Below are 115,343 nucleotides of genomic sequence, written 5' to 3'. Positions count from 1 at the left end.
CGCCAACCGCGCAGACTCCCTGCACCCCTTCTATCCAGAACTGTTCGCTATTCACGTGACTATACCGGCCTGCTGTCTGTCGAAGGAAAGAGCACACCGATAATACGGCTTTGCGGTCGCAGTGCCCACGACACCGCTGTAACTACGGTGAGGATGAGTGGGGCGAGGACGTGAAAGCCATAAGCACCATAGCCGCCGACTGCAGCGCACGATGCGGCAGCGCCCGTCAGATCGAAGAAGATACCGGCATACGCCCATTCCTTGAGCCGCGGAAGACCCGGCACAAGAATGGCGATGGCTCCAAGCATCTTCCAAACTCCCAGGATGGCGAAGAAGTACATTGGGTAGCCAAGCGCGGGCACGACGCCGTGGGGGTTGCGCTGAAACTGTACCAGCTGCCCGGCGCCGCCGCTTCCGATAAAAAACGCTATAAGTGCGGTGGTCGTCCAATACGTAACGTTCTTAGTCTTCGCAGTCATTGCACCTCCCGAGAACACGCTCGAGGCCACCAAAGAACCTCTGCCAGCCGTAGTTTGCACCTTGATACGCCGCCTGTTGATCGGGACCGAAGCCGGACTGCTCCATGCGAAGGTGGGTGCCCCCCGCCTCTGGAGTCAACGTAAAGAGCACCACCCATTGAAGTCCAGCTTCGCCTCCTCCAACACCCCAGTTGTAGGAAAGCCGTTGCAACGGGTCGACGACCAGCACCTCGCAGTCGACAATGCCATTCCAGTTCGGCATAGGATCGGCACGGAACTGGAACCTCCGTCCGACTACCGGCGCGAAATCATTGTTCATCATCCACTGCGCGAGCAGCGGGCTCTCCGTAAGTGCGCGCCACAGCTTCTCTGGTGGGTGCGGGAAGACTCGCTCGATGACAAGGGTATTGGGGGAGGTCATTGGTCCACCTCCTCCGCATTCACATCTCCAGCCACACGCTCGAGGTTAGCGAGAACACGTGGCCAGCCGAAGCTCATCGCCTGATAGCCGCCCTCGTCCTGCGCACGGAAGCCGGACTGCTCCATCCGAACGTGGGTGCCAGCATCAGTGGGCGTCAGGGTCCAGGTAACAACCGAACGCAGGCCGTCGGCTGCCTGCTCGCCAGAGGCGTTCTGGCTCCAGGAGAGACGCTGCGGAGGCTCGACGAGGAGAACCTCGCAGTCAGATACGCCGTTCCAGCCGGCCATGGGTTTGGCGCGGAAGTTGAACTTGTGCCCGACGATCGGCTGAAAATCGTTCTTCATCAGCCATTGCTCGATGAGCGGGCCTTCGGTGATCGCACGCCAGACTTTTTCCTGTGGATGCGGCATTTGGCGTTCGACGACGATGGAGCGAGCGGAGGTGTCAACGGCTGGTGTCATTAATCCATCCTTTCCAAAAGTGCTTCAAGCTTGTCAAACCGGTCGCGCCAGAAGGCGCCGTAGTGATTGAGCCAGTCCACCATCGGCGCCAGCGCATCAGGCTGCGCCCGATAGTGAGTCTCGCGTCCCGCACGGCGATGCCGTACCAGCTTTGCCCGCTTCAGCACCGTCAGATGCTTGGAGACGGCAGGCTGGGAGACCCCCGCATAGTGAGTCAATGCGTGGACGGTCTGTTCCCCCTGCCGGGTCAGCTCCTCAAAGATGGCCCTGCGAGTCGGGTCGGCAAGTGCGCGGAACACGGGATTTGCATTGGCCGGTTTCACAGCAAAACCATAACCGTATGGTTATGGTTTGTCAAGAAAACGTAGCGCTGTTTCAAAATTCGTCATAAGCTTGCCCAGTTCTTGTTCATCGAAAAACCGAGAGTTCCACCCTGGATTAAGCCAGGTGTCGAACGCGCTAACCGAATCAGCTTGCAGTCTTCAGCTTGCCTTGAACTCCGTCGACGCCCCCAGCGCCTTTGTCACCTCACCTGCGATGTCGTCCTGCACCATGAGGAGATCGTGGAACGGACGATCGTACGTCTCCGACCACACCACATACCCGTTATCCGCCCGAATCAGCCGCGCCGCCACCCGTACCCGCGCACCAGACTTGCGCACGCTCCCATCCAGCACATACACCACACCCAGAGCCTTCGCGATATCCGCCACCGGCATCTCTTTATCCCTGTAGTAGAAGGAAGCCGTCGGAGACGGTACCTGCAGCTTGGGGAGCTTGCTGAGCTTGTCGATCAACTCTTCCGTCATGCCATCCGCGAACTCCCCCTCATGCATCCCCTGGGTCAGGTCAAGGAACGGTAGCACTGCAATAGACTTCTGCGTCTGTGAAGCAGCGACCGTAGCCGACTCCACTGTCCGATGTTTCGGAGTTTTGACGCGCAGCAGGAACGCAAATGCGACCACAAGACAAATCACCGCACCGCTGACCATCAAGACTATTCGGCGCGAGCCCAGCCTCGGCGCACTCGCAATGGCAACCGAAGCTTCGTTCTCGAAAGCCGCTGAAGATGCCATCGGCGCAACTGGCTGGACCATCGGCTCCTCCACCCATGGACTCACCGTCGCCACCATGCGATACCCCAGCCGCGGTACCGTCGCAATATAAGTAGGCTGCTTCGGATCGTCGCCAAGCAACCGCCGCAGCGACGCCACTGCCTGATACACCGAGTCGGAAGACACGATCACCCCGGACCACACCTGGCTAAGCAGATCGTCGATGCTCACCACTTCTCCGGCGTGCTCGGCCAGACACACCAGCAGCCGCATCGTCCGCGCTTCAAGCCGTGCGCTCTCTCCATCTCGTGAAATCTGGCCGGATGTCGGATTGACGCACCAGGTGCCGATGCGAAGCATTGTTGTGGGGGTGCGTTCCATACAGGTTCAGTACTACCTTCTGCCTTTAAATCAAGCTTCAATAAAAAACCAGCGCCTGCCGATTATACCGATACCCACCATCCGAACGCAGTTCAACCCTTAACCCGCACTTACAGCCTTATTTCAGAACTATTCAGAGTATTTCAGACTGGATTCAGGACTTCCTCGAGCTCCTCTGCGTAGCGTAAGAACCGCAATGCGAGTTGCATCAACCGGAGGCAAGCGAGATGGTCAGCAGGAAAGTAACAAGATCAGTTTTAGAGAAATTGCACGATCTCTTTGGAGTCAGTGCTCTGCTTCTGGCAACTTATGCGATGTCCTGGACCTTTGCGGTGGCGGAGCCCCCTGCACCCATCCAAAAGAGCGTCAAAGCCGAGGCCCTTCCGGCTCCGGGAACATACAAGATCGATCCCGCTCACAGCTTCGCCTACTTCAGTGCGTGGCACCATCTGGTCGGGCGTGTGCGCGGCCGGTTCGATAAAGTCACGGGAACTATCACCGTATCGCCGGACCCAGCTGCCTGCAGCGTAGACGTCACGATCGACGTCTCCACGATCAGCACGCAGATCAGCAAACGTGATGAGGATCTTCGCGGTGAAGCGTACTTTGATGTGAAGAAATTTCTGACGATGACCTATCAGGGGCGCGGCATTCACCATATTTCCTCAGATCTGTGGAGGATGGACGGCTCGCTGACAATGCACGGTGTTACCAGGGTCGTGCCGCTCACCTTCAAGTTCAATGGGACCTTCTCCGATACTGAGCCGAACGAGCCATCGAGAGTGGCATTCCATGGAACCGCAGGGTTGAAGCGTGCCGGATTCGGCATGGGCGCGCGAGACAACGCAGCAGAAGTCGGCGACTTTACTGTGCCCGATGTCGATATCGAGATTGACGTTGAAGCAGACGCAAATTCCGCGACTCCATAGAAGGACTCAGTCTTTTCCTCCCTACTAGCCTCGATCACAAAACTCCCGCCAACCAGGGCGTCCAGTGACTCAAGAGAGATGTTGCAAACCAAGCAGAAGTGAAATAGGAGATCTCAATGATTCAAGAGTCCGCGATTCAAGAGTCCGCACCCACGCGAACAACAACAAGAAACGCTCTACTGGCAATCGGCGTGGCGGGTCTCGTCGGCGCAACACTGGATCTCTTACAGGCCATGATCCTTGCGGGCCACGACATTATCCTCGTCATTACCTACGGCCTGGTAGGGGAAAAGGCGCTTAAGGGAGGCCCCGGCAACTATACTCTGGGTGTCCTGCTGCACGTCATCATCTCCCTCATCTTCGCAACCTTCTACTACGCCGTAAGCCGCAAACTAAGATTCATGACGGAGTATCCGCTCATCTGCGGCCTCTGCTTTGGGGCTGGCGTTCCCTCGTCATGATGCTTATCGTTCTGCCGCTCTCCGCCCTTCACCAATACGACCCCATCACCATTCGCGGCATGCGCCTTGGCCTGCTCATCCACATGGTCGTCTTCGGACTACCGGTCGCCTACGGCATCAGCCGCTTCGCAAAAGATTAACTCTTGGTACTGACAAACCGGTTGTCCACAATCGTAGCGACTCCGAAGTATTACCTCGTTTCCAGCAAAAAGCTCCGAGCTTCATCTCGAAGCCCGGAGCGCTCTTTCGGCAAATTCTTTACCGCATTCCACCCGCAACCTGCAGCAGCGAACCGGTCACCCACTTGGCATCGTCCGATGCAAGAAACGCAACCACGGTGGACACATCATCTGGCTGCCCGATTCGGCCGAGTGGCGTGCTCTGCAGCATCTGCTTTTCGAAGTCGCTTCCCTCAACTCCCGCTGACTTGAAGCCCTCCGTTACGACAGGACCAGGGTTCACCGCATTCACCCGAATCTTCTTCGGGCCCAGCTCCTTCGCAAGCACGCGCGTAATCGCATCCACGGCGCCCTTCGTGCTGCTGTACACCGCCGACATCGGAGGCGTCTGGTCACTGGCAACCGATCCAATATTGATCACGCTGCCACCCTCCCCCGGAAACAGAGCCACGCCAGCCTTCGTAGCGAGCAACAGTCCCTTCACATTGATGCCCAGCATCCGGTCGATCGACTCTTCCGTAATCCCCTCCAGCGGAGCGAACTCATACACGCCGGCATTGTTCACCAGGATATCGACCCTTCCATAGGCCTTCTTCGTCTCGGCAAAGATCGCGTCAATCTCCGCAGTCTTCGCGACGCTCCCGCCCACGGCAATCGCCTTCCCACCGGCCTTTACGATCTCTGTAACCACCTTATCGGCGCCCTCTTTGCTCGACGCATAGTTCACCACCACCGACGCACCCTGCGCCGCCAGTTCCTTCGCAATCTCCGCGCCAATACCCTTCGACGCTCCTGTCACAACCGCTATCTTTCCTGCAAGCTTTCCCATCGTAATCTCCTTATTTCGATATCTATCGAACAGTGCAGCTATCGAATAGATGCGGGGAGGGTCCAGCCCGATTCGTCATTTACCAGATCTAAATAGAGGAGAGCCGTCTGACATAAGCCTCAAACACCGGGCGGCGCAGATACAGGTTGGCCCCACGGCCCACGCGTCTTATCTCAATCAACCCCGCCTCGCTCAACTCCTTCATATGGTGGGACACCGTAGCCGGACTGATCGACTCATGCTCCTGCAACGCACTGCACTCCATCCCCTCACTGGCCCCCACCTGTTGCAGAATGGCAAACCGGCGCGGATCACTAAGCGCCCGGGCAATCGCCTGAAACTGATCCTCCGACAGCATCACCTCCGCGCTTGAATCCCTCCTCTTCATAACCGAAACAGATGTCCCCCATTGGTCATTCGATGCAACACTGCATCCGCACAGCAACGGGCCGGAACTCGCCAACCAATCTCCATGCAAAAAAGGCACAGCGGCTGCTCCTCCCCGCAGCCGCACGAAAGCCTCTAAACAGAAAGATTCAGCACACGATTCAGCCGCTGCACAAACGCCGCCGGATCCTGAATCGTCACACCCTCCATCAGCAGAGCCTGATCAAACAACAGCCACGCCGCATCCTGAGCCACCGAGTCATCCGACCGCGCCAGCAGCTTCTTCACGATCTCATGATCCGGATTGATCTCCAGCGTAGGCTTCAGCGCAGGAAGATCCTTCTGCCCCATCGCCCGCATCATCTGCTGCATCTTCAGCGATGGCTCCTCCTCATCCGACACAATGCACGAAGGACTATCCGCCAACCGCACCGATGCGCGTACATCCTTCACCCGATCGCCAAGCGTCCTCTTCAGCATCTCGATCAGCGGCTTCAGACCTTCTGCCTTATCCGGCTCATCCTCGCCCTTCAAATCCTCGCTGGTAGAAGATTTATTCACCGCCTTCAGATCGATCTCGCCATACTTCTCTACGCCCGAAAAGATCACCTCATCGAAGTCATCATCCAGAATCAAAACCTCAACATCCTTCTTCTTATAAATCTCCAGCAACGGCGAGGTCCGCAGCAGCGACTCAGCTCCACCCGTGATGTAGTAGATACTCTTTTGGTCCTCCTTCATCCGCGACTTCACATCCGCAAGACTCGTCAACCCCTCCACCTTGGTCGACTTGAACCGCACCAGCTCCAGCAGAGTCTCGCGATTCGCATAGTCCCCGTACAGTCCCTCCTTCAGCGGACGGTTGTATTCCGCAATAAACTTCAGGTACTCCTCCGGCTTATTCGCCGCCACATTCTTCAGCTCCGAAAGAATCTTCTTCACGCTGGCCGTTCGAATTGTCGTCAGCACCTTGTTCTGCTGCAGAATCTCGCGGCTAACATTCAGCGGAAGATCTTCGCTGTCGATAATCCCCCGCACAAACCGCAGGTACTGCGGCAGCAGCTCCTTCGCATCATCCATGATGAAGACGCGCTTCACATAAAGCTTCACCCCAACCTTGTACTCCGCGTTATACAGATCCAGCGGAGCCTTCGCCGGAATATAAAACAGCGTCGTGTACTCCAGACTTCCCTCTGCCTTCGTATGAAACCAAAACAGCGGATCATCCCAACCACCCGACACCGACTTATAAAGCTCCTTATAATCCTCGTCCGTCAACTCACTCTTCGGTCGACGCCACAACGCACTCGCCGCATTCACCTGCTCCGTCGTACGAACCTTGTCTGACTTCTTCTCCGCCTCATTCCACTCACTCTTGTCGTAGGTCAAAAAGATCGGAAACGCAATATGGTTCGAGTACTTCTTGACAATCTCCTGCAGCCGCCAACTATTCGCGTACTGCGCCCCCTCGTCGTTGAAGTGAATCACGACCGTAGTTCCGGCAACGTCACGCTCCGCCGGTTCAATATCGAAACCAGTCTTACCGTCGCTCACCCACCGCCACGCCTGCTCCTCCCCAGCCTTGCGCGACACGACTTCAACCCGATCCGCCACCATGAACACGCTGTAGAACCCAACACCAAACTGCCCGATCAGATTCGAATCCTTCTTCGCATCTCCCGAAAGCTGCGACAGAAAGTTCTTCGTCCCCGACCGCGCAATTGTTCCCAGGTTCGAAGTCAGATCCTCCTCATTCATCCCAATGCCGGTATCGCTGATCGTGAGCGTCTTCTTCTCTTCATCAAGCTCCAGATCGATCCGCGGATTGAACGGCAGCGCCTTATAAGCCTCGTCCGTAAGCGTCAGATGCCGCAGCTTATCCAGCGCATCCGACGAGTTCGAAACAAGTTCACGAAGAAAGATCTCAGGGTGAGAGTAAAGCGAGTGGATGATCAGTTGCAGCAGCTGACTAACTTCAGTTTGAAATTCACGTTTCGACATAACCTCTATTATCGCCAAAAACGAAGCCAAAGACGAGAGCGGCAACCGAGCGAAAGGCCCGCTTTCATCTAACCGCCAGACATAGATTTCAGGTTCGCCGAACCGAAGACCGTACCACTGCAACTCCAGAGATCAACACACCTTCGAGGCTTCCACTGGGAGTTCCTGTCCTGTGACGAGTGAACGGCGTCTCACCAGATGCTCTGTGAGCTTTGAGAGCCACAGCTCCCAAGGAATGGAAAAAAGACTAAATTGAAGCCGCCAGCGAATCGTCGTTTCGAGTATCAGATCGAGTGCTCGTTTTGCGAAGTTTGCTTCGTCAGAGTGCTTGCGCAGCTGATTTAAAAGAAGAAAGTAGGAGAGCGTCCGCTCGAAGTGACTAAACTCAGGTCCCTGAAGCCAAGGCAAGAGATTCGCACCCAGTGGCATATCCATCCACTGCTGTAGCGTCTTAGGTTCTACCACCCCCAGTTCGCGAAGCTGAGGCCAAATGGGAATTCCAGGATAAGGGGTGAAGATATTGGGTGAGAAGCGCATGTTCCCGAACCTTCTACCGATATCGCTCATGGTTCGGAAGGTAATCAGCCGATCCTCGTCCGTCTCGCCAGGATAGCCAAGGATGAGGTTGAAGGTCACGCGAATGCCAGCCAGACTTGTCTTGCGCGCCGTCTCGTACATCTCATCGACGCGCTGGTGCCGCTTATTCATCAACTTCAGTACAGCCTTCGAGGTGGACTCTGTACCAAAGCCCATATGAGTCACACCGCTATCAGCCAGTAGTTGAACCTCTTCCTGACTCATGCGGCAGATAAAATCAGTAGAAGCCTGAAAGGTCCAGGTGAACTTTACGCCTGAGTCACAAATGCCCTGAGCAATGGCAATCGCACGCCGCAAATCGACCGGAAAGTTGGAATCGAGCAATGCGACGTGGGTAATACCATACTGCTTGACGAGCCCAGTCAACTCACCAACGACATGTTCAGCGGAATATGCATTGAAGCGTCGCTTATACACGACCATGTCGGTGCAGTAGTTACATGCATAAGGACAGCCAACGCTGGTCGCATAGGCCAGCTCTCGTTTTCCCGAAGCTTTTTCATAGGCATCAAAGTCGATTAGCTCATAGGCAGGAAGAGGAAAGGTATCGATCGGTTGAACGCGCCGTTCAAGGTTCTCGATCAGGCGCCGGTCCTTCTTCCAGGACACCCCCGGAATAAAATCCAGCGCCCTGTTATCGGCAAGCGCCCCTGCAAGTTCGACGATTGTGATCTCGCCCTGCCCACGCACCACCACGTCGACGAACTCTTCTCGCAGAGTCGACTCCGGACAGAGAGTAGGATGCCAGCCGCCAAATACGACGCAGACATCAGGCGTATGTTTTTTTACATGTTGGGCTGCCTCAATCGCACCGCGAATCATTGGGCCGGTCAGCACAGAGATACCCATGCAAAGAGCGAACTGACATTCTTCTTCAAGACGCAGCAGATAGTTGGGCTCGATCGCCGCATCGATCAGGACAACTTCGAAGGACGCCGCTCGAAGAGTTCCAGCCAGAGCAAGAAGTGAAAGAGGCGCACCAAGAGGTGGTCCGTCGTATGGCGGATAGAAAAGTACGACCTTTCCACGTGTCATCACGGCTAATCGGTTACCACGCTCTCAATCTGAGGATCGATCGCTGCGCGCAGAGGTGTGTCAGTCTGGTGTCATCGTGTTGTAAGCAGATTGTCATCGGTGTTTTGCATCGCGCATGTGGCTGTAATGATGAATCATGTCGCGTATCTCAAGGGCTGTTCTTACTGTCCTCTCATGCGCTCATGTGATCGGCCGCAAGTCTGTTCGCGGAGGACGTTGTTATGAGTCTCTCGGGTACTGTTGTGCACGAAGCTAGCAACTCTCCAGTGCGGGAGAGACGCTGCGTGTCGGAAGATGATTGGTTAGGGGCTCGCAGTCATCCACAAGTTGAGCCTGCTTATTTCGATTCAAAGGCTGACTGTTGGATTCTGAGCCGTTACGCCGACGTCGTTGCAGCACTTTATTCTCCTGAGCTAACGTTGGTCGGCCCTTCGCGCAAGAAAGATGAGTTGATAGTCGATGAAGATGCGAGACTTCGCATGCGATTAGAGACACGCGACGCACTCTCGCCAAAAATGTTGCGCTCGGTGCGAAGACAGATGTTTGAAGATGCCAGAGCACAACTTGCAACTCTCCACTGGGACCAGCCTGTTGATCTAATCAGGGAGTACGCCGAGCCCGTCTGTCTTGCTCTTGCGCTCGAAGTGACGCAACCCTCCTGTAGTGACATAGACTCGCTCAGGCAGTTAGCCAGGCAGGTATCCGCCTCGTCCGCCGACCCCTTCGATCCTGAGATTCGATCAAGATCGAAGGCAGCCTCTGCCGTGCTGTGTCCTTACTTTGCCTCAGGTCCAATGCCTTTGCGTGAGTCTGGTTTTGTGGCACTCTCGCAGACTATGGTGCATCTGCTGGCAAATGTATGGTTCGGGCTCATCACTCATCCTGAAGAATGGAGTCGTCTTCATCGCCAGCCTGCTCTGATTGCGCGTGGCGTAGAGGAGTTGCTGCGCTTCGCCGGCTTAACGCGATTCGTCTATCGGCGCGCCCAGGCCGATACGGTGATCAACGGAATCTGCATTCGCCATGGAGAGCGGCTTACGTTGCGCATCTTCGCAGCCAACCGAGACCCTGAACGCTTTTCCAATCCAAACGCCGTCTCTGTAATGCGTCGCGGCCTGGGACAGGTCAGTCTTGGCGCTGGGCGGCATGCATGCGTCGGAGCACCTCTTATCCGTACCGCCGCTCTTGCCGCTACCTACGCACTCGTCGAGCGTCTTCCAGAGGTGCGCCTTCTCTCGCCCATAAACTGGCGCGGTGGCGACGGCTTCCGCTCGCCCTCGACTTTGCCTGTCGTCGCTTCCTTGTAAGAGATCGCAGCCATGGAAATACGGCCACCATCATCCTCATAAGGTGGTCTGGGTGGAGTAACTCGCGTCGCACGCGAACCGCTTTCTCTAAGATGGGCGTAGACGCTCGCAACTCCCGTACAAATCGTCACACTTCACTCCCATCCGGCAGCACAAAAAAGTTAAACTAACCTTATGCCCGACCCAAAAGCTCGCCTGGCAATAGCCCTCGATTATCCAGACGCCCAGCAAGCCCTCAAACTAGTCGACACTCTCGGCCACACCTGCCAATGGTTCAAAATCGGCATGGAGCTCTACTACGCAGCCGGCAACACCATCGTCCGCGAACTTCGAGACCGTGGCTTCGACGTCTTCCTCGACCTTAAGCTCCACGACATCCCCAACACCGTAGCCGGTGCCGTCCGCTCCGCCACACAAGCCGGAGCAGGGCTCCTCACCATTCACGCCAGCGGAGGATCTGCCATGATGGCCGCCGCAGCCGAAGCCGCCCGCGCCCCCGGCGGGCCCCGCCTCCTTGCCGTCACTGTCCTCACCAGCATGGACGCCGCTCAACTCACAGGCACAGGCATCACCGTCTCTCCCGCCGACCAGGTCCTCCGCCTCGCAAAGCTCGCCACCCAATCAGGCATAGACGGCTTCGTCTGCTCCGCCGAAGAGGTCGCCGCCGTCCGCGCAGCCACCGGCCCTGACACCCTCCTCGTCATCCCGGGAATCCGCCCCGCAGGCGCGGCCCTCGGCGACCAGAAACGCATCGCCACTCCAGCCCAGGCCATCGCCGCAGGCGCCTCCATGCTCGTCGTAGGCCGCCCCATCACCCAGGCCCCAGACCCCGCCGCCGCCGCCCGGGCCATCCTCGACGAGATAGCAAAAGCCGAAGCCCCACTCAAAAAATAATTCAACCTTAGCCACAACCGGGTGCCCCATATCTCGATTCTGAGATGTGGGCATTCGCGCCGCGCGCGAACCGCTTTCTCTACACGCCGCCTTCAGAATCTCGTCGCCGAATACACATTCATGCACTTTCATCGCATGATGTGGGCCTTCGAGCAAAGCTCGAACCGATTCCACCGCCTCACAAATTCACTTGACGCCCCCCAAACCAAGGCGCACCCTTATTTCACTTAAAACTCGAGAAGGGATCCACTCATGCGCAAAACTCTCTTCGTCCTTGCCCTCCTTGCCTCTGCCTTGTCCATCCCTCTAACCGCTCACGCCGACACCATGTACCAGACCACCTTCGACTTCCCCTCCCCTCCCGGAGTCCGCGGAGGCATCACCACCCTCGACTTCGCCTCCACCCCCTACTTCTTTTCTCACGCATGCCCCCCGCTCGATTGCCTCACCGTTTTGGCCACCAACCCCGCCGAATCCGGATTTTACTCCCTCATCGACTTCACCCAGATATCACCCACCGAGATGGTCGTCGGGTACGCCCCTTACTCCCTGTCCTTCCCTTACCCCCCTCCCGGGGCTTTCACCAATATCGTTATCTTTGGATCGCTTCTTCCCTTAGCCGGCCCAGCTGACGCTCCCACCGTTCTCACCGGAACCTTCGACGGCATGTTGGTACCCGACGCACCAATCCCAAACATCCCCGGCACCATCACCATCGAACCTCTCACCAACTCAACCGTTCCCGAACCCTCCTCCTTCGCCCTGATGGCAACTGGAATCCTCGGAGCAATCACCACACTCCGATACCGCAGATTCATAACAAGCTAAGGCCGGGTACAACCCAAACCTCTACCCCACCCTTAACGACTGGGTGCCCCATCCAACCGGGTGCCCCATCCTTCGCGCCTTTGCAAAGGGTGGGGTGCATTTTGTCAATCCATCATATATCCATTCCATCGGGTGCCCCATTCATGCAGCTTCATCGCATGAGTGGGCCTTCGAGCAAAGCTCGAACCTTCCCCACAGAGAATAATCCCAATCGAGGAACGATCTGGTCACGCCCACCGCTGGCATACCCCAAAAAACTTCAAAAAGTTGGCGTATTTTTAGCACCCAAAAGAGCGCTGCTAAAACACCACATCCACCACACAAAACACCACAACTTCACCACCAAAACACCACGCGAAAGAGGCGCTTTTCGGAAAAACCCCCGAAAAAACGCCTCTCCACCACGCCAAAAAAAACCATCCACAAAAATGGGAAAGCTAGACCGCCGAATCGATCCGAAGATCCCCCAAAGCCTGCACCGAATCACTCAGCCGCAAAGCCAGCGACTTGGCCGACCCGCCCCCACGCTGGAACTCGCCCAGAGGCATCTCGGTCACATCAAAACCACGCTCCATCAATCGTTTAGCTAGGTCCGTCTCCACCGCGCCCATCAAAACATCGCGCCCCACATTGATCACATTGCAGCCAAACTGAGTAGCCTCTAACTCGCTGACAACAATCCTCTTATCCGCTGCATAGGCAGCATGGATCTTCTCGAGCGAAGCCGCATCGAAGGCGCCCGGAAAGTACATCAGGTACCCTCCGCTAAGTGGCGCAAAACAAAGATCCAAATGATAAAACCGTGGGTCCACCAGATGCAGCGAAGTCACTCGCGTATGCCACGCATCCCCCAGATGTCGATGGCTATGCTGGCAAGTCCGAACCCCGTGTGCCGCCCACAGATGCCCGCCATTGGCGTCAAAGAGCGCATCCCCCTCACCCTCGAACGAAGTCTCACGCGGCGTCTCCCACAGCAGAAAACCCGCGTCCTGCAACCACTTTCGCAGATGCCCCTCTTCGGTCTGCCGCTGCGGATGAGCAAAACTCGACACCGCCGCCAGCCCATGCTGCACCACCGCCGCATGCGCCACAAACACCATATCCGGCGACCCCTCCCGGGCATGCAGCAAGCGAACATCCGCCACCCGCTGCAGCTGCCGGTACAGGTTCTTCCACTGCATAAACGCAGTATCCCGCGACGGTCGATGCAGATTCCCCGCCATCCACGGGTTGATCACGTAGTCCACGTCATAAAACTCAGGCGGGCACATCAGGAATGTAGGGCGAGTGAAGTGCGGAAGAGGCGCAAAAGCAGAAGAGGTCACTGCAGAGCTGCTGTTCATCATAAAACTGGGTTCCTACTTTCCAGCGTCGAGTCTGCCCGTCTCAACCAACGATCGTCAAGTCTCTCACGGTAAATTATCTGTACAACTTTGGTGCATAATCCTCAACGAAACCAAGTTCAATCCAAGCTACTCAAAAGAAAGGTCCGCACACAACAAAGAGCCCACGCAGGGCCCTTTGTCGGTTGCATCTTTGTTGAATCTTTCGCTTAGAGTTTTTCGAAGAAATCGCACGCTGAGCAGGAGATATACACTCCGCCAGGAGTACCGCGCTCGCGGTCCTTCACGCGCTTCACAATGCGAGTTGGTTTGGAGCACTTCGGACAATCCGTGCTCTTGTTAGTATCCATGACCTTCTTACGGTCGCCGGTCTTGGCAATCTTCGCCATAATGCTTGCTCTCCCTAATACGAACGTTACAAATATCTCGGCCCACGCATTGGATATCTCGATCGACTATGACCATCGCGGGCAAGCAGAATCTCATCATCCGGTGCTTCTCGTAAAGATTGTCCGGGACGAACCACGGCGGGAATCGGAGGAGAAGAACTGCGATTGAAGCTCTCCTACAAGTCTACACGACCAAAGCCCTAACGTGGCTGTTGAGCCAACGCAAGATTGTTCGAAGGAGGCTGTGCCGACGGTGCGGACGCTCCGCCCTTACTGTCCTTCTTGTCATCCGGAAATTGAACTTTACCATCGGTGCGGCCCGCGGACGCCGCCTCACCCGGCTTTAGCAACGTCGGCGGAGCATTCGTCTTCTCGGTTCCATCAGGGGCCTTGTCTCCCATCGCGACCTCACGCGCTGGCTCGCCTGAGTTATACCCAGCCATCTCATCCTTGTCATGAATCTCGATCGGTTTGCCCAGCGCCGCAATCTCCACGACCGTCACGCGGTCCCCTACAAACCGCACAAACCGAATCGTCTGCGGCACGTGACCATAGATCCACTCCTCGTATCGCCCACCACTCGGATCCCCGCTCGGCTGGTCCCGCATCTTGTTCTCTGGTGCGCCCAGCGCCGCCAGAACCATGCGATGGTTCATCCCCACCAGAACTTCATGCGCCGCAATCGCCTCCTTCAGCGCGGGAGGCAGAGTATCCGCATAAGCCTGCTCGGAGGTCTTCACCCCAAAATCGATCACTGGCTCCAGCAACGCCTTTACCTCCGGCGCGGAGATCTCCGGAACGTGCCCCTCAAAGATCAGCGTAATTCGCGAACCTGTGGCCCTATCCTGGTTCGTCTGCGCAACCGGCGCGTCGTTGATCTGGATATGACTTAGAAACCGATGCTTCAGATACGGACCGCCGTTGAGGTCCAGCACAATCCGATCAGGCTTGATCTCCAAAGACGTAATGATGACTCGGTCGCCCAGCGCCGCAGCCTCACCCTTCTGGTAGATCATCTTTCTATACTCCGCCCCACTGGGACTAATCGGTCCATTCGCTCGCAGCGTCACCCCCGCGCTCACCGGCAACGCACGATGAGCGAACCCCTGCTCTGCTTCAAGATTTCGAACCAACTCACGACGGCCTCGCTCCGTCATCGGCGTATCAGGCAATGAAACATGTGTAGGGGAGAAATCCGTAGAGATGTCAGCAGTCGCAGTACCTTCCCCAACCACAAAGACCTGACCATGAGCCGCCTTCAAAGACAGCGACGACAGTGCCAGACTACCCAGCAAAAGAGCCGACCTGTAGCGAAAAAGTGCCATGGAAGCACCTCAGATACACAACAGCTTGCGCCTTCTCTTCCCCTTTGACAAGAGCCGGTTCACGAATTTTGATCAGACCACAGAGAAGTAGCGTTAAAGTCCCAAATCAAAACAATAGCGCCTCAATCCGACCCGGCTAGAGCTTTGGTTCCTCGCCAACCGATCGTGATTGGGGAGTGGCCGGCAGAATCTGAACCAAGGATGGCACAGCGGCCGGTTTTGCCTCCTGCTCCATCGCCGCATGTGCCGGAGGTGGCGGAATCTCGATCGCATAGCCGCCCGCAACAATGGGTTTATGGGTGTAGTCCCATGCATAATCGCGAGTAATACGGACCAATACCGCCACTGCGATCAGCAAAACGAAAGCCGTAAAAACCGCTCCCTCGGGTCCGTAGTTCCCTCCCGTCAGCCACAGTGGACCAAAGGACCGCGTCTGCACCACGCTCGAGAAGTCACTGATTCCGCTGATTGGAAGGCCAAACAGGATGCCGATGCTGGCGTTCCAAGCAAAGTGAAGTCCCCACGGTAGCCACAATCCGTGGGTCCGCAGCCACGCCACCGACAGCAGCAGGCCAGCTAGCATCGTCACAAAAATGCTCGTCCACGTAGCCCCCGGATTCAGTGCATGTCCGAGCCCAAAGAAAAGAGACATACCAGTTGTCGCCGCTACTGGTCCCATCGCTTCAATCAAGCGCCGAAAGGGATAGCCGCGAAATGCTACCTCCTCGGCCAGAGCCGCGACCGCAAGAGTTACAAGATTCAAAAGCAGCAGCCAGATCGCCCGCGGCTGCAACCACAGCTGGACATCCAGCTTTCCCGTCAGAGTCATAGGAAGAACGGCCAGCACCACGCAACCCCAGCCAACTGCTGCACCAAGGGACCACTCCCTCCGTGAGGTCGGCCGCTTCGGGAGACCCATAACCTCCCGCATGGAAGACTGCCGATGGGCAATAGCCTGCAAGATCGAAAACCCGACCGCCAGCAAAAAGAGAAGAAAGAGCGCCGCAAGCAGATGTCTCTCCGCGTCAAGCCCAAATCGCTCCGAAAGGCCACGCGCCGAACGTCCCGCCAGAATATCGGAAGCCATAAACCAGGTCGCAGATGTTACGAAGAGCGCCAGCTGCAAGGTGCGCTCAGAGCGGCCTGAGTGTGTCGAATTGAGGGATTGCAACGCTGGCTGCTCCAGAAACGGTAGTTCCGCTAAACGGTGGTGTAAAACTGCGCGATATTACGAAACTTGGCGTAGCGCTGCTCAAGCAGGGTCTTGAGCGGCAGTGCCCGAAGCTCTGCGAGGTTGCCCCGCAGTCTTTCGTCGACCAATGTCATGGCCTCTTCCGGATTGTTCTGCGTCCCACCCCACGGCTCAGGCAATACCTCATCGACACAGCCAAGTAATTTGACGTCCACGGCGGTGTACTTCAACGCCGTCGCTGCCTGCTGCTTCTTGCTGGCATCCTTCCACATAATCGACGCGCATCCCTCAGGAGAGATCACCGAGTAGATCGCGTTTTCAAGCATCAACACACGATCGGATACTGCCAGGGCCAGTGCACCGCCGGATCCACCCTCGCCCGTAATCGTAGCGATGGTTGGCACCCGCAATCGGGACATCTCCAGCAGATTCCGTGCGATTGCCTCCCCCTGCCCGCGCTCCTCCGCCCCGATGCCAGGATTCGCTCCAGCTAGGTCGAGGAAGGTAAACACAGGCCTGCCAAACTTCTCAGCAATCTTCATCGCCCGCAGAGCCTTGCGATACCCTTCTGGATCGGGGCTGCCAAACTTCCGCGCCACCCGTTCCTTCAGCGTCCTCCCCTTCAGGTTCCCGATCACCATCACCGGTTCGCCGTGAAAGACCGCCATCCCACAACTCATCGCAGCATCGTCGCCAAAGGCGCGGTCGCCATGGATCTCGCTGAAGTCGGTAAACAATGCTGCAATGAAATCCATCGGGTAGGGGCGCTGGGGGTGCCGCGCCAGCTCCGTCTTAATCCACGCTTCGGGAGTCGGTGCGGATACTGCCTGGGAGTGCGCTGTTCTTCCGGTCTCGTGTTCTGCCATTGTCTAGGTGTGCTTCACTAACTTCTCTCTCGATTGTATGGCATTGGCGGCTAGTCGATGATGCGAACCCCTCCCCGGCCCACCAGCTCCTCCACCTGATCAATGAAAAGCCGATCCGCGGCGACTAGGCAGTTGTGTGGCTCGAGCACTGCGCAAAACTCACCCGGCTCTTCCAGATCGAGCAGAAGCTTTCCTTTGCCCGGAGCGCCAACCAGGATGGCATGCAGCTTCTCAAGCAGCGCAGCATCAGGATTATGCAGAGGAACCTTGATTCGCAACGAATCCGGCAGCTTGATCTTCACATCCTCCAGCGCCTGAATACTCGAAACCGCAAGCTTCGGCGCCGAATCCTCTTCGCCGCGCAACACCCCCCGAACCACCACGGGCACATCGATCTTCAACTTCTCGGCAAGCTTCTCGTATGACTGCGGAAACGCGATCAACTCGATCTTACCCACCGTATCCTCAAGCGAAGCCTGCGCATACATCTCCCCCGAGCGCTTCGACTTCGCGACCTTCAGGCCTGTAATCACGCCCGCGATAGAGATCTCATTCTGCGGCTCTTCACTTCGTCCTCGTCGAAATACCTGCGGCTCAGGCTTCATCTCGCAGGCCGTCGCTGTATCGACAACCTTCATGTTCCGAAGCTTCTCCCGGTACTTATCCATCGGATGCCCTGACACAAAGAATCCCAGCACCTCTTTTTCGTTCTGCAAACGAGTGTGCTCGTCCCACTCCGCGACACTGGGTAGTGCCTCCTCCCCATTGGTCGAAGAAGGAGAATGGATATCCGCATCGAAGATTCCAAACAGCCCATGCTGCCCAGCCGCCTCATCGCGCTGAGACTTCTGTGCCCGCTCCATCGCTTTATCAAGAGCAGCGCACAACGCCGCCCGGCCGCCAAACACATCCATTGCGCCCGCTTTGATAAGCGACTCCAGCACACGTTTATTCAGCAGTCGCAGATCGACCTTCTCGCAGAACTCCCACAGGCTGGAGAAACCCTTCTTCCCCGCTGCCTGCAACGCCGTCCGGGCCGCGATGATCGACTCAATCGCATTGTGCCCAACATTTTTGATCGCAGCCAACCCAAATCCGATCGCAGCCCCACCGGGTGTTTCGATCGGCGTAAAGTTCGCATCCGAAACCTGCACATTCGGCGGCACCACCGAGATATTCATCTCGCGGCACTCAGAGATGTACTTCACCACGTTCTCCGGCTTCGACGTTTCGCTCGTGAGCAGAGCCGCCATAAACTCCACCGGATAATGCGTCTTCAACCACGCCGTGTGATAGGCCAGCAGCGCATACGCAGCCGAATGTGACTTATTGAAGCCATATCCGGCAAACTGCGCCATCAGGTCAAAGATCTTCCCTGCCGTATCCTTCGGATGTTTATTCGCCGCCGCGCCACTCATGAAGCGATCGCGCTGCTTCGCCATCTCCGCGGGATCCTTCTTCCCCATCGCCCGCCGCAGCAGGTCCGAATCGCCCAGTGAGTAGCCCGCCAGCACGTTTGAGATCTGCATCACCTGCTCCTGGTACACAATGACCCCCAGCGTCTCGCGAAGAATCATCTCCAGTTCAGGCAGCTCATAACTCACCGCCCGCCGTCCCCACTTGCGCTCGATGAAGTCGTCGATCATGCCACCCTGAATCGGCCCCGGACGATACAGCGCGTTCAAAGCAGTCAGGTCCTCAACCGTGTTCGGCTTATATCGCCGCAACACATCTCGCATCCCGCCCGACTCAAACTGAAACACACCCGAGGTCAGCGCCCGGTGATACACCTGCTCATACGTCTTCGCATCATCCAGCGGAACCATCGCCATATCGACATCCGTACCCGTCGTCGACTTGATCAGCTTCAACGCATCATCAATCACCGTCAGCGTCGTCAGTCCGAGGAAGTCCATCTTCAGAAGCCCCATCTTCTCGACAGCCTTCATGTCATATGCTGTGACGATATCGTCGTTCTTCGCACGCGTCACCGGAACCAACTCCGTCAGCGGCTTCGGCGCAATCACGACACCCGCCGCATGCACGCCCGCGCCGCGAACAAGTCCCTCCAGCCGCAGCGCCGCATCGATCAACTCCTTAATCTTCGGATCGCCCTCATACGCCCCTGCCAACGAAGGCGAATCCTTCAAAGCCTGATCGATCGTGATCCCAATCGTAGTCGGAATCATCTTCGCGATCCGGTCGACCTCGCCATACGGCATATCCAGCGCACGTCCCACGTCCTTGATCGCAGCCTTGGCCGCCATCGTGTTGAACGTAATAATCTGCGCAACCTGATCCCGCCCATACTTTCGGTTGACGTACTCAATCACCTCACCACGCCGGTTCATGCAGAAGTCGATATCGATATCCGGCATCGACACGCGCTCCGGATTCAGAAAACGCTCAAACAACAGTTCATTCTGCAGCGGATCGATATCCGTAATCTGCATCACGTAAGCCACCAATGAACCCGCAGCCGATCCACGCCCCGGTCCCACTGGAATCCTTTGCTCGCGCGCATACTTGATAAAGTCCCAGACAATCATGAAATAACCAGGAAACTTCATCTGTTTGATGATGTTCAGCTCGCGGTCCAGCCGCTCGTGATACTCAGGAATCGTTTTTTTCAACAATCCCCGGGAACGCAGATGGGCAACAGCCGTTTCGAGGCGCATCTCCAGGCCCTTGCGGCACACCTGCTCAAAGTAGGTATCAAGCGTCTCTCCCTCAGGCACGTTGAAATCCGGAAACGGATTGTCCACCTTCAACATCTTTACGTTGCATCGTTCAATAAACTGCATTGTCCGTGTGCAGACCTCGGGATTCTGCGAGAAAGTCCGCAGCATCTCCTCCGCGCTCTTGATGTAAAACTCCTGCGTATCGAACTTGAATCGCTTCGGGTCGTTCATGCTGCCGGCCGTCTGCACGCAGAGTAGAATCTCATGCGCTCGCGAATCATCCGAAGCGACATAGTGGCTATCATTGGTCGCGATCAGAGGAATATCAAGCTCGCGCTCCATCTTGAACAACGCATCGCAGACGCCCTTATCCGGCGCCAGTCCATGGTCCTGAATCTCGAGAAAATAGTTGCCTTTACCGAAAAGATCCTGATAAAAGCCAGCAATACGCTTCGCCTCCTCGTACTTGTCCTCCATCAAAAACTGATTCACCTCACCCGCAAGACAGCCCGAGAATCCAATCAAGCCCTCCGAATGTTTCGCAAGAAAATCCTTCGACACGCGCGGCTTTCGATAGAACCCATGCAGCGCCGCCTCGCTCGTCAGCCGAACCAGATTGCGATAGCCCTCCTGATTCTCTGCCAGCACCAACAGGTGGTTATACTTATCTCCCTCCGGCGCGGCACGATGATCGTCGTTCTTGCAGATGTAAAGTTCGCACCCGAGAATCGGCTTGATTCCCTTCTTCTGCATCGCTTCGAAAAAGTGCACCGCGCCATAGATATTTCCGTGGTCGGTCATCGCAGCCGCTGTCTGGCCAATCTTGCTCAAATGCCCGGCAAGTTTATCTACGTCGCAGGCGCCATCGAGGAGTGAGTAGTCAGTATGAAGATGAAGGTGAGTAAACTCTGCTGCCATCTCTATAGTTTAGAGCCGTCCCACCCATAGGAAAACGCGTCCCAAATTGCCGTATTAGAATCGTTACCCAAGTATGGTCGGCATCTTTTTCATCGACGCAATCAGCCGCAGGCTCCGGCGCAAAAATCGCGAGAAGAAACTTTGCCTCGCCGCTCAATGGCCTGTCGCCAAGGCCGAAATCAACCACTGGCAAGTCCTCTCCGCCGACGAAGACGTGGTCTCACCTGGGGTCACCTACCAGATCGAAGCCGGTTTCCACTTCAAGATCAACGGGGAATACTATGGCGGCTATCTTCGCAGCGTAGCTCTCACTCATCATGAAGCCGAGTCGAAGTCGACCGGCAGCCCCTCGGTAAACATCCGCTACAACCCCGCCAATCCAGACGAGACGGCCGTACTCGCCGAAGACAACCTGGGAAGTCTACCCTTCCGCATCCTCTCCGGCTGACATAGGAGGACACGCTACGACCGAACCAACTCCTCCGCCAACCGCACATAGAGATCGACACAGTCCAACAGTTCTTTCTTTGCGATCTTTTCATTTGGCGTATGTGCTACATGAATCGACCCGGGCCCCAACAGGAACGGCTCACCCCAGGCCGTCAGCTTCGGAATATCCGTCGTAAACTTTGCAATCATCGTCGGCAGCTGCCCAACCTTCCGCATCCTGACAAATGGTAGATCGAGGCTGAACTCAACATCCGCCCTGTCGCCGACGGCCGCAACGATCGATCTCCTCACTTCCTCCGAAGGCCCCACCAGGCGAACCAGAATATGTGCCTCTGCCTTATCCGCGATTACATTCGGAGCTCGCCCCCCTTCAATCAATCCGATGTTCAACGTCGAAGGGCCGATCTCCGGCTCAACCGGCAACGGCATCGCCAGAACATCATGCAGCGCTTCTATCAACTTATCGATAGCCGACTCCCCCAGCTCAGGATAGGCAGAGTGCGCCATGCGGCCCTTCGCCCTCAGTTCAACCCGCAACGCGCCCTTCGATGCCAGCGCCAGCCGGTTATCCGTCGGCTCTCCATTGATCAAAAACCGCGAACCCTTCGGAGATAAGTTGGCGACAGCAGCGCCCGCCGAATCCCGCTCCTCCCCCACCACAAAAAGCAATCCAACCTTCACTCCGCCATCGCGCAGCCGATCCGCCGCCGCAACCTGTGCCGCAACAATTCCCTTTGCATCGCAGGTTCCCCTGCCATACAAAAACTCGTCGTCCTCCGTGCAGCCAAAGAAGGGAGGAACCGTATCCATGTGGGTCGAAAGCACCACATCCGGCGCGACCCCAGGCATGGCGGCGTACACATTGAACCGCTCCCCACTGCCTGCTCCCGGGGTACTGGCACGGTCCGGCTGCTCAACCGCCGTTCGCTCCACCTCGTAATGCTGCGCCCCCAGATAATCATAAAGAAACGCACCGGCAAGACCCTCGTGATACGTAGTGGACTCAATATTTACTAGCTGTTTCGTCAGTTCGATAGGGTCAATCGCCATGCCCTCCAGCATACGGTATCCCCTATAAAGAGCGGACAACGAACACACCCGATAAACTGAAAATGATGACGCAAACTTCCAGCTCCCAGACCCCTAGCTCACAGATCCGTTCCATCGACGATCTCCACGGCCCCACCGGTCGCCTCGAAGCCCTTCTCAACACAGGTCGCGACGATGCCTCGTATGCTGCGCTCGTCTGCCATCCGCACCCCTCGGGAGGCGGAACCATGCACAACAAAGTGGTCTATCACGCCATGAAGGCCTTCTTATCCTTCGGCCTTCCCGTCCTTCGCTTCAACTTCCGTGGCGTAGGCCTCAGTGAAGGCGCTCACGATCACGGGCTCGGAGAACAGGACGACGTCCTCGCAGCTCTCGACTGGTTACAACACAATCTCGACCGTCCCATCCTCTTCGCCGGCTTCTCCTTCGGCTCGAACGTCGGGCTGCGAGCCTGCTGTGGTGATCCCCGCGTGAAGGGTCTCGTCGGCCTCGGCGTTCCCGTCCACGCAGAGGGCCGCGACTACACCTATAAGTTTCTGCCTAATTGCACCCAACCCAAGCTCTTTATCAGCGGCGACCACGACCAATACGGCCCACGCGACATTCTCGAAGGCGTCTTTGAAAGAGCGCCTGAACCAAAGCGCCTGGTCTGGATCTCAGACGCCGACCACTTTTTTCAGGGAACCACCGCGTCGCCCAACCCGAAGCTCGATCTGATGCAGGCCGAGATTCGCCTCTGGTTGCAGAGCGTATTCAGCTTAAGTTAGCGAACTAAGCCGCGCCTCGTTCAGCCACCTGGTTGGCAAACGCGGCAGACTCCGCATGCCGGCTCACCGTCACACGCGCTTCAGAAGGCAACGGTTTCTGTAACCACTCCCGCATCGCCGTATTGCAGATCTCCGGCATCTCCTCAAACGCGATGTGTCCGACGCCTGGAAGCACCATCAAACTCGATTGAGGCAGAATCCGCTGCAGCTCCCGCCCCGAGTTCAGGCCCACCGCCCTGTCGCGATCGCCCCAGATCAGCAGCATTGGCTTCGCCACCAACCGCTCCAGCACAGATCGCAGCAATCCCATATCTACAAACCAGCGCTGCACAATCTGCAACACGTGGTCCATGGTTCCGGGAACGTGTAGCCCTTCGATATACCCCTCAAGCGCCCCGGCTGAAACCCGGGAGGGATCCCCATACATGCGGCTAAGTGCTGTCGCCTTCAATCTCCTCGGGAAAGAAGGAATCTGTCGTGCGAACCAGATCCCAAATCGTGTCTGATAAAACCGGATCAACTGGTGTCCCAGGTCGCAGAACGGATTTGCCGGCGCGAACAGGATCAACCGGCGCACACGATCGGAGTGCCGTGCGGCAAACATCATAGCCACGGCCCCACCATGGGAATGAGCTGCTATATCGGCCTCGTCCAGACCAAGCGCGTCCATGTAAGCTGCCAGCCGGTCCGCCGTCGCTTCCAGTCCGGCATCAAGTCCAGGCACGCGCTCCGACTCGCCCATATTGAACAGGTCGATCGCGTACACGTCAGAGTCCTGCGCAAGAAAACTAATGTTTCTCCGCCAATTTTTGGCCGATCCTACCAGGCCGTGCAGAAGCAGCAGTGGTCTGCCCGAACCGGCGCGTTGATAGTGGACCTTCACCCCGTCCACCACAACAAACCCCTCACCAATTTGACTAATCTCTCTTCGTGTCACTTTCCGGCAGCCTCATTTTGCTCAAGGAAGGTCATTCCAAAGCAACCTTCAAATATTACAGGAGTATTAATTGTTTCCTATGGATTATTTTAGCTAAATCCAATATCACCTCAGAGATGTTTCAAATCCGATAATTGGCTCCTCCAATTACATAGATGCGTAGGATGTGAACAATTTCTTCATCGGCAGCGTAAGATTTGAAATAACTTCGAGTATTACGGAGTAGGTTATGATTTTCTGTAGACTTCAAGATGGCAAGTGACCTCCTGCTGGTGCATTGAACGTTATATCGTTTGGTCCTTAATGTGCTCACGTTGTTCTAAGCCGCCAGATTTTCATGAAAAACGCCTCCCAAACTCGCATTCTGGCTATCGTACTTGCAGTGGCGACTGTCGCCGCCTGCGTCCTTGCAGCCATGAACTTCGATCGGGAGAGCGGTTTCGACGTCCCCACTGACGGCATCTGGTGGGTCGAGGCAGCCACCGGCCTCCGGGCTGAGCGCGTTCCAGCGATATCCCCAGGCCATCGCGCCGGCATACGTACCGGCGACATTCTCGTCAGTGTCGACGACCAACCCACCCCCCGCGTCGCATCACTCACCCGCGAGATGTTTCGCAGCGGCATCTGGGCCCATGCCACCTACTCCATCCTCCGCCCGGTTCCGCAATCCATTGACCTCCACGGGGCGACCAAGCTCGACATTCAGGTCATTCTCGAGCCCAAAGACCGCACCATCAATCAAGGACTTCGCTTCATCGCGCTGGTCTATCTCTGCATCGGCATCTACGTCCTGTTCCGGCGCTGGACCGCTCCAAAGTCTGTCCACTTCTACGTCTTCTGTCTCGCCTCGTTTGTCCTCTACAGCTTCCGATCTACCGGCGAACCCGGCACCTTTGACTGGTTTATCTACTGGGGCAACATGGCCGCGCAGGCGCTCCAGCCAGCCCTCTTCCTTCACTTCGCAGTCAGCTTCTCCGACAACTTCGCCTCCGACCAACGCAACCGTCTGCGCCGACGCATCGGCTGTGCGCTGCTCTATCTCCCAGGAATATTTCTCATCGGTCTGCAGTACACGGCCATACGCTTCTGGTCCGCGACCGAGGTCCTTCTCCACCGCCTCGACCAGATCGCCCTTGGCTACCTGGCCCTCTACTACGTCATCGCCGCCATCGTCTTCCGCCTCCGTTATCGCTGGGCCGAGTCCGCACTCGAACGCCAACAACTCAAGTGGCTCACCCGTGGCACCCTCATCGCGGTCACGCCGTTTACCCTGCTCTACGTCATCCCCTACCTAGCTGACTGGTCGGTCAACAGCCAGATCGCCAAGATCGCCGGTCTCTCTCTCGTCGTCCTTCCCCTCACCTTCAGCTGGGCCATCGTCCGCTACCGGCTCATGGACGTCGACCTCATCTTCAAACGCGGCGTCACCTACACCCTGGCCACCGCATCGCTCGTCGGCCTTTACTTCGGCATCATCGCCCTCACCGGCGAGATCGTCCACACCCGGCTCTCCAGCCTCGGCGTCTGGGGCCTTCTCGCCGCCATCATCATCGCCGGGATCGTCTTCGATCCGCTTAAGCGCATGATTCAGGCGCGAGTCGATCGCGTCTTCGATCAAAAGCGCTTCGACTACCGCGAAACCCTCGTCGAATTTGGCCGCGGCATCAACGCCCAAACCGATCTTCGTGCCCTGCTGGACTCCATCGTCGAGCGCCTTCCCCAGACTCTCCTCGTCACTCGCGTCGCCGTCTTTCTCGCCTCGGAGAGCGAGGGCATCTACACCCCGCGACACTTCGATCTAGCCGCCTCCCACGGCCTCACCAACCTCCACACCGCCGAACTCCGCAGCCTCGATGTTCGCTTCCTGGACTTCGACCGCCCCGGAGCCAATAACCACATCTTCCTCGAAAACCCCCAGCAGATCCTCCGCCTCCCCGAAGCCCAGCGCCAGAGCGCAGGCCGCCTCGACCTCAACTACTACCTTCCCTGCCGCGTCGCCAATCGCGAAGGCGGTGGAACCCGCACCGTCGCGGTCATCGGTCTCGGCCGCACCGACGACGGAGACTTCCTCTCCAGCGAAGACATGGAGCTGCTCGAATCCCTCGCCGGCTACATCGGCATCGCCATTCAAAACGCGCAACTCTACCGCCGCCTCGAACAGAAGATCACCGAGTTCGAAAGCCTCAAGGAGTTCCACGAGAACATCGTCGAGTCCATCAACATCGGCGTCTTCGCCGTCGACCTCGACGACCGCATCGAAAGCTGGAACACCCAGATGGAGGGCATGTACTCGAAGTCGCGCAGTGAAGTCCTCCGCCAGCCCCTCTCGGCCATCCTGCCGCCGGACTTCGTAGCCCGTTTCAACAGCGTGCGCGAGGAACACGGCACCCACACCCTCTACAAGTTCCGCCTCGTCCTACCCGACGGAAAGGTCCGCATCGCTAACATCGCCATCGCCCCACTGGTCACGCGTAACTTCGTCGCCGTAGGCCGCATCATTCTCGTCGACGACATCACCGACCGCATTCAGCTCGAAGCCCAGCTCACCCAGGCTGAAAAGCTCTCCTCCATCGGCCTGCTCGCCGCCGGCGTCGCCCACGAGGTCAACACTCCCCTCGCCGTCATCTCCAGTTACACCCAGATGCTCACCAAGCACATGCGCGACGATGAGCGCCTCGCCCCCGTGCTCGAAAAGATCACGCAGCAGACCTTCCGCGCCTCCGAGATCGTCAACGGCCTGCTCAACTTCTCCCGCACCAGCGGCGCCGAGTTCGCCCCCCTCAACCTCAACGAGCTTCTCCGCGACACCGTCACTCTGCTCGAGCATCAGTTCAAAACCGCGCAGATCCGCGTCGAAACCAACTTCGATCCACACCTCGCCCGCATTCACGGCAACCAGGGCAAGCTGCAACAGGTCGTTCTCAACCTCATGTTGAACGCGAAGGACGCGATGTTTGGAACCGCCAACGCGACGCTCAAGATCGCAACCTTCAACGGCGCTGGCCGCGTCATCGTCCGCATTCAGGACTCCGGCAACGGTATCGAAAAAGAGCACCTCCACCGCATCTACGATCCCTTCTTCACCACCAAGACCAAGCCCCAGGAGGGCGAACACAAGGGCACCGGCCTCGGCCTCGCCGTCAGTTACGGCATCATGCAGGAGCACGCCGGAAAGATCCACGTTGAGAGCGAGATCGGCGTCGGCACCGCCTTCCAGTTGGAGTTCCCCACCTCAGCCGCTCGCCCTCCCGTCATCGCGGATGGACCTCCGAAGGCCGAAGCAGTAAAGGCCGAAGCGGTGAAGACCGAAGCAGTAACGATCGACAGGAAGGCGATGCATGTCTGAGATCACCGAGCTCGCCGCCGAAACCCTCCATCTCCAACGCACCGCCCGAGTCGTCGGCGATCCCCGCATCCTCATCATCGATGACGAAGCAGCCATCCGCGAGTCGCTCGACACCCTGCTCACCCTCGAAGGCTTCACCGTCAGTGCCGCAAGCGATGGCCCCTCCGGCCTCGAGCTGCTCTCACGCAACGAGTACGACCTGCTCCTCCTCGACCTCGCCCTGCCTGGTGAAAGCGGATTGGATCTCCTCCCCCGTATCGTCGAGATGCAGCCCAACCTTCCCGTCATCATGATCACGGCCTACGGCACGGTCGGCAACGTCGTCGACGCAATCCGCGCCGGAGCAGAAAACTTCGTCCAGAAGCCGTGGGACAACGAGAAGCTGCTTGCCGACATCCGCGCCGCCGTCGCTCGCCATCGTGCCGAAGAAGAGGTCGTTCAACTCAAGCGCACCCTCAAGCAGCGCTACAACTTTGAAAACATCGTCGGCAAGAGTGAGCCGATGCTCCGCCTCTTCGACCTCATCGCACAAGTCGCCCCCAGCCGCTCGACCGTTCTCATCCAGGGTGAAAGCGGCACCGGCAAAGAACTCATAGCCAAGGCCATCCACGCCAACTCCCCTCGCAAGGATCGTCCTTTCGTGCCGGTCAACACCGGTGCCGTGCCATCCGAGCTGCTTGAATCCACTCTCTTCGGCCACGTCAAAGGCGCCTTCACCTCTGCCGTCACAGCTAAAAAAGGTCTCTTCGAAGTCGCTAACGGCGGTACGCTCTTCCTCGACGAGATCGGCACCATGGGTATGGACATGCAAGCCAAGATCCTCCGTGTCCTTCAAGACCGCCGCTTCATGCATCTCGGCGGCGTACAGGAGATTCAAGTCGACGTTCGCATCATCGCCGCCACCAACGTCAACCTTCAGGACGCCGTCCGCGCAGGACGCTTCCGCGAAGACCTCTTCTACCGCCTCAACGTCATCAGCCTGGAACTCCCGCCGCTTCGTTCCCGCCGCGAAGACATCCCTCTGCTCGCATCACACTTCCTCAAATTTTACGCAGAAGAGAATGGTACGGAGACGCGCTCCCTCTCCCCTGAGGCGATGCGCATCATCATGGACTACGAGTGGCCCGGCAACGTTCGCGAACTTGAGAACGCCATGGAGCGCGGTGTCGTCCTCTCCACCTCCCGCAGCATCAATCCAGACCTGCTGCCCACTCAACTCACCGGAAGCACCTACTCGGCCAGCCTGCTCGACCACCAGCCAAATGCCAGTCTCTTCGACCTGATGGAAGAGATCGAGCGTCGCATCATCTCCGACCGCCTCGAACGTTGCCACTGGAACCAGACCGAAGCCGCCGAATACTTCAAGATTCCGCTCTCGACTCTCAACCAGAAGATCAAGCGCCTTAACGTAGAAGTCAAGAAACGAACCCGCGACTAGCCTCCAGGCTGAATCACAATCTTCATCGAGTCAGCCTGGGGATGCGACGCCAGATCGATCGCCGCCACCGCATCCTCCAGCGAAAACCGGTGCGAGATCAGGTTGGTCAAATCGAACCCGCTACGGTAGCCGTCGAACACCATCCGCGTCACCTCATCCTGTATCGCGACCGACGCACTGTAAGACCCCATCAACGTCTTCTCGTCCATACACACAGCCGCAGGATCGAACGGTGCCTCCCCATGCTGCGTCGAAGCAAACAGCACCACTCGTCCGCCCGGCCGAATCGCCTCCATGGCAACCTTGATCAACGCATCGCTGCCAACCGCCAGCAGAGCGATATCTGCACCGCGTCCTTCGGTAGCCTTCTTCGCCGCTGCAACCACATTTTCACGAGCATCAACAGGATGATCAAGCCCGAACTTCGCTGCCACGGCGTGCCGCTCTTTATACAGATCACTGGTCAGAACATTAGCTCCCGTCCGCCGTGCTAGCGCAGCCAGCAAAATCCCAATCGGTCCTTGGCCAATCACCAGCACTGTCTCATCCGCCTTCAAATCGAGCAACTGAATCGCCTTATAGCAGGTGTTCACCGGCTCCAGAAACGCCGCCTGCTCAAACGGAATATTGTCGGGAATCTTCACCAACCCACGCCGCACAATCCAGTCCATCACGCGAATGTACTCGGCAAAGCCGCCGCCAGAGGGCGCAAAACCCGCCGTACATCCAACCCTCTTATAAACCTCACACTGCGCAAACGTCTGTTTGCGACAGTAATAGCACTCGCCACAAGGAATGTGATGGTAAGCCATCACCCGATCGTCGACAGCGAACCTCTCAACCCCGGCGCCCACTCGCACAATCGTCCCCGCCATCTCGTGCCCAAAGACACGCGGCGCATCATGCGAACCGCTATGAATCTTCTTCAAATCCGTCCCACAGATTCCGCAGGTATGGATCTTGACTAACACCTCCCCGTCACCAATCTCAGGTACCGCGATCGTCTCAATCCGAACATCATCTACACCGCGATAGACCGCAGCACGCATCGTCTCAGGAATAATGTGTGACATCAACCGATCCTTATCTCTGCTTCTCAGTGTAGTCGCCGCTCGATCTGCGCACCGAACCACTCTCATCCAACCATTCATAGAGCGCCTCTGCCAAATTCTTAGCCGCGGCAGAACTATGTCTTCCCAACTTCATCAAAGCCGACCACGATCCAGGCCGCATCGCAACATGCGCCAAAAACGCAGGCATCTTTAACCGCCCATTCTCTGCGACAAACGGATTCAAGTCTGGCAACCGCGCATTGGCATCATCCGATACGGCCTTAAAGCAATAGAACGGAATGCCTTTTCTCAAAGCAGTCCGGGCAATCGTCGCTGCTTCCATATCCACAAGCCCCGCTCCGTAGCTTGCAGCTAACCGCTTCTTCTCGCGCTCATCAGCTACTTGCGTCGTAGTTGCCAACACTGGCCAAGATGGCTGAAAATCCGTCGGCCGAAACCGTTCTCCGGTCTTTGTATCGATAACTAAAGAGACGCCTGAAACGGATTCCGCCGCAGTAGCTCCATTCAGAGCACCCGCCCATCCCACCGAGCAAACAGCGTCAACCGCAGCAACCTTCTCCGCTTCAGCAAAGGCCACAGCAGCCCTCACTTCCCCCATGCCCGCGCACGCGGCAATCCAGCACCCATTCGCATGGCGGTACTCCCACACCGAACATCCTTTACCCGAATCTCTCCGCTTCCAACTCCCTGCACCTCGACCGCGAACCAGCGGCTTCAGTTCCCCTTCAAGCGCAGCAATAATCGCGATGTTTCCCTTCATGCCGCCTGTCCATCCAGTGGCGGCGCATATCCATGGGCGACGAACCACTCAATCGCCGCTCGCAACGCACTATAAACAGGCAGCACCTGAAATCCCAGATCCCGCTCTGCCTTCGCCGAAGAGGCAAACATCATCTTCTTTCCCATTCGAACAGCCTCGACGGTCGCACGAGGCTCCTTGCCCCTCAACTTGCCAGCAACGTTTTCATCAAAGAAGGCAAAGGCCATCGCCACCGCATGCGGCACCTTCATCGTCGGAGAAGGAAGCCCCGTAATCGCCGACATACGATCCAGAATCTGCTTCAGCGTAAGGTTCTCTCCACCAAGGATGTATCGCTCCCCAGGAGTTCCACGCTCGAGCGCGACGACATGCATCCGCGCCACCTCGACCACATCCACCAGGTTCAGCCCGGTATCCACATATGCAGGAAAATTTCTATTCAGGAAGTCGACAATGATCCTCCCCGTCGGCGTTGGCTTCGAATCGCCAGGGCCAATCGGCGTTGTAGGATTCAGGATCATCACATGCTGACCGGCCTTCGCCGCTTTGATAGCCTCAAGTTCGCCAAGAAACTTGGACCGCTTGTAGTGGCCGATCATCTCCTGCAACGAGACCGGCGACTCTTCATCCACGATCGTCCCATCTTTCTTGAAGCCCATCGTCGCCACGCTTGACGTATAAACCACACGCTCGACCCCAGCCTGGCAAGCGAGCCTCAGCAGCTCCCGCGTGCCAGTCACATTGGCTGCGTACATCTGGTCCGGGTCACGCACCCACAGACGATAATCCGCGGCAACATGAACCAGAGCATCGCAACCCACCAAAGCCGAGCGGAGCTTCTCAGGCTCGCGAAGGTCTCCGGTCACCATCTCGGCATCAAGGTCAGCAAGAGAGTCCAACCGGCTCGTCTGCCGAGTCAGCAGCCGAAGGCTGGCGCCCTCTGCCGCATAACTTCTGGCCACATGGCTTCCAACGAAGCCCGTCGCTCCCGTAATAAATACGCGCACTCTCGCTCTTTCCAGCCAAACTGGCAGGTAACCCTGGAACATCAACCTGCTACCCGGCAAACTCTACGCCCGACTGCGGTCTTAGTCCAGCTTCTCCGGCTCGATCTGGATGTTCTGTTCGCCGGCTGCCTTCTTCTCCCAGTACTTCTTCACCCACGCTTCGAAGGTCTTGCCCGCCGCCGTATCGCGGCCACTGAACGCAATCGCCGCAATGTCCGCGTAAGTGATACTTACCTTCGTCTTCTCATTCACTGGAAGAATTCGTACAAACGAATCAGCGAGGGAGGCACCTGTCCGTCGATCGAAAAGATAGCCAATCACTTGAGACCCATCTTTACGAGTAACTGTAATATCGCCGCGATAGTCAAATGCCTTCTCCAACGCCTCGGTGATCTCTTGATCGGTCGCAAGCGTCGGAATCCAGCCTTCAAGTTGTTCACGGTCGCGACCCGCAATGTGCTCGAGTTCGTCCGCACTCTGATGCCGCAACTGTTCGATCTTCAGATGTTCCTGTTGTTCTGTTGCCATGACACCTAGTCTCCTGAGATCGATTGCAGTTCTGTCTTCGTTGTCCCGACTGGAGCTTGAATCTGAATCAGCGGACTCGCATGCTCCGGCCGCCACTCGTTAAGCAGCTTTTGTGCGCCCTCATCAGGGTAGAGAGACGAAAACATATACCTCTTGGCCGTGGTCAGAAAGCCCTTCAGAGAGCCAAAGTTATAGTCCACCGCAGAAGCTTCGTGTCCGGAGTGCACCATGCAGTTCGCGCACTGGGGATTACCGCTCTTTGCGCCGTAGTTCTCCCACTTTGTGGAGTCCAGCAGCTCTTGAAAGGTATCCGCATAGCCATCCTGCAGCAGGTAGCATGGCTTTTGCCAGCCGAAGATGCTGAAAGTCGGCATTCCCCACGGAGTGCATTCAAAGTTCTGCTTCCCCATCAAAAATTCGGAAAAGAGGGGGTGAGTATTGAACTCCCACTCTTTCTTACGATTGGAGAGTATGGCGCGAAACATTCTGCGAGACTTCGCCTTGCCGAGAAAGTGATTCTGATCCGGCGCCTTATCGTAGGTGTAGCCAGGCGATACCATCATGCTTTCAACGCCGGCTGCCATCATCTCGTCGAAGTGGGCACGAACACTATTCGGATCTGCCCCGTCGAACAAGGTGGTGTTGGTCGTAACGCGGAAACCAGCCGCAACCGCAGCCCTTACGCCCTCCATCGCAATATCGTATCCACCTTCGCGGCAAACCGAAAAGTCGTGATGCTCGCGCTGACCATCCACATGAACTGAAAAAGAAAGATACTTGCTTGGCTTGAACAAGTGCAGCTTCTCTTTCAAAAGCAGAGCATTGGTGCACATATAAACGTACTTCTTGCGCGCTACCAATCCGGCAACGATCTCGGGCATCTGAGGATGCAGCAACGGTTCCCCACCGGGAATCGAAACCATCGGCGTCCCGCACTCTTCCACAGCCTTGAAGCAATCCTCTGGCGAAAGCTCCGACTTTAGAATGTGCGCCGGATACTGAATCTTTCCGCAGCCGGCGCACGCCAGGTTGCAGCGAAACAGCGGCTCCAGCATTAGCACGAGCGGATACTTCTTCCGGCCCATCAGCTTCTGCTTCAAAACATAAGTTGCAACCGTCCAGGCTTGCGAGACTGGCACTGCCATCGATGTCTCCTCCAGATAAACTTCCGAATAAATTCTTTACGCGCGGCTTACTGAGTTTAGTGAGCCGTACCGCTCTGCATAGCACGTTCGTAGGTCGTCAACGCCAGCAGCGGGAAGTACTGTTTGTAAAGGTGGTATCCAAGATAAAACACACGCGGGAACCCCGTGCCTGTGTAGTAGCTCTCACCATTGCGTCCGGGAACAAGCTCATCCCAGCTTCCATCTTCATGCTGGCGATCTACCAGCCAGCGAATACCCTTCGCCACAGAATCAGAACGCGTATCTCCGGCAGCGAGCAATCCAAGCACAGCCCACGCCGTCTGCGAGGGTGTACTCGGTCCAATGCCACGCTGGTTCGGATCGTCGTAGGTGCCGCAGGTCTCTCCCCAGCCGCCATCCGCATTCTGCACCATGCGAATCCATTCGGCCGCCTGCTGCACAGCTGGCTCGTGATTCCAGAAGCCCATCGCCTCAAGTCCGCGCAGCACCAGGAACGTCCCGTAGAGATAGTTGACGCCCCAACGCCCAAACCAGCTGCCATCAGACTCCTGCTCCTTCAGAATGAACTGAATAGCTTTCTCTACACGAGGATCGCTTCTATTAACTCCATACAGCGCCAGCATCTCCAACATGCGACCGGTAATGTCGACTGTCGGCGGATCAAGCATCGCGTTATGGTCCGCAAACGGGATGTACTGAAAGATCATCTTGGTGTTGTCGCGATCAAAACTTGCCCAGCCACCGTTCTTACACTGCATCGCCCAAATCCAGTTCAGGGCGCGCTGGCAGGCATCATACTGATATCGTTCCCGCGGATTATCCACGCAATTGAGCGCAAGAAGAACCTGCCCCGTATCATCCACATCCGGATAAAACTCGTTGTTAAACTCGAAGTACCAACCGCCCGGCTCAACATTCTTGACCTTCTCCGCCCAGTCGCCTTTTTGACGCACTTCCTTCGACAGGATCCAATCCGCAGCCTTTAACATGCGCGAATCGTCTCTGCGAACGCCCGCTTCACCAAGCGCATACATAGCCTGAGCTGTGTCCCACACGGGCGGAAAACAGGGCTGCATGCGAAATGTAGGCGTCGAATAGTCGTCCGTGCCATCAGGACAATCGATACCAAGCTTCTCAAACTCATCGAGCGCACGAATCAACTGAGGATCATCTACTGAGCGCCCCAGGCACCGCAGAGCCACGATCGAATTCAACATGGCAGGATATATCGCGCCCAGTCCATCAGACTTCTCAAACCGCTCCAGCATCCAGGCCTCGGCCCGCTTCAGTGCCACCTTACGCAATGGCCGAATGTGAACCCGCTCGGCCAAATGCATCACCCGATCTACGGCAAGAAAGAAGTTGCGCCAGCCAAACGGCTTTTTCTTATCCCAGCGAAGATGCAGATTGGCATTCTCGCGCCCGCCAACAAAAAGCTCCTCGATCCCCTGCTCCGGCGCGAGCTTTTTGAACGGTTTCTTCGCATAGATGATCGACAGCGGAACAAGAATGCCGCGCGACCACGAAGAGATCTCATAGATATTGAAGTAGCACCAGTTTGGAAAGAGAACAATCTCCGGCGGAATCGCGGGCACGGCGTCGTAGTCGTACTGCCCTAGAGCACACAGATAGATCTTCGTAAAAGTGTTGCACTCGACGACTCCACCATGTGCAAGCACCCACTCACGAGCCTTCACCAGCACTGGATGATCCTTCGACCATCCCATCAGCTTCAGAGCAAGATAAGCCTTGACCCCGTAGCTGATATTGGACGGTCCACCCGGAAACAACCCCCAGCCTCCGTCGTCGTTCTGGTGTCGAAGAATCTCATTGATCGCGCGTTCCATCCGGCCCGGTTCGCCGGTGCCCAGCAGCGTATGCATGAAGATATAGTCAGACTCCAGCATGCTGTCTGCTTCGAGCTCGCCGCACCAGTACCCGTCTGGATGTTGCTGCGCAAAGAGCCAGTCCTTGGCCCGCGCAACACCCTGCGTAATACGATCCAGTCCAACATCCATCCGGCCAAAACGCGGCTGGGCCGGATGATCAACGCCCTTCGGATTACTTGCAGATATACCCATGAAAAACAAACTCTCTGTTACGAAACTAGTTACCGGTTTACTGGTGGAGCAGATGCAATCGCCTGAACGATCTCCGGAGGCAAACCAAAGCGCACGTTCTCCGGCATCACTTCAACCTCATCGACGGAGCCATAGCCCATCGTCTGCAGATATTCGACGACATCCTTGACAAGAACCTCAGGAGCCGAAGCGCCAGCTGTCACAGCAACTGTATCGACACCATCAAGCCACTCCGGCCGAATAGCATCTGCCGTATCGATCAGATACGAATTCGTATCCAGATTCTTCGAAACCTCGACCAAACGGTTGGAGTTGGAGCTGTTTGTCGATCCGACAACCAGCACCAGATCCGCTCCATGAGCAACGTTCTTCACCGCAACCTGCCGGTTCTCCGTTGCGTAGCAGATATCCTGTGAGTGCGGCCCAACGATATTCGGATACTTGTTCTTGAGCGCCTGGATCATATCCCGGGCCTCATCGAGCGACAGCGTCGTCTGCGTCAGATACGCCACACGATTCGGATCCGGCACAACCAGGTCCGCAACCTCCTGCACCGTCGAAACCACCTGGGTCACATCCGGAGCCTCACCCTGCGTGCCCTCAATCTCGTCATGGTCACGATGCCCGATCAGCACCAGTGAGTACCCCTGCTTGGCAAACTTGATCGCCTCCACGTGAACCTTCGTCACCAGCGGGCAGGTCGCATCCACCACCTTCAACCCGCGTTCCTTCGCCCGGTCGCGAACCGCCGGCGAAACTCCATGAGCCGAGTAAATCACCCGAGCGCCCTCTGGAACCTCGTCAAGTTCGTTGACAAAGATTGCGCCCTTCTTCGCCAGGTCGGTCACAACATAGCTGTTATGAACAATCTCTTTGCGAACATAGATCGGAGCGCCAAAGGTCTCCAGCGCAATCTGCACGATATCGATCGCACGCACTACGCCGGCACAGAAGCCGCGAGGCTTGAGGAGGAGAACCCGCTTAGTTTTCGTTTTGTTGCCGCTCTCGGTTCCAGCAGCGTGGTCAAGGGTGGTTGTAATCACGTCCCTAGTATACCGCGTTCAACCCTGTCTTAGCACAGAATTGAACCATTCTAGGTGCAACATAACAAGCCAAGAAAGCAACAAAAGCCGCACAAATAATGGAACCTTTTAAGCTCCCCGGCATCGTCCAATCGCGCCAAAACCCTAAAGCTTTTGGCCAGCGCAGGCCGGGTGTCCGCAATCGCATTGCAGCTTCGTCTCACCCTTCGCAGTTTCACAATAAGCAGAACAGTACTTCTGCCCTTCAGGCGGCGTACAGAGACAACCCTCCATAGCGCACTTATTCGAATCGTTTGACATCGCTCATCCTCCTGAATCGCATCTCCTCACTCGGATGCGTACGCCGTCTTACAAGATGTGCGGCCAAAAATCAGCGGCTGCTCTCCAGCAAATGTGCTGCATGCTTGAGGCTGGTCTCCGTCAACTTCGCCCCACTCAACATGCGCGCAATCTCCTGCGTTCGCTCTGAGTCCTCCATGCGGCGAACCTCAGTCTGGGTGCGTCCACGCTTCTCCGTTTTTTCGATCAGAAAGTGCTGATCCCCAAACGCCGCAATCTGCGGCAGATGGGTAATACACAACACCTGCTGGCCTTTGGACAACGTCTTCAGCTTTCGCCCAACCGCCTCCGCCGCCCGTCCGCCGATGCCGATATCGATCTCGTCAAACACCAACGTCCGTGGCAGAACCGACTTCTTCTTCCTCCCCGCCCCACCCGACGCCGCCTCCTCCACAGTCACCTTCAGCGCCAGCATCACCCGCGACATCTCACCACCCGAAGCAATCTCATGCAGCGGTTTCATCGGCTCCCCGGCATTAGTCGCGATCAGACACTCTACCTGATCCCAGCCATGCGCGGTCCAGCTCTCCGTCGACTTCTCCGCGGTCACGCGCACATGAAACCGCGTGCTCATGGCAAGATCGTTGATCTGCGCCTCCGCCAGCTTCTCCAGTCTCTTCGCAGCCTCTGTACGCCCAGCGGTAAGCTTCGCCGCAACAACCCTATAGGCCTCCGCGTCCTTCTCCTGCTTAACCTTAAGTTCCACCAGCAGCGCATCGCGATTCTCAACCTCAGCCAACTGGCGCGCCGCCTCCGCACCAAAGTCGATAACCTCTTTCAAGCTCTGCCCATACTTTCGCTTCAACCGATCAAGCGCAGCCAGCCGATCTTCAATCTCCTCCAACCGCCCCGGCGCAGCGTGAACATTGTCGGCAAAGTCCCGCACCTCGGCATCGACATCTTCCACGATCGCCTTCGCCGCAACTAACTGTTGCGCAGGCTCCTGAAACCGCGCATCGTACCGCGCCAACTCCTCCACATGCTTCAAAGCCGCACCCAGCGCGCCCTCCGCAGAGCTCTCCGACTCATAGAGCAGCTCATGCGCGCTCATCGCCGCCGTATAAAGCTTCTCAGCATTTCCCAGCACCCGCTTCTCCGCTTCGAGCTGAACATCTTCGTCCTCAGCACTCAGTCCGGCCTGATCGATCTCTCTGCTCTGAAACCGCCACAGATCCGCCATCCGCAAACGGTCCTGCTCAGCAGACTGCAACTCATCCAGCTTGTCCGTAGTCGCACGCCACGCAGCAAACGCCTCCGTCACACCATCCACGCTTACCGCACCAAAGCGATCCAGCAAAATACGTTGCTGCGCCTGGTCGAACGAGCCCATCGTCTCCCCCTGCGAGTGCACCAGCGCAAGCTCAGGCGCAAGCTGTCGCAACACGCCAACCGTCGCTGGCTGATTATTCACAAACACCCGCCCCTTGCCGCTAACCAGGATCTCGCGTCGCAGCAAAAGATGATCCGACTCACTGTCGATCCCATTCGCCTCAAGAATCGCAGCCGCTCCCTGGGTCAGTTCGAAGACGCAACTGACCACCGCCTTCTCTTCCCCATGACGAACAAAATCAGCCGAGGCCTTCCCCCCCAGCAATAGTGCCAAGGCATCGATCAGAATCGACTTCCCCGCGCCCGTCTCGCCAGTCAGCAGGTTAAGGCCCAGCCCGAACGTAGCGACCGCACGGTCGATCACAGCATAGTTTTCCGCTCGCAACTCCAGCAGCATAGGGCCCTCAGGCAAACACGTATCGCGAGAATAGCAAACCTCACCCCCAACTATCGTTTACACCTGAAACACCCTAGAGATCCGCACCACAGAAGGTGCTCCAACCCGATTGCCAGCCACATTTGCCTCAACCACGATTTACACTAAACACTGGTACACAACAACTATGGTCTGGACCCTTTCGTTAGCTCTTTACTTTTTCCAGGAAGACCCCTCCGCCGCTGCACCCCCCGCGGCCTCCAACACCAGCGCCCTGCTGGAGATGATCCACAACAGCGGCCCTGTCGCATTCGCCGTCCTGGTCATCCTGCTTATCGCCAGCATCTTCTCCTGGGCCATCATGTTTTCCAAGTGGTCCAGCTTCAGCAGAGCCCACACTCAGAGCCAGCGCTTCGTCCGCGCCTTTCGCAAATCGACTCGCCTCAGCGAAATCGCCGCCGTAGCCGACCAGTTCAAGCCCAGCCCACTTGTCGCCGTCTTCACGGAGATTCACGACGAGTACCAGCGCCAGAACGGCGGACGCGGCCTTCCCCGCAACCCCGTTGCACTCGAACGCGCCGCCCAGACCGCCTCGAGCGAAGCCCTCACCACGATGGAGAGCCGCATGACCTGGCTCGCCACCATCGCCGCCATCGCTCCCTTCATCGGCCTCTTCGGCACCGTCATGGGCATCATCGACGCCTTCCACGGCCTCGGCACCGCAGGTGCCGCAACCCTCCGCGCCGTCGCCCCTGGCATCTCGGAGGCCCTCATCACCACCGCCGCAGGCCTCGTCGTCGCCATCCCCGCCGTCGTCGGCTACAACCAGCTCACTGCACGTCTCCGCGAGTTTGGTGCGCGTATGGATGACTTCGGTCGCGAGCTTCTCAACGCCATCGAAAACGCAGCCATGATCACTCCCAGCCAGCCCCAACCGCCCCAGCCGCAGCCCGAAGAGATCCGCCGGAGGACCTTCTAGCGATGGCCTTCTCTGCAAAAGGACGCACCCAGACCGCGCTCGCCGAGATCAACATCACGCCGCTGGTCGACGTCGTTCTTGTGCTCCTGCTCATCTTCATGCTCACCGCGCCAGTTCTCCAGTCCGGTGTCGAGGTCGCGATCCCCAAGACGCGCTCCGTCAACCAGCTCACCGAAGAGCGCATGGTCGTCACTATCGACCGCGAGCAGAACGTCTTCCTGCAGGACAAGCCCGTCAACGTCAACCAGCTCCCCACGCTGCTAAGATCCACCGGCAAAGCCGACCCCGCCAAGCGCATCATCTACCTGCGAGCCGACGAACGCGTGCCCTTCGGCGCCTTCGCCTCAGTCATGGATGCGGTCAAGCAGGCCGGCATCACCAACATCAGCATCGTCACCCAGCCGATCCAGAAGTGAGGAGGGTGACATAAATACATCTCTCACAATCGGTCGCGACAGCAATCCCGACAAGCTCGGCGCAAACTTCGTCGGCTCCATCGTGCTGCACGGACTCATCGCTGCCGTCATACTGGGCTGGGCCTTCATCTTCCACACCCGAGGCCACGACTGGGGCGAGAACGCCTCAAATGCAGGAGCCATCCAGGCCACCATGGTCTCCTCGCTCCCGCTTCCGCCCACACAACGCACCCTTGATACCGGCGTCCTCACCTCGGAGGCCCCAAGCCCCGCCCCCGTCATTACCAAAGAGAGAACTGAACCTCCGCCATCTCCCAACGAAGTGGCGATCCCCGAAAAGATCACCAAGCCCATCAAAGAGGCTGAAAAACCCACGCCCGCGCCGCCAAAACACATCCAGCCCGTCACCCCTCCGCCCACTAAAGCAGTCACCGGCGAAACCGCAGGTGTCCGCATCGCGCAATCGACGCTGGAGGTAAAAAACGGCACCGCCAGTGTCTCGGTCGAAGACCGCACCTTCGGCCAGCGCTTCGCCTACTACGTCAACATCGTCAACAGCAAAGTCGCGCAGAACTGGTACACCGCAGAGGCCGACCCGCGCACCTCCATCGGCAAAAGCACAACCATCATCTTCGACATCAATCGCGAAGGCGTCCCCTCCAACGCCCGCATCGAGACGCCCAGCGGCTCCCCCTCGCTCGACCTCTCCGCCATGCGAGCCGTTCAACGTGTCGACGGCTTCGGTCCCCTGCCGCAAGGCGATCACATCACCGTCGAATACACCTTCCACCTTCATCCCCAGTAAAAGCTTCGTTTTCAAGGAGTGTTTCTTTTGATTCTCCTTGACAACTGCCCGAAGACACCCCGTCCTGACGATTTTGCGTCTAACATAGAACAGAATGCATAGACAGAAACGTACGCCGTTCCTCCGGCACGCCTACCTTTGTCGTCTTGGAGTTCTTCTCCTTCTTCTCGTTGGCGCCTCCGCTCTGCAGGCGCAGGAAGGCTTCAAGACTGAAACCTCCAGCGGAGTCTCCAACATCCGCATCGCCGTCGCAGACTTCAAACCTGCCTCAGCAGATCCGCAAACCTCTGCCTTCAAGCACACCTTCGATTCAACCCTCTTCGCCGATCTCTCGAACGCAGGCATCTTCGACATCGTCTCCAAGAGCCTCCTCCCCCAATCCACCCCCGGCGCGCCCGCCGAGATGAGTATTCAGCAGTGGGCCAACGCCCCGACCTCCGCCGCCATGGTGGCCTTTGGCAACTTCAGCGTTCAAGGCAACAGAATCACCTGTAACGGCTTCCTCTTCGACGCCAAAAATATTCAGTACCCGCAGGTGCTCGCCAAGCAGTACAACGAGGACGCCAGCGACGACGCAGCCCGCCAGATCGCCCATCGCTTCGCCGACGAGATCATCTTCCGTCTCAGCGGGGGCAGCCAGGGTATCGCCGAATCAAAGATCTTCTACGTCAAGCTCACCGGCGCCGACAAAGAGATCTGGCAGATGGACTACGACGGAGCCAACCAGCACCCTCTCACCCACCTCGGCACCATCTCGATCTCCCCACGCATCTCGCCCGACAACTCCCGCCTAGCCTTCTCTTCCCTCGGTCGCGACGGCTTTCAGATCCGCATGTTCTCCCTCGTCCTTAACCGTATGGTGAACTTCTCCTCAGCCGGCGGCACCAACCTCTCCCCGGCATGGTCCCCCAACGGCAAGGACATCGCCTTCTCATCCTCCCGCAGCGGCGACCCCGAGATCTGGATCTCCGACACCAACGGAGGTTCCTCCCGCCGCGTCACCAGCTTCCGCGGCCCCGACGTCTCACCCGTCTTCAACCCACGCTCCGGCTCTCAGATCGCCTGGATCAGCGGACGCACCAATCTCCCCCAGCTCTACGTCATGGACACCGACGGATCCAACGTCCAGCGTATGACCGACGGCGGATATGCCACTTCGCCTTCATGGTCGCCTAACGGACAGTTCCTCACCTTCGCATGGGATCGCAAATACGGCCCCGGCGCACCTGGTGGACAGGATATCTACGTCATGGAGATCGCCACCAAACGCTGGATTCAACTCACCCACGATGGCGGTCGTTGCGACTTCCCTTCGTGGTCCCCGGACGGCCGCCACATCGTCTACGCCAACTCCCCCGACGGCAGAGCCACCCATATGAAGATCATGACCATGCTGGCCGACGGCACGCAAAAGCATGAGCTCACCGGCGCCGGCGCAGATATGCCCAACTGGAGTTGGAAGTAACAGCTTTTTATCGTCTCTGCGGAAACGCTTCGCAGGAAACTTGATCTTTGCACTATTACCGTTGGCAGGAGACAACAAATGAACGCGATGCAAATAGGAATTCGCAAGACCTTGGTGATTGCAGCAACTCTCATCTCCATAGGCGCCGTCACCGGCTGCCACAAGAAAGCCAGCGGGATCGACCCCAACGCGCTCGGGCCCGCGCCTGCTCCTCCCGCTGCCGCGCCCACCGCCACCATCACCGCCGATCCCCTCGCCATCGACCTTGGTCAATCTGTCATCCTCAACTGGCGCACCCAGAACGCCGCCACGGTCTCTATCGATAGCATCGGCGACGTCGCCACTAACGGCACCCAGACCGTCTCCCCATCCACCTCCACCAACTTCCATCTCACTGCTAAAGGTGACGGTGGCACCACCGAAGCTAACGTCCGCGTAACCGTTCGTGTCCCCGTAGCGCCTGCTGCTCCTCCGGCAGATACCGACATGGGCAGCGAAGCAGCCTTCCACCAGAACGTTCAGGATGTCTTCTTCGACTACGACAGCTACGATCTTCGTCCCGACGCAGTTGCAGCGACAACCCGGGCAGCCGCTTACCTCACAGTTCATCCCGCTATTAAGGTCGTCATTGGGGGATACTGCGACGATCGCGGCTCTGCAGAGTACAACCTCGCCTTAGGCGAGAACCGCGCCAACGCCGCACGCACCGCTTTGGTGAACTCCGGTGTGCCGGCCAGCCGCCTCCGCGTCATCAGTTACGGAAAAGAAAAGCAGTTCTGCACCGAAGAAAACGAAAGCTGCTGGCAGCAAAACCGCCGCGCTCAGTTCTCCCTCGACCGCTAACCACATTGCATCCCGATTCCAAACCACCCTTCCCCTGTCCTGAATCAAGGACAGGGGTTTCTGCTAACCTGACCCCACTCTTTCAGCTCCCGTGCACTCCACCGCCCGGAGGGCCGACCAAAAGACAGAAAGCCGAGTGCCTCTGACATGATCAAACCAAAGCAGCACCATCTCCGTAAGTTCCTCTCCCCGGCAATCCCATTAGCCGCTCTCCTCGCGGCCATCCTATTCTGTGCAGCCCCAGCCTTCGCTGTCAGCAAGGACATGGTGCAGCTTCAAACCCAGATCCAGGAGCTGCAGGACGCCATAGCTCGCCTTCAGCAGTCTAACGACGAGCGCATGGGCGCCATGAAAGACCTCATCCAACAAAGTGCCGACTCCATCAACAAGATGGGCGCAAACGTCGACGTCATGCGCAAGCAGCTACAGACCCAGCAGGAGGCGCAGGGCGGGAAGGTCGACCAGGTCTCCGGTCAGATTCAGTCCCTCAACGACTCCGTCGACGAGATCAAGGCCCGCATCGCAACCCTCCAGAAGCTCATGCAGGACGTTCAAAACCAGCAGCAATCAATGAGCGCCGGCATGCCCCAGCCGACTGGCTCCCCGGCCCCGCCGCCCTCAAACCCAGCTCCGCTCACAACGCCCAGCCCGGCCTCCACCCTCCCGGCCAACCCTGCCTCCGGTCCCAACGGGAAAAGAGTCAAACCGTCAGCAAACGTCCCACAGGCAACCGACAGCCCCGGCCCCGCCGTACCACCCGCCGACGAACTCTACAAGACCGCCCTCGGCGACTACATGGCCGCCAAATATCCCCTCGCCTCCTCCGAGTTCGGCGACGTCGTCAAGTACTACCCCGACAATCCCCTCTCAGGAAATTCCTTCTACTACCAGGCGGAGATCAACTATCGCGACGGCCACTACCCCGCTGCCATCAAGGCCTATGATGCCGTCCTCGAGCAGTATCCCGACAGCAACAAGGTCCCCGCCTCTCACCTTCACAAGGGCATCGCCCTCTTCAACCTCAAGGAGAACGAAGCCGGTACCCGCGAGCTCCGCACCCTCATCCAGCGCTTCCCCAACTCGCCCGAGTCCATGCAGGCCCGCAGCAAACTCAGCGGAATGGGCATCCCCGTCACACCGAAACGCTAGCCTTAGTTCCGCATCCCCTGCATCAAAGCCTCAATCTCGGCTCGCTCGTCCCCGCCAAGCGCCAGCAAAGGTAGACGCGGCCTCCCTCCAAAGTACCCATTCAAGTCACACCCAAATTTGATACCCGCAACTCCCATCTGCCTTTCAATCCTGGCCGCAACCTCCTGCAGCCGAACCTGCTTCTCCCGCGCCAACCCCTCATCGCCATCCTTCCACGCCGCCAGCACCTCGTAGCAGGCCTGCGGAGCCGCCGCCGCAAACACTGGCATCGCGCCAACCGCGCCACCGCTCAAACCTTCCAGCATCCCATCCGTGCTGCCAGCCAGCCGTTGAAATCCCACCACCTTCGTTCGCGTCTTCGTCACCGTCTTCGTGGCCGTCGCCACCGCAGGCATCCCATCCATCAACTCAGTGGCTAGGATCAAATCTTTCGCCTCCGCACCCTCACTTCGACTCTGCATCCTCCCGGTCACCGCTGCGAACACGGCAGTCACAGTCACATCTCGCTTGTAATTCGCAGTCCCCGCCTTGATCGATTCCACCCGAGCACCGTCCCCCGAACCATCCACCATTCCAAGAATCTTCGAGTGCCCCGCCAGCTCGATTACAACCTCGGCAGGCAGCGCAGCTCCATCCTCCGCCGCAGAGCTGGACAACACCACCGGCAGCGCTGACCGGTCACTTACCGCTTGAAAGTAAGCCAGCAGCTCCTTCCTCCGCTCCCCGTTACCTCGGAGCATCGAAGGCCGCCTCACCAGCACCGCATCATAGCCAAACTCCGCAGCCGACTCCACCAGCTCCAGCGTCCCCGCCACGCTATCGCGAGACACTCCAGCGATCAGCACCTTCTCTGGCGCAGCTGCAGCCGACACACTCCGCAACACGTGCCGCGTCTCCTCTTCACTCAGCAGAGTCGGCTCTCCCACCTCGCTCAGCGCAACCAGCCCCGCGGCCGGCGTCTTCGAGTAGCGTGCCACATTGTGTTCCAGCTTATGAAGATTGAGGCGTCCGTCAGGATAGAACGGTGTAGTCAGCGGTAGTTGAAGCCCATCGAGCAGCATCTCTCTATTCTAAAAGCGAATGTCCAAACCATGCGATGAACCCGCAATCTCATACCCCGAAAGACGTAACAAACAAGCCGTCTCGACGAAACCCTATTGCAGTAATCTAGCTCTTGGTGCCCATGACCAACGGACGAGACATCCCGCAGGGTAAATCTCTAGGCGACCTCGGCCGCGAAGCCTCTTGGTTTCTCACCCACACCCTCATCGCCGTCCTCATGCTTGCGAGTGTCATCGTCGTCCTCTCTCTCAATCATCCAGACCCGGACTCAGCCAACCCCAAGCTGCTCGCCACCATCCTGGCCGCCCTCGTTCCCATGCTTGGCGGAGCCATCGTCACGCGCCTCCTGCAAAACGACATCGCACCTTACACCTGGATCTCCGGCCTCGTCATCTTCTCTATCGTCTGTGTCTGGGTGCTCGACCTGCCCACCGGCAAAGGCCTCTGCGAGAACTGCGGCGCAGTCGAAAAACTCTGGCGCACCTTCTTCACCTTCCACCACGGCAGCGGGCTCATGGGCGGGGACGGCCTCCTCATCGGCACTTGGCTCCCCCTCTCCATGATCAGCTACGCCATCGGCGCAAAGTTCGCCATGGATCCCTACTAGCCCCCTACTAAACCACCTTCCGGCGCCAGCTAATCCACAACAGCAACCGCTTTGACCTCGGCCGCAATTCTGTTCGCATGAAGCGTCTGGAGCGCAACCACACTCAACGTACCCTCCTGCAAAGCGGAGATACCCTCAGCCGCCGCCCGTGCCGCTGCCAGCGTCGTGATCGTCGGAACCCGCGCCATCACCGCCGCCCGTCGAATCGCCTTCTCATCGAAGAACGTATCCTGCCCATGGGGTGTATTCACAATCAGATGGATCCGGTCTCCCTTGATGAGATCGACCACATTCGGCCGCCCCTCCTTAACCTTGTAGACGCGCTCCGGCTGCAGTCCCGCCTGTTCCAGCACAAGCGCCGTACCATGCGTAGCCACCAGATGAAATCCCATCTCCACAAAATCCCGCGCCAGCGACACTGCGCCTTCCTTATCATGGTCGTTGACGCTGAGAAACACCGTCCCCTGCAACGGAAGCACCTGCCCCGCGGCGATCTGCGCCTTCGCAAACGCCTCGCCGAAGTTATCCGCGACCCCCATCACCTCGCCCGTAGACTTCATCTCCGGACCAAGCACTGTATCGACTCCAGGGAATTTGCCCCACGGAAACACCGGCGACTTCACAAAGTAGTGCGAACCCGTCTCCAGATCCTTACCGCTGGTTGTCTGCTCCGGCAACAACTCCTTCAACTTCCGCCCCACCATAATCCGCGAAGCAATCTTCGCCAGTGGAATCCCCGTCGCCTTCGAAACATAAGGCACCGTCCGCGAAGCCCGGGGATTTACCTCGATCACGAAGACAATCCCCCGCTGAATCGCGAACTGAATATTCACCAGTCCACGCACACTCAACGCCATCGCCAGTTTGCGTGTGTACTCACGAATCGTCCGCAGCACGTCATCATTCAGATCAACCGCTGGTAACACGCAGGAAGAGTCGCCGGAGTGAATCCCCGCCTCTTCGATGTGTTGCATGATCCCAGCAATCACGACATCGTCGCCATCGCACAGTGCATCCACATCACACTCCACGGCATCTTCCAAAAAGTGGTCGATCAACACCGGCCGCTCCTGCGAGTACTCAATCGCAGTCGACATATACCGCACAACTGCCTCATCGTCATAAGCGATCACCATCGCGCGTCCGCCCAACACATACGAGGGCCGCACCAACACCGGATAACCCACACGATTCGCGCCGGCAACAGCCTCTTCCACGCTTGTCGCCATCGCTCCTTCAGGCTGCGGAATCTTCAACTCCTCAATCAGTTTCCCAAACCGTTTGCGATCCTCCGCCAGGTCGATCGACTCCGGCGACGTCCCAATAATCGGCACGCCGGCCTTCTTCAGCGGCAGCGAAAGATTCAGAGGCGTCTGTCCGCCAAACTGCACGATCATCCCAATCTCCGCACCCGAAGAGGCCTCATGCTCGTACACTCCCAGAACATCCTCGAGCGTCAGCGGCTCGAAGTACAGCCTGTCACTTGTGTCATAGTCGGTCGACACCGTCTCCGGATTGCAGTTCACCATGATGGTCTCGTACCCATCCTCACGCAGCGCAAACGCAGCATGGCAGCAGCAATAGTCAAACTCAATTCCCTGCCCGATACGATTCGGCCCACTCCCCAGGATCAGAATCTTCTTCTTCTTCGTCGGTGCCGCTTCATCCTCTTCGTCGTAGCAGCTGTACAGATAAGGCGTGTAGCTCTCAAACTCGCCTGCACACGTATCTACCATCTTGTACACCGGCATCACGTTCAACTTCTTCCGCAACGCGCGCACTGCCGACGTGCCCTCCGCACCAGTCAAACCCCAACTCGCCGCCAGCCTCTCATCCGAGATCCCCATCCGCTTCGCCGCACGCAGCTGCTCCGCCGTCACCTCGGCCATCGGCACACCGCCAACCGCCTTGATCTCATCCGTAATCTGCTTTATTTGGTACAGGAACCAAGGGTCCATCGAGGTCATGCGAGCAACCTCACGCACCGTCATCCCGCGCTCAAACGCATACCGAATGTAGTTCAGCCGCTCCGGATGCGGAGTCACCAAACGCTGCGTCAACCGCCGCGGTTCAATATCATCCGCCGTCGCCTTCTTGCCCGTCTCCAGCGACCGCACCGCCTTCATCATCGCTTCCTTGAAGGTCCTGCCGATCGCCATCACCTCGCCAACCGACTTCATCTGCGGCCCCAGCACCTCATCCGCACCAGGAAACTTTTCAAACTGCCACTTCGGAATCTTCACCACAACATAATCAATGGTCGGCTCAAAGCAAGCAGGCGTAGCCTTCGTGATGTCGTTCTGAATCTCATCGAGCGTATATCCCACCGCCAGCCGCGCTGCAATCTTCGCAATCGGAAAGCCCGTAGCCTTACTCGCCAGCGCCGACGAACGCGACACCCGCGGATTCATCTCAATCACCGTCATACGCCCGTTCAGCGGATTCACCGCGAACTGCACATTGCTCCCGCCCGTCTCCACGCCAATCTCGCGAATCACGCGAATAGCCGCATCCCGCATCACCTGGTACTCGCGATCGGTCAGCGTCTGCGCTGGTGCTACCGTAATCGAATCGCCCGTATGCACGCCCATCGGATCGAAGTTCTCAATCGAGCAGATGATGATGACGTTGTCCTTCAGGTCCCGCACCACCTCCAACTCATACTCCTTCCAACCCAGCACACTCTCTTCGAGCAGACACTCATGCACCGGCGAAAGATCCAACCCGCGCGAAAGAATCTCCATCAACTCTTCGCGGTTGTAAGCAATTCCCCCACCCGAACCGCCCAGCGTAAACGAAGGCCGAATCACCACCGGAAATCCGATCTTCGTCGCAAACTCCAACCCGTCGCGGATGTTATTGATCAACGCAGACCGCGGCATATCCAGCCCGATCTTCGTCATCGCGTCCTTGAACAGCAGTCGATCCTCAGCCTTCTTGATCGCCTCCAGCTTCGCGCCGATCAACTCGATACCAAGCTTGTCCAACACACCAGAATCCGCCAGATCCACCGCAAGATTCAGCGCCGTCTGCCCACCCACCGTAGGCAATACTGCAAACGTCCCCTTGCCTCCAAGGCCATCCGGATCAAGCATCTCCTTCTCAACGCGAAGGATCTCCTCAAGATAAGCGGCATTCAGTGGCTCGATGTAAGTCCGATCCGCCACCTCAGGATCGGTCATGATCGACGCCGGGTTCGAGTTCACCAGCACCACCTCATACCCCTCGGCCTTCAGCGCCTTACAAGCCTGCGTCCCGGAGTAATCAAACTCCGCCGACTGCCCAATCACAATCGGCCCCGAGCCGATCACCAGAATCTTCGCAATGTCATTCCTGCGTGGCATGTCTTTTCTTCTTCCTCTTACCGATCTCTATGTGCCGAAAAAATGCGCGACCAAAGCCGCGCCATTTAATCTCTATTTTTTGAACTCTTCCATCATCTTCCGAAAATCCTTGAAGAGATAATGAGAGTCATGCGGCCCCGGACTCGCCTCCGGGTGATACTGCACGCTGAACATCGGGTCCGTCTTGTGCCTCAAACCGGCCAGAGTCTGATCGTTCAGATTCGTATGAGTCTTCTCAACATCGTTCGGCAGCGAATCAGGATCCACGTTGAAGTTATGATTCTGCGCCGTGATCTCTACCTTGCCCGTCTGGTGGTTCATGATCGGGTGATTCCCGCCGTGATGCCCAAACTTCAGCTTGTACGTCTTCCCGCCCAGAGCCAGCCCGAAGATCTGATGACCAAGACAGATTCCGAAGATCGGCTTTTTGCCCTGCAGCTCTCGCACATTCTCGACCGCATACTCTAACGGCTCCGGATCACCCGGCCCATTTGAGAAGAAAACCCCATCCGGCTCCATCGCCAACACATCCGCAGCCGAGGTCTTCGCCGGAACCACCGTCACCCGGCAGTTCTCCCGCGTCAGCATCCGAAGAATATTCTCCTTGATCCCGAAGTCATACGCGACCACATGCATCTGCTTCGCATCTTCACCGCGCGCCGCAGTCAGCAGCGTATCGCCCGTCTGATTCTTCGGTTCATTCGCATCCCACTCATAAGCAACCTTCGTACTCACGACGCTCGCCAGGTCGGTGCCATCCATCTTGCGTATCGATCGCGCCTTCGCCACCAGCGCATCCACATCGAGATTCTCCCCCGACGCAATCACTCCACGCATCACACCATTCGCCCGCAAGTGCCGCACCACCGCCCGTGTATCGATCTCCGCGATCACCGGCACGCCATAGCGTTCCAGATACTCATCCGCCACCTGCGTCGAACGCCAATTCGAACTCATCGGCGAAAACTCGCGCGTCACCAAGCCCTCGATAAACGGCTTCTTCGACTCCGCATCACTCGGCGTAGTCCCATAGTTCCCAATATGTGGATTTGTCAAAACCACGATCTGACCCGCATAAGATGGATCTGTGAAGATCTCCTGATAGCCGGTCAGTGATGTATTGAAGACCACCTCGCCCGAGCATTCCGCCCGCGCGCCAAAACTCTTACCCCGAAACACGCGCCCATCTTCTAGCGCCAGTATTGCCTGCATTGCCTCTCCTGTCTGGAGTGGATTTAATAGATTCTATCAGCATTAACGCTGCAAAACGCTGACCGCAGGCAAATCCCTTGGCACGCAAAAAGACTCGGCACAATGGCCGAGCCCATTCACATTCTCAAACTCTACCGCTGGTGATGATGGTGATGCCGATGGCGATGGTGGCGTTGATGATGATCGTCTTGCGCGTTTGCTGGAACTACGGCCCCCACCAGAACGACAAAAGCGATGACGGCAAGAAATATACTACGCAACTTCATGATAAGAACTCCCTCTCTACCAGCCACTCCTTCGAATGGTCTGTCAGTAAGATGCAGCTTAGCCTGTCATCTTGTGGGTTGGAAACATCAATTCCCGAAATTTACGAAGTGTTCCAAGCTTGATTCCCCAAGATTCCCAAACGGAACGCTACTCAATATCCACCAGAACATCCTCCCCCTCCACACGCAGCGGAAACACCTCCACCCGCTCACCCGCTGGATACTCCGCCAACCCTGTCTTAGCGTTGAACGTCCAAGAGTGCCACGGGCAGACCACCGCCTCCCCCTCAACCCAGCCCTGCCCCAGCGGCCCCTGCCGATGGGGACAAACATTATCCAGCGCCGACAACTCCCCATTGACATTCGCCAGGCAAATTGCGACGCCCTCTACTTCGGCCTCCATCACCCGTCCCACCGGCGGAGCCTCCGCCACCCCACACAACCTTACCCACTGCGCCACTCGAAATCCTCCACTATCCCCATCTTAGATGGCTCGCACTCGCCAAAACGACTCAGCCACGTTACCCCGAATGCTAAAGTCGATACAGAAGCCCGACTCATGCCCCGCCCCACTCCAAAGCTCAGCCAGCGCACCCCGCCAATCACTGCCCAGCCTGAAGTCGTAAGCCCTCTCTGGCTCATCAAAGCCATCGCACTAACCATCATCGCGGCCCTCGTCTGCGGCTATCTCACTCTCTGTCTCCTCTTCTACCAGGGCCAGTGGCAGCTCGTCCTCCACCCCACGCGCACCTCGGCCGCTCCCGCCTCCATCGCCGGCATCCCCTACGAGCTCATCCGCTTCGGCCCGGACGAGTCCGCCACCCCGCAGCTCACCGGTTGGTGGATCCCCTCCTCCCCTAACGCCCGCTACGCCCACTCCACCATCCTCTTCCTCCCCGGCGCCGACGGCTCCCTGGCCAACTCCATCCCCATCCTCGCCAACCTCCACAACCTCGGTCTCAACGTCTTCGCCTTCGACTACCGCGGCTACGGCCAGAGCGCCACCACCCGCCCCAGCCAGCAAAACATGGCCCACGACGCCGACTCCGCGTGGCAGTACCTCACCAACTCCCGAGCCATCCCCGCCCAACAAATCATCCTCTACGGAACCGGCGTAGGAGCCTCCCTGGCCACCCAATTAGCCGCAAATCACACCACCATCCCCGCCTTGATTCTCGACGACCCCCACACTGACCTCCTCCCACAAGCCCAGCGTGACCCCCGCGCCCGTCTCCTCCCCGTCCGCCTCCTCTTTCACGAGCAGTTCCCCCTGGCCGCACCGCTCTCCACCCTGAAAACTCCCAAACTCCTCCTCTCCCCCAGCACTTCACCCAACCAAAGCTTTCGCACCGCCGCCGATCCCAAACTCACCGTAGAACTACCGTTCCCAGAGCTCCCCACCCCAGAACTCCCCTCACCCTCCGGCTCTCTCTACACTCAAAGCCTCACCCGATTTTTAGATCAATATCTAACCCACGATCTTTCACCCGCGCCAACCCAGCAACTCGTACCTTCCCCGGCACCCACCCATTAAGATCCAGTTCATCTTCACAACACCCCACGATACCCTCTTCCAAAAGGGATCTCTATATGACGAAATGGCTCAACAGTCTCCAGCCCACCGGTGCGCTCCTCATGCGACTCATCCTCGGTGTCTCCATGGCGATCCACGGCTACCACAAGGTCCTGCCGCTCTCTGCCCTGCACCACTACGCGCACTACGTCTCCACCCTCGGCCTGCCTTACTGGCTCGGATACGTCTCCGCCTACACCGAGTTCCTCGGCGGCATCCTCCTCATTCTGGGTCTTCTCACCCGCTTCGCCGCCTTTCTGGTCGCCACCAACATGTTGGTAGCCTTTGCCACCGTCGGAATCCATCAGGGCTTCGGCATCTACAACTACATCCTCGCCCTCGCTGCCCTGGCCATCATGCTGATCTTCTACGGAGCCGGAGCCATGGCCCTCGACCGCAAAATAGGCTTCGCCTGACTCGAAACCAGCAAGCGCAGAAAACCAAAAAAGTGCCGACCAAAAGGAGTGAAGGCTCCCGATACTCTGGGAGCCTTACATTGTGGTGGGGAGTTCTTTTGTTGCGGATATTGGAAGCCGGAACTGTGGGAACTGCAAGCCCGACTGTCGTGTGTTACATCCAATAAGACGCAGAATATAAAGAAAAGTTGCCGTGCTTTTTCCACTATTTTGTATCTTGCTGATTTTTACATTCCATAAACAGAAGAGTGACACAGTAGAGACATCCGCGCTCGTCAGGCTTCATCACCCCTGAGAGAAGTTCAAAAACTCACTCGGACTCACGCGCGATCCAGGGAACACAATCTCTAGATTCTTCGCCCCCAAAGTCTTATAAGCTGTTTCACCTAGCACCCGCCGGAAATCTGTTGTCACCGTCAGGTCCCGTCCTTCGTTCAGCTGTTCGTTAGCCAGCCCAGGCCACTTGCCATAAATTTTGCCGCCCTTCACCCTGCCACCCAGCACAAACATCACATTCGCATGACCGTGGTCGGTTCCGCCCGACCCATTCTGCCGAGCCGTCCGTCCAAACTCCGACATCGTCACCACCGTCACATTCTCAGCGTCGCTCCCCATGTCCTTCCAGAACGCCGCAATCGTATCCGAAAACTCCTTCAGCCGATTCGCCAGCTGCCCATTCACACTCCCCTGGTTCTGGTGCGTATCCCAGCCGCCCATATCCGAGAACGCCGCCTCCACCCCCAGGTTCGCCTTCATCAGTTGCGCCACCTGCTTCATGCTGTTGGCAAAAGGCGTATTCGGATACACCACTCCAGCTGCCGGCTGATACTTCGCCGGGTCCGCCGACTTCAGCATCTTCACCGCCTCGAACGTCTCCTGCCCAGTCCCATGCAGCACCGCATCCGTGCTCTCGTCATACATCGCCTGAAATGCGTTACTGATCGGTGAAGTCTGCGGTCCCTTCCCAGCTACCGAAAAATCCGCCAGATTACTCACCGCAATCGCCGGCACCCTCCCCTGCAGCGTTCGCGGCACCTGCGTCCCTAGCGCCACCGCACGAAACGCCGTAGGCTTCCCCGTCAGGACCTCCGTCTGCAACGCGCGATTCAACCACCCGTCCGTCGTAGCCTTCACGCCGGGTGTCCCGCACTCCATATAATCCTGCGCGTCAAAGTGCGAACGCGTCGTATCGGGCGAACCCGCCGCGTGAACAATCGCCAGATGCCCCTGGTCATAGAGCGGCTTGAACGCCGTCATCGCCGGATGCAGCCCAAAAGATCCATTCAGATCCAGAACATCCTTCTCCTGAATCGCAATCGAAGGCCGCATCGCATAGTAGTTCTTCTCCTTGTAAGGAACCACGACATTCAACCCATCCACCGCGCCCCGCTGAAACAGCACCACCAGCTTCTTCTTGTTCGCCGCCGCCGTAGTCACCTCAGCCAAAACGCTTCGCGACAAAAACGCCGGAATCGTCGAAGTCCCGATCAGCGCCAGCGCGCCGCCCTTCATAAATCCGCGCCGCGTCACCTGCCGCCGCGACGCATCGCGCCCATGAAGATCGCAACCCCAGTCGCTCTGATCCACCATACTCTTCATGCTCGCCATCTTAGACCCCTGTCCGCGTATCGCATCACGCCATCTGCATCTACAAACGCATTTACTTCGGAGAAGTTGCCAAATCGGAACAATTCCAACTCACGTGCACTCATTACACCGCACCTAAGACCACAACTCTACCGCCGCTGAAACTCCGGCGAACCAAGCAGCAACCCAGCCATCCCCGCCGCCTCACGGTCCAGCGGCGGCCTCACCTTTTGCTTCGGCGAAGAGATGTTCAACACCTGCGCCATCGGCTCCTGTTCATTCGCTCTGATCCCGAAGCTCTTCTCCGCCTGCTGCTGCGTCGTCTGATCCTGAAACTGTGCCAGCACCGTCTCCCTTGTTCGATCGCTCACCGCCTGCCCAAGCAGCGCGACCTCCAGCTTCTTCTCTTTCTCCGCAGCCGAATCTCCCGTCGCCACCAAACCCTGCGCCGAAGCCTCCCCCAGCATCCGTGCCCAATCCGTCTGCACTCCCCCAACCCGATCGTTACTCAACGACACCGCAAAGTTCAGCCGGTTCACCAGATCGCCCGAGTTCACCCACGGCTCCGCCATCCAGCTATAGCCATTCGGTGTCTGCATCCCATATAGCGGCATCCCCAGCTTCTCCAGCGCCTGATAAAGCGGAATCGCCGTCGTCACCTCAGCCCCGCTCGCCCGCACCGCAGACGCCACAAACTCCTCCGGCGTCTTTACCTTCGCACGGCGTACCTCCGGCGACCAGAACTCCGGCGAATCAAACATCGTCCGCAGCACCGTCTTGATGTCACCCCCGCTCACAACAAACGCCTTCGCCATCCTGTCCACCAACGCAGGCGGAGGAGTATCGCTCACAAACCGCACCGCCAGCTTCCTCGAAACAAACCGGGCCGTCGCCGGACTGGTCGCCAGCAGATGCAGCACCTCCAGCCCCTCTGCCTCACCCTTCTCTCCAATCTTCTTCCCGAGAACAGTCTTCGTCCCCGGCTCATGCCGCCGCTCTTCAAACCGATACGTACCACTCCGCGCTGGCTGATCGATCGTCCATCCCGTCAGCACCTCCGCCACCTCGGTCACATCCTGCTGCGTATACCCACGCCCGCAAGCCTTATCCAACATGCTCACCGGACGATCCGCGCTCACCTCGCACTGCACGCCCAGCGTATGCAACTCCATCAACTCCCGCGCATAGTTCTCATTCAATCCGCGGTCCTTCAGAGCCTGCTTCACCTGCGGGTTCTGCGCAAACTTCGCCAGCTTACCGCCATTCCTCGCCGCCAGCGAATCCGGCCCAATGCTCTGCCAATTATCCAAATACATCAACATCGCCGGACTCTTCGCCGTCGCCACCAGCAGGTCTTCAAACTTCCCCAGCGCACGCGGCCGAATCACATCCCGCTCATAGGCCGGCAGCAAAAACGGCTCATTCTGATTCTTCTTGATATACACATTGAAGTGATTCAGCCAGAAGTCAGTCATCACCGCCTCGAGCTGCCGTTCGCTGTAGATATCGCGCAGCATCCGCGACTCCAGCAACTCCGCGCCAATTATCCTCGGCGATCCCTGCAGCGATGCCAGCGTCTCCCGCTGCATCGGAGAGAGACCATCCGCTGCCGCAGCCATCTCACTATTGCTCAAACTCTTGCGAAACCTCACCAGTTCCTCCGGCGGCATCGCCAGAATCCGCTGCATCCTCTCATCCGGCGGCAGGTTGATCACCCGCACCGCATCCAGCCCCGAATAAAACTGCTCCTCATGCGTGGCCATCGCAGGAGTAGCGGGATCAACTCCATCCCCAGGCAGCGCCGCAGTACCCTTCATCTCCTCCGCACTCTTAGCCATCGAGCCGTCACTAGCCATACCACCCGCCGCCGGCACTCCATCCTCGCCGCCGCTGTTCTTCGCCGCCGCAGCCTGCTCCGCCTCTTTCTTCGCCTTCGCCGTCTTGTAAAACGCAATCTGATCCGCGTAGATCGCATGCTCTACGGGATCACTCGGCAATGGCTCATTCTTTGCAATCATCTGCCGCAACACCGCAGGACTCGGATAGCGCTGCATCAACTCCGTCTGCTCCATCTGCATCGCAGGAAACGCAGCCAGCCGCACCTCCAGCGCCGAATCGTCGATGCTCTGCGGATTCAGCTGCCGCTCGAACCACGCCTTCACCCCAATCTCTCGCACCGCCGCCACATCTCCCGGCCGCGGCCCAAACGTAAATCGGTTCAGCGCATGCAGCGCCCTCTGGTCACTCTCAATCTGCTTCACCGAAGGCTCTACCGCCCTCTTCGTAGCCGCAGCCGCCACCATTGGCTGCTCCACCATCAACACGCACAAAACACCCGAGAGCAAAACCCGCACTCCACCGACAAAAACTCCGGCTCTCTGTCCAGATCGCATCGCCACTCCTAACCATGCGCCGAAAAATTATGCAGCGCAGCCAACCGCAGAATTACACACTGCAATCAAAGACACCAAACCAACGCATCAGTTGCGCAATCTTTGTGTCTGACCAACGGGAAGACCCATGCACACCCCCAGCCAAGACCGGTATACACGTCACGAAGTGACCGCCCTCCGCGTAGGAGGCCCGTCCGGCAGGACGCTTTAGAACGCCGCCAGTTCCGCCATCGCCCGATACAAATCCTCCGGCTGCGGCAGAATCGCATCCTCCAGCAGCGGCTGATACGCGACAAACGTATCCATCGCCGCCACGCGCCTCACCGGAGCGTCAAGGTCATGAAACAGCTCATCCCCTATCCGCGCCGCGATCTCCGCGCCATACCCCCAGCTCAACATATCCTCATGCGCCACAATCACGCGGCTGGTCTTCCTCACGCTCTCCGCAATCGCCTCCCAGTCATAGGGAGTCAAACTCCGCAGATCGATCAGCTCCACATCCACACCCGTATCGCGATGCAGCTTCTGCGCCGCCTGCAGCGCCCGCGGCACTACCGCGCCATACGTCAGCACGGTCAGGTCCTTCCCCGGCCGCACAATCTTCGCCTTCCCAAACGGAATGCAGTAGTCCGGCCCCGGATAGGCCGCCCGCCCAAACGTCTCGCGATACAAACGCTTGTGCTCCAGAAACAACACCGGGTCATCGCAGCGAATCGCCGTCCGCAGCAACCCCAGCGCATCCAGCGCATTCGACGGCATCACCACCCGCACCCCCGGCGTATGTGTAAAGATGCTCTCACCCGACTGCGAGTGATAGATCGATCCACCCGTCAGGTACCCGCCAATCGGCACCCGCATCACCAGCGGGCAGCTGAAGTCGCCATTCGATCGCCACCGCACCAGCGACAGTTCATTCCGCATCTGGTGCATCGCCGGCCAGATGTAGTCGAAGAACTGAATCTCCACCACCGGCTTCATCCCGCGCACTGCCATCCCAATCGCACGGCCCGTAATATTCGCCTCAGCCAGCGGCGAGTTCCAGCAACGGTCACTGCCAAACTCCGTCTGCAATCCAGCCGTCAGCTTGAACACACCACCCTTGCCCTTGATCTTCCCCGCCCGCAGCGCACCATCGCGAGTCGCATCGGCCACATCTTCGCCAAACACCACCACCCGTTCATCCCGTCGCATCTCGTCCTTAAGGCAGCAGTTGATCAGGTCTGCCATCGTGCGCTCCGTAGCATCCGCAGTCGGCTTCGGCTCGGTCGCAAACCGCGCATCCTGCGAACTCAGGTCCTCCGAGTAAACATGCTTCGTAATCGAAGCCACCGCAGGCAGCGTAGCCATCACCGCGCGATCCGCCGCCCGCTGCACCTCTTCATCCACCTGTCGCTCCAGCTTGTTGATCGCATCGGCATCCAGAATCCCCTCGCGCAGCAGCCACATCTGCATCCGCGAGATCGGGTCCCGCGCAGCATCCGCATCCAGCTCCTCCACCGACCGATAAAGCCTCTCATCATCGCTCAACGAGTGCGAGTAAGGCCGAATCACATGCCCATGCACCAGTGCCGGTCCTTTCCCCGAACGGCAGTAAGCCACCGCCTCCACCATCGCCTTATAACTCGCAATCGGATCGGTCCCATCAATCTCAGCAAAGTGGAAGTTAGGAAAGTTCGCCACCAGCTTAGAGATATTTCCCCCCGGCGTATTCACCTCCACCGGTGTCGAGATCGCATACCCGTTGTCTTCGACCACATACAACACCGGCAGCTTCCCATTCGAGGCCGTATTTAACGACTCCCAGAACTCTCCCTGGCTCGTCGACCCCTCACCAATCGAAACATACACCACCTCATCACCATGAAACGTCACGTCCTTAAACTCGCGATAGTCCCCATCATGTTTCTTCGCCGCCTCAGGATGCGTCGTAAAAAATCTCCCCGCCTCCGCGCACCCAACCGCATGCAGGCACTGCGTAGCCGTCGACGAGGACGGCGAAACAATATTCAACTTCCTGCTCGACCAGTGCGAAGGCATCTGCCGTCCGCCGCTCGCCGTGTCATCCGCCGCACCCACCGCCTGCAGCAGTTGCTCCTCCACCGTATTACCCAGCGTCAGGCAGATCGCCCGATCCCGATAGTAAGGAAAGAACCAGTCATACCCCGGCTTCAGCGCCATCCCCGCCGCAACCAGCAAAGCCTCATGTCCAGCGCAAGAGATCTGAAAAAAAATCTTCTGCTGCCGCTTCAAAACAATCTCACGATCATCAGTACGCCGCGACAGGTACATCAGCCGATAAAACTCCACCAGCTGCTCCCGCGTCAGCAAGCTCTCCGTCGCGCCTCCCGCCGTCTTCTTGCTCTCCTGCACACCCGATCCAGACTGTCTTGCCATACACCCATCCTTTACATCGAAGAGCCATCGGAAATCCGCGGCTCATTGAACACTACCGACACAGATTGTACCGGGAAGCCACTACACTTGACTTCCCCGTCTCCCGCTTTCCACAGCTAAAACCCAGAAAAATGGGCAGCCCAAAGGCCACCCACCCATCAACACGCATCTCACCACTAAACAAACAAAGGCGCAAGCACCAGCGTAATCGTAGCCAGCAACTTAATCAGCACGTGCAAGCTAGGCCCAGCCGTGTCTTTAAACGGATCGCCCACCGTATCCCCCACCACCGCCGCCTTATGCGCCTCCGACTTCTTCCCGCCATACTGTCCCGTCTCGATAAACTTCTTCGCGTTATCCCAGGCCCCGCCGCCGTTGTTCATCAACATCGCCAGCAGCACACCCGAAATCGTACCCACCATCAGCAACCCAGCCACAGCCTCCGCTCCAGCCAGATTCACCGCAACGCCGCCAATCGCCGGCACCGGCAAGATCGTCCCGGGTGCATACAACGCAGAGCTGGCCTGGTAACTCGCACTCAAATGCCGGAAGATCAACCCCACCACCACCGGCAGCCCAACCACCAACACCCCGGGCAACACCATCTCCTTCAGCGCCGCACCGGTTACGATGTTCACGCACCGCGCATAGTCCGGCTTCGACGTACCGGCCATAATCCCATGATTCTCCTTGAACTGATTCCGGACATCCTGCACCACCATCTGCGCCGTCCGCCCCACCGCCTTGATGGCCATCGAGCTGAACAGATACGTCAGCGTCGCACCCAGCAGCGCACCAACAAACACCGGCACCTGCGCCAAATTGATATTGGTAAAGCTCCAACCCGCAGGCATATATCCACCTGCATTTGCCACCTTAGCAGTTACAATTACTTTAATCTCTTCCAGGTAAGCCGAAAACAAAAGAAACGCCGCCAGCGAAGCCGATCCCACCGCGTACCCCTTGGTCAGCGCTTTCGTCGTATTCCCCGCCGAATCCAGCTTGTCCGTCCGCTCACGAATCGAATCCGGTTGATCCGACATCTCGATAATCCCGCCTGCATTATCGGTGATCGGACCAAACGTATCCATCGCCAGAATGTAAGCAGCGCAGCTCAGCATCCCCATCGTAGCGATCGCCGTTCCGTAGATCCCCTTCGCATAGTCACTGATACCCGCAACTCCAGCCAGCCCCTGCACGCCAAAGTAGTAGCTCAGCAACAACGCAGCCGAGATCACCACCACCGGCATCGCCGGCGTCTCCATTCCCACGGCCAGCCCGCTGATGATGTTCGTCGCCGGTCCCGTCACCGAAGCCTCAACGATCGACCTTACCGGCCGAAACTTCGCCTCCGTGTAGTACTCCGTAATCCACACAAAGAGAAATGCCGTCACTAACCCAACCACGCCACACCCCAGCAGCCACAACGGCTGCACCTGCGGCCCATTCAACATCGTGTAAACCGCACCGGCAAATCCCGCCAGCGCCAGCGCCGATGTCACATAAAATCCCTTGTTCAGCGCGTGCATCGGATCCTCATCCTCGCGCGTGCTCACCACAAACACGCCGACAATGCTCGCAATCAAATTGATCGCAAGCACAATCAGCGGAAACAGAATCCCCTTCACGCCAAACACCGGATAAAGCGCCGCGCCCAGAATCATCGCGCCCACATTCTCCGCCGCAGTCGACTCAAATATATCCGCACCACGACCCGCGCAGTCACCAACATTGTCGCCCACCAGGTCCGCAATCACCGCTGGATTCCGCGGATCGTCCTCGGGAATCCCCGCCTCTACCTTCCCCACCAGGTCCGCACCCACATCCGCGGCCTTAGTATAAATTCCACCGCCAAGCTGTGCGAACAACGCCACCAGTGAAGCCCCGAACCCAAACCCCACCAGCTGATACGGCACAGCCTGCGGATGCTCCAACCCGCCAAAGAACAGGAACAGCACCCCGACACCCAGCAACGAGAGCGCCACCACCACCAGCCCTGTCACCGCCCCGCCGCGCAACGCCATCTGCAGCGCTTTATTCAAGCTAGTTCGCGCCGCCGAAGCCGTCCGTATGTTCGCCCGAATCGAGCAGTACATCCCCGTAAATCCCGCCAGCCCCGAGCACACCGCCCCCACCAGAAAGCTCACCACCGTCTTCAGCGCATAGGGCGAAGTCCGCGGCGACATCTTGTACCCCACGAAGACAACCACCGCCAGCACCAGCGCAATCGACCCGATCGTCTTATACTGCCTCCGCAAAAACGCCTCTGCCCCTTCACGAATCGCATTCGAAATCGCCTGCATCTCCACTGTCCCCGTATCGGAGGCGATTACGGCCCGCGCCAGCATCAGTGCAGCAACCAACGCCAGCACCCCAACCGTCAGGGCAATCCACAAATAGACTCGCCCGTCGCCGCCGTCCACAGACGCAGAGGACACAGGAACCTGCGACTGAACGGCCAACGCCAAAATACTTACTCCAACCATGCAAGGGTCTCCTTAGAACAAAAACTTTCTCTCCGCTTCACAAAGGCGCAATTAGAGCACGTGCGATCAAACAGGGTCAACGTATCCGCTAATCGAGCAGGATCAGTCAGATTTCACTCAATCGACAGACCAAAGTAATAGCACACAACCGGACTGGCACTAATGCAAATTCGCGCACAGCCGATTCATACCTCAGCACAACCACGAGGTGCCTCCGTGTTCGTCTTCCACAAAATCGCTTCACCAGAGCCAACTCCGCCAGAGGCTCGCACCCGTCACCTCCGCCGAAGTATCTCGCGCCTCGCCGCTCTCTTTCTCCCTCTTCTTCCACCCGCTGCCATAGCCCAGATCGACACCACCAGCATAGCTCCCCATCGCTACCTCGTCCTCTATCGCAACGCCACCATCCCCGGCGACGCCGAGGCCCACCTCCTCTCCGCCGGCACCCGCCTCACCCAGCGCAACGAGCACCTCGGCATCGCAGCCGTCCAGTCTCCCGCCTCACAGGACGACGCCACCACCCTCCGCCTCCTCGCAGCTCAACCCAATGTCAGTTACGTCCTCCACGACCGAATCGTCTCCGCTCTGCACATCCGCCTCAAGCCCATCGCACCAACCTCGAACGACAACAACGGAGCACAATCTCTCCCGTCAACCTCAACCATAGGTCGCCTTCCCACCCACGGCCCCATCACCACGGCGCCGCCCTCCACCCCAACGCCACCCCCCTCTACTCCGCCACCATCCCCAACCTACGACACCTACTACACCTCCACCCCCCAGGGATGGGCTGTCCAGCAGGTCGGCGGCTACGGAAACAACACCCCCGGCGCACCCGCGCACGGCCCCTGGGACACCACCATGGGCAAAGGCATCCGCATCGCAATCCTCGACAGCGGCGTCGATGCCACCCACCCCGACATCGCCCCCAACCTCGCCCTCAATCTCACCGAGGTCGACCAAAGCGCCTATCCCAGCGCCTGCGACGACGGCAGTCCACAGGATCAGCAAGGCCACGGCACATGGACCTCCTCCCTCGCCGCCGGAGCCATTGGTCCCGGCACCGGCAAGATCATCGGCGTAGCCCCCGCCGCCACCATCCTCAACATCAAAGTCCTCCAGCGGATGCCCATCTCCATCACCGGCGACACCAACCCCGCCGACCTGTGCGAAGCCGGCGAAGCCAGCGGGCTCCTCAGTTGGGTTATGAAAGGCATCGAAGACGCCGTCACCAACCGCGCCGATGTCATCTCCCTCTCCGTCGGCGCGGTAGCCGACCTGACCACGGGAGACGGAGCCGGCCTCCTCGCCGCATTCAACCAGATCACCTACGCCGCCGCCCAAGCCAACATTGTCCTCGTCTCCTCCGCCGGCAACGACGGCCTCGACCTCTCCAACCTTCGCTACGTCGAACTCCCCGCACAGTCTCGCGGCGTTCTCGCCATCGCCGCCTCCACCAACCCGGCCTGCGCGCAGAACACCACCCCCGGCGCCACCTGCACCCCCGGCCCCGTCTCGCTCGCCTACTACACCAACTATGGAGCTCCCCTCAACGCCCTCGCCGCACCGGGTGGCAGCTATCCGGACGGCCCCGATACCGGCGTCAGCGGTTGGATCCTGGGTGCCTGCAGCTCCGGCCTCCCCAACACAACCGACGGCCTCCCCGCCGACTCCGCCCACAGCTACGGCTGCTTCAACCTAGGCCACACCGCTTACGTTCAGGCCATGGGCACCAGCGCCTCAGCGCCCCTCGTCGCCGGAGTCGCCGCTCTTGTCCGCGCAGCCCACCCGGACTGGAGCGCCGCAACCGTAGTCACCGCAATGCGAAACTCAGCCGTCACCCTCCCCGGCCTCTCAATCCCCCTGGTCAACGCTGCAGCAGCTCTCTCCCTACCTACCGCACAATAAACTGTCCTGCCGGACGGGCCTCCTGCGCGGAGCGCGGCCACTTCGTGGCGTGTGTACCTTATTTGGGTGAGTCAGCAGTGTTGGGCTTCGCGTTGCTCAGCAGTCAGCTTCCGACCAACGGGAGGACCACGCGAAGCTTTAAAAAGGCGTGTGAACGCCCGCCCCACGCGCAGTGGGCCCGTCCGGCAGGACTAGCCCTTCATCCGCTCCTTCACGCTATGGGCCAGCTTCTCAATCTCATCCGCCTTCTTAATCACATCAACCGAAAGAATATTCTTGTTCGTCTTATCCACCTGCTGCTTCAGATCCGTCGCCAGCGCCAGCAGCTTATCCGTATCCGCCACCAACCGCTTCTGCCGCTCCGTGCTCCTAACCTCCTCCTGCTGCTCCGCACGACGCGAATCAATATTCGGACTCATATCGTCCGGCTGATGCCCCTGTCCCGGGAAGCGCTGTGGCGGCGGTGTAAACTGCTTAGGCTCTCCCCCGCTCACCCGTCCCGACACGCCCATCATCAACACCACCCCCATCATCGCCACTCGAAGCATCCGCATAGCACCCTCCCATCACGTCCCGTCGCCACCCCACATCCCCTGCCTGAATTGCATCTTACAAACACCTGACGCATTCTGTTCACAGTATTCTTTTTCGAAAGCGAGACGCCGTAATCATGCTCCTTCTGGTAGTTCCCCCGCAAGACGAGCGAATCCTCCAGGTCATCGAACGCGACTGGCACCAGGACATCATCCTCTTCCTGCAGAATAAGCTGCCCAAGATCGTCGTCGTCCTTCTGGTCCTCTTCGTCCTCCAGCGCGTCGTTCTCCTCTTCGTCAAAAAAATGCGTACCCGCGCCGACCACCAGGTGGGCAACTTCCACCGCGCCGCCCAGCTCCGCACCATAGCCTCCATCGTGCGTGCCACCTCCTACGGCGTCCTCGGCTTCATCGCCTTCCTGCAACTGCTCAACATCTTCGACATCCCCTACCAGCCCATCCTCGCCTCAGCCGGCATCGTTGGCGTCGGCATAGGCCTCGGCGCGCAGTCCATCTTCAAGGACATGCTCACCGGCATCTTCATCCTCATCGAGGACCAGTACAACGTAGGCGAAGTCGTCGCTCTCGCCGGACTCAAGGGCACCGTCGAAGATCTCTCCCTGCGCAGCACCCGCGTCCGCGATGCCGACGGCACCCTCTACATCATCCCCAACAGCCAGATCGCCAACGTCGCCAACTTCTCCCGCGACTACGCCGTCGCCACCCTTCCCGTCAGTGTGGACGCCAGCGCCAATCCCGACAAAGTCATTGCCGTCCTCACAGCCCTGGCCGAGCAGGTTCGCCAGGACTCAGCCTTCAAAGACATTGCCATCGCCGACCCGGTCGTCCTCGGTGTCGACAAGATCAACGGCCGCGAGGTCACCTATCCCATCCAGCTCCGTGTCCGCGCCAACCAGAGAGATGCCGTCCTCCGCGAACTGCGCCGCCGCATCATCCTCACCTTCGAAAAAGAGGGCATCCCGTTAGGCAACGACCCCGCGAACATGCTCATCCTCCGAGCGCCAAACCCAACAGGCCCACCCTTACAGCAGCCTCTAATAGGTAGCTAGCAAATCAATCCGACCAACGGGAGAATCACGCGAAGCGGTATACAAGTCACGAAGTGACCGCCTCGCGCGCAGCGAGCCAGTCCGGCAGGACAACCCTTACACCCTCACAAAGCCTTATTCATAGCCTCAATCAACTCATCCGCGGTAGAAACCGGAGGCAGGCAACCCTTGCCGCTACAAACCACCGCAAAGCTCCCCTCCCCCTCAAGCCCCGGCAGATGCGGCAGAGTCTCCGCCAGCGCCGGAGGCAGCGCCCCCAGCTGATCTCTCCGCAACCGGATCACGCTCTTATTCACTGCATACCGAGCCAGCGCCACCGCCTCAAGCCTCCTCGCCGCGGCATCATCCCCAATCACGCAAACCTCCACCGCCCGCACCACCATCCTCTGCAGCGCCAGCCCATAGCTCGCGGCATACAGCCCAAAGTGCTCCACCACGCCCGCAAAGATCTCGAGCGTCTCCAGAGCCTTCACCGCATAGTCCTCCCGCCCATTCAAAGCCTCCAGCCGCAGCAGCAACGCCGCTCCAACAGAGTTACCCGCAGGTGTAGGAGAGTCCTGCAACGGCTTCCTCCGCGTCACCAGAGCACCAAGCCGCGTCTCACCCTCCACAACACTCTCCGTATCGAAGAACGCGCACCCAACCGGATCATAGAACTTCAACAGCGCACTCTCCATAATCGCTTCGGCAGCCGTGTAGTACCGCATCTCCCCAGTCAGTTCCCACGCATCCAGCGCCGCATGCCCCAGGAACACATAGTCCTCAAGCACCCCAGCCACCCGCACTCCCTTCCCGCCTTGTTCGCCATAAGCGACCACATGCGCCACGCCAGCCTTGGCCTCCCACGCCTCCGCCAGCACCCGGTCCAGAGACTTCAGCGCAAACGCCCGCACCTCCGGCATATCCAGCACCCGCCCCGCCTCCAGGTACGCCGAGATCATCATCCCATTCCAGCCCACATAGATCGTCTTATCCACATAAGGAGTAGGCCGCCTCAGCCGCGCCGCATACAGCTTCTCCTTGGCAGCAGCCAGCCGCTCCTTCGCGACCTCCACCGTAATCCCATTCGCCTTTGCCACACCCTCCAGCGTCCCTCGAACATGCAGAACATTCTTCGCCGGGTTGTGGTGCATATCGCCGATCTCGCCAATATCGTAGTAAGCGCTCGCCACTGCCAGTTCCTCAGCAGTCAGCGCCTCAGCGGCCTCATCGCGCGTCCACGTAAAGTAGTCGCCGTCATCCTCGAGCGAAAAGTCCGCATCCTGCGAAGCATAAAACCCGCCGCGCTCCCGGTCGCTCAGCCACTCGTCGATCCACCCAATCATCTCCCGCGCCACCCGTGCCGCCTCCGGCTCCACAAACGTCTGGAACGCATGCACATAGTTTTTCAGCAGCTCGCTGTTGTCATACGACATCTTCTCGAAGTGCGGCACCACCCACCGCTCATCCACCGAGTAGCGATGAAATCCCCCCGCCAGATGGTCATAGATCCCACCCCTCGACATCTTCTGCAGCGTCACCATCGCCGCAGTCTTCGCCGCCTCGCTCACATTCTCCATCCCGCCGGCCGACACGCGCGACGCCACATCCAGCAGCAGATCGATCGCCCCCGAGTGAGGAAACTTCGGCTGTGACCCAAACCCGCCCGACCGCGAATCAAACTGCTTCAGCGCCGACCCCACCAGCTTCGCCACCAGCTCCGGCCCCGGATTCCCTGCCCTCCCCATAAACGATTCGTTATGCTCAATCGCCGCCATCACGCTTCCAGCCGACTCATTTACCTCATCCCGCCGATTCTGAAACGCCTCCGCCATCGTCAGCAGCACCCGCTGAAACCCCGGCCGTCCATGCTGATCCGCCGGCGGAAAATAAGTCCCCCCAAAGTAAGGCTTCCCCTCCGGAGTCAGAAACGCAGTCAACGGCCAACCACCCTGCCCGCTGATCGCAGACACCGCCGCCTGGTACCGCGTATCCACATCCGGCCGCTCATCCCGATCCACCTTCACCGCAACAAAGTGGTCGTTGATGATCTTCGCCGTAGCCGCACTCTCATACGACTCCCGATCCATCACATGACACCAGTGGCACCACACCGCGCCGATATCCAGCAGGATCGGCTTATCCTCTACCTTCGCCTTCTCGAACGCCGCCTCGCCCCACTCCTGCCACTCCACCGGCTGATGCATCGCCGACCGCAGATAAGCCGAAGCCGCACTCGCCAAAGAGTTCAAGTGCCCATCACCCTGCGCGTGAATCCCCGCCGCTTCCTCACTCGCCACCGGTTCGTTGCTCACAGTCGGATCGTTACTCGCCGCTTTATGACTCATAGACCTCCAGTCTAGTTCAAACGCGGTCCCCAACCTCATACCTTGTTCGTCATTCCGAACCTTTGGTTTGTCATTCCCGAAGGGAATCTGCGGTTGTCTTCCTACGCACCAATAGCAAATCCGCTTTAGCCTCTCATCACCCAAAAAAGCACCGTCATCTCGACCAAAGGGGTTGCTCGTCATCACGATCACGAACAGAGCCCGTCATTCTGAGCGCAGCGAAGAACCCCCTCATTTGCCTTTGCCTTGCCCGTTGCGTTTGCCTTTGCCGTTGCCTGCTCTTTTGTTTTTATTCCGCAGCGAAGCGGACGAATCCGCCGCTCGCACTCGCAAACAGCCGGGTGCCCCATCCATCGCGTTCTCTGCGATGGGTGGGAAAGCACAATGTTCGCCGCCCTGAAAGCCTGCTTTGTAGCAGTCTTGCACCCACTCAAAAACAAAAAGGGCCCGAGCCAAAGCCCGAGCCCTCCATCAAATCATCCCTTGCTACTGCTGCGGCGGAGCAGCACCAGGATTTACATCAATCGGCTTCGGCGGCTCAGGAGCCTTCGGAGCCGTCAGCCCAGGAATCACCGGCGTCGGCATTCCCGCGCCTCCAACCGCCTGCGCCGCAGCTTCGATACTGATCCCATAACGATCCAGAGTGTTCGCCAGAAGCTGGAACAGTTGCGCCCGGTCTCTCGCATACGCTGCCGTAGCGGAGATCAGGTTGTTCTCCCCCGTCGCCAGATTTCTGCCCTGCTGCAGCACATTCGCAGTGGTCGATGCTCCCAGCTTATACTTCTTCTGTTCCGCATCCAGGCTCTGCGCCGCGAAGTCTCTCGCCGCCTGCGCCGCCTGCACCTGCGCCCGGTCGTTGGTCAACGCATACTGCTGGTTCGTCACCTGAATCCGAATCAGCGTGTAAAGCTGCTGCAACCGCATCTGCGACTGCCGGTACTCCATCTGCGACCGCGCCTGATCCGCCTGCGCCTGCCGGTTCCGCAGCGGAATCGTCATGTTCACGCCAACACCCTTATCCGGAGCGTTGTTGTTGAACGTGTTCTGAAACACATCGCCATACCCAACCGAAGGAAACGTTCCAGGAGGATACTTGTTATTGGGCGGAGGAGCAGTGGAGTTGAAGTTGACGGCATTCGGGTTCTGAGCACCACCCAGAGCGCTCCCGCCATAGAACGCATACGCATCGACAATCGGCAGCAATCCATTCTTGAACGCCTTGATCGTGATCTCGTTATTCTTCATATTCAACACCGCCTGCTCAATCTGCGGGTTGTTCGCATACGCCTGCTTCACCAGATCCTCGACCTGCAGATCCTCCTCAGGCAATCGATCCAGCGCCACCCGGTCAGTCGGAATCACCGGAGCCTGCGACATCTGCGGATCGTTAAGATTCCGCAAAATCGCCTGCTTCATCAGCAGCTGCTGATACTCAAGGTTCGTCTTCGACGCCACCAGCGCCTGCTTGTCGCTCGCCACCGCGCTGTCTGAGTTCACCACATCCAGCGGCGCCAGCGTGCCAATCTCCAACTGCTTCCGGTTGTCCGAGGTCAGTTGCGACGACTGCGTCAGTTGACGCTCCTTCGCCTGCTCATCTTCATACGCGCTCACCAAAGCCCAGTAGATGTTCTCCACCTGATTTACCGTGTAGAGAAGCTGCTGACGAAACGCCGAGTCCGTAATCCGCCGGTCGTTCTTGGCCTGCAGGATAAACCGGCCATTCACGCCCCAGCCAAAACCCTGCAGCAGGTGCTGCGTCGCCGTCGCTTTGAAACTCGTCGTCAACGAAGGGCTGTAGTTGCTGAAAGGATTATCCGTCGTCACGCGCGTATTGTTGAACCCCACCGTCAACTGCGTGCCGGTAAGAAATCCCTGCGCATAGCCGAAGTTGTAAGTCGCCGTATCCGTCGTCAACACCGACAACCCACCGCTGAACAGCGTATTCAACTGCGGCTGCGTTGACGCCTCATACTCCAGCTGCCCCGTCAGCACCGGATCCAGATTCTCCGGAACCGGCCCGCCGCCGTTCGTGCTCACAACGATTCCACCTACACCGGTACCGCCGCCGCCCACGCCCTGCGACGTCGCTCCCGGTCCGCCGCCCGTCGTAATCGTCGTCGTCGTTCCGCCAATCGTATTCGTCAGCAGACCCGTCGAAACGCCGCGCAGTGAAGATCCCGCGCGTGCCCGCAGCAGATCTGTATCCGCAATATCAAGATTGATCCGCGAGATCGCAATATCGTAGTTATTCTGCAGAGCCAGCGTCACCGCATCCGCCAGGCTCAGATAGATCTTCCCATCCTTCAGCAAACTTCCCAGCGTCGTGTTCCCCATCTGGAAGGTCGGAACCTGAATCGCAGTATACGGAGCGATCGGATTCCAGATATGGCTCTTCGGCTTCGTATAGTCGCGGCTCGTATCGCGCAAAAACAACGGCTCGGTCGGCTTCGGATCAGGAGCCTGCGGCAATCCCGCCTGTCCCGTCGTGTCGTTGGCCACCGCTTGCGGCGCTGCCGGCCTGGTCGCACTGGTTGGGTTCGACTGCGTCTGCTCCTGCCCCAAGCTCGGCTGTGTGCACAGACTCATCAGCAGCAGTGCAATGCTCGCCGCCCCCTGCATATCCTTTAATCTCACGATTCGCTCTCCAACTCTTTCCTGAAGCTTCTCGACGCTCTACCGGCAACGCCCTACACCGGAATAATCAACTTCACCGAACTCCCGGTGACTCAACAGCTCTCCCAACCCCGCTCAACCACACGAGGGGTTCAGCCTCACAACCAGATTTTGCAATTCTTATTCAGACGCGCAGCACCTTCCCAACGACTCTTAAATGACAGCCACAGACATGCGAAGGCACCTATGCCACGACACTAGGAAAAATCCTGCTAACCCAAACACCGCTCTAACCATCAACGTTGTCGGGGTTCCAGCACAGATACGCACTCATCGCCCGCTTCGTTCCCAACATCTTCAGTAAAACTACATTCCCAAAAGTGAGTATCTGGATACGATACGGTAAGTATATCAACCCCCTGCCCTTACCAACAGCTGCTCTCGCCCGCGTCCTCTACTTCATCCCTCCCAACCGTGATACCGTCCAAAGCAGCCCATGCCGCACTGGAAGACCATCCTCACCTACGACGGAACCCCCTACAACGGCTGGCAGATCCAGCCCTCTCTCCCCACCGTTCAGGGAACCCTCGCCCAGGCCATCCATCGCGTCACCGGCGAAACCGTCCTCCCCCAGGGCTCCGGCCGCACCGACACCGGAGTCCACGCCCTCGGCCAGGTTGCCACCTTCTCGCTCTCCGTCCCCATCCCCGCCGCCAACCTCCATCGCGCCCTCAACCGAGCCCTCCCACCCAGCATCCGCATCCTCGCCATCGAAGCCGTCTCCGAAGATTTCCACGCCCGCCACAGCGCCCGCCGCAAAACCTACGAGTACCGCATCCTCCCCTCGTGCGACGACGAAGACCGCATCTGCTCCCCCATGCTTGCCCCCTACGTCTGGGCCTGCCGCCTTCCCCTCGAGCTCGCCGCCCTGCAACAAGCTGCCATCCACATCCTCGGCACCCACGACTTCACCTCCTTCGCCGCCGCCGACCCAGACCTCACCACCCGCACCAGATCATTAGAAGAAGCCGCAGTCACGCCAACGACTGACAGCACACCTTCTCCCATCCCAACCGACAACACCCGCACCATCTTCCACTCCGCTTGGCACCAACAAGAGGACCTCCTCATCTACCGAATCACCGGCTCAGGCTTCCTACACCATATGGTCCGCAACCTCGTCGGCACCTTCGTCGAAGCAGCCGCCAACCGCCTCCCCCCCGACGCCATTCCAAAGATCCTCGCCGCCCGCAACCGCTCCGCCGCCGGCCCCACCGCCCCCGCCCGCGGCCTCTTCCTCGTCGAGGTCTTATATACAGACGCCGAGATCACGCATACCGAAGCCGAGGCCAACTCCTGATGCCAGCCACAGCCGCATCGACGGCGAACGCCCAGCGCCGCATCTCTCGCCTTGCCACCCTCACCGCCGTCCACCGCGCCTTTCACTGGCTGCACCTCCACCAACCCCAACTGCGCCAGTGGCAGCTCGAGCTCGTCCGCATCCCCGCCCCACCCTTCGGCGAATCCGCCCGAGCCGCCTGGTTCCTCGAGCGCTTCCACCACCTCGGCCTCACCAACCTCCACCTCGACGACGCCGGCAACGCCCTCGCCGAACTCCAACCCGAAGCAGCATCCTCTCCTGCTCTAAATAACGACACCTCGATCGAAGCCGCTGACACTCTCCCTGACCACGGCACCGTAGACAAACCCTCATCGCCAGACAGCAGCCAACTCCAACCCTGCATCCTCCTCTCCGCCCACCTCGACACCGTCTTCCCCCCCAACACCCCCATCGACCTCACCGAAGAAAAAGACTCACCCCGCATCGCCGCCCCCGGCATCTGCGACAACGCCGCCGGCCTCACCGCCCTCCTCGCCATCGCCGCAGCCCTTCGCTTCGCCAACATCACGCCACCCATCCCCATCCTCTTCGCCGCCAACGTAGGTGAAGAGGGCGAAGGCGACCTCCGCGGCATGCGTCACCTCTTCGAGCGCGGCCCCTATCGCACCAGCATCGCCGCCGCCCTCATCCTCGAAGGCGGAGGAACCGCCGCCGCCATCAACCAAGCCCTCGGCAGCCTCCGCTTCCGCGTCACCGTCACCGGCCCCGGCGGCCACTCCTGGGCCGACGCAGGAACCCCAAACCCAATCCTCGTCCTCAGCAAAGCACTCACGGAGATCGCCGCCCTCAACCTCCCCACCGACCCCCTCACCACCCTCAACGTCGGCCACATCTCCGGCGGCACCTCCATCAACTCCATCCCCGAGTCCGCCTCCGCCCTCCTCGATCTCCGCTCCACCGACTCCACCCTACTCACCTCCACCGCCTCCCGCGTCCACCAGATCTTCGACGACATCGTCACCGCACAATCCACCACCACCGCACCACTAAAGCTCCACATCGAGACCATAGGAAACCGTCCCGCCGCCACCCTCCCCGACGACTCCCCCCTCCTCCACACCCTCCGCGCCGTCGACCGCCATCTCTCCCTCCGCACCGAGCTCCGCCTCGGCTCCACCGACGCCAACATCCCCCTCTCTCGCGGCATCCCCGCCCTCGCCCTCGGCAGCGGCGGCATAGGCGGAGGCATCCACACCCTTCAGGAGTGGTACGACCCCACCGGCCGCGAGACCGCCCTCCGCCGCATCCTCCTCACCCTCCTCGACACCACCCAACTCGTGGCCGAAGGCCTCCCTGGCAACAACTAGCATTTGTCTCAAGCCTTCTAAGCCTTTGCCGTCATCCTGACCTGAGCGAAGTCGAACCTACTCATCAATTTTTCTTAGCAACTTTGCAAAAACTACCGTGTTCCCACCGCAGACAGCACAAAAACTTTGCAAAGCACTAAAGAGATCAACCTTTGTGCCGATATAGCCGAGAGCTAAGGTACCCCAACGAAGGGTCCTGACCAGAAGCGGCAAACTTTGGAGGTGCCTAAATTTCGATCCACAGAAAATTAAGTGGCAAGCCGCCACAATTAAGCTAAAATCCTGCCCAAGAATCTGCCTAACATTCTGGCACGTCTCGAGATCAACCCCCGCGATCCGGCGAACCCAAGGTGTAAAGCACACGGCACTCCAGCTCTCCGTGTGTTGTGGAGGTCCCCCATGAAGCGCATCTTTGCCACGTTGCTCCTTCTTCTGCCCGTCTCCCTCACCGCAGGCGCAGAGCAGCTCATTCCAGCCGGCTCCGTCATGCAGTGCATGGTCTCAGACAAAATCTCATCCAAGACCTTTCACCTCGGCGACCCCGTCCTCTGCCAGCTCAGCCGCGTCGAGCTCTACGGTCGCTCCGTTCTCCCCTACGGTAGCTACCTCGTCGGCCGCTTTGAAGACTACAAAGATCCCGGCCACTTTGTCGGCAAAGGCTGGATGGAGCTCAAATTCGATCGCATCGTCGTAGGCAACGACACCGTTATCCCCATCTCAACCCGCGTCATCGCAGACTCCGGCAAAAATCGCGTTGACTCCAACGGCCGCATCCTCGGCACCGGACACGCCACCCGCGACACCATCGAGTGGCTCATCCCCGTCCTCTGGCCCATCGATCTCATCAACCTGCCCCGCCGCGGACCCTACCCCGTCCTCAAGCCCGAGACCCGCCTCACCATCAAACTCCTCGACGACATAGGCATCCCCACCAAGTCAGAGGTCCAGCATCAGCCCGAGATGATCTCCCGCTTCAACTACGCCGATCCCACCCCAGCTCCAGTGGAGCGGCAGGCCGCCCCCATCCAACAGGCCTATCCCCAGCCGGCTTATCCGCAACCCGTCCAGCAGTCCTACGCGCCCCAGCCCTACTATCCCCAGCAACAGAACCCCTCGGTCGTCGTAGTCCAGGCCCAGGCACCCGCCCCAACCATCATCCAGCAGGCCCCAGCCGTCGTACACCCGCACGTGGTCTACGGCTATCCACCTCCGCCACCCCCCTACGGCTACGCCTACCCACCGCCCTACGGCTACTACCGCCCCTACTAAACACCCGACAGCACCAGTCCCCGGCAGTCCATATCATGGCGCCTCTCGCACTTATAGCGGGAAGCGCCATGATGGCATAGTTCCTGAATGCTGTATCGCTCGTCGCTCGCATAGGGCGTTTTGTACAAGCGTATTGACTGACTAGACACTCTCTTATATGCTAAATATGCAGCCCAAGGGAACAAAAGCGATGGCCAGACCAAGAAGTGAAGACAAGCGCAGCGCCATCCTGACAGCGGCAACTCGCGTCATCGTCACCCAGGGGCTCAGCGCACCGACCGCAGTCATCGCTAGAGATGCTGGCGTAGCCAACGGTTCCCTCTTCACCTACTTCGAGACCAAAGCTGATCTATTCAATCAACTCTATCTCGAACTGAAAGCCGGGATGGCCTCTGCCTCCCTCGAAGGACTTCGGCCCGGGGCTGAGCTTCGGACCCAGGTATCTCACGTCTGGACAAACTGGATGGCCTGGGCAGTCTCCAATCCCGAGAAGCGACGCGCGCTCACCCAACTCGGCGTCTCCGACGAGATCACGCCCGCGACACGTGCCGCCGGGCATAAGACCATGACAGCCATCGGCGACCTGTTGGAACGCAGTCGCGCCAATGGTCCCCTGCGCGGAGCTCCGATGGGCTTTGTCGTCGCGATCATGAACTCGCTGGCCGAGGCAACGATGGACTTCATGGTCCAAGACCCAGCCAACGCGGACAAGCACTGCAAAGCCGGTTTTGACGCCCTGTGGCGCGTCTTGACCTAGCCAGTTTCTTAGCCAAATAATGACTGACTAGACACACAACTAAATGGAGGAAAGATGTCGAACAATCCCACCAATCGCAAGGCGTACCTCATCACCGGCCCGACCTCCGGCATAGGCCGCTGCACGGCATTTGAGCTGGCCACGCACGGCACGGTCGTCCTGGTCGGACGCGACCGCGTAAAGCTCAATGAATTGCAGAAGGCTATCGAGCGAAAAGGCGGCCATGCGGTATCGGTCGTCTGCGACCTGTCGGATCTTGCGAGCGTGCGACGCGCCGCTGCGGAGATCGTCGTGCTCCATCTCCCAATTGTTGGGCTGCTCAACAACGCCGGCATTATGCAGAGGCGCGCTACAAAGAATGCAATGGGCTGGGACATGTCCTTCGCAACCAACCACCTCGGCCCATTCGTACTGACCGAAGCGCTCATACCGCATCTCCCCGATGGTGCGACCGTCATCTTCGTCGCCTCCGCTGTAGAAGATCCCGAGCGCAAGCCGGCGAAGATGGCGGGCTTCCGCGGCAGCCGCTATCTCTCCGCCGAGGCAAGCACGCGCGGCGAGTGGAACCCCGGCGGCTCCAGGATGCCGGGCGCAGACGCCTACGCCACCTCGAAGCAGTGCAACCTCGCCACGGCGATGGCCTTCGCCCGTGAAACTCCACGGCTGCACTTCAACTCAGTCGAGCCAGGCCTGAATCCAACCACCGGTCTGGGAGGGCACGACGCCGGGGCCCTTGTGCGCTCTCTGCAGACATTCATTATTCCGCTGCTAGTGCCGCTGCTCATGCCCTTCATCAAGATCTTGAGCACCCCAAAGCGAGCCGCGAGCGTGATCACCAAAATCCTGATCAATGAATCCGGTGAGACCGGCATCTACTACGACGAGCGTGGACGCCCAATGCTCGGCTCCATGCTCGTTCGCGACCCCAACTTTCAAGACCGTGTCGTCGCAGAAACGCGCGCCTTACTGTCGACGTTTCCAAAATGAAGGGAGGCCAGCGCCCCGCCCGAGGGCGATCTGGCCTGAGTATCCTCTGATTAAGTCGTTTTGAAAGGGCGGGACTTTAGTCCCGCCGCAGTTGATCCGCTGGAACGCGACTTTAGTCGCTGAGGGAATGCTGGTACTTAATCAGAGTCTCCCTAAAACAAGTTGTTCACAGCCTCTGCCGCGTCTGTTCCAAAACCTGTCAAGCCCCTAATCACACAAAACCCGCTCCAGCCGCGAACTTTAGCGTGGCGTATCAGTTATGCTCCGCCCGGTATAATAGAACTAAGCCAATAAATCAGATATCAACACAGCCCCCATGCGTGGTCAGCAGTCACGCAGGATAAAACCTACACCTTCAGACGAAGTAATACCCGCAACACCCACAAAACAAGTATTTTGTGCGCAACTCATTTACCTTCTATATTTTAGCGCCATCAACCACCTGTAAGCCACTGATTCAAATACACTTCCCTGAAAAATACCTCAAGGAGGGGAGGGGGAGGGTGCAGTCAACAAAAGTCCCGCTCTAAACCACACTTCTCCACAAACACCACCACACTCCGCGATACACTCCACTCGTGAAACCCTTCACTCTCACCGCCACTCTCCTCCTAACCACCCTCGCCCAGGCGCAGAAGACTCCGCCTGACACCATTTACCTCCATGGCAACATCCTCACCGGCACCCACCTCCGCCCCAACGACCCCTCCCCCACCCCCGCAAAAGTCCAGGCCCTGGCCATCGCCAAAGGAAAGGTCCTCGCCGCCGGCACCAATGCCGAGATCCTCAAACTGAAGGCCCCGAAGACCCGCATCATCGACCTGCACAACGCCTTCGCAATGCCCGGCTTCAACGATGCCCACACCCACATGGCCTCCGCCGGCCGCCAGCAACTCTCCATCAACCTCGATGGAGTCAGATCCCTTGCCGAGATGCAGCAACGCATCCGCACCTACGCCGCCAAAGCCCAGCCCGGCTCCTGGCTCCAGGGCGGCGGCTGGGACCACACCCTCTGGCCCGGAGCCAAACTCCCCACCCGCGAGGACATCGATCCCATCACCGCCGGCCACCCCTGCATCCTCGAGCGCGTCGACGGCCACATCGCCCTCGCCAACTCCGCCGCCCTCGCCGCCGCCGGCATCACCGACGAGACCCCCAACCCCCAGGGAGCCAAAATCGACCACGACTCCTCCGGCAACCCCACCGGCATCCTCCGCGAATCCGCCGCGACTAACCTCGTCTTCAACAAAATCCCCTCGCCCAGCCCCGAAGACCGCGCCAAAGCCCTCAACCTCGCCATCAACGACGCCCTCGCCCACGGCGTCACCAGCGTCCAGGACTACTCCGACTGGGAGGACTTCCTCGCCCTCGAAGAGCTCGAGGACGCGAACAAGCTCCACCTCCGCTTCGCCGAGTGGCTCCCCTTCGACAAGCCCCTTGAGGTCCTCAAGGAACGCCGTGCCAGCCACCCCAGAGACGACCCGCTTCTCCACCTCACCATGCTCAAGGCCTTTATGGACGGTTCCCTCGGCTCCCGCACCGCAGCCCTCGATGAGCCCTACTCCGACGACCCCAACAACTCCGGCCTTCCCCGCTACGACCAGAACAAGCTCACCCAACTAGCCTCCGAGCGCGCCGCCGCAGGCTTCCAGCTGGGCTTCCACGCCATCGGCGACCGTGCCAACGCGATGGCCCTCAATGCCTTCGGCGCCGCCGACCAGGTCGCCACCCTCCCCCCGCCACCCCCTAACACCACCGACCCCCACATCGTCACCGCCCCACCCCCACCCGACCCCACCCCCGCCGCCCTCCGCTTCCGCGTAGAACACGCCCAGGTCCTGCTTCCCGAAGACTTCGATCGCTTCGCGAGCGAGGGTGTCATCGCCTCCATGCAACCCTCCCACCTCCTCACCGACATGAAGTGGGCCACAGACCGTCTCGGCCCCGAGCGCGCAAAGTACGCCTACGCCTGGAAGAGCTTCCTCGACCACAACGTCACCCTCGCCTTCGGAACCGACTACCCGGTGGAGTCCATCAACCCCTTCCGCGGACTCTACGCTGCGATCACCCGCCAGAACGAAGCCGGCACCCAGACGTTTCAGCCGCAAGAAAAAATCTCTCCTAACGAAGCCATCTACGCATACACTCAGGCCTCCGCCTTCGCCGAGTTTCGCGAACATCAGAAGGGCCGTCTCGAACCCGGATACCTCGCCGACCTCATCGTTCTCGACCGTGACATTACCACCGCAACCCCGCAGCAACTCCTCCACACCAAGATCCTTCGCACGATCGTGAACGGCGAAACGGTCTACTCGTCACCGAAGCCCAACGCCGGAGCGAGCAACTAGTTGCCACGCCAACTAAGCCCCACCACCCTGGCCCACCTCTTACTTCTCGCGGTCGTCATCATCTGGGCGGGCACCTTCGTTTTAGTAAAAGATGCGCTCCAGGACATCTCACCCCTGCTATTCAATCTGTTCAGAATGGCTCTTGCCTTCATCGCCCTAGCCATCGTGAACCATCGTCAACTCCACGACATTAACCGCGAAACCATAGTGTCCAGCGTCATCGTCGGACTCTTCCTCGCCGCTGGATACCAGTTCCAAACCACCGGCCTAGCCCGCACCACCGCGGCGAAGTCCGCCCTGATCACCGGTCTGGTCGTAGTCTTCGTCCCCCTCTTCACCCTCATTCCTGCGATTCGCCCGCAAGGAACACCACCTCCCCGCTGGACCTCCGCCATCGGAGCCATCCTCGCCTTCGCCGGGCTTCTCCTACTCACTACGCCCGCCGGAACATCCTGGCGGAATCTCTCCAGCAGCATCGGTGCGGGAGATCTACTCACACTGGGTTGCTCCATAGCCTTCGCCGCCCATCTCCTGTCGTTGGCTCATACCTCCCGCAAGGTCCCAACCGCCCAGCTCGCCACTCTCCAGATCGGAGCAGCTGCATTCCTGATGGCCATTACCCTACCCTTAGGCGGAAGGCCTCATCTCACCCTCACGCTTCGGTTAGTCACAGCGCTCGCCATTACCAGCCTCCTTGCGACAGCCGCAGCCTTCACCATCCAAAGCTGGGCGCAGCAGCACCTACCCCCCACCCACACCGCGATCCTCCTCACTCTCGAGCCCATCTTCGCCTGCCTTACCTCATTCTTCGTCCTGCACGAACATCTAGGCCGCCGTTCTCTCCTGGGAGCTGCTCTCATTCTCTCTGGGATCGCCTTCATCGAGCTCTTTCCCTCGGAAGCTCCAATCCCTACCTACCCGGCCTGAGCTTTACGCAGACTTTCGTCTTCTTTTTGCGTCTAATGAGATTGTGAGGCTGACCTCACCTCAGGCCAAAGCACAAGACACCGCAGCGACTATACTTAACTTTACGCCGCGCACACGATCCGGCACACAGCAACACATAATACTGAGGTCAAGACCTACTAATGGATACACCGAAGAACACATCCTCCACCTTGCTCGAACGCGTCCGAACCCATCGCCTCGCCACGACGTTCACCCTTCTCGCCACATTGTCGGTCGGCATACTCGCAGGTTCAATTCTCACGCGCAATGTCAGCGGCAAAGAGCAGTCTGAGGTCAACTCCAGCGACGCCAAACCGCTCGTCATTCCCTCTCCGGTCGCGCTCTCCAATGGCTTCTCCCAGATCGTCAAACAGGTCGGACCCGCCGTCGTCAATATCAATACTGAAGAGCTACCCAAGCCATCAACCAGCAGACGTGGCAGACGCGGCACGCAGAAAACACCCCAGCCGAGCGACCCCAACGGGGACGATGACAGCCAGCAGTCCCCAGGCGATATGCAGGACTTCTTCAACCGCTTCTTCGGAGGCGGCCAGGGTGGCGACGATGGCGACGGTGGTGCTGCGGGCGAACGCCGCGCGCTCGGCTCCGGCTTCATCGTCGATCCTCGCGGCTACATCATCACCAACAACCACGTCGTCGATAAAGCCGACAAGATCTACGTAAAGCTCTCCACCGACCCGGACGGCGGTCCCGGTGACGAAGGCCGTCATGCCACCGTGATCGGCGTCGACAAAGACACCGACATCGCTGTTATCAAGATCGACACCAAAGAGCCGCTCCCCACCGTCAAGCTCGGCAACTCCGACGGCGCACAGGTCGGCGACTGGGTCCTCGCCATCGGCAGCCCCTTCGCCCTCTCAAAGACCGTGACCGCCGGCATCATCTCCGCCAAGAACCGCAGCATCGACGAGCCTAGCCCCAACGGCGTCTCTCAAACCCAGTTCCAGCGCTTCATCCAGACTGACGCCGCCATCAATCCCGGCAACTCCGGCGGCCCGCTCGTCGACATGGCAGGCCAGGTCGTCGGCATGAACACCGCCATCTACACCCAGTCCATGGGCTCGCAAGGTGTCGGATTCGCCATGCCCGCCAACATCATCGCCACCGTCTACAACATGCTCATCGGACCCGAACATAAGGTGGTTCGTGGCTCCATCGGCATTCAGTTCCAGGTCGCACAGTCTTCTGCTGTCAACCGGGTGTATGGCTTCTCGAGCGGCGTTATCGTTGGCGTCGTCACACCCAATGGCGGCGCAGCAAAGGCCGGCATTCAAGCAGGCGACGTCATCGTCTCGATCGATGGCCGGAACATCAAAGATGGCGATGATCTGGTCAATGACATCTCAGCCCGCCATGTCGGCTCAACTGTAAAGCTAGGCTACCTCCGCGACGGCAAGCAGAACACCGCGAATGTAGTCATCGGTGATCGTGCCAAGACTTATGCCGACATCACCGGCCAGCCCGACGACACCTCTACCCCGCAGGAGGCTGATGCAGGAGAGGGCAAGCTTGGCATTACCGTCTCGGTGATCCCGGCCTCCTTAGCAGCCAAGGTGGGAATCAAGGGTGGCGTCATCGTCACCAACGTCCGCCCCGGCTCCTTCGCTGATGAGATTGGTCTCGGCAAAGGAACGATCATTACCGCAATCAATCGCAAACCCGTGACAGATGAGGCCAGCTATCGTGCCATCGTCTCCACCCTCAAATCTAAAGACGACGTAGTGTTTGTCATTCAGTCTGCCACCCAGAAAAACCTCAACTCCTACGTAGGCGGCACGCTGCCGTAGCTGTTCCTCTCATCGAAACTGCAGAAGAAGGAGTGTCCTGATAGATCTCAGCCTCACTCCTGCTTCATCGCCCGATGAACTACACAAATAGCCCACAAAAAAGATGTATTCCCATTAGTCAACCTTTTTGTTGCGCAGCGCGTTACTATCGGGATACTCTACTGTCAACATCGACGGCCGTATCGGGTATCCACTACCGATCTACTCCAAGGTGGTGTTCTAACTATGCAGTTTGGCAAACAACTTCTCACCTCGACGTTACTTCTGGCAACGGCACTCCCATGCCTGGCGTTGACTCACCCGCGTCGTGGCCCCACATCGCACAAGGTGTCGAGCAAACATTCTAAATCCGCAAAGCCAGTGGGTCAGCGAACCATCGACGATGCGCGAGCCACCCAGATCCAGACTTCCCTGATCAAGTCCGGCTATCTCTCCGGCGAGGCATCAGGCCATTGGGACTCCCAGACGCAATCAGCAATGCAGAAATTTCAGGAAGATAACGGCTGGCAGACAAAGTTGATCCCCGACTCCCGAGCCATCATCAAGCTCGGTCTCGGACCCGAACAGAGTTCCAAGGTGACGAACGGAACCTCTGCAATGACTGTCTCCGGTGTATCTCCAACCTCAGGTTTCATGAAGCGATAAACATTCGCTCACACAAAAAGAGGGCCAATCGGCTCTCTTTCCTTTCGACGAGACTCGCATACGTTGTTGCTACTGAATCCGGATGGTAAAGACGTGGTCTTTCACGTCCTCATGTGACACCGGCAGATTACCCGCTCTTCCCACTGTGCCGCTTTCCAGCCACATCCTCAACCAATAGTCCTGATGAAGTCGTACTAGGCGAGCCGCCACTGGTTGCTTTTGTTCTAACACCGCGGTAATCCGCGCCGCCATCGAATTCTTATCCGCAGCAGTCTCCAGTTTTGCCTCCACTCCTTCGCACGCAAGAAGCCTGCTTCGAGCAGCCTCGAACTGGGCCCCCTCCACCACTCCGCTCTCAACCTTCAATCCAGTCATCTGCTCCATCGCCAGTGCGGACGACGCATCCAGATGATCCGCGAAGCCGATGTACAAAATTCGTGAGCCCGCAACTCTCAACGGCAGCAAACCGAACTTTTCAACGAATACCCTGGGCATCACCAAAGCCATCGCCTCTGGAGAAAATCCCTCGGTCGTCAGCACCGGACACCCCCACTGCATGCTCAATCCACGAGTAATCTGCTCAGCCTCCACGCCGCACTCGCTCAGGAGCCATTCGCCGATCTTCCCTGTCCCGTTCTCTCTTTGTGCCGCCAACGCCCTCTGAAGCTGGGGGTGAGTAATCCACCCCTGCGCCAGCATCAGCAGGCCAAGTGGAACTCGATGCCGATGCGGAGACAAATCTGCCGACGCCCCTCCATCTCGCAGCTCGCGACGCACTGCCGCCTGCACAATCGCGAGCACGCACCGTCCGCTGCATCCCCACTGTCCTTCGAAGATCGGTCGGCGTCGATTGCGCCAGGGCATCGTCCAACCACTCTCACACTCGGAGTTTTCGCATATCCTCCGCTGCGGCGTCTTCCCAGCAGAAGCCGGAAGACCATACCCTTCAAATCCCACAAGCTCCTTCGACGGCCTGTACTCATCCTCCTGCCAGGCCACCCCGTTCCCTACTCTCAAGGCACTCGGCATCAGCGCGCTCACCTTCATCGCTCCCGTCTTCTTCGTTAGAAAAGGCATCGAATGCTCTCCAGTCTCAACTGCGGCGTAGCCACTTCCGTGATGCGCAGCGCGAAGTTGCCGCTGACGACAACCACCTCGCCCCGAGCCACGATTCTGTCTCCCACTACAAGGTCCACCGGTTCGGACACATGACGGTCCAGCTCCACCACGTCTCCCGGTCCAAGCTCCAGTACCTCTCGCAGCGACATATCACGCGAACCGAACTGCAAGGTCGCATCCAGCTCAATGTCACACAACAGTCCCATCCCAGCATCAATTCCTGTAATCCCATCCGAACCCGTCACCTTCTCCATGTCTCGTCCCTCTCTTAGTTCACACTCATCGTTTCGGCTGCGCTCTGAGTCTCCAAAACGCCGCTTAGGTCTTCACTCTCGATCGCGCCCTCTAGCTGAGCCCCACGGTGTTCACCGGTCCTCACCGGGTGCGCTCTTCCCAGCTGCAAGCCGCCAACCCGCAACTCGGAGATAGCGTGTTTCGCCAACGGCAGACGCAGGACCATCCCCGGTTCCAGAGCCGCTAGCTCACTCGCTCGAAGTCTCATCGAAGGAAACTGCAAGGCAGCGCCGAACTTTACCTCGCCCATCAATTGCCGCACCCTTGCCTGCGCCTCCTTCGATCGCCTCTTGGGACGATCCCCTTCAGAGATCAAACGCCGCAGAATCGCATTCAGCACAACCGCCGGCAGACAGAGATTCATCGCGCCCTGAGCCTCAGGCATACGCGCCTCGAAGCTCACGCACAGCGTCTTTTCTCCAGAAGTCAACATCCGGGCCACCGCCGCCTCTGACTCGCGCTTCTCAAAGACGAACTCCAGCCCGACCGACTGCCAAGCCAGGTTCAGCTCCTGCACCGTCATCTGCACAACCGACGTCAGAATCGCATCTTCAATACCGGTCAACTCTCGCGCTGGCCACGCTCGCCCCACCCCGCCCAGCAGAACATCCACGATTGGTGATGCCAACGCCAGCTCCAGCTCCAGCAACCCAACAGCTCCCAGTGGCTCCAGCCGAATCGAACAGATGTAATTCGGAGAGGAGAGCCGTTCCAGAAATTCGCTGAATGGGAGCTGCTCCCCTGCGACCAGCTTCATCTTGAATGGAGTCCTCAACCACGCCCCCAAGGTGTGCATCAAATTCCTCGCAAACAAGTCGTTCACCGAACTGATCGCCCGCATCTGATCGTTGCTGATCTGCCCCGCGCTGCTGAAGTCATACCGCTCCAGCACTACCTCCCCCTCGGCTCCTTCAGGTTTCGCCGAAGCATTCGCCCCAGCCGCCGCAAACAGCGCATCAATATCTCCCTGCCCAAGCTGCTTTCCCATGCATCCCTTTCTTCGGTTAGAGATCTCTCATAATGATCGGATCAGAGCATCAACGTGCTTCAGCAATTGCGCTTCGAAGCCTTAGCCTTCACAACCCCGACAGAGTCGCCTGGCCGCAGACTCGCAAGAGACGCCCTCAGCCTCAGCACCGCCGAAGAGTGGATCTGAGAGACCCTCGACTCCACCACGCCCAGCGTCAGCCCAATCTCTTTCATCGTCAGCTCTTCGTAGTAGTAAAGCGTTAACACCATGCGCTCTTTCTCCGGAAGCTCATCGATCGCATCCGCAAGCCTCTGCTTCATCTCCCCCTTCAAGCAGCGAAACAGCGGGTCGTCCTCCGGCGCACCAGGAACATACGCAAGCTCCTCATCACCAGAGTCCTCCGACCGCTCCATGTGCAGGCTTCCAATCTCGAGCCCCTTCAGATCGCCTAGCAATGCCTGGTACTCTGCCAGCGTCAACACCATCTCCCGCGCAATCTCCTGCTCTGATGGCGCTCGCCCAACCCGCTGCGTCACTGCGCGAATCGCTTCTTCGACCGCCCTGCCCTTCCGCCGCAGATCCCTCGGGCTCCAATCCAGCGTCCGCAACGAATCAAGAATCGCACCGCGAATTCTGAACTGCGCATAGCTCTTGAACTGCACCTTCTTCTTGTGGTCAAACTTCGTGAAGGCATCGATCAAACCTACGACACCGGCCGAGACGAGGTCGTCCAACTCCACATGCTGAGGCAGACGTTCATGGATGCGTCGCGCCAGGTAACGCACCGTCGGCAGATGCTCCATCAAAAGCAAGTCCCGCTCCGTGGCACTGCCATCCACTTGTGCTACCAGCGCCTCCCCGGTAAACGGAGCGAATATCCCCGCCTCCGCAATACCCATCACCTCGTCAAACCGTGCAGCCTCCAAAGACGTCCACTGCTCGCCCGTCAGCTTCCCCTTCGACAACTTCTGCCCTACCTGCACCGGAATCGAACTGTCTGTGTTCATACTTCCTCCATTCCTCATCTGCCGCTACTCCCTTACCGTCGTCCTACGAACCGTCTCTACCCAACCGTGCCAATGCTCCGAACCCGAATCTCCGGAGGAATTTCTCCCGGTGCCAACACCGTCACCTTGGGCAGAAACGGCTCCAGCCAACGCCGCACGTGATAACGGGCCGGACTCGGACATAGAAGCACGGGGAGTGCCGAGGTCGAGGCTCCTCCGGTTAGGCGTTTCACAGATTCCACCAGGCGTTTCAAAAAGTCCGATCGCATCCCCGCTGGGCGCGCACCATCTCCCAGCAGCAACCCGGCGCCCTGCGGATCAAAGGTCTGCTGCAGCTCGCTCTCCAGCTCCGGATCAAGCACCAGCACCTTCAGGCCGCCGTCGTTATCCAGCAGCGAGTGCACCAATCCCCTTCCCAGCGACTGCCGCACACTCTCCACCAGGTGCACCACGCTCTTCGACTGCTGAGCCGCCTCCACCAGAATCTCGAGGATCGCACCTAGGTCGCGAATCGAAACCTGCTCGCGAAGCAGCTGCTGCAGCACCCGCTGAACCTCACCCAGCGTCATCAGCTTCGGCACCAGCTCTTCCACCAGCTTCGGATGACTCTCATTGAGGCTGTCCAGCAGGCGTTTCACCTCCTGCCGCCCCAGGAGCTCATGCGCATGTCGGCGAATCAGTTCGCCAAGGTGCGTCCCAATCACAGTCGTCTGATCCACGACCGAATAGCCCGCGGCAAGCGCCTGCTCCTCCAGCCCCGGCTGAATCCAACGTGCCTGTACGCCAAATGCTGGCTCTTTGGTCTCGACACCAGGAAGCACCCGCGCCTTGGGATCCGAGTTCACCGCCAACAGCCAGTTCTGCTCCGTCTGCCAGCGTGCAATCTCAATCCCGCGAAGACTCATCACGTACTCCCTCGGCTTCAGCCGCAGGTTGTCCGTAATGTGAATCGGCGGAACAATAAACCCAAGCTCGATCGCCAGATGCCTACGCAGTGCACGAACGCGATTGAGCATCTGTCCACCCTGCTTCTCATCCACCATCGGAATCAGCTGGAACCCGATCTCCAGCGTCAGCTCATCCATCTTCAGCAATGAAGCCAGATTCTCGCCCTTCGCCGCATCCCCCGCCTTCGCCTTATCGCCCTTTGTCGTGACTTCGGCCGCCTCCTCTGCCAACAACAGAGAGGCATCCTTCGCCGCAGGCAGACGTCGCGCAATCAACCCCACCCCAACCGCCAGCAGCACAAACGACAGCTTCGGCAGTCCTGGAATCAGAGCCAGTCCAAGCAACACGCCACAGGCAATCCACAGCGTATTGCGCCCCTTCAAAAGCTGCGTTCCCAGCTCCTCATCGAGCGACCCCGCCGACGAAGCCCGCGTCAACACCATGCCGCCCGCAATCGAAACCAGCAGGCTGGGAATCATCGTTACCAGCCCATCGCCCACGGTCAGGATCGTGTAGGTCTTCACTGCGGTGGCAAGATCCGTGCCGTGCTGCAGCACACCGATCAACAACCCAGCCACAATGTTGATCGCCGTAATCAGGATCGTCGCCAGCGAGTCCCGCTGGTTGAACTTTGCCGCACCATCCATCGCGCCGTAGAACTCAGCCTCCCGCGCAATCGCCTGTCTCCGCTTCCTCGCTCCCTGCTCATCGATCAGGCCCGCGTTCATATCCGCATCGATCGCCATCTGTTTACCCGGCAGAGCATCGAGTGTGAATCGCGCCGTCACCTCGGCAGTTCTGACCGCGCCGTGGCTCACCACAAGAAACTGAATCGCAATCAGCGCAAGAAACAGCACCAGTCCAACCACATAGTTCCCACCCACCACAAACTGCCCAAACGCTTCTATCACCGCGCCGGCAGCTTGCGTTCCCTCCCGTCCATGCAGCAGAATTCTGCGGCTCGACGCCAGATTCAACGACAGCCGAAACAGTGTCAGCAGCAAAAGCAGCGTGGGAAACACGGAGAAGTCCACTGCTCTCCGCACTTGGACTGCCGTCAAAAACACAATCACCGAAGCCGTAATTGAGGCGGCCAATAGAATATCCAGCACCACACTCGGCACCGGGATAATCATGACGAACACCATGCTGATAGCGGCTACAGGCAACATCAACGTCTGTAGCTTCGCCATCTGAAAGCCATTTTTCTTTACTGCTGCTTCACTCACATCCCACCTCCAAAACCACGCATTCCAACCATTCCAGCCGCTGCCACACTGCCTCTTCCATCGAGAAGCCGTCCATTCAACTGAGCTTTCTGCTCCTTCTCTTTCTCCTGACGATCCCGCCGCACACGCTCCTCAACCTTCTGCCGATAGAGAAAAGCCAGAATTCCCGCCACCGCCGCGTACAAATCAAATGGAATCGACTGTCCCGGCTCGACCATCTTGTATAAACTCCTCGCCAGCGGAGGATTCTCAATGATCGGGACCCCAGCCCACCGCGCCTCCTCACGAATTTCCGCTGCCAGCAGATCGCGGCCCTTCGCCAGCACCGTCGGAGCCGACATCGTCTCGAAGCTGAACTCCAGTGCCACCGCGTAGTGCGTGGGGTTCGTAATCACCACGCTCGCCCGCGACATATCCGCCTTCACCTTGCGCTTGCGCATCGCTCGCTGGATCTGCCGAATCTTCGCTCTGACCTGAGGATTGCCCATCGCATCGCGCATCTCTTCGCGCATCTCCTGCTTGCTCATCTTCAGCCGCTGATTCCAACTCCTCCACTCGATCGCATAGTCGAGCGCAGACCACGCCAGCGTCACCCATGCTGCATCGAGCGCCAGTCCATACGCCGCAGAAAAAGTCGCCGGCAGTCGCAGCAGACTCATCACAGGCATCGGAATCATCAACGCCTTCAGAGCCCCCCACCCCAGCACCACCATTACCGAAGCCGGCACCAACGACTTCACCAACCGCGTCGCAGATCGCAAGCTGAACAGGTTTCCCAGATTCGTAACCGGATTCAGCTTCGAAAACTTAAACTCCACCGCGCTCGGGTAGATCTGCACCCCACCGCTCTGCGCCACGCCGGACACCAGAGCTCCGGTGAAGCTCGCCGCCATCACCAACCCCACCGGCAGCAGCGACGGCACCAGGATTCGTCTGACCGCAACATTGAAGAGCTGCTCTCCGTTCAAGCTGCTCGCGTTCGTCGTAGCCGAGCGCAGGCTCTCCTGATACACTTTGCCCCAGCTCGCAACAAACCCATTCGACATCGCCCCAAGCATCACAACTCCGCCCAGCATCGCCATCGCCGACAGCAACTCACGGCTATGAACGCTGTCGCCCTTCTCCTTCGCCTTCTTCTTGCGTAGTGGCGTAGCCTGCTCTGTGCCCTTATCTGCCATGAGGATTCCCTCTCAGGCAGCACGCCGCTCTATTCCAACTCGCCATCACGGCGCTCATGCCCGCACCAGCATCTTTGCCGCAGCATCCAGCAGAGCCGTGAAGTGCCGCTCAATCCATCCGGGCCATACCGCAAGGCTCGCGATCAAGACCACATACGACACCATCGTCTTGATCGGGACACTGATCACAATCGAAGGCAACTGCGGCGACAGCCGTGCCACCAGTGCAATAGTTACCTCCACTGCCAACGCAGCAGCCATCACAGGAGCAGCCAACTGCACCCCAGCCAGAAAGATTCCACTCGCCATCATGGCCAGTGCCACTCCGGTCTTTGCCTGCATTACGGCCTGTCCCACAGGAACCGCAGAAAAGCTCCTCACCACTGCGGCCAGCAGGCTCCGGTCAAGACCCGAGCCGATGATCACAAGCACCCCGAGCCAGCTCAGCATCTGCCCCAATACCGCGGTCTCAATCATCGAGTTCGGGTCCAGCAGATTCACCAGCGAGAAGCTGAACTGCAACCCCAGCAGCGTTCCCGCAAAGGTCAACGCCTCGTTCAACAACATCAGCGAAAGTCCAAACAGCAGACCCACGCTCAACTCACCCAGCAGCGCCCTTCCATCAAGCACGGCACGTGCGCCCGGAACCGTCGCCACCGCGGGCGCCAGCAGAATCGTCATCGCAAACACAAACCCAGCCTTGATCCGAGGCGCAATCGCCGAAGAGGAGAACACGGGAGCGAAGACCATCAGCCCGCTCAACCGCACCATCACCAGAACCGCCGCCGACAGGTACTGCGGCCAATCCGCCATCAACCCACTTACTTCACGTTTCATAGCGGCCTCTATCCCAGGTACCTGTGAAAGTCGGTGAACAAACGCACCGTGAAGCCCACCAGCCGATGCACCATCCACGGCAGCACCGCTACGGTGATGACAAAGACCACCACCAATCTCGGAACTGCGGTCAGCGTCTGCTCCTGCACGCTGGTGAGCGTCTGAAGCAAACTCACCGCAAGGCTCACCAGAGCCGCCGTCACCAGCAACGGCGTGCTCAGAAGCATCGCCTCAATCAACACCCGCCGCAGAATCTCAACTGTCTGGTCCGGCCCCATCACTGCTCCAATCGCTACTAACGCGCCACCCTAAAAACTCTTAATCAGCTGATCTGCCAGCAGACTCCAACCGTCGATCATCACGAAGAGCAGAATCTTCAACGGCGTCGAGATCACAACCGGCGGCAACTGCATCATGCCGATTGAGGTCGTAATGCTCGCCACCACCAAGTCCACCAGCAGGAACGGTAAAAACAAGATCGCGCCAATCTGAAATCCAGCCTTCAACTCGCTCAAGATGTAACCCGGAATCACCACCTGAATCGGCAGGTCCTCTCTCTTGTTCGGCCGCACAGCCATCCCTGCAGAGGCAAACACCGCAAGATCTTTCTCCCGCGCATAACGGAGCATGTAACGCTTCACCGGAGCGACGCCGAGATCCAGTGCCTGCTCGCCCGTAATAGTCCCCGCACTGTAAGGAGCAACCGCACTCTGCTCTACCTCCAGCAAAACTGGCTGCATAAGGAACCACGTCATCATCAGCGCCAGCCCCATTAGGATCTGGTTAGAAGGCGCTGTCTGTGTCCCCAGCGCCTGCCGCAAAAAGTGAAACACCACCAGCAGCCGCACCATCGGTGTCATCGACAAAAGCAGTGCTGGCAGCAGCGTCAACAACGTCAGCCCAACCACGATCGACCACGGAACGCTCTTGCCTCCCGCAAGCTCCGACGTAATCGAATCGTTCTTCTTCGCCCCCGAAGCTACACCCACATTCGCACTCGAACCCAGCCCGTGCGCCTTCACACCAGTTCTGCCACTCTTTGAAGCAGACTGGTCATGCCCCGCAGTCGAGCCTCCTGCGGGCTTCTTGACCCAGAATGACTCCGGCGCCATAACAGCAGCCACTATCATCGAGCTCTCTGCGCGAGCATGAACTGCAGGCAAAGCCATCGCCAACCCGGCCAGAGCCAACCCCAGCCAACGAAATCGGCTCACTACACGCATCGCTCCTCCATCCTGTCCGTCGTATGGTCTGGCGATGTCTCAGCCCTCAACCGCACGATCATCTCCACGCTATCGAAGCTGCCTCCAACCAGAAAGCTCTCCCCCGCACACCTCACCAGCATCAGCTGCCGCTTTCCGCCAAGCGACAACGTCTCCACCAGCTGAAGCTGCTTCTGCTTACACTCTCCTTGTCCACGCCACCCATGCACTAGCGCCAGCAACCCTCCCGCAAGCCCAGCCACCTCGGGTACCGACGCTCCCTCCAAACTTCCCGGTCTCACACCCTGCCAAAGCCGCATCTCAACTCCCCGTTCTAATACTTTGTTCTGTGCTAAAAATCCGCATGATCGCTTGCACTCGATGTCCGTTACTCTTCCCTCACGGCCTTATCCAAGCCGAGTCAATCGAAGTCCCATACGCTGATCGACGACCTCGAACTCGCTCCAACCCAGTTGCACCTGACCAACCATCAGCGGCACGTCTTCGGTCTCAGGCGAGACGCTTTCAAGGACCTGCCCCACCTTCAATGTCAGCAGGTCCCGCACCCTGAATCGGTTCAAAGCCACTCCAACCCGCATCGCGATCCGCAGCTGCGACAGCGTCTCCCATGAGGGATGTGTCTCAATCCGTGCCATCCACGGTGCGGCCGGCGTCGTCTTTACCAGACCCAGACCCGTCATCCCCACCCCCTCTGCACCAAGTACCGCAAGCTCCGTCCCCGTCATCGTCTCCCCCTCTCTCTTCTCTGCAACGGTCCCAATCTTGCTTAGCGCTGAACCAGAAAATCGGTGAAGAATACATCCATCACCTTCAAATCAGCGTTGTGTTCTGCCAACGCAGCTTTCAACTCGGCCTTTAGCTGTTCCTTTCCATCGACAGCCAACAACCGATCCGCCGTCTGTCTCCCCAACACCGTCAGCATCGTGTCGCGCACCGCGGCTACGTCGCCACTGTTCTCCTTGCCTTCTTTGGGCTTCTCTTCCGTGGGCTTGGCCTCTTTGCCCTCCGTGGCGTCAGCCACTCGCAGAGTCATCGCCACCCGCAGGTAGGAACTCCCACTCGCATCCGCCAGGTTCACCAGCAGCGGCTCCAGCACCATCGAATGAGTCGCAATCGGAGCAGCAACTTCAGTCTTAAGAGCCGCACCCTCTCGCCCCGAGAGTCGCCCAGTCCGCGCCAGGTAGTACCCAACCCCGCTGACAGCCAACGTAGCGACGAGAACTCCCACCACCACAGCGATCAATAAGGGAATGAGCGGAAACTTGGCTTCCACCGGAGCCGCTACCGAAGCGGGAGAGGAATCCGGAGGAGCCGCAGAAGAGGCGCCGGCAAGAACTGTAGGTGAAGTAGCCATGATGCCTTGAGAGAATGCAAACAAGTGGCCAGTCAAGCGTTCGCGAACATTAGCGAATCTTCAGGATCGCCCCATGAGGCTCATCCCAGCGCCGCCGACCCATACAAATACAACAAAGAGCAGCTAAGGGCGGCCAGCCGGTAGGACCGATCTTCTAGGTCCCGCACCCGCTAAGCCGCCTCAACCAGATTCAGGAGATGTTACCGAACCATTGCAATCACATCCTGCGAGATCGTATCGAAGGTCGTCACCGTCTTCGAGTTGGCCTCAAACGCCCTTTGCGCGACAATCAGATTAGAGAACTCTGTTGAGATGTTGACATTGGACTGCTCGAGCGTACTGTCATCGACCACGCCGCGCCCACCAGTTCCGGCCACTCCTGCAACCGCCTGCCCCGAAGCCCCAGTCGTCTGGAAGTTATTCCCCCCGACCGATACTAATCCCTGCACGTTGGCAACGTTCGCCACCGCCACCTGGCCGATTGTCTCCGAGTTGCCGTTGCTAAACTTGGCTTGGATCACCCCGCTGGGATCAACAGTGAATCCCGTATAGTTTCCACTCGCGAAGCCGTCCTGCGGGGTATTGCCATTGCTGCTCGCCGAAGCCAGCTGCGTGACCAACGGGCTTGACCCACTTCCATTCAGGTTCCAGTTGAAGGTAAGATTCGCTGCCCCATCTGCCATTCCTGGGAAGCTGATCCCACTCACTGTGTTGGTCGGTGACGTCAGATTTCCGCTGGAATCGAAGGTCAATGTCCCCGTATTGTTCACTGGAGTTCCGGTCGCATCACCGGCGGGTAGCGCAATCGAGTAACTCCATGAATTGGTCGCGGTCTTATCATAGGTGATCGTCGCCTGATGGCTCTGTCCAAGGGAATCGAATACCTCCAGCGGAGTTGAAAAGGTTGTGCCGACAGTCGCTCCTGAATTCAGATTTGCTGTCACCGAAAAATTCTGCGTTGCCTGTGCTCCCTCGGTTGCGCCTACTGGAAGTGTGATCGGCTGTGGATTGGTGTTCGTGTTCACCACTCCGTTTACGGCCGGATAGCCCAGCACAAATTGACCGTCCTGCGTAGTCAGACTGCCGCTATTGCCAACCGTAAAGTTACCGGCTCTGGTCAGAGACTGTTGACCGTTCTGCTCCACGATGAAAAAGCCATTTCCATCCAGAGCCATATCGCTCGTGTTTCCATTCGCATCTGGCAAAAGTGTTCCTTCACTAAAATCAGTCGACGTCGAACCAACCTTCGTTCCTGATCCAACCTGGATCGGATCGCCCGCACCTGACTCCCCAAGCTGCTGGTGGAACAGATCTTCAAACGAAGTCGTCTGTCCTTTGTAGGCGGTTGTGTTAAGGTTTGCCAGATTGTTGCCAATCGTGTTCAGCGCCGTCGTATCGGCTTCCAATCCTGACAGTGCAATCGAAAAATTTCCCATCGTCTTCTCCTCGTTCTTTCTATTGATCGTTCTGTTGATTGCGGTCCGCTCTCAAGCAACTCTACGGACTGCCAATGTTTGTCTTAGCTTGTAGCCGAGCCGCCCCATATCGCGTTCTGTCCTCGAATCGACTGCAAACTCGTTGCAACGTTCGCACTCGCAACCGCAGCCACTGCATTCGAACTCGCCCCAGACCCTGAACCGGATCCTGAAGAGCCTGAACTAGAACTCGGAGACACTGCACCATCAAGAGTCCCGATTCCCTGGTTAATCGAGATCAACTGTTCAAGGCTATTAACCTGTGCCAGCTGCGTGATGTACTGGTTCGGATCCGTAGGCTGCGTAGGATCCTGGTTCTGCAGCTCGCTCACCAGCAGAGTGAGAAAGTCCTGCGACGTAATATCCGAGTTAGCCGCGGAACTGCTGTTGCTCCCGCTCGCCGGACTGCTGCTGTCTGCCTTTGGTATCGCTTTTACCGCTGCGTTTCGCGGAGCCAGTGCCGAAGCCACCGTTCCCGCCGCTGAACTCCCGGACCCTACACCTGCCCCTACAATCGAAGTTATGTTTGACCAATCCATTGTTCCCCTCCTCGTGTCTTATGCCGTTGAAATGAATTCCCCTCGGTTATGCCCTGACGCTTAACCAGCTTCCGCCGCTTCCATAACTCGCCAGCGGTGACATCCCATCCTCATCAACTCCGTGCAAACCTCTATAACTCGTGACGCCTTCCGCAACCTCCGCGGCTGTCTTGACCGAACTCTGTTGTTGCCCTCCTTCATGGCTCTGCCGTGGTGCCTGTCCGCTACCTCCGCTCTCCGGTCCAGCAGAGTTGCTTCGAGACTCCGCTCCCGCGCTCGCCGCCGGATGAACGACAACCGTGTTCACCGCAACCTTCTCCGACTGGAGATAGGCCGTCAGCGAAGGCAGCTCCCGATGCAGCATCTCCTGACTCGCCAGCGAAGCCGCCGACACCGATGCGTTCACCACGCCGCCATCGGAGATCTCCGCCCGAACCTTCAACCACCCGTGCGTTCCATCCGGGATACCAACCTCGAGAGCCGTTGGAGTCGCCGACAGAGTTCGCGGCATCGGCTCCATGGGCTCCATAGACCGCACCACACCGTCCGAGCCATCCTGCTCTCTCAGCCCATTCGACGAACCGGCGGTTGAGATGCCCGCCTCACCACCGGATAGCTTCGTCAATCCCGCGATAGCCGGCGCTGCAGATCCTGCCGTAACCTCGCCGCCTGACGCGACAGCATGGACCACCGCGACAGGAGTGTCGCTAGTCGTGCGGGTCTTCGTATCACTGTCACTACCTGCATTCGCCGCCACCTGCGATCTCTCTTCCTTCGCGTCAGGCTTTGCTGGGGCAGCCAAATCTCCTTGAGCTGCCTGTGTAGTCTCACGATCCGAAATAGAGGTTTTCGCGCCATGCACAGCATTCCTATTGCTGCCCGAAACCTCGGCAGCCACAAACCCGACGCCCGACGATGTACCTCCAGACAAAGAAGCAGCGCCAGAGCCAACTCCGCTCTGGCCACTCACCACATTGAGTGCAACATTCGAAGCAGCAATAGGCACAGCAGGCATACCAGACGCAGCCATCGCAACACACTTAGCAGGCGTAGCAGACGCGGCGACCTCAACCGGCAGAGCAGGCGTCGCAGCTGTATGTGCCGGGATCGGATTGGCCATCTGGACAACAACCTGGACACCAACTCCGTGCGTCGACTTCGTCTCATCAGCCACCGCAGCCATTGTGACTGTCCCGCTCTTCGCAGTCACAACCGGCTGGCTAGCATACCCCGCTTGCGTCTTCGTTGTTGTCTTCTTCTCGGGAGCGGCCTCCAGCGCCTTGCCCGTTGCTAAAGCCTCTCTCTGACTCACTGGCGTCTGGAACCGAGGCAGCTGAATCTGATTTCCTTCCGCCTGCTGCTCCAGTGGTATCCCTGTCTCCGTCTGCAAGCTGGCGATCGGCGCAACCTGAGCGACCACGGGAGTGTCTGTCTGGTTCTCTTCTATGTTCCCGACCGGTTCAGCAACCCACGTCTCTGCCTCTTCCGTCTTCTTCTGAATCTTTGTTCCCGCCACGATTGCAGGCTGCAATAGCGCAATCTTTGCGAGGTTGATCTCTTTGCTCTCGACCTGAGCTGGCGTCAACTGGCCAGCGAATATCTTCGCCTTGACACCAGCCGCCAGATCAGGCGCATCAACAAGATTCTTCGTAGTCGCTTCGGTCTTTCCATTCGCCGCCTCAGGCAGAGTCGCAACCTTGGAGTTTCTCCCCAAGTCCTTCTCCAAAATCGCCGGAGAGGTCCCCACACGAGCATCGAGAGTCTGCGCGAACGTGGGCCGGTCGAAATTTTCTACGTCGAGGGCTACCAACTGCTTCCCGCTCTGCTCTGCGCCCATTGCCATCAGAATCGCCGTACTCATCATCTCGGTCCTCGCCCATCTCCTGCGACTAGTGCAATAGCAAGTACCATTCCAAAACATGCGACGAAACGATTAGGAAGCCTTCATCTGTTCCCGCTCTTCTGTCTTCTCCTTCGCATCGGTCCATCGCCGTCGCGATAGAAAGAGATCATCGGAGGAGGACTGCATTCTTCTCCCCTCTTCCATCTGCACCCGTGCCTCCATCTCCTCGAAGACACGTTTCATCTGTTCCTTCTTCAACCGGCTCGCAACATACTGTTCTCTCGCCGCATCGCTCAATTCCTGGCGATCCATCCGAACCTCTTCCAGCTTCTGTCGCCTCCACCCCGCGGTCTCTTGTTGCGTCTCGGACATCATCCAGACCACGCGATCGCCCTCCGTTAATGCCTTACGCCCATCGATACGGGCTACCTCCGCCGCACTCTGCTCGACGGCAATCGCCTGCTGCGCCTCGCGAACCGCCGTCGTCAACCTTTGCAGCTCCGTCGAGTGCATCTGCTCGACTGCGGTATACAGATTCATCGATCGCTGCAGCGTCTCTAACCGTGTCGACATTCTCTATAACTCCATCGCATTCAGTCGTGCCACACTCTCCTGCATCGTCACGCGCTCGTCGCTTCCCTGCTCAAGAAACGCGCGCAGCACAGGCATCGCCCGCATAGCCCGATCCAGATCTTCATCTGTCCCCGGCTTGTAAGCTCCAATACGAATCAGATCCTCCGACCGCGCATAAGCCGCCAGCAGTCTCCGCACCGTCGAAGCCTGTGCCCGATGCTCCGGCATCGTCACCGCAGGCATCAACCGGCTCAGCGAATCCAGCACGTTCACCGGTGGATACCATCCACTCGCCGCCATCGACCGAGACAGCACCACATGCCCATCGAGCAGCGATCGCACCGCGTCCACCACCGGATCCTGCTGATCGTCGCCCTCCATCAGCACTGTGTAGAACGCCGTGATGCTACCCTTGCGAAAGTTCCCCGCCCGCTCCACCAGCTTCGCCAGCTTGGCAAACACCGACGGCGTATACCCTTTGCTCGCCGGTGGCTCCCCCGCCGCAAGCCCAAGCTCTCGCGCCGCCATCGCATACCGCATCAACGAATCCAGCACCAGCAGAACATGCTTCCCCTGCGCAGCGTAGAACTCCGCCACCGCAGTCGCCGCCATCGCCGCCCGCATCCGCAGTAGCGGACTCTGATCCGAAGTCGAAACCACTACCACCGATCGCTTGCGTCCTTCCTCTCCCAGCGAGTCCTCCATAAACTCCCGCACCTCGCGCCCGCGCTCTCCCACCAGCCCAACCACCGTAATATCAGCCGCCGTATTCCGCGTCATCATCCCGATCAAAGTGCTCTTGCCCACACCCGAGCCACCAAAGATTCCCACCCTCTGCCCGCGCCCAACCGTCAGCATCCCATCCAGCACCCGAAGCCCTGTCTGCAGCGACTCTCGAATCGGTTCACGCTCCATCGGGTGTGGCACTGTGCCATCAAGCGGCCACATCTCAACTGCCCTAAGCGTCGGCAAGCCATCAAGGGGATCCCCCAGCGCATCGACGATCCTTCCCTCCATCTCCGTCCCCACAGCAATCTGCGGTGTTACCCCCATTGCAAGCACCGCGTCTCCATATCGAATTCCCTGCGTCTCCTTCAAAGGCATCGCCAGCACATGCCGCCCGCGAAATCCGATCACCTCCGCCCTGTGTCTCTGCCCCTCGCTGTCAACAATCTCGCAGCACTCCCCCACCGAACACAGCGGTCCCTCAGCCTCCAACGTCTGTCCATTCGCCTCCACCACGCGCCCGCTCCACCGCCACGCCGGACGATTCGCCAGCTGCGTCATGTAAGTCCCCAGCCCGTTCGCGTTCCCACCTATCGCACCCTGTAAGTCGTCGCTCATGCCGGCCTCTGCTGCATTAGATCGAAGAAGCCTCGCTCAATTTCCCCCAACTGCGCGCTTACACCCAGCTCCACTCTGCCAACATTCGTTTCGAGCACGCACTCGCCAGTCTTTAGCCGCTCATCTTCCACCAGCTTCATAGCGGCACCCTGATGCGCAGCAAACGTCCCCTGCCACATCTCAATCTCGTCCACAGGGACGCGCAGCACCACCGCACTATCCTTTGCAACCTTCTCGAGCGCCACTCTTACTACACCCGTCAACAGAAGTGGATCGAGCTTCACCTCGCGATGCAGCACCCGCGCAGCGACAGCCAGCGCCAACCGAACCACCTCGCCCTCCACCCCGGCAAAGTATCTCGTCCGTTCCTGGCGAAACTCCTCTTCAATCTTTTGCAGCCGCGAACGCTCCTGCGCAATCCTCTTGTCAAGCTCGGCCCCCCACACAAGACGAGCCTCAGCCACCGCCTCACTCCGCGCTTCTTCAACCTGTGCCGACACCTGCTCCGCGTGCGATCGCAGCCGTCCGTCGAGTGCCTCTTCTTCCTTCAGCAAAGCCTCTACATCAACAATCTTGTCCTCTGCCACGATCTCCGCAACGGGCTCCAGCCGATCTAACGGATAAAACTCAAGTCGCGACACGTTTCTCGCACCGGGTTTCATCAACCTCTCGGGCAACCCCACCGCAGTGCTGCGGCCAGCCTCTGCGCCAGTGTTCTCAGACGGCGAGATCATCATCCACCTCCATCTTCAGAATCATCCTGCCCTCGCTCTCGAGCTGCCTCGCCAGAGCCAGCAATTCCTGCTGGGCCGCGTTGACGTCTCGCATCCGCACCGGTCCCATCACCTCCATGTCCTCCTTCAACATATCGACGGCGCGCGAACTCATCGCCTTGAGCAAATGAGCCTTCACATTGTCCTTTCCGCCCTTCAGCGCCATCGCAAGCACCTTTTTGTCGGCCGAGCTTACAAACTCGCGAATGCTCTCCGCCGGCACCGTGCAAAGATCTTCGAACACAAACATCAGCTCCCGTATTCCAATCGCCACCTTCGGCTCACATGCTCCAACTTGCCCGCACCTTCAGTTATGCTCCGATCGTTCACCACCACCGCAGCCGACACACGCCGCACCCGGCCCGGACCCTTCTCCATATGCATCAGATGTTTTGTAACTCCATAGGTTTCATTCTCCTGGTGAATGCTCTGTCCCTGGGCTCCACTCTGCTGCGGATACACCGGCAGCGACTGACCCTGCTTCTGCAGCAGCGGCGGAGTACCCGGCGCGGCGGCCACCTGCGATCCTGCCACCGCACCCTCAGGCGACGCGCCAGGCGAGTTACTTGCCGTCCCAGGCACACCTGAAGGCCCTCCCCGTCCTGTCGAAGTCTGTTCGCTCTTCTGCATACTCAGCGTCGCCACCTCCGTCGGGTCGTAGACCTCGTCGGTCCGCTCCTCACTCCCCTCGTCGTAACTCACATTCACTGTGGCGCGCACATTGTCACGCCCAGCCAGGGGCTCCAGCATCGCAACCAGCTTCGCCTCCATTGCCTGCTCTGCATCCGCTTCAGACGCATTGCTCGAATGCGGCTTGAAGTTCACGCGCCCATCTGCATCCACCAGCGTCACCTGGTCTGTGCTCAGGTTCTCCACTGATCCCGCAACGAGACTACGAATCGCATCTGCTTGCTCAGGATTGAGCGCATCCCTCTTAAGCTTCAACACCACCGAAGCCTTCGCCACCTTCTCTTCAGCGGTAAACAGCGAAGGCTGTGGCAGTACTAGGTGCACCCGCGCCGACTTCACCACACCCAGCGTCCCAATCGTGTGTTCGAGTTCACCCTCCAGAGCCCGTTGATAGTTCACTCGCTCATCGAACTCGCTTCCCACCCAGTTCGGCTTATCGAACAACTCAAAGCCCAGTCGCCCCGTCTGCGGCATCCCCTTCGCCGCGACCTCCATCCGAGCCTTATCCAACATATCCGACGGCACCTGCACCCCTGCACCATCCGCCGTCGTCTCATATGGAATTCCCGCGGCTGCAAGCTCCTGCGAAACCTGCTGCACGTCCTTCCCATCCAACCCGCTGAACAGCACGCGCCAATCTGGACGCCCGGCGAACCAGACCATCCCAGCGCACACAGCCGCCAGAAAAACTCCAGCCGCGATCAGCCACGTCCTCTTCGCAGCAGGCATCGCCATCAGCTGCTCACGCATCGCCGTGACCATCGCCTGCGTCTTCTCGAGCGGTGTACCGCCAGCCACACCAGCGCCGGCTTCTCCCGCTCGTTGCATCCCCGCCCCGCCAACCTGTTCTGTCTCAGCCATCTCGCCCCGGTGTCTTTCTGAACCCTAAGTTCTTAGAACTGCATGCCCATCATCTGCTGATAAGCGCCTACTGCCTTGTTCCGCACCTGCAGCGCCAGCTCGAACGCCATATTCGCCTTCTGCGTCGCAATCATTGCGTCGTGCACCTCAACCCCCGAGCCATTCAACAACCCGGTCACGGCCTCAGACGCCTTCTGGTCGAGCTTCGTCGTCTCCTTCATCATCGACTGCAACACCCCCGCAAACGGCACGCTGCTCGCGCCCCCTGTGTTCGACGCCGCCACCCCCACGTCACTCAGGAAGCCATCATCGAGGCCTCCCGTCCCTACTCTGTTCATCACTCCAGAACCAACAGGCAATCCGACCACAATCCCTCCTCCGCTTTTCCTATGTCGCGCCCTGCACCATCGCTCTACTTCAAAAGATCAAGCGAAGAGTTGAAGATGCTCTTCTCCGCCGTAATCGCCGACGCATTCATCCCATACGATCGCGTCGCACCCATCAGATCCACCATCTCCGTCAGAGGATTGATATCGGGATACGCTACAAATCCATCCGGGCCCGCATCCGGATGCGAGGGGTCATAGCGCTGCAGCGGCTTACTTGCATCCGCGATCACGCCAGTCACTTCAACTCCGCCCGGTGTCGGATTGGCAGCCGTCAAGTCACCGCTCAAACCACCACTGATCCCACCGGTGTAGATATTTTTGAAGCCGTTCCCAGCACCAACGCTCGAGCCACCTCCCAACTGGTTCGCCATCGACTCCTGAAACGTCCCGCCATTCTGAGCTTCAAACACCACATGGTGCCGCTGATACGGCCCGCCATCAAACAAAAGCGCCCTCAAATGAGAGCGCTCTTATCAACTTCCGATCCCGAACTGTCCATCACCCACAGATTGCCTGAAAATTCGGAATCATGATCGTTTAAAAAATCAGAGATCGGGGTTCGAAGTTTGGGGGATTGTATGAAGTTTTTTTCGTCTGGTATTTAGATGGATTTTGCAGGGGTTTTCCGAGAAAACATGGTTTTGGCTGTGGTGTTTTGGTGGTGAAGACGTGGTGAGATGTGTGGTGAAGGTGGTGTTTTAGCATCCACTCTTTGCCTGACTAAAAATACGCCACGATTTTCAACTATTTTTTAGGCGAGCTCGACTTCGTCTCATCTTAGATGATCTCAATCCGTGATTTTTAGACGAGCACGGCCAGCAGCCTCGACTTAAAGCCAGCCAACCTGGCTTCGGCCAACAGCCCTCGACTCCAAACGACATCCTGGCTCCAGTCCACCCTCCCTACTCCCAGGCCACTCGTCTTAACTCCGAGTGGCCCGCCGGAAACGAATCTCTTCCTCCCCAATCTCCATCTTCTCTGCTGCCAGAATTGCGCCACGCTCCAGCACGTGCATCAGCTCCCGCACATTGCCTGGCCAGCTGTGTTCGTAGAGCTTCGCCTCCGCCTCAACGGTCAACCGTTTGCGCGGCATCTCCTGCCCCATCTGCTCCAGGATGTGCTCCGCCAACAGTCCAAGATCGTCCATCCGATCCCGCAACGCCGGCACCTCCACCGGGAAGACAGCCAGCCGATGGTAGAGATCCAACCGAAACGTCCTCTCTGCGCCAGTGCTTGTAGCCAGCTTCTCCAACGGTTGATGCGTCGCCGCGATCACCCTCACATCCACGCGCATCGTCTCGTTATCACCAACACGCTGCAACTCTCCGCACTCCAGAAACCGCAGCATCTTCGCCTGCAGTGCCATCGGCATCTCCCCAATCTCATCCAGGAAGAGCGTTCCCCCATGCGCGGCTTCGATCCGCCCGGTTCGTGACTGCACCGCGCCAGTAAAGGCTCCGCGCGTATGTCCAAACAGTTCAGCCTCCAGCAGAGCCTCAGGAATCGCCGCGCAGTTCAACACCGCAAAGGACTTTCCCGCCCGCTCACTCAAGCGATGCAAGGCCCGCGCTACAACCTCTTTTCCGGTACCTGTCTCCCCTTCAATCAGCACAGTCGTTGACCGGGGAGCCACCAGACGGATCAACCGTGTCAGTTCGCGCATCGGTTCGCTTGCACCAATCATCTCGGGCAACATCGCCTCGTTCTTTGCTGCAGGCCGCGTTGTCTCCTCCCGTCCCAGCAGAACCGCAAGCGCCTGCCTCGTCGACTCCAGCCGAACCTGCTCTTCTCTCTCCCGAGCCTCGCTCTGGTCCACATCTTTTCGCACTGGAGAAGGCATCCGAATCGGCGCCCTCGCTCCTGCAGCAGAAGCAGTGGTGGCCGCAGGCGCAGGGACCGAAACCGGAGCCGCAGCCCACGCTGCCGTATCGTTCACCGGAGCGTGCACCGGAGTATTTTGGGCCTCACGCAACGCATGCAGCAACTCATTACGCCGTGGACTCCGAGCCCCACCGTCTGCGCCACCATCCACCCGGAGCAACTCCATCGCCGGGTACATCATCCGAATCACGCTCGCGAACTCACCCACTTCGAGATCCGGCAGCCAGCTATCCACCAGCAGCGCCTCCGACCGAGCGTCCTCAAGCTGCGCCATTGCCTCCGCTCCGCCACTGGCCTCGCGAACCTGCCATCGCAGCCCTGTAAGAGAGGCACGAAGCCGCTGCCTCAATCCCGCATCCGCGCTGGCCAATACCACCGTCCGCACAGCAGCCACCTCGGCTGCATCCATATTCAACACCGACTCCCGTCCCATGCCCATCACCGTCACCCTATCCTCTCGTCGTTCGTATCCGCCTTCACCTGCTGCAACATCGTTCGCATCGTTCCAACCGTCTGGTTCAACCGCACACATTCCTTCAGAGCCTCTCGAATCGCCTCCAGCATCGCATTAGGCTCGCCGATCATCTCGCCCATCGCCAGCCTGCACTGCAGCACCGTCAACGGCTGGCAAAGGCCGTGCAAAGCGACGTCAAGGCGCTCCACAAACTCCGCGCGACCCTGTTGCGCAAGCTCATGCACCGGCATACGCCGCACTCACCGGAAGCACGTCAACCCGGTTCACACTCTTGCGCCCGCTGCTCATCCGGTAACCTTCTCCTCGCACTGTCTCGATGACCGAGTACCCTAGGTCGCCATCCACGCTTGCCGCCGCCAGTTTGCGCCGCAGATAGTTGATGTACACGTCCACCACGTTGGTCCCGGCATCAGGAGACATCTGCCAGACATCCCGCAGCAGCTCGCTCCGGCTGCAGCACTGCCCGCGCCGCATCAGCAAAAACTCCAGCAGGCTGAACTCCTTCACTGTCAGATCCACCAGCTGACCGTTCCGCATTACCTTGCGCTCCATCCGGTTCAGCTCGACGTCGCCATGCCGGAGCACCGGGTCGGCGAACTGCTCCCGCCGCCGCAGTAATGCCCGGCAACGCGCAGTTAGTTCATGAAAACTGAACGGTTTCAGCAGACAATCATCCGCGCCAAGGTTCAAACATTTGATCCGCTCTTCCACCGAGCTGCGGCCAGTCAGCACAAGTACCGAGGTCTCATCGAAGCGCCCGCTCATCTCCGCCAGCACTTCGGTTCCATCTTTTCGCGGAAGACTCAGGTCCAGGACGATCAGGTCCGGACGATGTTCCTCCGCATGCCGCAACCCAGCCTCGCCATCAGCTACCCAATCCACCTGGTGCCCCTCCAGCTTCAAACCCTTTTGGAGAAACAACCCCAAAGCTGCATCGTCTTCCACAATCAGAACTCGCATTTCGTCTCCCAAAGCACAATCAAGTTGTTCAGGTCACACCGTCCAACCGAAATTGCGTTACCGTTTCGGTGGTGTGTTATTACCTTGGTGCATCCGGCTCATCCTGACAAGAGTTCTTCACAGTCTTTTTTGGGGGACAATTTCAAAACGGGAATTTTTGCACTACCTCGCCAAAAACCGCTCCACCCGCGACGACACAGCTTCAGCGTCGCAGTTCATGATCAAGTGCGCGCAACTTCCCGTCGAAACGTACGTCTCCGCCCCCACAGCCTTCGCCCACTCCAGCGCAGGCTGCGGAGTTACCATTCGATCCTCTGCCGCCACAATAACCAGGAACTTCACGGGCACTTCCCGCGCAACCTCGCCGATCGTTCTTCCATGCAGCACATCGTGATGCATGATCGCCTTCGCCTGCCACACCCTGTCATTCGCGTCCTGTCGTTGCGGGGACTCGATCGTCTTCAACCACTGTGCAAACTGCGCTCTCGGAACCTCAGCGTTTCGATATTGCGGCGCGCTCACAATCATCGTTCCGATCGCATTGGCAAGCTTCAACTGCGGCTCCGTCACATACCGCCCATCCTTGTAGTCGGGGTCCGACTCGATCGCATCGATCACGATCTGCTTTGATAGCAGATCAAAGCTCGTTACCTGTGGGGTCCCCACAATCGGCACCGCAAGATCGACGAACTTCGGATACAGGACCGCCCACGCAAACACCTGCTCTCCGCCCATCGACAGCCCCACGGCCGCGTGCACATGCCGCACGTGCAGCACCTCGGTCAACACGCGATACTGCGCACGCACTATGTCCTCCATCGTGAACACCGGAAACTCCGGCCCATGCTGCCGCCTGCTATTGGATGGCGACGAAGAGACCCCATCCCCGAACACATCGAAGGCCACCCCGAAGAACCGTGACGTATCCACCAGCCGATGTCCAGTCTCGTCATTCCCAAAGAGAGGCACCAGATCCTCACTCCGTCCATTCAGCCAGGAAGGCATCACCACGACATTCGACCTGTCAGCGTTCAAGGTGCCAAAGGTGCGATACCCAACCCTGCAATCCAACACCACGTTACCGTTCTCCAAAGTGCAGCTTCCCAACTCGGCAATCTTCTGTGCCTCCTCGGTCCACCCCGCGGACACAAAGAGCACCAAGGCCATCATCAACCCGGAGATGCGAACCAGCTTCATAGAAGTTTTCATGGAATCAGCATATCCATATCCTCATCATCTCCATCTCCGCTCTCTCTACCGCGAGTGCTCCTCGAATCCCCCTCGATAAAATTAACTCGAAAGATCCTCTTGCAATTCGCTTTTTATTCGCTACAATCATCCGCATGGCAATTACACGGCGACAAAAAGAGGTCATTGACTTTCTTTCCGGCTTCACCCAGAAGAATGGCTACTCGCCCTCCTACGAGGAGATCGCCAGCGGTCTGGGCCTCAGCTCCCTCGCCACCGTCCATAAACACATCACCAACCTCCAGAATAAGGGCCTCCTCCAGCGCGCGCACAATCGCAGCCGTTCGATCGACGTCCTTCCCGCGCGCAGCAGTAAAAAGGGCTCCGACCGCCTCCCGTTGCTGGGCCGCATCGCCGCTGGCAAGCCTGTAGAAGCGATCGAGAGCGCTGAGAGCATCTCCCTCTCAGACATCATCGGCAACCGCGAGGTCTTTGCTCTCGAAGTCCGAGGCGACTCCATGCGCGACGAACACATCGTCTCCGGCGACTACGTTCTGGTCGAGCGCACCCGTACCGCTCGCGAGGGCGAGATCATCGTCGCTCTGATCGACGGCTCCGACGCAACCCTCAAGCGCTTCTACCGCGAGGGCAGCATGATCCGCCTCCAACCCTCCAATACCGAGATGTCTCCCATCTACGCTCCAGCCGCCAATGTCAGCATCCAGGGCAAGGTCCTGGGGGTTCTTCGAAAGTACGCATAAATTCACAGCCGTCCGCCTGTCCGACTGCTTCCTCCCTCCCAACTCCCTCGTCTAAACGTCGACTCTGCAACATCGCCACGCCGCCACGTAAACTTTTTCGTAGTCGACGGAACCGCGGAGCGCATTCCTGCGTAACCACACTCCGAAGACTCATATCACCAGCACCAACGGGAGCAAGCCATTGGCCACGCAGCGTAAAAACAAACGGAAGACATGGCTTTGGGTCGGCCTCAGCGTCCTGGTCTTAGCCGTCGTTCTCGGCGTGGTCGCAGCCGCCCGCGGCAACACCACAAAGTTTGAGCCCTCGCAGCTAGCCAAGGTAGAGCGTGGAGACATCGCCCGCTCCGTCGTCGCCACCGGCAAGGTTCAGCCCATCACTAAGGTAGAGGTCAAATCCAAAGCCTCAGGAATCGTCACTCGCCTCGACACCGACATCAATGCCCACGTCCATCAGGGCCAGGTTCTCGCCCAGCTCGACCAGCAGGAGATCCTCGATCAGGTCGCCGCACAGAAGGCCCAGCTCGCCGCAGCCGAATCAAACGCTCGCGCCGCCGAGGCCTCCATCCAATACGACAAGGTCAACGCCGAAGCGCCCGATCTGCCGATGTACAAGCACACCTACGATCGCAACCTCCAGATGTCCAAAGAGGGTGTGGTCTCCCAGCAGGCACTCGACGACGCTCAGCAGAAGTACCTCTCCGCCGCCAACACCCGCGATAAGGCCGTCTCGCAAATCTCGGTCGACTCCTCGAAACTTCGCCAGGCAGAGGCCCAGGTAGCCCAGAACAAGGCGTCTCTGAAGCAACTCGAAGAGCAGCTCGGCTACACCACCGTCATCTCCCCTATGGACGGCACCATCCTCTCCCGCGACGTGGAGATCGGCGACGCTGTCAGCTCCATCCTTGTCCTCGGCTCAACAGCCACCCTCGTGATGACTATCGGCGATACCAACCAGGTCTACGTTCAGGGTAAGGTCGACGAGTCCGACATCGGCAAGGTCTACATGGGTCAGGCCGCCCGCATCAAAGTCGAGTCGTTCAAGGACAAGACCTTTCTCGGCAAAGTCACCAAGATCGCACCCCTTGGCGTAGAAAAGGATAACGTCACGACCTTCGAGGTCCGCGTCTCCATCGACAACCCAGGCGGCGAACTAAAAGCCAACATGACCGCCAATGCCGAGATCCTCCTCGAAGAGCACAAAAACGTCCTCACCGTGCCCGAACAGGCCGTCCTCTACGACAAAGACCGCAACGCCTCCGTCGAAGTCCCGGACCCCAAACAAAAGACCGGCCGCAAAAAGATCGACATCAAGGCCGGCATCTCCAACGGCACCAAAACCGAGATCCTTGCAGGCCTCAACCCCGGCGACACAGTCATTCTTCAGCAATAACCTGCAAGGCCAGTCATACGAACCAAAGTCTGCCAGTGAGCAGACACTGATCGCAATCTCCACCCGACGAGCTAACATCTAAATCGCAGTTACCCAGAGTCGAAAAAAGGAACGCCCATGAAGATGACAGTCTTCGCCTCCACCGCCGCAATGCTCACACTCGCTGCAGCCACAGCCTTCGCTGCCGACGGCAACTTTGAGCGCACCCTCAGCGCCGGCAGCTCCCCCAATGTCTCTGTCTCTACCGGCTCCGGCCAGATTCGTCTCCATCCCGGCTCCGTAGATCAGGTCCACATCGTCGCACACCTCCACTCCAGCCACGGTTGGATGAGTGGAGGCTCCGACACCGACAGCCGCATCCAGCAGATTATCAGCAATCCGCCCATCGTCCAGAGCGGCAATGACATCACCATCGGCGAACGCCACAACAACGACCTCTTCCGCAACATCTCCATCGACTACGACATTACCCTTCCACGCGCCTCCACCATCAACTCCACCACCGGTTCAGGCGACGTCGATATTCAGGACGTTGGAGCCTCTGTCAAGGCGCAGAGCGGCTCTGGCAACGTCCACGTTCGTGGCGTCCAGGGCATGACCACCCTTGGCACAGGCTCCGGCGATATCGAACTTCAGCAGACCGGCCCAGGCGATGTCAAGGCCGAAACCGGCTCTGGCAATATCCAGCTTCACGGCCTCAACGGAGCCCTCAAAGCCAGCACTGGCTCTGGCGACATCACTGCTGAAGGCCAACCCGCCAGCGACTGGAAGCTCTCGACCGGCAGTGGCAATGTGCATCTCACAGTAGGCAGCGCCCACTTCAACCTCGACGCCGACACCGGTTCCGGAAACATCAGTGTCGCGCAGCCCATGACCATGCAGGGCAGCCTCAACCGTCACCACGTCAGCGCGGTCGTAGGCGGCGGCGGACCCACGCTCCGCATCGGCACTGGCTCCGGCGACATCTCCATCCAGTAGTCCTCCCCTAAACAAGAGAGACGGTGGCCGCGGGAACCAACCGCAGCCACCGTTTTTTATTTAAGTCATCTGATGCTAAGCGATGATGTTCACGCGCCCATTCTCCAGGTCATAAACTCCACCGGCCACCTTCACTCCGCTTTCTTTCATGGCTTTGGCAATCAAGGTAGAACTCTCCCGCACCAGTCTCGTCTGAAACACAACATTTGCCTTCACCGCCTGCACCACATCTCCATGCGCATCCTGCACTGCCGGCATCAGGTGCTGGTAGAGTACGCTGATCTGCCCCGGAACCTCTTTGCCCTGTACCGCTGCAGCGATCGCTCCGCAGTTCGTATGTCCAAGAATTAGAACCGCCTTCAACCCTAACACCCCCACGCCATACTCCAGGCTTGCCATCACCTCGGGTGTCACAATATTTCCTGCCACCCTTGTCACGAACACATGCCCGATGCTCTGATCAAACAATATCTCCACCGGCACGCGCGAGTCGGCGCACGAAAGTACCGCAGCAAAAGGCTCCTGCTTCAAAACCGTCTTTTCCTGCAAGATCTTTAGATCCTCAGGAAACGAAGTAATCTTTCCTGCAATGTATCGCTCATTTCCCGCCATCAGCTCTTTCATTGCCGTCTCGCCCGTCATTCCGGTCTGCGCCAGCGCTAATCGACCAAAACCCGCAACCTCCGCCGTGGCGCCAGCTGCTATCGTTCCCGCGACAAACCGCCTCCGTGTCCACTTTCCTTCAGCACTCATCGCATAGTCTCCCTTGTTGCCACAAAGCTTATACCAGCCCCGTCGTTTACCCTTAAACCATGCCTCTCGCCTCCCCACCCCGCCTCATCGTCTTCGATCTCGACGGCACCCTCATCGACTCCCGCGTCGATCTCTGCAACTCCGTCAACGCCACCTTGGCCCAGCTCGGCAAACCCACCCTCCCCGAGGCTGTCATCTCCGGCTACATCGGCGATGGAGCTTCCATGCTCGTTCGCCGCGCCATCGGCGACCCGGAAGGCGACATCACAGACGAGCAATATGTAACCCAAGCACTCACATTCTTCCTCGACTACTACCGTATTCACAAACTCGACTACACCTACGTCTACCCCGGCGTCCTCGAAGCCCTCCAAGCTATTCGCTATACACACCCCCAAACTCTCATGGCGGTACTCACCAACAAACCTGTCCATCCCTCCCGCGACATCTGCGATCACTTCGGCCTATCGCCCTTCTTCTTTCAGAACTACGGCGGCAACAGCTTTCACACCAAAAAACCCGACCCCCACGGTCTAGAAGCCCTGATCGCCGAAGCCTCCACCCTCGCTGGCCACGCCATCACTCCCGCCGAAACCATCATGGTAGGCGACACCGACATCGACGTTCTTACCGCCCGCAACTGCGGCGCCCACAGCATCGGCTGCACTTTCGGCCTCAAGCCCCACTCCCTCGAAGACGCTCCGCCTGACCACCTCGCCCACACCCCCGCCGACTGGCTTGCCTTCCTCGTCAATCCCCAACAAACCTTTTGACGCCTCCCTGACGTCCGACTATCCTCATCGGCAACTATGACTGCCACCTCAAACCCGCTCGCAACCACCTGCTGCGTAATTGGAGGTGGTCCGGCAGGCATCATGCTGGGCTTTCTCCTCGCCCGTGCCGGCGTAAAAGTTACAGTCCTCGAAAAGCACAAAGACTTCTTCCGCGACTTCCGCGGAGACACCATCCACCCCTCCACTCTTGACCTTCTCTATGAACTCGGCCTGCTCGAAAAGTTCCTCGAAGTCCCCCACTCCCAGGTTGCCGCGCTCTCCGCCATTGTTGGTGGTCATCGCTTTCCAATAGCCGACTTCTCGCACGTCCCCACCCACTGCAAGTTCATCGCCCTCATGCCCCAGTGGGACTTCCTTGACTTCCTCTCAAACGAAGCCAGCCGTTTGCCCGCCTTCACCTTGCGAATGGGCTGGGAGGCTACCGGCCTCATCCGTCAAAACGACGTCACCACCGGTGTCCGCGCTAATACACCAGAAGGTCCTGTCGAAATCCCAGCCACTCTCACCATTGGCTGCGACGGCCGCCACGCCATCTCCCGCGATGCGGGCCACCTACAACTGCAAGACGTCGGGGTTCCCGTCGATGTTCTCTGGCTCAAGATCGCCCGCCAGCCCTCCGATCCCGAAAACGCTCTCGGCTACATCAACTACGGCCGCCTCATCATCCTTATCAACCGCAACGACTACTTTCAGATCGGCTACATTATCGCCAAAGGCACCTTTCCCGCCATCCAGCAGGAAGGCATCCCCGCCTTTCAACAAAGTATCGAGCGCATCGTGCCCTTTTTCGCTGGCCGCACCTCCGAGATAGACTCCTGGGACAAGGTGAAGCTGCTCACCATCCAGGTCAACCGCCTCATCGAGTGGTCGTCGCCCGGCCTTCTCTGCATCGGCGATGCGGCCCACGCCATGTCGCCTGTCGGAGGCATCGGCATCAACATTGCGATTCAGGACGCCGTAGCCACCGCTAACATTCTCACCGAAGCGCTGCTCTCGAACACCCTCAGCCCGCACAATCTCGCTCAGGTACAGCACTACCGCGAAGGCGCCGTCCGCAACACCCAGCGCGTACAAGTCTTCGCCCATCGCATTCTCAATCGAGTCCTCCACAATCCCGGCCCCATCCACCCGCCCCTCGCACTACGCATCCTCACAAGCATCCCGAGGTTCCAGAACTTGCCCGCTCGCTTCGTAGGAGTAGGACTCCAGCCCCAGCACATCAAAGACTTCTAGCCTCTACTCAAACCCGCGATTCCAGCTCGAGATCACGCGCGTCTCCCGCTCCCACCCCATCACACTCACGCTTCCCGTCCCCAGCGCCAGCAAACTCCCGCCGGTCGCCGGCAAACCGATCCACCGCGCCGCCAGAATCCGCAAAATATGCGCATGCGCAAACAGCGCCACCTTCCCACCCTGCGGAGCAGCCGCCAGCGCTCGGGCGATCACTCCATCCGCGCGCTCCCCCACATGCTCCACCGTCTCGCCGCCGACAATCTCGTTCTTCCACACCGACCACCCCGGAATCTCCGCCTGGATCTCCTTAGTCGTCTTGCCTTCATACACGCCATAGTTCCACTCCTTCAACCCGTTCTCCACCACAGCCTGGTCGCCAAATCCCGCAATCGCGCAGGTCTCCCGCGCCCGCTGCATCGGACTCTCAAACACCGCATCGAACTTCGTCCCCTTCAAATAATCCCGCAACTCCTCCGCCCGCTTCCGTCCATGGTCGGTCAGCGGAATATCCGTCCGGCTCGTATGCGCTCCACTCAAACTCCACTCCGTCTCCCCATGCCGCACCAGCCACAACTCAGTTCCAACACTCATCGCATCCTCCGTTCTAAATAAACTATCCTATAGAGATGGACTTCCAGCTCTCGACCACCTACAAGCCTCAGGGCGATCAGCCTCGCGCCATCGCTGAGCTCATCTCCGGCATCCACGCCGGCGAAAAAGATCAAGTCCTCCTCGGCGTCACCGGCTCCGGAAAAACCTTCACCATGGCCAAGGTCATCGAAGAGCTGCAACGCCCCGCCCTCATCCTCGCGCACAACAAAACCCTCGCCGCCCAGCTCTACCACGAGTTCAAAACCTTCTTCCCCTCGAACGCCGTCGAGTACTTCGTCTCCTACTACGACTACTACCAACCCGAAGCCTACATCCCCGCCGGCGATCTCTTTATTGAAAAGGAGTCAACCATCAATGAAGAATTAGATAAACTCCGCCTCGCCGCCACCCGCAGCCTCTTCGAGCGGCGCGACGCCATCATCGTCTCCTCCGTCTCCTGCATCTACGGCCTCGGCTCGCCCGAAGCCTACTACGGCATGTTGATGCTCCTTGAAAAAGGTCAGAAGATCAAGCGCGAAGACATCACCCGCCGCCTCGTCGAGATCCTCTACGAGCGCAACGATGTAGACTTCCGCCGCGGCACCTTCCGCGTCCGCGGCGACATCATCGAGGTCTACCCCACCTACGACGAAAACGCCTACCGTATAGAGCTCTTCGGCGACGAGATCGACAGCCTGTCGCAAATAGACCCCCTCTTCGGCACCGTCAGGCAAAAATACTCCCGCCTCCCCATCTATCCCAAGTCCCACTACGTCGTCCAACCCGAACGCAAGACCACCGCCGTCAACTCTATCCTCGAAGAGATGGAGTGGTGGGAGAAAGAACTCGAAAACCAGGGCCGCTTAGTCGAGTCCCAACGCATCCACCAGCGCACCCGCTTCGACCTCGAGATGATCAAGTCCGTTGGCTTCTGCCACGGCATCGAAAACTACTCCCGCCACTTCTCCTCGCGTCTCCCCGGCGAACCGCCGCCCACGCTCCTCGACTACTTCCCCCAGGACTACCTCCTCTTCATCGACGAGTCCCACGTCACCGTCCCGCAACTCCACGGCATGTGGCACGGCGATCGCAGCCGCAAACAAAACCTCGTCGACTATGGCTTCCGACTCCCCTCCGCAATGGACAACCGCCCCCTCCGCTTTGAAGAGTTCGAGTCCCGCACCGGCCAGATCATCTACGTCTCCGCCACCCCCGGCGCCTACGAGCTGACAAAATCCGCAGGCGTAGTCGTTGAACAGATCATTCGTCCCACGGGCCTGATCGATCCTCAAGTCGAGATTCGCCCCATCAAAGGCCAGATCGACGACCTACTCGCCGAGATCCGCGACCGCACCCAAAAGAACCAGCGCGTCCTCGTCACCACTCTCACCAAGCGCATGTCCGAAGACCTCGCCAGCTACTACACCGAAGTCGGCGTCCGCTGCCGCTACATGCACTCCGAGATCGAAACCCTCGAACGCATCAAGCTCCTCCGCGACCTCCGCAAAGGCGAGTACGACGTCCTCATCGGCATCAACCTCCTCCGCGAAGGCCTCGACCTCCCGGAGGTCTCGTTGGTAGCAATCTTGGACGCCGACAAAGAAGGCTTCCTCCGCTCCCAGGGCTCTCTCATCCAAACCATCGGCCGCGCCGCCCGTCACGTCGAAGGCCGGGCAATTCTTTATGCGGATAAGATGACCGACTCCATGCAGCGCGCCATCAACGAGACCGACCGCCGCCGCGAAAAGCAAGTCGCCTACAACGAGGAAAACGGCATCACTCCCGCCAGCATCATCCGCCCAATAGAAATGGGCCTGGCCGGCATCCTCAAAGCCGACTACGCCGACCTCACCGACGAAGCCGAAGGCATGCCCGACTTCTCCACCCAGCAAGAACTAGACGTCTACATCGGCAAACTAGAATCCGACATGCGCGAAGCCGCCAAAAAATTCGAATTCGAAAAAGCCGCCAAGCTACGCGACACCGTAAAAGAACTCCGCACCAAAGAATTCCTCTTCAGCTAGGCCAGGTTTTTGGATGATCAGTCCTTTGTATTGTGACCGTCAGTCAGGCGCGTAAAACAAAACTATAAACACCCTAAAAACTCAAATCGGCTATTTTCTTCAGCCTCGGCTCCTCGGCTGCTAATGCAGCCATGAACTCTTGCAAGATAGTCGGCGTGACATACCCATCCCGCTCGGCCATGTAGGTGCGCGCAATATGCAAAGATGCGAACGATTTACGAACGCTCGCAAAGAGGTCTGCTTTGAGAAGCTTTGGGCAAAGACTATGCTTACGAATACAGTCGAAGGTACGCATAGATAACTCATGCGAGTTTAGCAGCGTGCTCATTTCAAAATCCAAATCGAGGTAATCGAATCCGCTCTCTGTAATAAAGAATCGCGCTTCAGAAGTTTGAGCATGAGTTACTGAGCAAAGGGCTTTATATAGCGAATCATAGAGATCTCTTTCTCCCAATTCATCCGCCATATTCCCCCATTTGAACGAGCTGCTTTTCTTTTCGTGCCGTTTTATCGCTTCGATGAGTCAAGTCATCTTCATTAGCCATCTCTCTGATTTGCGCTAGAAAAACAGCCGCTTTAGCTGGGTATCTGTAAACGTATTTGATCTTGAGGTAGTTTTCATAAAGAGCTCTAACCAGATAGTTAGCATCATATGAAATCCCATTCTCCAGCAGAATAAGTATGGAGCGCAGTGATTTGATGAAACTTACGAAGGCGAAGGCAACTACAAATTCAACATCGAGCTGTTCTTTTCCTTTTCTTTTGGATATACCCGAATTAAAATAGGTTTCGATATAATATCCCCCGATTATTTGAACCTGTTGTAAAGTGCCGTTCAACATTTTCTCCGGGGTTTCGGGGTCAATCAATTCTTCGATGGCGACCCCGGCCTCCACCTGGCTTCTAAACTCCGCAATTGCGGTGTCATATTTCGTTTGCTCTGCGGGAGTTAGTTTTTTGAGGTCGGTGACTAATCGACCAGTTTGTAGATACGCATAGATAATCTCGGGCCTTATGTCAGCTTGCTTCATCGCTCGAAGAATTTCCCGCTTCAGATCTGCAGATGAAGTGAAATATTTATTGACAAGGATCGGATCGTTTTTGCGTGGCTTGCGTTCGAAGATGGCTTCAAAATGAGCTGATGCATGGCGAAAGGCTTCGACAACCTCATCATTCATCGGGATCTCTTTCGAAATATTTCCTGCACTATCACGAACCCATTTGAACTTTCGTTTCTTGCAACAAGCAGAATATTTCCTGCCGCTCTCACACGGACAAGGCTCGTTCGAGCTTACTTCAACAGTTTTTTTGCCTTTGGAACGATTCATAGCAGGAACCTAAATATAGTCAGAGTTCTCGTCGCTAAAGCAGCGGCGTATTGAAATCCGCAATAAACTGAACTCCCGGCACATCCAGCCCCATCAACTGCTTGTCCCCGGTCAGGAACAGATCAATCCCAGCAGAAGCCGCCGAAGCCAAGTGAATAGAATCGGCAACCTTCAATTTGTTCTTGGCCCGCAATCGGCTGAACGGCATGACCGCGCCTGCATCGAATGGAAGATAGCCAAACCCCATCTCTTCCATCGTTCGCTGTATCTTGCCGGCTTTCTCTGGGGAATTCACCGCTCCCGCCATCACTTCGCCGTACGCAAGAAAACTCGTAAAAAGCGAATCCCCTCTCTCATACGACCGTCGCAGCAGATGCTGAACTCGTTTTGAGTAAGCGGGATTTCCTTCGAGCAGATAGATGATCAACATCGAATCCCAGAAGATTCTGCTCAAGCAGCCTCCTCATCATCCGACCTGATCCATCGCACGAACCCTTCAGCTCCTCCATGCTCTTTCAACTCTTCTTTGAGCAACCCTCGCAAGGCATCCGTAAGCCGCTTAGCCCGCGCCGCTGCATCCTCCCTCACAGCCTCAACACGTGATCCCTTACGCTGACTAGCCTTCAAGTTGATTGACTGGCCAGTTATCCGATAACGCACCACGACTGTCGGACTCTGCCCGGAAGGCGGCCCATCCACTCCAACGATCTCAATTCCATTTTGATTAAGAAACTTGGAAGTTTGAATCGAATTGCAAATCTGCGGAGTGTGATTTCTCGGAAAGCCGGAAGGCAA

Annotated in this window: 105 protein-coding genes (1 of these 105 cut by a window edge); 37 read left to right on the top strand and 68 right to left on the bottom strand. The window is 58.5% G+C overall.

The genetic code is table 11. The annotated features are described in order from the left end of the window. Window positions 1–59: 59 nt before the first annotated feature. The 5 genes from HDF08_RS08315 to HDF08_RS08295 all read right to left on the bottom strand — a co-directional run bounded on the left by HDF08_RS08315 (window position 60) and on the right by HDF08_RS08295 (window position 2,797). Window positions 60–479, bottom strand: coding sequence for a DoxX family protein (locus tag HDF08_RS08315; protein WP_179638010.1), 420 nt, complete (start codon window positions 477–479; stop codon window positions 60–62). Next, window positions 463–900, bottom strand: a complete 438-nt coding sequence (locus HDF08_RS08310) for an SRPBCC family protein (RefSeq protein ID WP_179638009.1) — start codon at window positions 898–900, stop codon at window positions 463–465. Before HDF08_RS08310 ends, HDF08_RS08315 begins: the two co-directional genes overlap by 17 nt. Then, on the bottom strand, window positions 897–1,361 hold the full coding sequence (locus tag HDF08_RS08305) for an SRPBCC family protein (RefSeq protein WP_179638008.1): 465 nt from the start codon (window positions 1,359–1,361) through the stop codon (window positions 897–899). The genes HDF08_RS08310 and HDF08_RS08305 overlap by 4 nt, the downstream gene beginning before the upstream one ends. Then, on the bottom strand, window positions 1,361–1,660 hold the full coding sequence (locus HDF08_RS08300; RefSeq protein WP_373563143.1) for an ArsR/SmtB family transcription factor: 300 nt from the start codon (window positions 1,658–1,660) through the stop codon (window positions 1,361–1,363). The genes HDF08_RS08305 and HDF08_RS08300 overlap by 1 nt, the downstream gene beginning before the upstream one ends. Window positions 1,661–1,843: 183 nt before the next feature. After that, on the bottom strand, window positions 1,844–2,797 hold the full coding sequence (locus tag HDF08_RS08295; protein WP_257030922.1) for a winged helix-turn-helix domain-containing protein: 954 nt from the start codon (window positions 2,795–2,797) through the stop codon (window positions 1,844–1,846). Between the two features lie 266 nt (window positions 2,798–3,063). On the opposite strand from HDF08_RS08295, the gene HDF08_RS08290 reads away from it, so the two are divergent. From HDF08_RS08290 to HDF08_RS21650, 3 genes are all read left to right on the top strand, one after another. Then, window positions 3,064–3,726, top strand: coding sequence for a YceI family protein (locus HDF08_RS08290; protein WP_179638006.1), 663 nt, complete (start codon window positions 3,064–3,066; stop codon window positions 3,724–3,726). Window positions 3,727–3,842: 116 nt separating this feature from the next. Further along, window positions 3,843–4,187, top strand: coding sequence for a hypothetical protein (locus HDF08_RS08285; protein ID WP_257030921.1), 345 nt, complete (start codon window positions 3,843–3,845; stop codon window positions 4,185–4,187). After that, window positions 4,184–4,327 carry a hypothetical protein gene (locus HDF08_RS21650; RefSeq protein ID WP_257030920.1) on the top strand — a complete coding sequence of 48 codons (144 nt, stop codon included), beginning with the start codon at window positions 4,184–4,186 and terminating at the stop codon, window positions 4,325–4,327. Before HDF08_RS08285 ends, HDF08_RS21650 begins: the two co-directional genes overlap by 4 nt. Before the next feature lie 118 nt (window positions 4,328–4,445). Here the strand turns inward: HDF08_RS21650 and HDF08_RS08280 are convergent, their stop codons facing one another. The 4 genes from HDF08_RS08280 to HDF08_RS08265 form a co-directional block, all read right to left on the bottom strand. Further along, window positions 4,446–5,195 carry an SDR family NAD(P)-dependent oxidoreductase gene (locus HDF08_RS08280; RefSeq protein WP_179638005.1) on the bottom strand — a complete coding sequence of 250 codons (750 nt, stop codon included), beginning with the start codon at window positions 5,193–5,195 and terminating at the stop codon, window positions 4,446–4,448. Between the two features lie 88 nt (window positions 5,196–5,283). Then, on the bottom strand, window positions 5,284–5,583 hold the full coding sequence (locus HDF08_RS08275) for a winged helix-turn-helix domain-containing protein (RefSeq protein ID WP_179638004.1): 300 nt from the start codon (window positions 5,581–5,583) through the stop codon (window positions 5,284–5,286). Between the two features lie 134 nt (window positions 5,584–5,717). After that, window positions 5,718–7,583, bottom strand: a complete 1,866-nt coding sequence (gene htpG, locus HDF08_RS08270) for a molecular chaperone HtpG (RefSeq protein WP_179638003.1) — start codon at window positions 7,581–7,583, stop codon at window positions 5,718–5,720. 132 nt (window positions 7,584–7,715) lie between these two features. Then, window positions 7,716–9,215 (bottom strand): B12-binding domain-containing radical SAM protein, encoded by a 1,500-nt coding sequence (locus HDF08_RS08265; RefSeq protein WP_218884527.1) that lies wholly within the window; start codon window positions 9,213–9,215, stop codon window positions 7,716–7,718. A 479-nt stretch (window positions 9,216–9,694) separates the two neighbouring features. Between HDF08_RS08265 and HDF08_RS08260 the strand changes: the two genes are divergently transcribed. The 3 genes from HDF08_RS08260 to HDF08_RS08250 all read left to right on the top strand — a co-directional run bounded on the left by HDF08_RS08260 (window position 9,695) and on the right by HDF08_RS08250 (window position 12,244). Then, the gene (locus tag HDF08_RS08260) at window positions 9,695–10,522 is read left to right on the top strand and encodes a cytochrome P450 (protein ID WP_179638001.1); all 828 of its coding nucleotides are present in this window, start codon (window positions 9,695–9,697) and stop codon (window positions 10,520–10,522) included. Window positions 10,523–10,696: 174 nt separating this feature from the next. After that, complete coding sequence (gene pyrF / locus HDF08_RS08255; RefSeq protein ID WP_179638000.1) at window positions 10,697–11,416, top strand: orotidine-5'-phosphate decarboxylase; 720 nt, start codon at window positions 10,697–10,699, stop codon at window positions 11,414–11,416. A 252-nt stretch (window positions 11,417–11,668) separates the two neighbouring features. Beyond that, window positions 11,669–12,244, top strand: coding sequence for a PEP-CTERM sorting domain-containing protein (locus tag HDF08_RS08250; RefSeq protein ID WP_179637999.1), 576 nt, complete (start codon window positions 11,669–11,671; stop codon window positions 12,242–12,244). A gap of 437 nt (window positions 12,245–12,681) precedes the next feature. Here the strand turns inward: HDF08_RS08250 and HDF08_RS08245 are convergent, their stop codons facing one another. The 6 genes from HDF08_RS08245 to dnaE form a co-directional block, all read right to left on the bottom strand. After that, window positions 12,682–13,590, bottom strand: coding sequence for a dimethylarginine dimethylaminohydrolase family protein (locus tag HDF08_RS08245; protein WP_257030919.1), 909 nt, complete (start codon window positions 13,588–13,590; stop codon window positions 12,682–12,684). Between the two features lie 206 nt (window positions 13,591–13,796). Then, window positions 13,797–13,976, bottom strand: a complete 180-nt coding sequence (locus tag HDF08_RS08240; protein ID WP_020713649.1) for an Rcat domain-containing protein — start codon at window positions 13,974–13,976, stop codon at window positions 13,797–13,799. Window positions 13,977–14,176: 200 nt separating this feature from the next. Beyond that, window positions 14,177–15,301, bottom strand: a complete 1,125-nt coding sequence (locus HDF08_RS08235) for a hypothetical protein (protein WP_179637998.1) — start codon at window positions 15,299–15,301, stop codon at window positions 14,177–14,179. 136 nt (window positions 15,302–15,437) lie between these two features. Next, window positions 15,438–16,472 (bottom strand): CPBP family intramembrane glutamic endopeptidase, encoded by a 1,035-nt coding sequence (locus HDF08_RS08230; protein WP_179637997.1) that lies wholly within the window; start codon window positions 16,470–16,472, stop codon window positions 15,438–15,440. Between the two features lie 29 nt (window positions 16,473–16,501). Further along, window positions 16,502–17,359, bottom strand: coding sequence for an acetyl-CoA carboxylase carboxyltransferase subunit alpha (locus tag HDF08_RS08225; RefSeq protein WP_179637996.1), 858 nt, complete (start codon window positions 17,357–17,359; stop codon window positions 16,502–16,504). Between the two features lie 50 nt (window positions 17,360–17,409). Continuing rightward, window positions 17,410–20,958: a DNA polymerase III subunit alpha gene (gene dnaE, locus HDF08_RS08220; protein WP_179637995.1), complete on the bottom strand. Its 3,549-nt coding sequence runs from the start codon at window positions 20,956–20,958 to the stop codon at window positions 17,410–17,412. A gap of 73 nt (window positions 20,959–21,031) precedes the next feature. On the opposite strand from dnaE, the gene HDF08_RS08215 reads away from it, so the two are divergent. After that, window positions 21,032–21,406 carry a DUF3592 domain-containing protein gene (locus HDF08_RS08215; protein ID WP_179637994.1) on the top strand — a complete coding sequence of 125 codons (375 nt, stop codon included), beginning with the start codon at window positions 21,032–21,034 and terminating at the stop codon, window positions 21,404–21,406. A 14-nt stretch (window positions 21,407–21,420) separates the two neighbouring features. Here the strand turns inward: HDF08_RS08215 and HDF08_RS08210 are convergent, their stop codons facing one another. After that, window positions 21,421–22,458 carry a M20/M25/M40 family metallo-hydrolase gene (locus HDF08_RS08210; RefSeq protein ID WP_179637993.1) on the bottom strand — a complete coding sequence of 346 codons (1,038 nt, stop codon included), beginning with the start codon at window positions 22,456–22,458 and terminating at the stop codon, window positions 21,421–21,423. Window positions 22,459–22,520: 62 nt separating this feature from the next. Between HDF08_RS08210 and HDF08_RS08205 the strand changes: the two genes are divergently transcribed. Continuing rightward, a complete protein-coding gene (locus tag HDF08_RS08205; protein WP_373563142.1) occupies window positions 22,521–23,225 on the top strand; it encodes an alpha/beta hydrolase in 705 nt (234 codons plus the stop codon). 4 nt (window positions 23,226–23,229) lie between these two features. On the opposite strand, the gene HDF08_RS08200 is transcribed toward HDF08_RS08205, so the two are convergent. Further along, window positions 23,230–24,162: an alpha/beta fold hydrolase gene (locus tag HDF08_RS08200; RefSeq protein WP_353068835.1), complete on the bottom strand. Its 933-nt coding sequence runs from the start codon at window positions 24,160–24,162 to the stop codon at window positions 23,230–23,232. A gap of 337 nt (window positions 24,163–24,499) precedes the next feature. Between HDF08_RS08200 and HDF08_RS08195 the strand changes: the two genes are divergently transcribed. Together HDF08_RS08195 and HDF08_RS08190 are read left to right on the top strand one after the other, a co-directional pair. Then, window positions 24,500–27,508 (top strand): GAF domain-containing sensor histidine kinase, encoded by a 3,009-nt coding sequence (locus HDF08_RS08195; RefSeq protein ID WP_179637992.1) that lies wholly within the window; start codon window positions 24,500–24,502, stop codon window positions 27,506–27,508. Then, window positions 27,501–28,946, top strand: coding sequence for a sigma-54-dependent transcriptional regulator (locus tag HDF08_RS08190; protein WP_179637991.1), 1,446 nt, complete (start codon window positions 27,501–27,503; stop codon window positions 28,944–28,946). Before HDF08_RS08195 ends, HDF08_RS08190 begins: the two co-directional genes overlap by 8 nt. On the opposite strand, the gene HDF08_RS08185 is transcribed toward HDF08_RS08190, so the two are convergent. The 8 genes from HDF08_RS08185 to recN all read right to left on the bottom strand — a co-directional run bounded on the left by HDF08_RS08185 (window position 28,943) and on the right by recN (window position 38,648). Further along, window positions 28,943–30,019 carry a zinc-dependent dehydrogenase gene (locus tag HDF08_RS08185; protein WP_179637990.1) on the bottom strand — a complete coding sequence of 359 codons (1,077 nt, stop codon included), beginning with the start codon at window positions 30,017–30,019 and terminating at the stop codon, window positions 28,943–28,945. The two genes, HDF08_RS08190 and HDF08_RS08185, sit on opposite strands and share 4 nt — an antisense overlap. Before the next feature lie 10 nt (window positions 30,020–30,029). Beyond that, window positions 30,030–30,779, bottom strand: a complete 750-nt coding sequence (locus HDF08_RS08180) for a phosphorylase family protein (RefSeq protein WP_179637989.1) — start codon at window positions 30,777–30,779, stop codon at window positions 30,030–30,032. Further along, window positions 30,776–31,786 (bottom strand): hopanoid-associated sugar epimerase, encoded by a 1,011-nt coding sequence (hpnA, locus tag HDF08_RS08175; RefSeq protein WP_179637988.1) that lies wholly within the window; start codon window positions 31,784–31,786, stop codon window positions 30,776–30,778. Before hpnA ends, HDF08_RS08180 begins: the two co-directional genes overlap by 4 nt. Window positions 31,787–31,867: 81 nt before the next feature. Then, window positions 31,868–32,314: a hypothetical protein gene (locus HDF08_RS08170; RefSeq protein WP_179637987.1), complete on the bottom strand. Its 447-nt coding sequence runs from the start codon at window positions 32,312–32,314 to the stop codon at window positions 31,868–31,870. A 5-nt stretch (window positions 32,315–32,319) separates the two neighbouring features. Beyond that, entirely contained in the window at window positions 32,320–33,459 is a 1,140-nt protein-coding gene (gene hpnH, locus HDF08_RS08165; RefSeq protein ID WP_179637986.1) for an adenosyl-hopene transferase HpnH, read from the bottom strand. 56 nt (window positions 33,460–33,515) lie between these two features. Then, window positions 33,516–35,540 carry a squalene--hopene cyclase gene (shc, locus tag HDF08_RS08160; RefSeq protein ID WP_179637985.1) on the bottom strand — a complete coding sequence of 675 codons (2,025 nt, stop codon included), beginning with the start codon at window positions 35,538–35,540 and terminating at the stop codon, window positions 33,516–33,518. Between the two features lie 29 nt (window positions 35,541–35,569). Next, on the bottom strand, window positions 35,570–36,583 hold the full coding sequence (locus HDF08_RS08155) for a 4-hydroxy-3-methylbut-2-enyl diphosphate reductase (RefSeq protein ID WP_179637984.1): 1,014 nt from the start codon (window positions 36,581–36,583) through the stop codon (window positions 35,570–35,572). A gap of 370 nt (window positions 36,584–36,953) precedes the next feature. After that, a complete protein-coding gene (recN, locus tag HDF08_RS08150; RefSeq protein ID WP_179638883.1) occupies window positions 36,954–38,648 on the bottom strand; it encodes a DNA repair protein RecN in 1,695 nt (564 codons plus the stop codon). 166 nt (window positions 38,649–38,814) lie between these two features. Here recN and HDF08_RS08145 point away from each other — a divergent pair, with 166 nt between their 5' ends. The 6 genes from HDF08_RS08145 to HDF08_RS08120 all read left to right on the top strand — a co-directional run bounded on the left by HDF08_RS08145 (window position 38,815) and on the right by HDF08_RS08120 (window position 44,284). Then, window positions 38,815–39,606, top strand: coding sequence for a MotA/TolQ/ExbB proton channel family protein (locus HDF08_RS08145; protein ID WP_179637983.1), 792 nt, complete (start codon window positions 38,815–38,817; stop codon window positions 39,604–39,606). Window positions 39,607–39,608: 2 nt separating this feature from the next. Further along, a complete protein-coding gene (locus tag HDF08_RS08140) occupies window positions 39,609–40,022 on the top strand; it encodes an ExbD/TolR family protein (RefSeq protein ID WP_179637982.1) in 414 nt (137 codons plus the stop codon). Window positions 40,023–40,104: 82 nt separating this feature from the next. Beyond that, a complete protein-coding gene (locus HDF08_RS08135) occupies window positions 40,105–40,827 on the top strand; it encodes an energy transducer TonB family protein (protein WP_373563140.1) in 723 nt (240 codons plus the stop codon). Between the two features lie 94 nt (window positions 40,828–40,921). Continuing rightward, entirely contained in the window at window positions 40,922–42,292 is a 1,371-nt protein-coding gene (locus tag HDF08_RS08130; RefSeq protein ID WP_179637980.1) for a DPP IV N-terminal domain-containing protein, read from the top strand. Window positions 42,293–42,370: 78 nt separating this feature from the next. Continuing rightward, complete coding sequence (locus tag HDF08_RS08125) at window positions 42,371–43,135, top strand: OmpA family protein (RefSeq protein WP_257030918.1); 765 nt, start codon at window positions 42,371–42,373, stop codon at window positions 43,133–43,135. A 147-nt stretch (window positions 43,136–43,282) separates the two neighbouring features. Continuing rightward, entirely contained in the window at window positions 43,283–44,284 is a 1,002-nt protein-coding gene (locus HDF08_RS08120) for a tetratricopeptide repeat protein (RefSeq protein ID WP_179637979.1), read from the top strand. Between the two features lie 2 nt (window positions 44,285–44,286). On the opposite strand, the gene HDF08_RS08115 is transcribed toward HDF08_RS08120, so the two are convergent. Further along, complete coding sequence (locus HDF08_RS08115; protein WP_179637978.1) at window positions 44,287–45,345, bottom strand: dihydrodipicolinate synthase family protein; 1,059 nt, start codon at window positions 45,343–45,345, stop codon at window positions 44,287–44,289. 122 nt (window positions 45,346–45,467) lie between these two features. On the opposite strand from HDF08_RS08115, the gene HDF08_RS08110 reads away from it, so the two are divergent. Then, window positions 45,468–45,953: a hypothetical protein gene (locus HDF08_RS08110; protein WP_179637977.1), complete on the top strand. Its 486-nt coding sequence runs from the start codon at window positions 45,468–45,470 to the stop codon at window positions 45,951–45,953. 29 nt (window positions 45,954–45,982) lie between these two features. On the opposite strand, the gene carB is transcribed toward HDF08_RS08110, so the two are convergent. Together carB and carA are read right to left on the bottom strand one after the other, a co-directional pair. Beyond that, complete coding sequence (gene carB / locus HDF08_RS08105) at window positions 45,983–49,297, bottom strand: carbamoyl-phosphate synthase large subunit (protein WP_179637976.1); 3,315 nt, start codon at window positions 49,295–49,297, stop codon at window positions 45,983–45,985. Between the two features lie 72 nt (window positions 49,298–49,369). After that, window positions 49,370–50,509, bottom strand: coding sequence for a glutamine-hydrolyzing carbamoyl-phosphate synthase small subunit (gene carA / locus HDF08_RS08100; protein WP_179637975.1), 1,140 nt, complete (start codon window positions 50,507–50,509; stop codon window positions 49,370–49,372). Window positions 50,510–50,586: 77 nt separating this feature from the next. Here carA and HDF08_RS08095 point away from each other — a divergent pair, with 77 nt between their 5' ends. Continuing rightward, window positions 50,587–50,898 carry a hypothetical protein gene (locus tag HDF08_RS08095; RefSeq protein ID WP_179637974.1) on the top strand — a complete coding sequence of 104 codons (312 nt, stop codon included), beginning with the start codon at window positions 50,587–50,589 and terminating at the stop codon, window positions 50,896–50,898. A 25-nt stretch (window positions 50,899–50,923) separates the two neighbouring features. Here HDF08_RS08095 and HDF08_RS08090 read toward each other — a convergent pair whose 3' ends face one another. Beyond that, window positions 50,924–51,235, bottom strand: a complete 312-nt coding sequence (locus HDF08_RS08090; RefSeq protein WP_179637973.1) for a Rieske (2Fe-2S) protein — start codon at window positions 51,233–51,235, stop codon at window positions 50,924–50,926. Between the two features lie 99 nt (window positions 51,236–51,334). On the opposite strand from HDF08_RS08090, the gene HDF08_RS08085 reads away from it, so the two are divergent. Beyond that, window positions 51,335–52,309 carry an alpha/beta hydrolase gene (locus HDF08_RS08085; RefSeq protein ID WP_179637972.1) on the top strand — a complete coding sequence of 325 codons (975 nt, stop codon included), beginning with the start codon at window positions 51,335–51,337 and terminating at the stop codon, window positions 52,307–52,309. 56 nt (window positions 52,310–52,365) lie between these two features. Next, window positions 52,366–52,764 carry a DoxX family protein gene (locus HDF08_RS08080; RefSeq protein ID WP_179637971.1) on the top strand — a complete coding sequence of 133 codons (399 nt, stop codon included), beginning with the start codon at window positions 52,366–52,368 and terminating at the stop codon, window positions 52,762–52,764. 285 nt (window positions 52,765–53,049) lie between these two features. On the opposite strand, the gene HDF08_RS08075 is transcribed toward HDF08_RS08080, so the two are convergent. The 4 genes from HDF08_RS08075 to HDF08_RS08060 form a co-directional block, all read right to left on the bottom strand. Beyond that, window positions 53,050–54,372: a DUF1501 domain-containing protein gene (locus HDF08_RS08075; RefSeq protein WP_179637970.1), complete on the bottom strand. Its 1,323-nt coding sequence runs from the start codon at window positions 54,370–54,372 to the stop codon at window positions 53,050–53,052. Window positions 54,373–54,500: 128 nt separating this feature from the next. Beyond that, window positions 54,501–56,744, bottom strand: coding sequence for a DUF1800 domain-containing protein (locus HDF08_RS08070; protein ID WP_257030917.1), 2,244 nt, complete (start codon window positions 56,742–56,744; stop codon window positions 54,501–54,503). 207 nt (window positions 56,745–56,951) lie between these two features. Next, window positions 56,952–59,138, bottom strand: a complete 2,187-nt coding sequence (locus HDF08_RS08065) for an alpha-ketoacid dehydrogenase subunit alpha/beta (protein ID WP_179637969.1) — start codon at window positions 59,136–59,138, stop codon at window positions 56,952–56,954. A 176-nt stretch (window positions 59,139–59,314) separates the two neighbouring features. Then, window positions 59,315–61,624: a sodium-translocating pyrophosphatase gene (locus HDF08_RS08060; protein ID WP_257030916.1), complete on the bottom strand. Its 2,310-nt coding sequence runs from the start codon at window positions 61,622–61,624 to the stop codon at window positions 59,315–59,317. 216 nt (window positions 61,625–61,840) lie between these two features. Here HDF08_RS08060 and HDF08_RS08055 point away from each other — a divergent pair, with 216 nt between their 5' ends. Next, window positions 61,841–63,532 carry a S8 family peptidase gene (locus HDF08_RS08055; RefSeq protein WP_373563139.1) on the top strand — a complete coding sequence of 564 codons (1,692 nt, stop codon included), beginning with the start codon at window positions 61,841–61,843 and terminating at the stop codon, window positions 63,530–63,532. A gap of 191 nt (window positions 63,533–63,723) precedes the next feature. On the opposite strand, the gene HDF08_RS08050 is transcribed toward HDF08_RS08055, so the two are convergent. Then, window positions 63,724–64,086, bottom strand: a complete 363-nt coding sequence (locus HDF08_RS08050; protein ID WP_179637968.1) for a hypothetical protein — start codon at window positions 64,084–64,086, stop codon at window positions 63,724–63,726. Between the two features lie 116 nt (window positions 64,087–64,202). Here HDF08_RS08050 and HDF08_RS08045 point away from each other — a divergent pair, with 116 nt between their 5' ends. Then, the gene (locus HDF08_RS08045; protein ID WP_179637967.1) at window positions 64,203–65,135 is read left to right on the top strand and encodes a mechanosensitive ion channel family protein; all 933 of its coding nucleotides are present in this window, start codon (window positions 64,203–64,205) and stop codon (window positions 65,133–65,135) included. A 104-nt stretch (window positions 65,136–65,239) separates the two neighbouring features. Here HDF08_RS08045 and HDF08_RS08040 read toward each other — a convergent pair whose 3' ends face one another. Both HDF08_RS08040 and HDF08_RS08035 read right to left on the bottom strand, forming a co-directional pair. After that, on the bottom strand, window positions 65,240–67,462 hold the full coding sequence (locus HDF08_RS08040) for a thioredoxin domain-containing protein (RefSeq protein ID WP_179637966.1): 2,223 nt from the start codon (window positions 67,460–67,462) through the stop codon (window positions 65,240–65,242). 486 nt (window positions 67,463–67,948) lie between these two features. Next, complete coding sequence (locus tag HDF08_RS08035; protein ID WP_353068818.1) at window positions 67,949–70,096, bottom strand: TolC family protein; 2,148 nt, start codon at window positions 70,094–70,096, stop codon at window positions 67,949–67,951. Between the two features lie 475 nt (window positions 70,097–70,571). On the opposite strand from HDF08_RS08035, the gene truA reads away from it, so the two are divergent. From truA to HDF08_RS07990, 9 genes are all read left to right on the top strand, one after another. After that, the gene (gene truA, locus HDF08_RS08030; protein ID WP_179637965.1) at window positions 70,572–71,435 is read left to right on the top strand and encodes a tRNA pseudouridine(38-40) synthase TruA; all 864 of its coding nucleotides are present in this window, start codon (window positions 70,572–70,574) and stop codon (window positions 71,433–71,435) included. Next, entirely contained in the window at window positions 71,435–72,784 is a 1,350-nt protein-coding gene (locus HDF08_RS08025; RefSeq protein ID WP_179637964.1) for a M20/M25/M40 family metallo-hydrolase, read from the top strand. Before truA ends, HDF08_RS08025 begins: the two co-directional genes overlap by 1 nt. Window positions 72,785–73,183: 399 nt before the next feature. Next, window positions 73,184–74,053 (top strand): hypothetical protein, encoded by an 870-nt coding sequence (locus tag HDF08_RS08020; protein WP_179637963.1) that lies wholly within the window; start codon window positions 73,184–73,186, stop codon window positions 74,051–74,053. Between the two features lie 190 nt (window positions 74,054–74,243). Next, a complete protein-coding gene (locus HDF08_RS08015; protein ID WP_179637962.1) occupies window positions 74,244–74,810 on the top strand; it encodes a TetR/AcrR family transcriptional regulator in 567 nt (188 codons plus the stop codon). A 54-nt stretch (window positions 74,811–74,864) separates the two neighbouring features. Then, the gene (locus HDF08_RS08010) at window positions 74,865–75,797 is read left to right on the top strand and encodes an SDR family NAD(P)-dependent oxidoreductase (protein WP_179637961.1); all 933 of its coding nucleotides are present in this window, start codon (window positions 74,865–74,867) and stop codon (window positions 75,795–75,797) included. Window positions 75,798–76,375: 578 nt separating this feature from the next. Further along, the gene (locus HDF08_RS08005; protein WP_179637960.1) at window positions 76,376–78,145 is read left to right on the top strand and encodes an amidohydrolase; all 1,770 of its coding nucleotides are present in this window, start codon (window positions 76,376–76,378) and stop codon (window positions 78,143–78,145) included. Next, entirely contained in the window at window positions 78,146–79,072 is a 927-nt protein-coding gene (locus HDF08_RS08000; RefSeq protein ID WP_179637959.1) for a DMT family transporter, read from the top strand. A 161-nt stretch (window positions 79,073–79,233) separates the two neighbouring features. Next, the gene (locus tag HDF08_RS07995) at window positions 79,234–80,901 is read left to right on the top strand and encodes a trypsin-like peptidase domain-containing protein (protein WP_179637958.1); all 1,668 of its coding nucleotides are present in this window, start codon (window positions 79,234–79,236) and stop codon (window positions 80,899–80,901) included. Window positions 80,902–81,126: 225 nt separating this feature from the next. Then, window positions 81,127–81,546: a peptidoglycan-binding domain-containing protein gene (locus HDF08_RS07990; protein ID WP_179637957.1), complete on the top strand. Its 420-nt coding sequence runs from the start codon at window positions 81,127–81,129 to the stop codon at window positions 81,544–81,546. Between the two features lie 69 nt (window positions 81,547–81,615). Here the strand turns inward: HDF08_RS07990 and HDF08_RS07985 are convergent, their stop codons facing one another. The 26 genes from HDF08_RS07985 to HDF08_RS07860 form a co-directional block, all read right to left on the bottom strand. Next, the gene (locus HDF08_RS07985) at window positions 81,616–82,623 is read right to left on the bottom strand and encodes a GspE/PulE/PilB domain-containing protein (RefSeq protein ID WP_179637956.1); all 1,008 of its coding nucleotides are present in this window, start codon (window positions 82,621–82,623) and stop codon (window positions 81,616–81,618) included. After that, window positions 82,611–82,919, bottom strand: a complete 309-nt coding sequence (locus tag HDF08_RS07980) for a FliM/FliN family flagellar motor switch protein (RefSeq protein ID WP_179637955.1) — start codon at window positions 82,917–82,919, stop codon at window positions 82,611–82,613. The genes HDF08_RS07985 and HDF08_RS07980 overlap by 13 nt, the downstream gene beginning before the upstream one ends. 14 nt (window positions 82,920–82,933) lie before the next feature. Then, on the bottom strand, window positions 82,934–83,947 hold the full coding sequence (locus tag HDF08_RS07975) for a flagellar motor switch protein FliM (RefSeq protein ID WP_179637954.1): 1,014 nt from the start codon (window positions 83,945–83,947) through the stop codon (window positions 82,934–82,936). A 59-nt stretch (window positions 83,948–84,006) separates the two neighbouring features. Beyond that, the gene (locus HDF08_RS07970) at window positions 84,007–84,936 is read right to left on the bottom strand and encodes a sigma-70 family RNA polymerase sigma factor (protein ID WP_179637953.1); all 930 of its coding nucleotides are present in this window, start codon (window positions 84,934–84,936) and stop codon (window positions 84,007–84,009) included. A gap of 56 nt (window positions 84,937–84,992) precedes the next feature. Continuing rightward, window positions 84,993–87,077 carry a flagellar biosynthesis protein FlhA gene (gene flhA / locus HDF08_RS07965; protein ID WP_179638877.1) on the bottom strand — a complete coding sequence of 695 codons (2,085 nt, stop codon included), beginning with the start codon at window positions 87,075–87,077 and terminating at the stop codon, window positions 84,993–84,995. Window positions 87,078–87,109: 32 nt separating this feature from the next. Beyond that, a complete protein-coding gene (locus HDF08_RS07960; RefSeq protein ID WP_179637952.1) occupies window positions 87,110–88,291 on the bottom strand; it encodes an EscU/YscU/HrcU family type III secretion system export apparatus switch protein in 1,182 nt (393 codons plus the stop codon). Between the two features lie 54 nt (window positions 88,292–88,345). Then, complete coding sequence (locus HDF08_RS07955) at window positions 88,346–89,128, bottom strand: flagellar biosynthetic protein FliR (RefSeq protein WP_179637951.1); 783 nt, start codon at window positions 89,126–89,128, stop codon at window positions 88,346–88,348. A gap of 8 nt (window positions 89,129–89,136) precedes the next feature. Next, entirely contained in the window at window positions 89,137–89,406 is a 270-nt protein-coding gene (locus HDF08_RS07950) for a flagellar biosynthetic protein FliQ (protein WP_179637950.1), read from the bottom strand. Window positions 89,407–89,436: 30 nt separating this feature from the next. Beyond that, window positions 89,437–90,342: a flagellar type III secretion system pore protein FliP gene (gene fliP / locus HDF08_RS07945; RefSeq protein WP_373563138.1), complete on the bottom strand. Its 906-nt coding sequence runs from the start codon at window positions 90,340–90,342 to the stop codon at window positions 89,437–89,439. After that, on the bottom strand, window positions 90,342–90,650 hold the full coding sequence (locus tag HDF08_RS07940) for a flagellar biosynthetic protein FliO (RefSeq protein WP_179637949.1): 309 nt from the start codon (window positions 90,648–90,650) through the stop codon (window positions 90,342–90,344). Before HDF08_RS07940 ends, fliP begins: the two co-directional genes overlap by 1 nt. Before the next feature lie 87 nt (window positions 90,651–90,737). Continuing rightward, the gene (locus tag HDF08_RS07935; protein WP_179637948.1) at window positions 90,738–91,076 is read right to left on the bottom strand and encodes a FliM/FliN family flagellar motor C-terminal domain-containing protein; all 339 of its coding nucleotides are present in this window, start codon (window positions 91,074–91,076) and stop codon (window positions 90,738–90,740) included. A 41-nt stretch (window positions 91,077–91,117) separates the two neighbouring features. Continuing rightward, window positions 91,118–91,705 carry a flagellar basal body-associated FliL family protein gene (locus tag HDF08_RS07930; protein WP_179637947.1) on the bottom strand — a complete coding sequence of 196 codons (588 nt, stop codon included), beginning with the start codon at window positions 91,703–91,705 and terminating at the stop codon, window positions 91,118–91,120. A gap of 200 nt (window positions 91,706–91,905) precedes the next feature. Beyond that, window positions 91,906–93,141: a flagellar hook protein FlgE gene (locus HDF08_RS07925; protein ID WP_179637946.1), complete on the bottom strand. Its 1,236-nt coding sequence runs from the start codon at window positions 93,139–93,141 to the stop codon at window positions 91,906–91,908. Window positions 93,142–93,224: 83 nt separating this feature from the next. Beyond that, window positions 93,225–93,719, bottom strand: coding sequence for a flagellar hook assembly protein FlgD (locus tag HDF08_RS07920; RefSeq protein ID WP_179637945.1), 495 nt, complete (start codon window positions 93,717–93,719; stop codon window positions 93,225–93,227). Window positions 93,720–93,765: 46 nt separating this feature from the next. Further along, window positions 93,766–95,583, bottom strand: coding sequence for a hypothetical protein (locus HDF08_RS07915; protein ID WP_179637944.1), 1,818 nt, complete (start codon window positions 95,581–95,583; stop codon window positions 93,766–93,768). Window positions 95,584–95,652: 69 nt separating this feature from the next. Further along, entirely contained in the window at window positions 95,653–96,135 is a 483-nt protein-coding gene (locus HDF08_RS07910) for a hypothetical protein (protein WP_179637943.1), read from the bottom strand. 3 nt (window positions 96,136–96,138) lie between these two features. After that, on the bottom strand, window positions 96,139–97,479 hold the full coding sequence (locus HDF08_RS07905; RefSeq protein WP_373563137.1) for a FliI/YscN family ATPase: 1,341 nt from the start codon (window positions 97,477–97,479) through the stop codon (window positions 96,139–96,141). Beyond that, a complete protein-coding gene (locus HDF08_RS07900; protein WP_179637942.1) occupies window positions 97,476–98,216 on the bottom strand; it encodes a FliH/SctL family protein in 741 nt (246 codons plus the stop codon). The genes HDF08_RS07905 and HDF08_RS07900 overlap by 4 nt, the downstream gene beginning before the upstream one ends. Next, window positions 98,197–98,526: a FliG C-terminal domain-containing protein gene (locus HDF08_RS07895; RefSeq protein WP_373563136.1), complete on the bottom strand. Its 330-nt coding sequence runs from the start codon at window positions 98,524–98,526 to the stop codon at window positions 98,197–98,199. The genes HDF08_RS07900 and HDF08_RS07895 overlap by 20 nt, the downstream gene beginning before the upstream one ends. Beyond that, window positions 98,502–99,803: a flagellar basal-body MS-ring/collar protein FliF gene (fliF, locus tag HDF08_RS07890; RefSeq protein WP_257030915.1), complete on the bottom strand. Its 1,302-nt coding sequence runs from the start codon at window positions 99,801–99,803 to the stop codon at window positions 98,502–98,504. The genes HDF08_RS07895 and fliF overlap by 25 nt, the downstream gene beginning before the upstream one ends. A gap of 32 nt (window positions 99,804–99,835) precedes the next feature. After that, window positions 99,836–100,141: a flagellar hook-basal body complex protein FliE gene (gene fliE, locus HDF08_RS07885; RefSeq protein ID WP_179637941.1), complete on the bottom strand. Its 306-nt coding sequence runs from the start codon at window positions 100,139–100,141 to the stop codon at window positions 99,836–99,838. A 74-nt stretch (window positions 100,142–100,215) separates the two neighbouring features. Continuing rightward, entirely contained in the window at window positions 100,216–100,650 is a 435-nt protein-coding gene (locus HDF08_RS07880; RefSeq protein ID WP_257030914.1) for a flagellar basal body rod protein FlgC, read from the bottom strand. Window positions 100,651–101,114: 464 nt separating this feature from the next. After that, window positions 101,115–102,512, bottom strand: a complete 1,398-nt coding sequence (locus HDF08_RS07875) for a sigma-54-dependent transcriptional regulator (protein ID WP_179638873.1) — start codon at window positions 102,510–102,512, stop codon at window positions 101,115–101,117. A gap of 5 nt (window positions 102,513–102,517) precedes the next feature. Continuing rightward, window positions 102,518–102,778, bottom strand: coding sequence for a hypothetical protein (locus HDF08_RS07870; protein WP_179637940.1), 261 nt, complete (start codon window positions 102,776–102,778; stop codon window positions 102,518–102,520). Next, window positions 102,765–103,508, bottom strand: a complete 744-nt coding sequence (locus tag HDF08_RS07865; protein WP_179637939.1) for a response regulator transcription factor — start codon at window positions 103,506–103,508, stop codon at window positions 102,765–102,767. The genes HDF08_RS07870 and HDF08_RS07865 overlap by 14 nt, the downstream gene beginning before the upstream one ends. Window positions 103,509–103,670: 162 nt before the next feature. Further along, window positions 103,671–104,717 (bottom strand): alpha/beta fold hydrolase, encoded by a 1,047-nt coding sequence (locus HDF08_RS07860; protein WP_179637938.1) that lies wholly within the window; start codon window positions 104,715–104,717, stop codon window positions 103,671–103,673. A gap of 134 nt (window positions 104,718–104,851) precedes the next feature. Between HDF08_RS07860 and lexA the strand changes: the two genes are divergently transcribed. The 3 genes from lexA to HDF08_RS07845 all read left to right on the top strand — a co-directional run bounded on the left by lexA (window position 104,852) and on the right by HDF08_RS07845 (window position 107,825). Next, window positions 104,852–105,457: a transcriptional repressor LexA gene (lexA, locus tag HDF08_RS07855; protein WP_179637937.1), complete on the top strand. Its 606-nt coding sequence runs from the start codon at window positions 104,852–104,854 to the stop codon at window positions 105,455–105,457. A 181-nt stretch (window positions 105,458–105,638) separates the two neighbouring features. After that, window positions 105,639–106,847: an efflux RND transporter periplasmic adaptor subunit gene (locus tag HDF08_RS07850; protein ID WP_179637936.1), complete on the top strand. Its 1,209-nt coding sequence runs from the start codon at window positions 105,639–105,641 to the stop codon at window positions 106,845–106,847. 117 nt (window positions 106,848–106,964) lie between these two features. Further along, complete coding sequence (locus HDF08_RS07845; RefSeq protein ID WP_179637935.1) at window positions 106,965–107,825, top strand: DUF4097 family beta strand repeat-containing protein; 861 nt, start codon at window positions 106,965–106,967, stop codon at window positions 107,823–107,825. Window positions 107,826–107,900: 75 nt separating this feature from the next. Here HDF08_RS07845 and HDF08_RS07840 read toward each other — a convergent pair whose 3' ends face one another. Next, window positions 107,901–108,578 (bottom strand): carbonic anhydrase, encoded by a 678-nt coding sequence (locus tag HDF08_RS07840; protein ID WP_179637934.1) that lies wholly within the window; start codon window positions 108,576–108,578, stop codon window positions 107,901–107,903. A gap of 59 nt (window positions 108,579–108,637) precedes the next feature. Here HDF08_RS07840 and HDF08_RS07835 point away from each other — a divergent pair, with 59 nt between their 5' ends. Both HDF08_RS07835 and HDF08_RS07830 read left to right on the top strand, forming a co-directional pair. Further along, window positions 108,638–109,351: an HAD family hydrolase gene (locus HDF08_RS07835; RefSeq protein ID WP_179637933.1), complete on the top strand. Its 714-nt coding sequence runs from the start codon at window positions 108,638–108,640 to the stop codon at window positions 109,349–109,351. A gap of 36 nt (window positions 109,352–109,387) precedes the next feature. Further along, window positions 109,388–110,605 carry an FAD-dependent oxidoreductase gene (locus HDF08_RS07830; RefSeq protein ID WP_179637932.1) on the top strand — a complete coding sequence of 406 codons (1,218 nt, stop codon included), beginning with the start codon at window positions 109,388–109,390 and terminating at the stop codon, window positions 110,603–110,605. Between the two features lie 3 nt (window positions 110,606–110,608). Here HDF08_RS07830 and HDF08_RS07825 read toward each other — a convergent pair whose 3' ends face one another. After that, window positions 110,609–111,196, bottom strand: a complete 588-nt coding sequence (locus HDF08_RS07825; protein ID WP_179637931.1) for a histidine phosphatase family protein — start codon at window positions 111,194–111,196, stop codon at window positions 110,609–110,611. Window positions 111,197–111,231: 35 nt separating this feature from the next. On the opposite strand from HDF08_RS07825, the gene uvrB reads away from it, so the two are divergent. Beyond that, a complete protein-coding gene (gene uvrB / locus HDF08_RS07820; protein WP_218884524.1) occupies window positions 111,232–113,220 on the top strand; it encodes an excinuclease ABC subunit UvrB in 1,989 nt (662 codons plus the stop codon). A gap of 73 nt (window positions 113,221–113,293) precedes the next feature. Here uvrB and HDF08_RS07815 read toward each other — a convergent pair whose 3' ends face one another. The 4 genes in view from HDF08_RS07815 to HDF08_RS07800 are tightly spaced (at most 34 nt apart) and all read right to left on the bottom strand, a layout consistent with a single transcriptional unit that may run on beyond the window. Continuing rightward, entirely contained in the window at window positions 113,294–113,686 is a 393-nt protein-coding gene (locus HDF08_RS07815; RefSeq protein ID WP_179637930.1) for a hypothetical protein, read from the bottom strand. Next, window positions 113,676–114,548 carry a DUF5677 domain-containing protein gene (locus HDF08_RS07810; protein ID WP_179637929.1) on the bottom strand — a complete coding sequence of 291 codons (873 nt, stop codon included), beginning with the start codon at window positions 114,546–114,548 and terminating at the stop codon, window positions 113,676–113,678. Before HDF08_RS07810 ends, HDF08_RS07815 begins: the two co-directional genes overlap by 11 nt. A 34-nt stretch (window positions 114,549–114,582) precedes the next feature. Then, window positions 114,583–115,002, bottom strand: coding sequence for a type II toxin-antitoxin system VapC family toxin (locus HDF08_RS07805; protein ID WP_179637928.1), 420 nt, complete (start codon window positions 115,000–115,002; stop codon window positions 114,583–114,585). Further along, window positions 114,999–115,343, bottom strand: the 3' portion of a protein-coding gene (locus HDF08_RS07800; RefSeq protein WP_179637927.1) for a hypothetical protein. Its footprint extends 120 nt past the window's final position; only the last 345 of its 465 coding nucleotides appear in the window; its start codon lies beyond the right edge, outside the window — the gene reads right to left on this strand; its stop codon occupies window positions 114,999–115,001. The genes HDF08_RS07805 and HDF08_RS07800 overlap by 4 nt, the downstream gene beginning before the upstream one ends.

It is taken from the genome of Tunturiibacter empetritectus, from assembly GCF_013410875.1.
GTDB lineage: Bacteria > Acidobacteriota > Terriglobia > Terriglobales > Acidobacteriaceae > Edaphobacter > Edaphobacter empetritectus.
This window is presented reverse-complemented; position numbering and strand designations above follow the sequence as displayed.

Bases quoted from the DNA above. Each gene is read 5' to 3' on its own strand.
- HDF08_RS08040 (WP_179637966.1), bottom strand. From the start codon at position 67,462: ATGAGTCATAAAGCGGCGAGTAACGATCCGACTGTGAGCAACGAACCG.
- HDF08_RS07960 (WP_179637952.1), bottom strand. From the start codon at position 88,291: ATGGCAGATAAGGGCACAGAGCAGGCTACGCCACTACGCAAGAAGAAG.
- HDF08_RS07910 (WP_179637943.1), bottom strand. From the start codon at position 96,135: ATGTCGACACGGTTAGAGACGCTGCAGCGATCGATGAATCTGTATACC.
- uvrB (WP_218884524.1), top strand. From the start codon at position 111,232: ATGGACTTCCAGCTCTCGACCACCTACAAGCCTCAGGGCGATCAGCCT.
- HDF08_RS07870 (WP_179637940.1), bottom strand. From the start codon at position 102,778: ATGCCGGTGCATGAGCTTGCGCAACAGGGTCGCGCGGAGTTTGTGGAG.
- carB (WP_179637976.1), bottom strand. From the start codon at position 49,297: ATGCCACGCAGGAATGACATTGCGAAGATTCTGGTGATCGGCTCGGGG.
- truA (WP_179637965.1), top strand. From the start codon at position 70,572: ATGCCGCACTGGAAGACCATCCTCACCTACGACGGAACCCCCTACAAC.
- HDF08_RS07970 (WP_179637953.1), bottom strand. From the start codon at position 84,936: ATGAACACAGACAGTTCGATTCCGGTGCAGGTAGGGCAGAAGTTGTCG.
- HDF08_RS08235 (WP_179637998.1), bottom strand. From the start codon at position 15,301: ATGGCACTTTTTCGCTACAGGTCGGCTCTTTTGCTGGGTAGTCTGGCA.
- HDF08_RS07905 (WP_373563137.1), bottom strand. From the start codon at position 97,479: ATGAGCGACGACTTACAGGGTGCGATAGGTGGGAACGCGAACGGGCTG.
- HDF08_RS08240 (WP_020713649.1), bottom strand. From the start codon at position 13,976: ATGGCGAAGATTGCCAAGACCGGCGACCGTAAGAAGGTCATGGATACT.
- HDF08_RS07920 (WP_179637945.1), bottom strand. From the start codon at position 93,719: ATGGATTGGTCAAACATAACTTCGATTGTAGGGGCAGGTGTAGGGTCC.
- HDF08_RS07900 (WP_179637942.1), bottom strand. From the start codon at position 98,216: ATGATGATCTCGCCGTCTGAGAACACTGGCGCAGAGGCTGGCCGCAGC.
- HDF08_RS08285 (WP_257030921.1), top strand. From the start codon at position 3,843: ATGATTCAAGAGTCCGCGATTCAAGAGTCCGCACCCACGCGAACAACA.
- HDF08_RS07825 (WP_179637931.1), bottom strand. From the start codon at position 111,196: ATGAGTGTTGGAACTGAGTTGTGGCTGGTGCGGCATGGGGAGACGGAG.
- HDF08_RS07830 (WP_179637932.1), top strand. From the start codon at position 109,388: ATGACTGCCACCTCAAACCCGCTCGCAACCACCTGCTGCGTAATTGGA.
- HDF08_RS07950 (WP_179637950.1), bottom strand. From the start codon at position 89,406: ATGGGGCCGGACCAGACAGTTGAGATTCTGCGGCGGGTGTTGATTGAG.
- shc (WP_179637985.1), bottom strand. From the start codon at position 35,540: ATGGGTATATCTGCAAGTAATCCGAAGGGCGTTGATCATCCGGCCCAG.
- HDF08_RS08110 (WP_179637977.1), top strand. From the start codon at position 45,468: ATGACCAACGGACGAGACATCCCGCAGGGTAAATCTCTAGGCGACCTC.
- HDF08_RS08020 (WP_179637963.1), top strand. From the start codon at position 73,184: ATGAAGCGCATCTTTGCCACGTTGCTCCTTCTTCTGCCCGTCTCCCTC.
- HDF08_RS08015 (WP_179637962.1), top strand. From the start codon at position 74,244: ATGGCCAGACCAAGAAGTGAAGACAAGCGCAGCGCCATCCTGACAGCG.
- HDF08_RS08065 (WP_179637969.1), bottom strand. From the start codon at position 59,138: ATGGCAAGACAGTCTGGATCGGGTGTGCAGGAGAGCAAGAAGACGGCG.
- HDF08_RS08125 (WP_257030918.1), top strand. From the start codon at position 42,371: ATGAACGCGATGCAAATAGGAATTCGCAAGACCTTGGTGATTGCAGCA.
- HDF08_RS08185 (WP_179637990.1), bottom strand. From the start codon at position 30,019: ATGTCACACATTATTCCTGAGACGATGCGTGCTGCGGTCTATCGCGGT.
- HDF08_RS07875 (WP_179638873.1), bottom strand. From the start codon at position 102,512: ATGGGCATGGGACGGGAGTCGGTGTTGAATATGGATGCAGCCGAGGTG.
- recN (WP_179638883.1), bottom strand. From the start codon at position 38,648: ATGCTGCTGGAGTTGCGAGCGGAAAACTATGCTGTGATCGACCGTGCG.
- HDF08_RS08195 (WP_179637992.1), top strand. From the start codon at position 24,500: ATGAAAAACGCCTCCCAAACTCGCATTCTGGCTATCGTACTTGCAGTG.
- HDF08_RS08260 (WP_179638001.1), top strand. From the start codon at position 9,695: ATGCGATTAGAGACACGCGACGCACTCTCGCCAAAAATGTTGCGCTCG.
- HDF08_RS07835 (WP_179637933.1), top strand. From the start codon at position 108,638: ATGCCTCTCGCCTCCCCACCCCGCCTCATCGTCTTCGATCTCGACGGC.
- HDF08_RS08245 (WP_257030919.1), bottom strand. From the start codon at position 13,590: ATGATGAACAGCAGCTCTGCAGTGACCTCTTCTGCTTTTGCGCCTCTT.
- HDF08_RS08170 (WP_179637987.1), bottom strand. From the start codon at position 32,314: ATGGCAACAGAACAACAGGAACATCTGAAGATCGAACAGTTGCGGCAT.
- flhA (WP_179638877.1), bottom strand. From the start codon at position 87,077: ATGGCGAAGCTACAGACGTTGATGTTGCCTGTAGCCGCTATCAGCATG.
- HDF08_RS08130 (WP_179637980.1), top strand. From the start codon at position 40,922: ATGCATAGACAGAAACGTACGCCGTTCCTCCGGCACGCCTACCTTTGT.
- hpnH (WP_179637986.1), bottom strand. From the start codon at position 33,459: ATGGCAGTGCCAGTCTCGCAAGCCTGGACGGTTGCAACTTATGTTTTG.
- HDF08_RS07930 (WP_179637947.1), bottom strand. From the start codon at position 91,705: ATGGCTACTTCACCTACAGTTCTTGCCGGCGCCTCTTCTGCGGCTCCT.
- HDF08_RS08215 (WP_179637994.1), top strand. From the start codon at position 21,032: ATGGTCGGCATCTTTTTCATCGACGCAATCAGCCGCAGGCTCCGGCGC.
- htpG (WP_179638003.1), bottom strand. From the start codon at position 7,583: ATGTCGAAACGTGAATTTCAAACTGAAGTTAGTCAGCTGCTGCAACTG.
- HDF08_RS07975 (WP_179637954.1), bottom strand. From the start codon at position 83,947: ATGGGAAAGCAGCTTGGGCAGGGAGATATTGATGCGCTGTTTGCGGCG.
- HDF08_RS08070 (WP_257030917.1), bottom strand. From the start codon at position 56,744: ATGCGATCTGGACAGAGAGCCGGAGTTTTTGTCGGTGGAGTGCGGGTT.
- HDF08_RS08315 (WP_179638010.1), bottom strand. From the start codon at position 479: ATGACTGCGAAGACTAAGAACGTTACGTATTGGACGACCACCGCACTT.
- lexA (WP_179637937.1), top strand. From the start codon at position 104,852: ATGGCAATTACACGGCGACAAAAAGAGGTCATTGACTTTCTTTCCGGC.
- HDF08_RS07865 (WP_179637939.1), bottom strand. From the start codon at position 103,508: ATGCGAGTTCTGATTGTGGAAGACGATGCAGCTTTGGGGTTGTTTCTC.
- HDF08_RS08225 (WP_179637996.1), bottom strand. From the start codon at position 17,359: ATGGCAGAACACGAGACCGGAAGAACAGCGCACTCCCAGGCAGTATCC.
- HDF08_RS08060 (WP_257030916.1), bottom strand. From the start codon at position 61,624: ATGGTTGGAGTAAGTATTTTGGCGTTGGCCGTTCAGTCGCAGGTTCCT.
- HDF08_RS08115 (WP_179637978.1), bottom strand. From the start codon at position 45,345: ATGCTGCTCGATGGGCTTCAACTACCGCTGACTACACCGTTCTATCCT.
- fliE (WP_179637941.1), bottom strand. From the start codon at position 100,141: ATGAACAGAGTAGGGACGGGAGGCCTCGATGATGGCTTCCTGAGTGAC.
- HDF08_RS08010 (WP_179637961.1), top strand. From the start codon at position 74,865: ATGTCGAACAATCCCACCAATCGCAAGGCGTACCTCATCACCGGCCCG.
- HDF08_RS08295 (WP_257030922.1), bottom strand. From the start codon at position 2,797: ATGGAACGCACCCCCACAACAATGCTTCGCATCGGCACCTGGTGCGTC.
- HDF08_RS08305 (WP_179638008.1), bottom strand. From the start codon at position 1,361: ATGACACCAGCCGTTGACACCTCCGCTCGCTCCATCGTCGTCGAACGC.
- HDF08_RS07955 (WP_179637951.1), bottom strand. From the start codon at position 89,128: ATGAAACGTGAAGTAAGTGGGTTGATGGCGGATTGGCCGCAGTACCTG.
- HDF08_RS08140 (WP_179637982.1), top strand. From the start codon at position 39,609: ATGGCCTTCTCTGCAAAAGGACGCACCCAGACCGCGCTCGCCGAGATC.
- HDF08_RS08275 (WP_179638004.1), bottom strand. From the start codon at position 5,583: ATGAAGAGGAGGGATTCAAGCGCGGAGGTGATGCTGTCGGAGGATCAG.
- HDF08_RS07995 (WP_179637958.1), top strand. From the start codon at position 79,234: ATGGATACACCGAAGAACACATCCTCCACCTTGCTCGAACGCGTCCGA.
- HDF08_RS07915 (WP_179637944.1), bottom strand. From the start codon at position 95,583: ATGATGAGTACGGCGATTCTGATGGCAATGGGCGCAGAGCAGAGCGGG.
- HDF08_RS08085 (WP_179637972.1), top strand. From the start codon at position 51,335: ATGCCCCGCCCCACTCCAAAGCTCAGCCAGCGCACCCCGCCAATCACT.
- HDF08_RS07990 (WP_179637957.1), top strand. From the start codon at position 81,127: ATGCAGTTTGGCAAACAACTTCTCACCTCGACGTTACTTCTGGCAACG.
- HDF08_RS07840 (WP_179637934.1), bottom strand. From the start codon at position 108,578: ATGAGTGCTGAAGGAAAGTGGACACGGAGGCGGTTTGTCGCGGGAACG.
- HDF08_RS07985 (WP_179637956.1), bottom strand. From the start codon at position 82,623: ATGCCTTTTCTAACGAAGAAGACGGGAGCGATGAAGGTGAGCGCGCTG.
- HDF08_RS07815 (WP_179637930.1), bottom strand. From the start codon at position 113,686: ATGGCGGATGAATTGGGAGAAAGAGATCTCTATGATTCGCTATATAAA.
- HDF08_RS08050 (WP_179637968.1), bottom strand. From the start codon at position 64,086: ATGCGGATGCTTCGAGTGGCGATGATGGGGGTGGTGTTGATGATGGGC.
- HDF08_RS08280 (WP_179638005.1), bottom strand. From the start codon at position 5,195: ATGGGAAAGCTTGCAGGAAAGATAGCGGTTGTGACAGGAGCGTCGAAG.
- HDF08_RS08250 (WP_179637999.1), top strand. From the start codon at position 11,669: ATGCGCAAAACTCTCTTCGTCCTTGCCCTCCTTGCCTCTGCCTTGTCC.
- HDF08_RS08190 (WP_179637991.1), top strand. From the start codon at position 27,501: ATGTCTGAGATCACCGAGCTCGCCGCCGAAACCCTCCATCTCCAACGC.
- fliF (WP_257030915.1), bottom strand. From the start codon at position 99,803: ATGGCTGAGACAGAACAGGTTGGCGGGGCGGGGATGCAACGAGCGGGA.
- HDF08_RS08265 (WP_218884527.1), bottom strand. From the start codon at position 9,215: ATGACACGTGGAAAGGTCGTACTTTTCTATCCGCCATACGACGGACCA.
- HDF08_RS08205 (WP_373563142.1), top strand. From the start codon at position 22,521: ATGATGACGCAAACTTCCAGCTCCCAGACCCCTAGCTCACAGATCCGT.
- HDF08_RS07925 (WP_179637946.1), bottom strand. From the start codon at position 93,141: ATGGGAAATTTTTCGATTGCACTGTCAGGATTGGAAGCCGATACGACG.
- HDF08_RS07980 (WP_179637955.1), bottom strand. From the start codon at position 82,919: ATGGAGAAGGTGACGGGTTCGGATGGGATTACAGGAATTGATGCTGGG.
- HDF08_RS21650 (WP_257030920.1), top strand. From the start codon at position 4,184: ATGATGCTTATCGTTCTGCCGCTCTCCGCCCTTCACCAATACGACCCC.
- HDF08_RS08080 (WP_179637971.1), top strand. From the start codon at position 52,366: ATGACGAAATGGCTCAACAGTCTCCAGCCCACCGGTGCGCTCCTCATG.
- HDF08_RS08025 (WP_179637964.1), top strand. From the start codon at position 71,435: ATGCCAGCCACAGCCGCATCGACGGCGAACGCCCAGCGCCGCATCTCT.
- HDF08_RS07810 (WP_179637929.1), bottom strand. From the start codon at position 114,548: ATGAATCGTTCCAAAGGCAAAAAAACTGTTGAAGTAAGCTCGAACGAG.
- HDF08_RS08310 (WP_179638009.1), bottom strand. From the start codon at position 900: ATGACCTCCCCCAATACCCTTGTCATCGAGCGAGTCTTCCCGCACCCA.
- HDF08_RS08075 (WP_179637970.1), bottom strand. From the start codon at position 54,372: ATGGCGAGCATGAAGAGTATGGTGGATCAGAGCGACTGGGGTTGCGAT.
- dnaE (WP_179637995.1), bottom strand. From the start codon at position 20,958: ATGGCAGCAGAGTTTACTCACCTTCATCTTCATACTGACTACTCACTC.
- HDF08_RS08120 (WP_179637979.1), top strand. From the start codon at position 43,283: ATGATCAAACCAAAGCAGCACCATCTCCGTAAGTTCCTCTCCCCGGCA.
- HDF08_RS07845 (WP_179637935.1), top strand. From the start codon at position 106,965: ATGAAGATGACAGTCTTCGCCTCCACCGCCGCAATGCTCACACTCGCT.
- HDF08_RS08045 (WP_179637967.1), top strand. From the start codon at position 64,203: ATGCTCCTTCTGGTAGTTCCCCCGCAAGACGAGCGAATCCTCCAGGTC.
- HDF08_RS07860 (WP_179637938.1), bottom strand. From the start codon at position 104,717: ATGAAAACTTCTATGAAGCTGGTTCGCATCTCCGGGTTGATGATGGCC.
- carA (WP_179637975.1), bottom strand. From the start codon at position 50,509: ATGCAGGCAATACTGGCGCTAGAAGATGGGCGCGTGTTTCGGGGTAAG.
- pyrF (WP_179638000.1), top strand. From the start codon at position 10,697: ATGCCCGACCCAAAAGCTCGCCTGGCAATAGCCCTCGATTATCCAGAC.
- HDF08_RS08210 (WP_179637993.1), bottom strand. From the start codon at position 22,458: ATGGCGATTGACCCTATCGAACTGACGAAACAGCTAGTAAATATTGAG.
- HDF08_RS08180 (WP_179637989.1), bottom strand. From the start codon at position 30,779: ATGAAGGGAAACATCGCGATTATTGCTGCGCTTGAAGGGGAACTGAAG.
- HDF08_RS07935 (WP_179637948.1), bottom strand. From the start codon at position 91,076: ATGACGGGGACGGAGCTTGCGGTACTTGGTGCAGAGGGGGTGGGGATG.
- HDF08_RS08145 (WP_179637983.1), top strand. From the start codon at position 38,815: ATGGTCTGGACCCTTTCGTTAGCTCTTTACTTTTTCCAGGAAGACCCC.
- HDF08_RS07940 (WP_179637949.1), bottom strand. From the start codon at position 90,650: ATGCGGCTTTGGCAGGGTGTGAGACCGGGAAGTTTGGAGGGAGCGTCG.